The organism is Gordonia aquimaris (assembly GCF_026262595.1).
In the GTDB taxonomy this organism is placed as follows: Bacteria; Actinomycetota; Actinomycetes; order Mycobacteriales; family Mycobacteriaceae; genus Gordonia; species Gordonia tangerina.
In genome coordinates, this window is the sequence record NZ_JAPKFM010000004.1 from 230,010 (window position 1) to 336,571 (window position 106,562).

Here is a 106,562-nt window from a genome sequence, read left to right on the forward strand (position 1 = left end):
CACGCTGGTCGCGTCGGCGGTGGTGGGCGTGCTTGCAGCGTTGTGGCCGGCGGTCCGGGCGGCGCGCACGCGGCCGCTGGAGGCGATCGTCGAGGCGTGAGGGCCTCGGGTCGCACACCCGCGTCGTCGGCGGGCAGTGACACAATCGGTCCATGACCCGACCACCCGACGAACCCTGGGACCCGAATCGCGAGAGCCCGGAGACGCGACGTTTCGAGCCTTCCGACGAGACCGCCGCCTACGGGCCGACCGATGAGATCCCGGGTCAGCGTGCACAGAGCGCGGGCCCCGGCGAGCCGCCGACCACGGCGGCGCAGCCGGGGCCCTACGACGCGCCGCAGGCGTACACCGCGGCCAACTACGGCGCGGGTTATGGGGGGCCCGGCTACGGCGGTCCGGTACCACCGGGGCCCCCGCCACCGAAGAACACCGGACGCACCGTCGGTCTGGCGCTGGCCGCGCTCGGCGCCCTGGTGGTGCTGGCGCTGGTCGGTGTGCTGATCGCGCGCGGCGGCACCGACGACGGCACGGACGCATCGGCGGGCGCCGACTCGTCGTCGGCGACGACGTCGACCACCGAGCGCGAGGACACCACCACGTCGACCACCACCACGACCGAGGACACAACGACCACGACGACACCCACCGTGGCCCCGGGCGAGGTGGTCTATCAGCTCACCGGCAACGGTGACGTGGTGGGCATCCGCTACCTCGAGCAGGGCAGTTCGACGGTGGTCGCCGCGGCCGGTACCCCGTGGTCGCAGGCGGCGACGGTCGGCGGGACGTCGGCGGAGATCACGGCCATCGTGATCCGCGGCCCGGTGACCTGCAACATCCTGCGTGGTGAGGATCTGCTGGCGTCGTCGACCAGTCGAGGCGGGCCGCTGCGCTGCGCGGCGACGGTGAATTGACCCCGCCCCTCGGCGCTCAGCGTTTCCGTAGCACCAGCACCAGGTTGGTGCCGAGGACCTCGCGCAGGCCGGGCACGCGCATCACCCACCACAGCCACGACGGCAGATAGCGTGGGAACGCGCCGACGACGTCGGCACCGGCCACGGTGCCGGCCCACCGCAGCCCCTGCGCTGCGGTCACCGGGAACAGTGAGGTGCCGTAAAGGTTCTTGGGCGGATGACCGTGCCGACCGGTGTACCACCGCGCGGCGCGATGCCCGCCGAGGTAGTGCGTCAGGCCCATCTCGTGTCCGCCGAACGGCCCCCACCACAGCGTGTAGCTGATGATCACGGTGCCGCCCGGTCGGGTCACCCGCAGCATCTCGTCGGCCATCTGCCACGGTTCGCGGGTGTGCTCGACCACGTTGGAGGAGAACGTCACATCCATCGAGCGGTCGGCAAACGGCAGCTGCTGTCCGGAGCCGCGAACGGAGGTGCGGTGCTCGAGGCCGCCGGCGTGCATCTCGCTCGGATCGGGTTCGACGGAGATGTAATGCGCGCCGCGGCGGTCGAAGGCGTCGGCGAAGTAGCCGGGACCACCGCCGACGTCGAGGATCACCGCATCCCGCAGGGGGCGGTCGTGCCAATCGCCGACCATCTGGGCCGTGTCGGCGGCGATGGCGCCGTAGAAACGTGCCGGATCGGTCTGCTCGAACCGGAAGTCATCGAGCAGGCGTGCGGCACGCGACAGGGTGGCGTACTCGGCGAACTCCGGCCGGATACCCCGCCCCGGCAGCCGCCACCTCACGTGTCCACCCGCGCTTGGCCGGTGCCCGGCGAACCGCCGGTGCGGGCGCGCAGCCCGATCATGAAGGTGTGCAACGCGAACCGGAACTCCGAGCGCACATCCTTCGGCAGAGCGGGTACGACCGTGCTCAACGACGGGTACTGCCCGGCGTCGAGGCCGCGGTAGTACTCGAACACCGCGGCGCGGTCGTCCTCGGTGTCCTGTGCGGACTGCAACGCGTATCCGACGATCAACCGCGCCAGCGCGTGATCGGCGGCGCCCGCATCCGAGGCCGACAGGCCCGCTGCCATCAGCAGCGTCAGCGACCGTTCGTAGCGGGTCAACCCCATTGGCCCGAAGTGCACCTGACCGGCGAAGAGACTCGCCGAGTGAGGATGGCGGTGCAGGACGTCGAAGGTGACCACGGCGGAGCGTTCGACGACCTGATCCCACCGGTCGCCGAGGTCCGAGCGCGCCAGCGCGGCGACGATCTCCGACATGATGTGTTCGGCCAGGCGGGTGCACAGTTCATCCTTGCCGCCCGGGAACTGACGGTAGAGCGTGGAGGTCGAGGAGCCCAGCCGCCGGGCCAATGCGCGCATGCCGAGCGACTCCTGCCCGCCGTCGGCCAGTAGCGACAGCGCCTCGGCGAAGATCTCCTCGGCGGGCAGCGGCGGTCGGCCGCGGGGATGCTCCGGCATCGAGGTTCCTCGTCTCGGCTGATGGACGGTCGGGCGACGTCCGTGTCCGAGGCAACTCGGCTCACCCGTCACGCTCACCTCGCCGGTACGGATCGTCTCAACTATCGTTGTAGACGTCCGGCGGGTTAGCGGCTACAGTGTAGCCGCAACAGACTTGCTGTCTGTCGTCGGACCGGGACCCCCGGGTCGGACGCGGTATGGAGGGGATACCACGTACGGCCTCGGGGGTTCTGCTGTTGCGATCGCCTACTCTGGTCGCAATGTCCGAACCGATTCATGTGCTGCTGCTCTGCTGGCGCGACACCACGCACCCGCAGGGTGGAGGCAGTGAACGCTATCTCGAACGCGTCGGCGCGGAACTGGTCGAGCGCGGCATGCGAGTGACGCTTCTGACCGCCGCCTACGATGGCGCGCCGGCGATCGAGCACCGGGCCGGCGTGCGCATCCTGCGGGCCGGTGGTCGACTCTCGGTGTACCCGCGCGCTCTGCTGACGATCGTGGCCGCGCGGTGGGGCCGCGGCAGGCTGCCCGGTGCGCCCGACATCGTCATCGACACCCAGAACGGCATCCCGTTCTTCGCCGGCACGGTGTCGCCGGCGCCCACGGTGGTGCTGGTTCATCACTGCCATCGCGAGCAGTGGCCGGTCGCCGGACGGCTGCTCGGGCGGTTCGGCTGGTGGCTGGAATCGCGGGTGTCGCCGCGGGTGCACCGACGCAGTAGGTATGTGACGGTGTCGGGTCCGTCGGCAGACGAACTCGTCGCCCTCGGCGTGGACCGTGAACGGATCACCGTGATCCGCAACGGGATCGACGCGATCGTGCCCCAGCCGGCGAACCTCGCCGAGTCCGACGACCCGGCCGGCGGCCCGCGGTTGTGTGTGCTCTCCCGACTGGTCCCACACAAGCAGGTGGAGGACGCCCTGGCCGTGGTCGCCGAATTGCGCCACGCCCGAGCAGACGTGCACCTCGACGTGATAGGCGGTGGCTGGTGGTCGGATGAACTGCGCGACACCGCCGCCCGGCTCGGTGTGCAACGATTCGTCACTTTCCACGGCCATGTCGACGAGCCCCGCAAACATCAGCTGCTCGCCCGCGCCGACGTCCATCTGATGCCATCGCGCAAGGAGGGCTGGGGTCTGGCGGTGGTGGAGGCGGCCCAACATCGGGTGCCCACCATCGGCTACCGCAGTTCGGTCGGACTGGTCGAGTCGGTCGAGCACGGCGAGACCGGCCTGCTCGTCGACGGCGTCGACGAACTGGTCAGCGCGACAAGGAAACTGATCGACAACCCGGAGGAGGCCGCGCGCCTCGGTGGCAACGCGCAACGCAAGGCGGCCGGCTACTCGTGGTCGGCGACCGCCGACGGATTCATCGACGTGTTCGACGGGCTGCTGCAATCAGCGCCGCGACCAGTGCGATCACCGCGGTAACCGCCCAGACGAGATGGGCGACAATGGCTGTCGTCCGCGCGGCGGTGGACGCCCCGAGATCGGCGATCGGCCCGGGGATGCGATAGAGCGTCAGGTCGGCGCCGCGGAACACGACCGCCGCCTCGGCGGCGAGGGCCGATGGCGGATCGTTGTTCTCCACCACCACCCAGCCGACACCCAGCTCCGCCAGCGGCCGCGTGGAGCCACCGGCCGACAATGCCGCGTCGACGTCGGCGCCGCGCCCGGACGGCGGATCGACGACCACCGAATCCACCACCAATCGGCCGGATTCGGTGACCGGCGCGCGCACCATCCGGGGCAGCGGGTCCAGTGACGGTCCATCGGTGAACGAGTACTGCCGCACCGACCCGGTCGGCCACACCGCCACCGCGCCGTGATCGGCGGTGATCTGTGCCGAGACGGCCGCCCAGTCCGACGGGTAGGTGACCGGGGAGATCGTCCCGCCGACACCCCACGCGAGGTCGGGTAGCGGTGCGACGATCAGAAGTGTTGTGGCGGCGAGCGCGAAACCAGCGGGCACCCAGCGGCGCGCGGCGGCCACCGCGGCGGCGGTCGCAACGGCGACGAACGGCACGAGCAACGCGAGGTACTTCTGGGTGTCGCGGAACAATCCGAGTCCTGGCACGTCCACGGTGGCGGCCGACAGCGTCTCGGCGACCGGCCCGATGGCTGCCACACTCACGGCGATGGCGGTGGCCGCGGCCACCACACCCAGGGTCGCGATCACGCCGGTGTCGGGTCCCCGGTGACGCCACAACCAGACGGTGCCGGTGGCGATGACGAGCAGCAGCGCCGCCGTCGCCACGGCCGCCCACCAGATGGTGCGGCTGGCGGGAACAGCCTCGGCATTCCAGATGCCGCCCAGCCCGAGCACCGTGCCGATGGTGCCGAGTCCCGGTTCGGCACGCACGCCGAAGACGGTGAAACCGTTGTCGCCGGCGGCGATGGACGCATGGCCGACAAGTGTTGCGGTCAACCACGGTAGGGCGGCGACGACCCACCCGATCCACCAGAGGCCGAGCGTCCGCCCCCGACGGGCGGCCCCGGATCCCTCGTATCGGATTCTGCGCACACCGATCCCGGTCAGCGCGAGGAGGAGAACGCCGGACAACATCGACCCAGTCGGGGTGAAGGCGGCGGCGCAGAGCGCGGCCACCAGGTGAGTCCACGGCACCCAGCGCGGGGTTGCCTCCGACTGGCCGTCGACGGTGTCACGCAGAATGTCGCACGCCGCGGTGGCGACCCACCCGAGTGCTGCATACGAGACCAGCAGACTCCAGTGTCCCTGCAGGAGGCGTTCGGCCACATAGGGATTCCAGATCGCGACCATCGCCGCGGCAGCCGCGCCGGTGCGCCCGGCTGCGCCCACCAGGCGCAACGCCAGGCGGCCGTAGCCGACGCCGGCGCACACCAGGGCGGCGAAGGTGATCGCGACGACCACCGCACCGCCGTCGACCACCGACGACGCCATCGCGACGACCCAGTCCTGCGGGACCGCGCGCGGCGGCAGATCCCCGACGCCCAGGGTGGTGTCGGTGACGAAGGAGCGTGGGGTCGACACCGCATCGCGGTAGAGCAGGTGTCCGGACCGCAGCAGCGGCGCCATGATCAGCGCGGCCAGTGCGCCGCTGACGGCGCACAGGAGGACGACCGGGTGGCGGCGCCGGGTCATGGCCGGCTCAGTAGTGATAGGTGTCCGACGGGGCGGGCGAGTGCACCGAGTCGTCGTCGTAGTCGGAGTTCTCGATGCCGTACGCGCGGGCCAGATCCAGGATCTTGGTGGCGCGGGCGATCCGCGGCAGGTCGGAGCCGTTGCGGATCTCGCCGCCGTCGCGTTCGAACTCGGCGAAGAACTCCTGCGCCCAGCTGATCTCGTCCTGCGACGGCGACAGGCCCTCGTTGACCGGGTGGCACTGGTCGGGTGTCAGGCAGATCTTGCCGGTCATCCCGAATTCCGCGCTCACCGCGGTGGCCTCGGACAGTTTCAGCGCACTCGACCCGACGGTGGGGCCGTCGATGGCGCTGGGCAGGTGAGCCGCCTTGGCGGCGATGGTGAATCGCGACCGGGCGTAAGCCAAGGTGGCCGGGTCGTCGCCGAAGCCGGTGTCACGCCGGAAGTCGCCGATGCCGAACGCCAGCCGGAACGTGCCCTTGGCCGAGGCGATCTCGCTGATCCGTTCGAGCCCCCGTGCGGTTTCCACCAGCGCCACGATCGGCACATCCGGCAGCCGCTTGGCCGTTTCGCTGACGTGGTCGACCGACTCGACCATCGCGAGCATCACCCCGCCCACCGATGTGCTCGCCAGTGCCGCGAGATCGTCGGCCCACCACGGGGTGCCGAACCCGTTGACCCGTACCCAGTCGGAGTGTCCGGCGTCGAGCCACTGCACCACGTGGTCGCGGGCGCTCACCTTGTCTTTGGGCGCCACGGCATCCTCGATGTCGAGCACCACGACGTCGGCGCGTGACCGGTGCGCCGCCTCGAATCGTCCGGCGTGGGCTCCGTTGACCAGCAGCCAACTGCGCGCGAGTACCGGATCGATACGGAAACCGACGGGATCTGTACTGGCGGCGTCGTCGGAAAAGTTCTGGTCGTACATCGAGGCGGTGCGCTCCTGCGGCGGCGGATGGGACCTCACCATCGTTGCCTATCGCGCGTGCGGCGTGCAAAACACCGTGCCGTCCCCGGCTTGCCGGACGCGACGTGCACACTTGAGGCCATGGCCGGGCACGACGACCGCATCGCTGGACACGATCGGCGTGCTCTCGGGTCGGCTGACGTCACGACGGCCAGGGCCGAGCGCTCGGGTGTGGCCGGGGCGCTGGGCTGGGTGGCAGGTGGATCGATGGTCGCCAACGTCTGTGCCTATCTCATCCACCTCACCGCGAGCCGGTGGTGGCTCGACACCGCCGAATACGGCGAACTCGCCGTCGGCCTCACCGCGATGCTCGTGCTGACCGTCGCGGCGCTGGCCTTGCAGGCGGTGGTCGCGCGCGCCGTGGTCCACCACGCCGATCCGCGCCGGATTCGTCGCGTGACGGTACAGACGACGATTGCCGTCTGCGTACTGGTGGTGGTCGCCATCGTCCCGACTGCGTGGGTCACCTCGATGAGCATCGACACCACCTCGGCGGCCCTCGTCGCGGCGCCGATGCTCACCGTTATCGGCGCCGGTCAGGGAATACTGCAGGGGCACAAGCAGTTCCGCCTGCTCGGCTGGGTACTCGCGGCGGTCGGCGTGTTGCGCACGGCGCCGCTGATCGCTGCACTGGCCGTCGGTGCCGGTCCCGCCGGAGCGCTGGCGGCCAGCGCGTCGGGCATCGCGGTCGCCGCGGTGGTGGTGCTGTATGCGACCCGGGTGGCTCCGATCGGCTCGCCGACACCGGCCAGGACTGCACTCGGCTCGGGCGGTATCGGACTGCTCGGCGTGGTGCAGGCTTCCGGCGTGCAGTTGGTGCTGGTGGTGGCGGCGTCGGTCGACCTGCTGCTGTCGCGCACGGTGCTCTCGCCCGACGACGCGGGGATCTACGCGTTGGGGGCGATCGCGACCAAGGTGGCGTTCTGGCTGCCGCAGGCGGTGGGGGTGGTGTTCTATCCCCGCCTGGCGGACCCGGCGACGTCGCGGCGCTCCCTGGTGCATGCGGTCGGGGTGGTGGCGCTGATCGGGGTGATCCTCACCGTGGGTGCCGGGTTGGCCGGACCGTTGGTACCGGTGCTGGTGCGCCCCGACTACCAGCCGCTGGTGCCCATCCTGTGGCTGTTCGCCTACACCGGCGCGATGCTGGCCGTACTGCAGGTGGCGTTGCTGTCGGCGATCGCCCGCTCGGCGACCGGGGTGTCCGCGGTCACGTGGGTGGTGGTCGCCGCCGAGATCGCGGTGATCGTGGGCGCGGTGGACACGATCGTGGCGCTCGCGGCCACGGCGGCGACCGCGGCGACGATCGCCGCGGTCACGACGACGGTGTGGGGTCTGCGTGCGCAGCGGGTCGACGAGGTCGTCGGGGCGGCCAGCCGCGAGTGATGAGCATCAGGCCGGCCGCGATGGCCGCCAGCCCGGCGAGGGCGGCCAGGATCGGCACGACGCGACCCCAGATGGCGATCGGGGTGTTCAACGAGGTCGCGCGGTCACTCATCCGCGCCTGGGTTGGGTCGTCGTAGCCGAAGCTCGCCGACAACGCGGTCAGCCGCTGATCGGGGAGCGAGGTGTCGATGAAGCGGTAGCTCTGTTCGATGGTGATCTGCTCGTCGAGGATGGTGCCGGTGGCGGTGTCGACGGCCAATTCGGTGCGGCCGCTGTGGTGCAGGGTGGCCGTCAGTTCGCGGGCCGGGTCGACACCGGGCACCCCGAACCACGAGGCGGGCCGGGTGATGATCGTCGGCGGGGCGCTCTGCGCATCGCCGCTGATCTGATGTAGGTCGGTGTCGGGGACGTCGGCGACGAAGCGGGTGGCGTCGCGGCCGTGCACGGTCGTCGTGCCCGCCGGGCGCAGCGGCACCGTGCGCCGGGTGATGACGTCGAACCAGGTGTGTTCGGTGTCGGAGACCCCGAACGGCAGCAGATAGGTGTAGCCGGTGCGGTCGGGGACGCGAATCGGGGCGGCATTGCTGTCGTACTGGATCTCGGAACTGCCGGGCTGTCCGCTCGTGGGACCCAGGTCGGGCAGCGCCGACGTGCGGTCGAGGGTGATGCGGTCGCGGACGGCGCCCACGGTCGGATCGGTGCACTGCGCCTGCCCGGCAGGCGGCTCGGTGCCGCTGCCGGGGCGCGGGGCCTGCGGATCCACCTCGCGGTCGTCGACCCTCAGCGAGTCGGCCTGGATGGATGTGCCCGCCTGCAGGGTGACGCGGTCGGCGTCGGACGGCTGGACCGCGACGAACCGCTGCTGCCGGACGAGGTCGGCGCCGACGACCCGCGCCGACGCGGTGGCCAGCGAACACCGGTCGAACACCTGCGCCGACTCCGCGTCACCGGTGCCGGTGCTCAGGGCCGTGGTGGTGACGTCGGTGGACAGCGGAATGGTGCGCAGACCGTCGACGAACACCGTGGGCAGTGCGATCGCGGCCGCGAGCAGGAAGCCACCCACGAACAGCAGGACCGGTCCGATGAGATCAGTGGTCTGCAGACGGCTGGGCTGCACACCGTGGGGGCCGGGCGACGACATAGGGGCGAGCGTACTGACCGGCCGTGCCGGCGCCGTAGGCGTGACCCGCTGTGTGACGTCCGGCTACCCTGAGTGACCAGCATGAGCAGTATCGATCCCCCGACCAGTGTCGTTTCCGCGTCCGACGCGCCGACGGCTGCCCGCGAGGTGCGTCGGTTCTTCGGCCAGCTCGAGGGGATGCGGGCGGTCGCGGCGATCGGCGTGCTCACCACCCATGTCGCCTTCCAGACCCGGGCGGTGGAGCTCCCGGTGCTGGGCCCCCTGCTGGGGCGGCTCGATCTGGCGGTGGCGCTGTTCTTCGGACTGTCCGGTTTTCTGCTGTGGCGCCCGTGGGTGGCCGCCGCACATCGCGCCGTGCCACGCCCGCGGGTGCGCCGCTATCTGCTCCATCGGCTGGTGCGGATCTGGCCGGCGTATGTGGTGGTGGTGTTCGTGGTGCTCACCCTGCTGCCCGACGCCAAGGGCGCCGACCTCACGGTGTCGCTGGCCAACCTCACCCTGACACAGGTGTTCGTGCCGCTGTCGTTGACGGCGGGGCTCACCCAGATGTGGAGTCTGTCGGTGGAGGTCGCCTTTTACGCCTTGCTGCCGGTGATCGGGCTCGCGATGGTGCGGCTGCGCGTCGCCGACGGTGCCGGGAGCGGGCGGATCGGGTGGCGGATACCGGTGTTGTTCGGTCTCGGGGCGCTCAGCCTCGGGTGGGCTTGGATCGCGATGGTATTACCGGTGGCCGCCGGGGTGGAACCGAAGAACTGGGTGTTCGGGCATCTGCCGTGGTTCTTGGCCGGTCTGGTGCTCGCGGAGATGGTCGGCGCCATCGAGTTCGACGCCCGTCGGCCGGTGCCTCGCTGGTTGCGGGTGGTCGTCGGAATCGGTGCCCGGCGGTGGGTGATGGCCGCGCTGCTGCTCGTCGCCTACGTGCTGGCCTGCACGCCGATCGCCGGCCCCACCGGCCTGGGTGATCTCGCGCCCTGGCAGTTCGCCGTGAAGATGGTCCTCGGTGCGATCTGCGGGTTCGCGGTGCTCGCGCCACTGGTGTTGTCGGCGGGGCCGTTCCGGTTGTTGTGCTCGCGGGTGATGCTGGCGTTGGGCCGCTGGTCCTACGGCATCTTCATCTGGCATCTCGCGGTGCTGGCCGCAGTGTTTCCGCTGTTCGGGATTGTGCCGTTCAACGGCGATTTCGTGCTCGTGTGGGCCATCACCCTGGCCCTGACGATCGGGGTGTCGGCGGCCAGTTACGCCTTCATCGAGGAACCGGCTCGCCGGCGGCTGCGCACCTGGGAGAGCGTACGGGCGAATCGTCGCCGAGCCCAGCCGGATTCGTCGCCGACCACAGCCGAGAAGACCGTCGACGACACGGCGATCAACGCCGGCAACTGAACCCACCAGTCGAATCCGGTGTATCCGGTGGCGGCGTGCCAGGGCCCGCTCGCGAGGCCGAGGGTGGCGGCCACCATCGCGGCGAACACGAGGGTCACCGTGACCGGTGGGCGCGGGCTCAGGGTGATCACGCCGGTCAGCACCGCGACCATCAGACCCGCCCAGCCGGCGAGCAACCACGCCGCGCCCAGCCAGGACACCGCGGCCGCGCCGGTGAGCCAGGACTCCGAGAGGCTGGGGCCGGTGAACGGTTGCGGGTGGGGGTGGTCCGAGGTGCGCCGTGGCCACCAGGCGAGCAGCAACAGCAGCGCGGTCAGGGCCAGCCCGAGGCCGAGCGACCAGCGGTAGAGCGAGTCGAACCGGTATGTGAGGTCGATGGAACCGGCCGCACCCGCGGGCACCACCCAACCCTGCTGCCAGCCGTTCACCACCACCGGGGCCAGCTCGCGGCCGTCGAGTGAGGCCTGCCACCCGGGGTTGGTGCTCTCCGGCACCGCCAGGATGCGGTCGCGGTCGACGGCGTCGACCGCGACACCGCGGTGGGTGTCCGACCAGTCGGTGACGTCGGCGGGTACGGGCGCGCGCGATGTGCCGACGTCGGACCGGTCGGTCACCGGCAAGGAGACCTGGTCGACGCTGAATGCCGGGCCGGGGTTGACCGACAGTTCCTGTTCGCCCGCGGGCAGCGAGACCGGTTGGGAGGTACAGGGTGTGGCGACGACGGGACGGCCCGCACGCAGATCGCCGGCGGTGGTGCGCACCGACAGGCCGATCACCTGACCGGACACGGTCAACCCGATGCCGGCGTCACAGCCGATGTCGATCACCCGGTCGTCGTCGGGGGTCGGCTGCGGGCCGGGCAGGATCTGCACTTCGCTGATCCCGACCGGGGCGGCGCGGGCGAATCCGAGGCTGTTGACGTCGATGAGGTCGGTGGTCTCGGTGACGGTCAACCGAATCCGGTCGGTCACCGCCGGCGCCAGGTCGACGATGCCGTCGCGGCCGACGGTGCGTGCCTGGGTGCCTGTGCCGAGGTCGACGGTGACGCGGTGCGGCGCAGCCGGATATCGTTCGGGCAGAATCAGTCTGAGGCGCTCGACACGCTGGGCCTGCGGTAGCCGGATCACGAGCTCGGGGTCGTCGGCCTCCTCGTCGTCGGAACGCGTGGCGGGTTCGGGTGCGGTCCAGGTGGTTTCGGGGTTACCGTCCACCGCGGCACTCGCGTTGCCGCGCGGATCGTCGACGGCGGTGGGGCCGTCTGCGGTGACCTGGCCGGGGGTGTGGATCAACGCGCGCAACGCATCGCTGGATTTCGGCCGCAGCACGACCGTCGGGTCCACAGTGACCGGGGCGGGCACCGACAGGGCGCGCGTCACGATGCCCGGTGTTTCTGGGGCCAGACCGAGGCCGGGTGCGCAGCGCACGGCCGTGTCGTCGGCGACGCAGGTCGAGCGGCCGCCGAGTTCCTGGGTGAGCAGCCAACCCGAGACGGTGGTGCCGGCCGGTGGAACGGGCAGCGTCACCCGATGCCGGATCGTCATCGGTGCTTGGGTGGCCAGGTCCGCGACGGACACTTCACCGAGCGCGAACTGGTTGCCCGCGCTGCCGTCGGCGGTACTGATCGCCCGGATCTGTACCCAGCGGGTCGGGCCGCTCGGTGCGGTCACCGTGACCGGGGTACCCGGTTCCACGTTCTGGGTGACCGCGCTGCCCGATTCGGTGCTGACCAGGATGGCCGACACGTCGGAGCCCAGCGCCGGCGCTGTGGTGAGGGTGACCGCCAGATCCGAACGTGGCTCGGTGAAGTCGAGACGTAACCATTTGCCGACCGCGGCGTCGAGGCCGTCGGAGACCCAGGCGGTGTCGGGGTCGCCGTCGAAGGCCGCCGCCGATGAGTTGGCCGGCGATGTCTGGCCCAGTTGGGTTGCGTCGGAGGCAGACCCGGATGTGGTGACGCGAACCTGGCCGGGTTGGTTGTTCAGCAGCCATTCGCCGTGCACCAGGGGTTGTCCGTCGACCGGATAGTCGGCGACGGCGTTCTGGGTGCGCCGCGGGTCGTCGGGAGCGCGGATCGCCGAGCTGTGGTCGTCGACGCGACCGAAGTCGGTTTCGCGGTCGGTGGGGGTATCGGTGATCAGGACGCCGGGACCGTCGCCGAGTCCGGCGCGGCGGGCGTCGGCGGCGAGCAAGGCCGGTCCCATCGGTGGGTTCCCGGTGCGTGCCCGTTGTTCCTGGACCGCGGCGAGCGCCTCCGGTCCGCCTGCCACCCGCGGGGTGTCGCCGGCGTCGACGAGGACCGGTCCGGTGCCGGGGAATCCGGTGTCGGTGTTTACGGCATAGATCTGGATGGCCGGCATCGCCGGGCGTAACCCATTGTCCCGCATCACACCCGGTACGGCTGCCGGCCCCACGTCGGGGCCGAAGGTGGCCACCCGGTCGAGTCCCGGTGACGTGTCGAGGGCCTGCTGGGCGACCAGCGGGCGGGCCGAGCGCGACGTGTCGGGGTCGAGGTCGGCGCGCAGCACCACGAAGCCGATGCCCTGCTGGGCGAGGGTGGCGGCGAGGCCGGGGGAGCCGCGGCCGTCGGCGATCGCGCGTTGCACCGAGTCGAGGGCGCGGATGGCGCCGGGCGGGGTGAGCGGTATCGCGTCGCGCACCGCCCACGGGGTGTCGGCGAGCGGCTGCAGCGGTTCGTCGCGGGTCAGACCCCACAGTTGGTCGGCGAATGGTGCCCCCGGCACCACGAGTGTGCGGGTGGGGGCGGTCGTGTCGGGGTCGGAGCTGTGTTGCGACAGCCAGTTCGCCGTGGCGCGCCAGTAGTCGGGGATCTCCTTGTAGGTGCCCGCGGGCGCGAGTTGGCCGGTCCACATCAGCGAACCGGCGCCGATGGCGGCGACCACCACGACGATCGCCGCGGCCACCGGCCGGGACCGCTGGGGGTGGGCGAAGGAAGCCGCGGTGTCGCGAACCGACGTGGTGCCGGGCAGCGGCACGCGGGCCAGCAGATGCGCGATGCCGAGGACCAGCGGGATGCGGATGAATGGTTCGAACTTGTGGATGTTGCGCAGGAAGGCGCCGCTGCCGTCGAGGAACACCCGCACGGGTTCGGCGATGGGGGAGCCGAGTTCACCGGCGTAACCCACACACATCAGCAGCAGACCGACGACCAGCACCGTCACCAATCGTCCGCGGAAGGGCATCCGCCGCATGCACAGTCCGGCGAGTCCGGCGGCGGCCAGCACGACGGTGGCGACGACGGCGGCGGGTTGGGTGACCAGCACGGCGCCGGCGACGCGTTCCGGTGACACGAACGGTGTCCATGAGCTGGTGCCGCGCAACACCTCGGTCAGCGATGTCCATTCGGTGGTGACCCGGGACGACTCGATGAAGTCGAGGAACGGCGGACTCACCCTGGACAGGATGAGGAGCGGGATCACCCACCATGCGCAGGCCATCGTCAGCCCGAGCGCCCACCACGCGCCGAAACGCCACCAGCGGCGCACCGGCACCGTGGACAGTGCCGGCGCATGCAGCAGCCACCACAGCACTGCGACACCGAGCGCGGCGAGGGTGGCGACGGCGTTGACCGCGCCCATCAGTGCGACCGCGGCCGCCGACTGCAGAGCTGCGCGCCACACCGGGCGGTCGGGTTCGCGGGTCAGTACCCGGATCAGCGGCAGCAGCACCCACGGGGCCAGCACCATCGGCAGGGTTTCCGACGAGATCGAACCGATGGTGGTCAGGATGCGTGGGCTCAGCACGAACACGATGCCGGCGATGACCCGGGAGCCGGGGGAACCGATGCGCATCGCCTCGGCGAGTCGGACGATGCCGACGAACCCGATGACCAGCAGCAACGCCCACCACAGCCGTTGGATCACCCAGGGTGGGAGATGCAGGAGGTCGCCGAGAGCGAAGAACGCGCCATGCGGGAAGAAGTAGCCGTACGCCTGGTTCTGCACCTGGCCGAGGGGCGCGTTCGCAGACCACAGGTGGGCGGCGCGGGAGAGGAACCCGATCGGGTTGGCGGTGAGGTCGAGTTTGGTGTCGGCCGAGATCCGCCCGGGCGATTGCAGGAACGAGATGATCAGCGCGCACAGCGCTGCCACCGCGATGCCGCGGCGGGAGAGCGCGGCGTTCTTGGGCGTCGAGGAGCGAGGTACCGCTGGCGTGATAGGCGTCAGGGAGGGCCGCCCGAAGGTCAGTTGTCGGACCCGGAACCGCCGCGTGAGCCGTAGTCGACCGAGCCCTGCACGAACCCGTTGTTGGGGTTGATGCTGTTCACGTCCGTCGACGGGCTGGTCTCGGTGGACAGGAATCCGCCGAGGAACACCGCCCCGAGACCCACCACGATGCCGGCGACCCCGGCCACGGCGCCGGCGACGAGACGGTTGTTGGTCATGGCGACGAAACTACCATCGACCGGTGATGACGACGGTCACCGTGGTCGCGTGGTTCCGGTGGGCCGGTCAGCGGATCACGATCGATCCGTTGCATGCGATGGCGGGGATCGCCCAGAGTGCGTTGCTGTTGGTCGCGTTCAAGGTGATGTTGACGCGGCCCGTGCCGATCGCGGAAGTGTTGACGACGAAGTTGTGCACACCCTGATACGGCGGGCTGATGTGCGTCGTCGACCGCAGCACGCCGCGCTTGTTGGTGCGGGTGTTGTGCCAGTCGAGGCGGGCGTCGGAGCGGTAGCCGACGCCGATCCAGTAGCTGGTGAAGTCGACGGCGATGTAGGTCTTCCCGGCGTACTGCGCCACGATCGCGCGACTCGGCATGAACGGGACGTCGACGATGTTGGGGCTCAGCCCCAGGCATTGTGTCATCCGGTACTCGGTGGCGGCGGCGGCTTCTCCCGCGGCGGCAGTGGTCAGGCCGACGACCCCGGCGCCGGTGATGGCGACGGCAGCAGCGGCGGCGGCTACACGATGGCGGAGCGACTGGCGCACAGACATGGTTCCTCTTATCGACGACGACATGGCGTTCACGGATGCGGTGTCCGCTACGGGCGTTACCGGCGGCCGGGCGTGCTTTGTTAGCCACGTCACGGTTTTGTGACCGCCTTGTGATCCCGCGAGGGCTGCGGAGTCACTACGCAGTGACCGGCGGTTGCTTCTCACATTGCGCCGGAACGATGAACACCGGCCGGTGGCAGTGTTTGAGGACCCGCTCGGCGACGCTCGACCGCAGCAGCGCCTTCAAGCCCGACGACCCGCGGGTGCCGGTGACGAGCAGATCCACGGCGAGCGCGTCGGCGGCGGCGACCAACGCTCCCCACACGGTGGATTCGACCTCGACCAGTGAACCTCTCGCGGCGAGTCCGGCCTCGAGGGCCAGTTGGACGCCGCGGCGGTTGATGGTCTCGGCTTCCTCTTCGAGAGCCTGGTCGACTCCTTCCTCGAGGCGGGTGTCGATGAACGGCTGCATGCCGCCTGAGAGCGTCGACAGGCGGGCTGGGGACAGTTCACCGGGCTGCCACGCGGTGACGACGTACGCGGTCTGTGCGCGGAGGAATCGGCCGGCGTAGCGGATGGCGCGGTCGGCATTGTCGGACCCGTCGTAGGCGATCATCAGGGTCTGGCGGGCACCCCGGTCCATACCACCGTTGGTCGGGGCGGACTGGGCGGTGGTGGGTGCGCTCGGGTCGGACCCCACGTCCATTGCCCCAGGTTACATGCCAGACTCGTCGCATGGGCTCATCTACACGAGGTTCCGTTGTGCGTGGCGTGGTGTCGATGATCGCGGTCGCGGTCGTGGCGGTGATGAGCGCCGGGTGTGCGAGCAGCGAACCCGCGGGCGTCACGAGCAGCGCGACGTCGGCATACAGCGCTACGTCGGTGGTGTCGAGTTCGTCGGCCGTGGCCTCGCCGACGCCGGTGGCGTGCGGTGCGGCCGAACTGGATCGGATGACGTTGCGGCAGAAGCTCGCCCAGCTCATCGTCGTCGGCGTGACCGGTACCGCGGACGCGCAGGCGATCGTGGACTCCGAGCAGATCGGCGGGATCTTTGTCGGTAGCTGGACCGACAAGTCGATCCTGACCAGCGGTGCCGCCGCACGGATGTCGCGGGGAGGGCGAATCCCGTTGATGATCACTGTGGATCAGGAGGGCGGTCGCGTGTCGCGGTTGTCGGAGTTGGGTATCGACAGCCCGTCAGCGCGGGAACTCGCGCAGACCCGAACGCCGGAACAGGTGCGGGAGTTGGCCGCCTCGACCGGACGGCAGTTGAGTGAACTGGGTGTCACCGTCGATTTCGCGCCGGTGGCCGACGTGAGCGATGAGGCCGATGGCGAGGTGATCGGGGATCGCTCGTTCAGCAACGATCCGGCGGTGGTGGCCGAGTACGCGCAGGCCTATGCCGAAGGTTTGGCGTCGGCCGGGATCACCCCGGTGTTCAAGCACTTTCCCGGGCATGGGCACGGTTCAGGTGATTCTCATCTGGGCGTGGTGGTGACGCCGCCGCTGTCGACGCTGGAGACCAGTGATCTGGTGCCGTATCGCACGTTGCTGCAGAATCCGGGGCCGGCTGCGGTGATGATGGGGCATCTGATCGTGCCGGGACTGACCGGGCCGGAGACACCGTCCAGCATCAGTCCACGCGCGTATGGCATGTTGCGGACCGGAAAGCCTTATGGCGGAACGGCATACAACGGTGTGGTGTTCACCGACGACCTGTCCGGGATGGCGGCGATCAGTGCGCGGTACCCGATCGAGCAGGCTGCTCCGATGGCGATCCGCGCCGGCGCCGATATCGCATTGTGGCTCACGACTGACCGCGTGCCAGCGGTGCTCGATGCACTCGAGCAGCAGGTGGCGTCGCAGCGACTGAGCGAGCAGCGGGTGGATCGTTCGGTGGTGCGCGTGCTGCGATCGAAGGGCGTGCTGACGTGCTGAACGAGCCGCCCGACGAGGGGTCGGCCCGACACGATCAGCCGCCTCGTCCTCGCGTTCAGATCACTCCGATGCGCACCGAACGTCCGGTGCGCGGTCGCGGGGTCGTCGTTGCGGTTGGCCTGTGGGCGGCGGCGATCGTGGTGATCGCGGTGACCGCGGTGTTGGTGGCGTTGCACCTGAACGAGATTCGCGTGGTGTTGTCGCTCGACCTTGCGCGCGACGAGCCGGGCGCGACCGCCGACGAGGTGGTGCGGGCGGTGAACATCGCGCTCGGTGTGGGAGCGGTGCTGATAGGCGTCGTGGTGGTGACGGCGATCTACGGATGCACTCGCCTGTGGCAGGGCGCGGGTTCGGGGCGCGGGTGGCTCGTGGTCGCGGTGATTGCGGCAGTGGCGGTGACGGTCGGTGCAGCGATCGTCATCGGGCCGTCGTCATCTGCGGTTGCCGAGGCGGGGCTACCTGCGCTGTTCCAGTGGCCCCTGCCCGCCGTTGGGTCTGCGATCGGCGCTGTGGCGACGGTGATCGCCTACGTCAGCGCGGGTAGGTGACGATGATCTGGTCGGTGCGGGCGTTGCGCCAGGTGATGGTGCGGTCGGTGTGCATGGTCGGTATCCACGGCCCGTCATGCTTACGGTCGTGGTCGGGTCGGCACAGTGGTGCGAGGTTGAAGGCCACGGTCCAGCCGCCGGCCAGCGGGTCGGCATGGCAGAACTTGTGCAGGTGGTCGAGTTCGCATTCCTCGGATGGTCGGCCGCAGTAGGGGTAGCGGCAGCGTCGGTCGAGTTGGATGATCTCGGCGCGCAACGCGGCTGACGGTTTGTAGGTCAGTGCTCCGGGTGGTGGGGTGGCGAATCCGCCGTGGCCGGTGGGGTCGATCGGTGGGGCTGGTGTGCGGTTGCCGAAGATGATCAGTCCGCTGGCGGTGCGGGTGTCACTGGGGCGGGCGGTGATGGTGGTGGCGTGTGGTGCGATTCGTGCGGCGTGGGCCGGGTCGATGGCGCCGTAGCCCATCAGGCGGGTGGGGTCGAGGCCGGTGGGGTCTTGGAGCAGGGTCAGGCCGGGGACGGTGAGGTCGGTGTCGGTGTCGGTGTCGGCGGCGTCGTCGTCAGGATCGTCGGCTACCTCGGCATCTGCTGTGCCTTCGGCGTCCGTGGTGAGTTCGGCTGCTGGGTCCGCGCTGTCCGCGTCGGGGTCGTCGGCCGCTTCCGCATCGGCGACGTCGGTGTCGTGGTCGGCGGGTGGTGCGGTGATGAAATCTCGCCTGGGTTCTGGGGAGGGCGCGACATCCTGAACGGTGTCATCGGCGTCGATTCCGGTGCCGGATTGGGTACTCGCACCGATGTTGTCGTCGTTGTCGATGTTCGAGTCGCTGTCGCGGCCATTGTCGACGTCAGTGTCGTCGTCGAGGTCGGCGAGGGTGATCGGCTGTTCTTCGGCCGCATCAGGCCCACCCAGCACGGGTTCGACGGTGGTCTGGCCGGATGCAGCGGTGTTGTCCGCCGTGGTGGTGTCGACCGACGAGTCACGGACACCGCCGGTGACCGGACTCGGGGTGGTGGCGGGTGCTGGGTTGTTGGTGCGGGTTGGTGTGGCGGGGCAGGTGTCGTCGCCGCAGTGGCAGCGCAGCTTGGCGCCGGGGGCTTTGATGATTTCGGCGAACGCGGCGACGCGTTGGGCTTTGATGCTGCGCCCATCACGGCGACACACCCGTCGTCCGATGAGGGCGCTGATGCGGTCGCGCAGGTGTACGCCGTGTTCGGCGGGGATGCAGGCATCGACGGTCATGTGCCCGAACGCTTCGTTACCGATCGTCACATCCCCGAACAGGTCGGTGATGTCATCGCGCGTCTGGGCCGCCCGATCGGGGTCGAGGCTGATGATGATGGCGTCGAGATCATCTCGCAGGGCGGTGTCGGTGGTGGGTCGGCTGGCCAGATCGAGCACCACATCGTCGAAATCCCACGGCTCATCCTCGGCGGGATCGTCGGTGGTGGCGGGGTCGGTCTCGGCCGCAGCATCATCGGAGCCGCCATCATCAGTGCCGTCGCCGTCGGAGCCGTCGCCGTCGGTGCGCTCACCATCGGTGCCGGCGTCGAGGTCGGCTTCGGGGTCGTCGAGGTCGAGGGTGAGTTCCTCCTCGACATCCTTGCTGGCGGGTTCGTCGGTGTAGGCGTTGTCGACGAGGTCTGCCAGTCGCTCCCGCAGGTCGCCGGTGGGGCCGGTGGCGGCGCCGCGGATGGCCACACCCAGCCGGTGAGGTCTCAAATCGCCGGCACGGAAGGCGTCACGGATCTTGGGGTGTTCGTCGAGTAATTCGTCGAGACTGACCCATTCGCCGGCTTGACGTCGGGAAATACCCAACTGCAGTGAGATTTCGCCTTTCGCGGCCTTGTCCGCGGCGTTGCGGACTCGGTTCGGAACGAAATCGTTGTACCCGGCGAGGCGCTCGTTGTAGGTGGATTGCCCGATCTGGCGGGCGATCTGCATCGCGATGGCCTGGGCTTGATTACTCAACCGCAACAAATCGCGACCATGCTGCGCCAACTCATCGAGACTGCTGGAGGCCAGCAGAGCGTCGTCGGCGGCACGGTCGGTGAAGGTGAACACGGAACGCTCCTTTCCGGCGAAGACGGTCTCTGAGGTCGGGATGGGTTGGTGGGGAATCGAACTGCTGTCAGACTATCGGGCGGGTCTGACAACTTTGCGGCGTTGCGCGCGGCCTGTGGATGGACTTGCTCGGTGAGGTGTTGAGTTCAGGATAGCGATGGGGTGTGACAACTTTTCGTGGATGAGTGTGGTTGTGTGCGTGGACCCTTCGTGACGCGGCCTCGCAAGCTCGGGGCGCTCCTCAGGGATCGTGAGGTGAGCTATGGACTTCCTCCTTGCGGTGGGAAACGTTGGTGGGTAGTCGGACTGGTATCAGACTATCGGGTGGGTCCGACAACTTTGGCTTGCTGCGGGTGCGGTGTGGATGGACTTGTTCGGTGAGGTGTTGGGTTCAGGATAGCGGTGGGGTGTGACAACTTTTGGTAAGTGAATATGGTTGCGTGGGTGGGCCCCTTCGTGACGCTTCCCTCGCAAGCTCGGTCGCTGCTCAGGGATCAGGGGACGCGACCTCGCAAGCTCGGTCGCCCCTCGCGACCAAGGGCTTCGTTCGTTCCTCAGAGGTGATCGGCGTACGCGTCGATCTGCGCAACAACACCTTCGGCGCTTCGTACAGCGGTGGCGCATGCGTCAGACGCCTCGGCGGGCAGCAGTGGGTGGCGGCCCTGGGTGCGCCACGACTGCGCGGCGTCCACGGCCGCGGCGCGGATCTCCGGCGGGGAGGCGTCGGGATGGAGGCGGAGTCGGGAGGCGGGGTCGACGCCGTGGCCGCCGATCAGGTGGCTCAGCTCGTCGGTCTGATCTTCGGTCAGCGGCAGCCCGCCGGCGCGAATCGTGTTGAGCAGCCGGAGTTCGCGGAAACCGTGGACGTCGGCGAGAGCCTGCCTGACCGATGCGCGCACGTCGGTGGCTGCGGGACTTCCGTTGTGCGACAGCACATGGTCGAGGGTCACCAGCACCGAATGTGCCTTGAGCTGGTCCGCTCGCTGACCGAACTGGATGTCGATGACGTCACTGAGCTCGGCGAGGCCACTCCGGGTCATCATCTCCGAGGCGAGTTGTGTCGAGGTGGTGACGCCGAAGCGGATCAGCGTCACCCCCAGCCGTATTCCGAACACCCCGAATCGCTCGGCGAGCGCCCGGCGCGCCGCGGCGTCGATGTGGGGGAGTAGATCCGGCCGTTGGAAGCGGTCGACGCTGAGCAGGGCGGACTCGAGGTCGGCAGGCGCGACCGCGGCCAACTCCATCAGCGTGCGGAACTCCGCCTCCCGCATCGTGCGTGCACCCAAGGCCACCAGGCCCGCGACCGGAACCACGGCCTGGCACAAGCCGGTCCGCGACAGTTCGGTCGCGAATCGGCCGGCAATCTGTTCGGCCGAGATCATCGCATCCATCCGGCCTGCGCCGAGCTCATCGGCACGGGAGACCACGCCGATCACACCGAGTGGCCCGGACCCGCCGCCGATCGATGCGGCGATACGGCGCAACATGTCGGTGTCGGTGGCCGATAGCGAACGCATCAGATAGACGACCGCATCGACGCCGGACTGGCCGTCGTCGGGCGTGAGCAACGACAAAGTCGAGGCCGACAGCTCGGTGGACAACGACGCCGTGCCCGGGGTGTCGACGATGGTGCGGGTGTGTAATGCACGTGACGGCCATTCGACGTCGAGGTGGTCGACGTCGTCGGCGGTCAACGCGCCGAAGTCGAAACCCAGCCGCCCGGCGGTCCGGGTGACCGGGATCGACATCGATCGGCCGTCGACGGTCCGCGCCGACACCGACGCCACCTGACCGCGCCGGTACCAGGTGACCACCCGCGTGCACTCGGTCGCATCAGTGGGCGCGATATCCTGCCCGACAAGCGCATTGAGCAACGTCGACTTTCCGGCCTTCAGTGATCCGGCCAACGCGATCCGGACCGGCTCGGACAGGCGTTGCGCGCATCTGTCGACTGCTTCGGTCGCCACAGCGTCGTCCGCTACCGCCGCGCGTGCCGCCGAGATGAACTCGGCGGCCTGATCGACACCGGTCATCACGCCGTCACCGCAAGAGATTCCAGACGGTCCGCGGCGCGGCGCAGCGCCGCGACGTCCGACAGCGACGATTCCACCGCGGCGGCCCGTTGCGTGCGTTGTGAATCGGCGAGCGAGGCGGCGGACTGCGCTGCGCTGAGCGACTCGGCGATCGAACGTGAGGTCTGCTCGGCGACGGTGGTGAAATGATCGCGCAGCACCCGCTGGATCACCCGCAGACGATCGCGTGATTCCTTGCCGACCTGGAAGCTGACGTCGTCGGTGAACGCCCGCACCGCGTTCTTGGCCTTGGCGCGCCGTTCGACGATGCGTGCCTGCTTGTCGTCGCGATAGGCTTTGCTGCCCAGCAATACTCCGGCGCCGACGGACACCGGGTTGATCAACGCCATGCCCATCATCGTGGAGATGAGACCGAACATCAGGACGCCGCCGTACGACCCGCGCATCCCCACCAACAATTTCTGGCTCAGTCCGGTCTTCTGTGCATCCAGCGCGGCCAGTTCGGCCACCGAGTCGAAAACCCCGTCCAGATCGGCGATGTCGATGGCGGGCAGCGATTCGTCGCCGGATTCAGCGAAGTGTGCGGCCACCCGCTGCGCGAGCCACACCGACCGCTCGTGCGCCCAGACGAAGTTGTCGCCCACCACCGCCGCGGTCTGATCGGCCAGCCACTCGGCGAACCGATCCCAGTCGGTGCCCGGATCGCCGTCGTCGATGGCCCGCTCGGCTTCCCGGGTCACCGCGCGTAAACGATCACGCAGGTCGTGGTCGATGTCCGCGGCGAGATCACCGATCCCGTCGGCGAGCGTCTGCTGCCACTGCGCGGTGCGGCGACGCATGGTCTCCGCGTGGTCTTTGGCCTCCTGTAAACCCGATACGGCGCGGCGCGCGGTATCCGGATCACGTAGCCCCGCCAGTTCGCTGCCGTAGGTCAACGCCAGATGCTCGGACACCACCCGCAGATCGTTGGCGACGGTCGCCCGGGTGGCCTGCTGGGCCGTGGCGACCACGCTGCCACGCAGGTAGCGGTACAGGTCGACGAATCCGGCTTCGGTATTGAGTTGCTCGTCCTGCAGGCGCAACGCGTGAATCCGCAGCGCCGACGACACCGGCAGCACCGGGATGTCGATGCCCGCGGTGCGCAGGTGCGCGCGGTCGGCATCGGCGATCGCTCGCCACTGCGGGTAGAGGTCGGTCTTGGTGAGCAGACACGCCACGGTCGGACACAACTCGGTGACCTGCTGTAGGAAGCGCATCTCCGGGGCGGTGAACTCCTGACTGGCGTCGGAGACGAAGAGCACCGCATCCGCGGTCGCCACCATTCCCAATGTGGTTGCCGCGTAGGGGTGCCCGTGCCCGCCGACGCCCGGCGTGTCCACCACGACGAGTCCGTCGGCGAGCAACGGACCCGGTGCGTCGACCTCCAGCCGCGCCACCTCCCGACCCTCGGCGAGATCGGTGGCCGGAGTGATGGCGGTGATCTGATCCAGCGGGACCGGTACCCGGTCCTCGGCCGCGCCGCCGACCACGAGGTACGCAACCGGTTTCGCGGCATGGCCGATCACGGTCGGCACCGCCGTCGCCTCGTCGTCACCGACCGAGCAGACCTCGAGATTCAACAGCGCATTGACGAACTGGCTCTTACCCTGCTTGAGCTGGCCGACGACGACGATCCGCAGGCGAGGATCGGTCAGTCGTGTCCGCGCCCCGGCCAGCCGGGTGACCAGGTCACCGCGCCCGGCCTCCTCCGCGAGGCCGACCATGCGGTCGAGCAACTCGGGGAGGGCGGACGTGGTGCCCGCGGGAGCGTCTCCCGGTGCGGGTGTGCTGTCGGTCATGGTGCTCTCACGGTAACGGGGTCGGACGGGACGCGGCGACGGTGCGTGTCGCGGGATGGCGTGGGATCAGTTGCCGAGCAACCCGTCGTGGTCGGACGTATCCGTGTCGGTCACGCCCGCATCTGTGTCTCCGCCGAGTCCACCGGACAGCCCGCTGGTCAGTCCGCCGGACAGATCCGAGGTCAACCCGGATGCGGTGTCGACGGTTCCGGACAGCGCGCCATCCGCGGCGCTCGTAGCCGAACCGGTCAGCGAACTGTCGGCGTCGGCACCGCCCAATGCCTCCGCTCCACCGGCCGCCGAGGCCGACGCGTCGGCCGAGCCGTCCGCACCACCGCTCAGCGAGGCCGCGGGGCCTCCGAGCGCCGCATCCAGGCCGCCACCGACGGCGCTGTCGAGTCCGCCGGTCACCTGGCCCGCCGCATCCAGCCCGCCACCGACGGTGCTGTCGAGTCCGCCGGTGACCTGGCCCGCGGCATCGGTGACACCGCCGACGTCGAGTCCGCCGTCTGCGGAACCGCCCGGCAGATCCAGGCCACTCTGCAAACCGAGACCGTCGGTCAGGCCGGTGCCCCCGGCCAGGGCGCCATCGAGTTCGCCGCCGCCGGATGCCGAGCCGTCCCCGGACAGACCCAGATCGACGCCGACGCCCTGCACGGTCTGGTCCACCGCGCCGGCAGCCGAACCGGCCAGACCGGCACCACCGGCCAGCCCCGAGTCGCCGTCCAGGCCCAGCCCGCTGTCGAGACCCAGCCCACTGGTGAGTCCGAGTCCGCTGTCCAGACCGCCGGTGAGGGCGCCCGTGACGCCGGAGTCGCCGGTCAGCGACAGGTCGTCGCCGAGGAGTCCGGTCGATGCCAGCGAGCCGCCGACCGAGAGCGGTCCGGTCGCCGACAACCCGGTGTCGGTGAGTGCGAGCGTCGGGTTCGCGATCGCATCGACCTCACCGGTCACCAATCCGCCCAGACCGCCGACGGAGTGTAGGCTCGAGTCGAGGGTGGCGGTGATGCCGTCGGCGGCCGAGGCGTCGAGGTCCAGTGCGGTACCCAGTGTCGAGGTGACCGCGGTGGTGAGGTCGGTGCCGGCGTTGAGTTGCCCGGTCAACTCCGAACCCAGATCCCCCGAGTACGCCGCACCGAGCACCGCCCCCAACGAACCGCCGAGCCCTGCGCCGACCTCGCCGCCGGCGCCGAGCGCCGACGACAGTGCCCCGCCGAGTTCGGCCGTGGTGCCGGTGAAGACCTCCCCGCCCAACGCGCCGGACAGGGAGCCGCCGAGCGCGGCGTCCAGCGAGCTGCCGAGGTTGGTGACGAGTGCGCCGTCGACGCCGAGTGCGGTGCCCAGGTCGGCGGCGAGGAGCTGTCCGATGCTGACGCCGGATGCGGCCGACAGCAGGCCGTCGACGCCGACGGCGCCGTCCAGCATGCCGCCCAGGGAGGTGCCCAAGGCGGCGGCGATGTCGCCACCGGCACCGCCGACCGCGGCGAGCCCCGCCGACAGATCGCCGGTGAGGCCACCGTCGAGCAGACCCGTCAGGTCCGCGCCGATTACGCCGCCGGCGCCGAGCGCGCCCGCCAGCGCGCCGCCGAGGTCGGCGCCCACCTCGCCGCCCGCACCCAGCGCCCCGGACAGCACGGTCGACAGCGAGGTGTCCAGCCCGGCACCCGCGTTGAGGAGTCCGTCGAGGGCGGCGCCTGCGGAGAGTCCGTCGAGTTCCAGGCCACCGTCGAGCGCGATGCCCAACGCCCCGCCGAGCGCTGCCCCGAGGTCGGCGGCGACGTCGCCACCCGCGGCCAGCGTCGACGACAAGGCGGCCCCGACGGCCCCTTCGAGGTCACCACCTGCGGAGATCACCGACTCCAGGCCTGCGCCGAGCGCGGCGTCGAGGGCAGCCGACAACCCGGCTTCGGCTCCGCCGCCGACACCGAGCGCGGCGGCGACGGCACCACCCATCACCGCACCGAGTCCGGCGCCGCCGGTCAACGCGATCCCGCCGACGGCCGCCGCGCTCGCCGAGAGCACCGCGGTGACCGCGGTACCCAGTTCGGCGGCGACCGCGCCACCGGCACCCAGCCCGGCGGCCAGCCCGCCGCTGAGGGTGGCGCCGAGCTCGCCGGACAGTTCGCTGATGGCCTGCGCGTCGAGCAGTCCGCTCAGCGCGGCCTCCACACCACCGGCTGCGGCCAGGGTCCCGGCGAATGCGGCCGAGAGTTCGGAGGCCAGCGCAGCGTCGAGGCCCAGCGCGCCGGACAGCACTGCCGAGACCGCGCCACCTGCGCCGAGCCCCGCCGACAATGCGGTTGCCAGTTCGGCACCGAGTCCGGCGCCCGCGCCGATCCCGGCGCCCACCAGGCCGCCGAGGGTCGCGCCGAATGCGCCGGCGGCCGCACCGCCGAGTTCCAGACCGGCGCCCAACGCCCCGGACAGTCCGCCACTCACGGCACCAGCCAGACCGCCGCCCGCTTCGAGCGCGGCATCCAGTGCGGTGGCGAACTGGCCGACGAGTGCGCCCTCGGCCCCCAGCGCTGCAGACAGCGCCGCCGCAGCCTGCCCGCCGATACCCGCCGCCGCCGACATCCCGCCGGCGAGCATGGTGTCCAGCGCCGCACCGATGGTGCCGCCGAACTGGGCGGCCACCGTACCGCCCGCCGCCAGCCCGGCCGACAGGGTGGCGCCCAGCATCACCGCGAGTTGTCCGGCGAGGTCGAGATCGCCGAACGCGATGCCGCCCAGATCCAGATCGCTCACCTGGAATCCGGACAGGTCGATCGCGCCGAGCCCGATGCCACCGAGCGCCGAGCCGAAGTCGATGTCACCGACGGTGAAGGATCCGAGGTCGAAACCTCCCAACCCGAAACCGAGACCGCCGAGATCGACACCGCCCATCGAGCCGCCGCCGAGTCCGATGTCGCCGGTCCCGACACCGCCCAGGCCGACCCCGCCCCCACCGGCAGCGCCACCGCCGATGCCCACCCCTCCGAGGGCACCGCCGGCAGCTCCGCCACCGAATCCGGCCCCGCCGCCCAGCGCTGCGCCGGCGCCGGTGATCGCCCCGATCCCGGCACCCGCCGACACCAGACCGGCGTCGGCGATGAGCGGCGCGGCGGCCGAGATGTCAGCCGGAGTCACCCCGTGCAGGCCGGCCGCGTCGAGCGAGGCCTGCGGGTTGCGGCAGTACGCGGCAATCGATTCGTCGTCGCGCAGCAGGCCGAGAATGAAGTCGAGTACGGCGTTGGTGGCCATCAGGATCGTCCCCTCGTCGGACGAGACCAAGGTGATCTCGTGTCGTGAATCCGACTGTAGGGACACCCTCACCGGCGCCGCATCGGGGAAAATCCCGGGTTCTTCGGCGGGCCCCGGGGCACCCTCGGGGTTTTGTCCCCATTCTCTGCGGAGAGCTAACGAAAGGCCCTCTGAGCGCGACACACTCAGCAAGCGCACCGTTGGAGACCAGGGCCATCACCGGCAACGGGTGATGTCGGAACTGTCGACTCCGATCCGGGTGCGAGGACAGGAGTGTGGGTGATGACCCTCGGAATCGGTGTCAAGATCGGCGCCGACACGTGCGTGGTGACGGTGGCGACCGACGCCGCGTGGGAAGCGACGATCACGCGTGAGACGACCCGACTCGTCGGCCGCGACGATTTCCTCGATCGGGTCGGTGACCCCGTCGCGCTCGTGGACGCCGACGGCGACCCGATCGCTGCCGCGGACCTGTTCGCCGACGCGGTTGTCGCCATGGTGCAGGCGGTGGCCGACGAGGTCGCCGACGTGTCGTCAGCGCGGCTGGCGATCGCCCACCCCGACAGCTGGAGCGCCGATGCGCTCGACGCGGCGCGCCGCAGCGTCGACGACCGCCTGGGGCCGACCGGCGTGGAGTTGGGCTGGCAGCCCACCTCCGCCGCCGTGGTCGCCGCCGCCGAGCATGCACACGGATCGTTCGCCGACGATTCGGTGGTGGTGTGCCACGATCTGGGCGCCTCGGCGGTGACGGTGTCGGTGGTCCGGGCCGGCGACGATCCCGAGGTGATCGGGCAGCCGCTGATGTCGTCGGCGGTCAGCGGTCGCGAGTTCGACCGGCTGCTGCTCGCCGAGGTGCTCGAGGTGACCGGCGCCGCGTCGGCGCTCGGCGCGGCGGCCACCACCATGGCCGATCCGACGGTGCTCGACGACCTGGAACGTCTGCGCGCGGACTGCCGCGCCGCGAAAGAGACGCTGTCGGTGGACACCGACACCGTCGTCGACGTCGCGGTCGCCTCGGTGCACACCGAGGCCCGGCTGGTGCGCGAGGACGTCGAGAATCTGTTGCGCGCCCCGATCCTGGAATCGGCCGCGCTGATCCGTGAGGCACTCATCGCCGCCGACGTCGAGCCCACCCAGGTGAGCGCGATCGTCGCGACCGGCGGTGGTGCGGCGATCCCACTTGTGGCCGAACTGCTCTCGACCGCCGCGCGAGCCTCCGTGGTGGTGGACCCGGACCCGATCACCGCCCCGGCAGCCGGGGCCATCCTGTTGCAATCCCGCGTGTCGGCCGCGTCCACCGCCATCCTGCCGGTCGACGCCGCCGCGACCGCGGTGCAACCCACCGAACCGCCGGTGCGCGGCATCATCCCGGCGCCGGCACTGCCGGTCGGCGAACCCGAACCCCGGCTCAGTCGCCGTCGACGAGGCACGTTGGTGGCCGTCGGCACCGCGGTGCTGGCCGTCATCACCGCTACCGGGCTGTCGGTGGGTACCGGCCTCGTCGGGCATTCGGAACCGGCCACACCCGCGCCGGCCGGGGCCGCGGTCACCGAGGGACCCTCGAGTCGGACATCACCGGCCGGCGGCACGGCCGGGCTGCAGGCCGAACAACTCGAGAGTCGCAACGGTGCGTCGGGTGCCACCACGACGGCGCCGGGGACCACCGCGGCCGATCAGCCGGGCACGCCCACCGCGCCGGGCACTCAGGCGCCGGGCACGCAGGCCCCTCGAACCCAGGCTCCGGGCACTCAAGTGCCCGGTACCCAGGCCCCGGGCACTCAGACCCCTGGCACCCAGGCTCCGGGGACCGGTTCTCCGGGCACTCAGAATCCCAGCCCCAACCCTCCGGCGCCGAGCCCGCCGCCGGAGTTCCCGGCGGACTCGGGTAACGGTGGCGGTTCCGGCGGTGGCGGTAATGGCGGTGGCGGGTTGACCCAGCTGCCCGGCGAGATCGTCGGCGGCGCCGGCGACACCGTGTGCGGTGTCACCGACCTGCTGTGCCTCGGCCGGTAGCGCCGATGTCGGTGGAGACGGCAGATGCGGCACACCGGCGGTCGGCGACCGCGGCCCGCGATTGGATCGACGACGTCGTCGAACGGCTCGGTAGCGGTGCCGGAGACTGTGCGCTCATCGTCGGTCCGCCCGGCACCGGCCGATCAGGACTGCTGGCGACGGTCGAGCACCGCCTGCGGGACGCGGGCGCGCACGTCGTGGTGGGACCGGCTGGTGCGTCCCCGAACGCCGGCACACGCCCGGTGGTGATCGCCGACGACCTGCACGCCTGGCCGAGCGACGTGGTGGCAGACCTCGCCGCACGCCTCGAGCGCGGACAGATCGCTCTTGTCGGCGCCACCCAGAAACGTCGCCGCGGCCGAGAGCTCCCCGCCCTCATCGCTCGGGGCCGACGCAGCGGGATGGAACTCGAACGACCCGCGATGTCCACCGGCGACGTGATCGACCGGGCCGTCGAACTCGGCGTGTCCCTCACCCCGACCGAGGCCTCCCACATCCGTCGACGGTGCTGCGGCGCGAGCGCCCTGATCGACGTCGCGCTCGAGGCCGTGCGTGGCGAGGACATCGAGGACCCCGATGCGCTCACCGAACTCGACCCGGTCGCCGTCGCGACCCGCATCGCCCGCGACTGGCATCACCAGCTGCTCGGTGACCTCGACGACGACGCGCTCGACGTGCTGGCGGTGGCCGCTGTGGGCGCCGCACTCGATCCACACTCGGTGTCGACGATCCTGGAGCTCGAACCGCGCGATGCCGGGGATGCCGTCGACCGTGCCCGCGGCACCGGCCTGCTGGGGGCCTGTGACCGGCCACTGCCCGAACTGATCGACACGCTGCGGGCCGTCGTCGGCGAGGTGCGTCTCGGTGTGCTGCGCCGACGGGTCGCGCAGACCGTCCTGGACACCGGCAACCTGACCGCCGACGACGCGGTTCGCGCGGTGGAGGCCGGCCTCACCGGCACGGTCATCGTCGACACTCTGCGTGCGGCCGCTGACGAGGCGCCACCCGAGCGTGCCGCGGCGCTGTTGGCGACCGCCGAACGGGGTGGGGGAGCGCCGACGATGCTGCGTCCGCATCGCGCGCGACTGATCCTCGACACCGGCGACGTGGTCGGGGCGGCCGCGTTGCTCGACGAGGTGCTGCAGTCCGGCTGCGAGCCGGGGCCGGAGGTTGCCGACACCGTCGCCGTGGCCGCCGAGGTCGCCACCGCGGCCGGGCGTCCGGGCCATGCCGCCGAGCTGTTCGGTTGGTTGGGTACCGAGCACCTCGGAGTGCATCGCGCCGCTGCGGTGACCGCGCTGCTCGGCGTCGGGGACCGGGGCGGGGCCGACACCGTGCGCGCCGCCGGCACCGGACCACCGTCGACGCTGCGGCATGCCGAGGACACCGTCATCGGCTATCTGCTCGACGCAGGCGACGGGGGCACTTCCTGCGATGCGGTGATCGCGGCCTGGTCGGCGGTCGGGGATGCCGAGTCGCTGCGGCCGTGCGTGTGGCCGGTGTTCGCGCTGGCCCTCTGCCGCGGCGAACTCGACGGTGCGCGAGCACTGGTCGAGGGTGTCGAGGCCGTGTCGCCCGGCGACCGCGACGTGCTGCGGTCCTGGCTGTCGGTGCTGGCCGACGGAGACGATGGGTCGGCCGCGCACCTCGACGACCTGACACCGGCGACCCGGCTGCGGGCGGTTGTCGCGGGACTCGGCGCCGCGCGTCGGGCCGATGATCGCGATGCGCTCGCCTCGCGGTGGCAGCGGGTGGCGCCGTCGGTGTCGACGATGCAGGTGAGTCTGCACGACCTGATCGTCGTCGACGAATGCCGGCGCAGTGCCGCCCGCCTCGACGACGCCGACCGATTGCACCGCCAGTGCGCTGCGATCGACGATCTGCTGGGCGCGCTCGGCTCCGGCACGGCGTGGCATCGTGCCTGGCAGTGGAGCGAGACATCCACGCCCGAGGTGCCGGCCACGGTGTCGGCGCCGGCCCCCGTCGTCGACGGTCCGCTCACCGAGCGAGAAGCCGAAGTTGCGCGTGAGCTGCTGGCGGGATACACCTACCGGGAGATCGGTGAGCGTCTGTTCATCTCGGCGAAGACCGTCGAGCATCATGTCGCCAACATCCGGAGGCGGCTCGACGCAGGTTCCCGCTCGGAACTCCTGGCCGCAATTCGCGAGGTCGGCTACCGCTGAACTTACCCCCGGGTAAGATGGTCCGAACGCGTCGACGCGCGATCTGGGCTAGTGGTGAGGAGTGGTGATGGCCGGCGGTACCAAGCGGTTGCCCCGTGCGGTGCGGGAACAGCAGATGCTCGATGCCGCGGTCAAGGTGTTCTCCGAGAACGGCTACCGCGAGGCGTCGATGGATTCCATCGCCGCCGAGGCGGAGATCAGTAAGCCGATGCTGTACCTGTACTACGGCTCCAAGGACGAGCTGTTCAGCGCCTGCATCGAACGCGAATCCACTCGCTTCATCGAGGCCATGAGCGTCGGCTTCGACCCGTCGCTGCGCCAGCGCGAACAGGCCTACACCGTCGTCAAGGAATTCCTGCGCTTCGTCGACGAGCACCGGCAGTCGTGGAAGGTGCTCTACCGCGTCGCCGTCGGCACTCAGACGTTCTCGCATTTCGTCTCCGACAGCCGCAAACGCGTCACCGAGATGGTCACCGAACTCATCCGCACCGGCACCACCGTCGAGGGTGCCCGCGACATCGACTTCGAACTCACCGCCGTCGCCCTGGTTGGTGCCGGTGAGGCTGTCGCCGACCGCATCACCGAAGGCGACGTGGACCTCGAGACCGCCACCGACCTACTCGTCGGCATCACCTGGCGCGGTCTGAAGGGGGTCGGCACCGCCGACGTCGGCGTCGACTAAGGCCGCACAGTTCCGCCCTCGGCGTACGCCGAGAGAACCCTGTTTCGCGCCGAGAGAACCCGGAGTTGCGCCGAGAGAACCCAGTGTGGTGGGTCTGCTGGGTTCTCTCGGCGCGAAACAGGGTTCTCTCGGCCGCCGTGGTGAGACTTGGTGAGGTGTCTCGCTAGGCGCCGCGGGTGGTCGCCGTCAGGTGCGGGGCACCTTTGCGGCGGTCGAGGACCGAGATGTCGAAGTTGCCATTTCCATCGATGCGCCGCGTGTACAGGTTCACTTTGGCGGGCAACAGGATCGGCTTGCCGAAGCGCACCGTGTAGATGACGTCGTCGGGCAGCTGCGCCTCGACGTTGGCGACCGCGGCGGCGGCACTCCACATGCCATGCGCGATGGCCTTCGGGAAGCCGAACGCCTTCGCGGTCAGGTTGCCCATGTGGATGGGGTTGCGATCGCCTGAGGCCTCGGCGTACTGACGGATGCGCCCGAGGTCCACCGACAGGATCGAATCCGGCGGTGGAGGAGCGTACTGCTTGGGCTCCGGGCCGCGCGGCTCGTCGGACAGGCTGGTCCGCTGCTGCTTGAGAAACGTCGCGGTCTGGGTGGTGACCAGCTCGGCGCCCACCCGGATCTCCGAGATCATGTCGATCAACAGTCCCTTGCGGTGCTCGCGCAGGTTCTCCGCATGGGTGTCGATGGTCAGCGGTTCGTCGACACCGATCGGACGAGCCCGGTGGATCGAGTTCTCCAGATGCACCGAACCGACTGCGCCGAAAGGGAAGTCGCCGTCGGTCATCACCTTCATGGCAAGCGGGAACTGCAATACGAACGGGTAGGTGATCGGCAGTGTCGAACCGAATCGCTGGCCGGTGACCCGGGTGTAGGCGTGCAGCTGCTCCGGATTCACCCGTACGTTCTCCAACCGATAGTGGCGGTCGGGGATGACGGCGTCGGCCCGCACCTTGGCGGGCTTGCCGATGACCGGGAGCATCGCACCGACGGCTTTCGAGTAGACCTCGGCGGTGCCCGGCGCGCTGGACAGTGTGATCGTCTTGGCCATCAGGCCCCCAGGAATCCCTGGCCGCACACGCGGACCACGTTGCCGGTGATGGCGCTCGACGCCGGGTTGGCGAAGTACGCCACGGTTTCGGCGACGTCGACGGTCTGCCCACCCTGCTGGAGCGAGCTCATCAGGCGGCCGGCCTCGCGGGTCGCGACGGGAATCGCGGCGGTCATCTTGGTCTCGATGAAGCCCGGGGCGACCGCATTGATGGTGACGCCCTTCTCGGCGAGGATCGGCGCGTAGGTGTCGACCAGGCCGATCACGCCGGCCTTCGAGGCGCCGTAGTTGGTCTGGCCGCGGTTGCCGGCGATGCCGGCGATCGACGACACGTCGATCACGGCGCCGCCCTCCTTCAGGGCGCCCTTCTCGATCAGTCCGTTCACGAGCTGCTGCGGCGCGATGAGGTTGACCGCGATCACCGAGTCCCAGCGCGCGGCATCCATGTTGGCGAGCAGCTTGTCGCGGGTGATGCCGGCGTTGTTGACGATGATGTCGATACCGCCGTGACGTTCGAGCGCGTGCTCGGCGAGCTTCGCGCCGGCGTCGTCGGCGCTTACATCCAGCGGGAACGAGGTGCCCTTGACCTTGTTGGCGGTCTCGGCGAGCGCCTCACCGGCGGCCGGGATGTCGGCGCAGATGACGTGGGCGCCGTCCCGGGAGAGGACCTCGGCGATGGTGGCGCCGATGCCGCGGGCGGCGCCGGTCACCACGGCCACCTTGCCCTCGAGTGGACGATCCCAGTCTTTCGGTGCGGTCGCATCGGCGTCGCCGACCCTGATGACCTGTGCGTCGACGAACGCCGACTTCGCCGACAGCACGAAGCGCACCGTCGACTCCAGGCCGGTGAGACCGGTCTTGGCGTCGGGGGAGACGTAGACGAGCTGGACCGTCGCGCCCTTCTGTAGCTCCTTACCGACCGAGCGTGTGAAGCCCTCGAGCGCGCGCTGGGCGACGTGCTCGTTCGGATCCGACACCAGCTCCGGGGTGGTGCCGAGCACCAGCAGGCGAGCACTGGGCGCCAGCGAACGCATCTGCGGTTGGAAGAACTCGAACAGCTGACGTAGCTCGGCGGGGGAAGTGATGCCGGTGGCGTCGAACACGAGCGCGCCGTACTTGTCGGCGCTGCGGCCGGACGTGGCGTTCTGGATGAGGGTGTAGTCGGGTGCCGACAACATCTCGCGCAGCGGCTCGACGAGCCGGCCCGATCCACCCAGCAGCACCGGGCCGGGCAGCGGCGGCTCCGATGGCTTGTAGCGGCGCAGCGTCGGCGGGACGGGCAGGCCGGCCTGCTTCGCGAGGAACGAGCCGGGTGCGGAATGGACGAAATTCGAGTACAGGCCAGTGGCTGCCACGGGAGATCTCCTCTGTGCTTCGACGGCAGATCGGGTTGGGTGAAGTCCGTGTGCGACGACGCTCACGCAAAGCGACGTTCGACAACTAACTTACTCATGAGTAAGAATACTGTACAGACATCGAACTACACCCCCTGGGAGATCGAAGTGGCTCAGACACCCAAGACCCGCACTCAGCGCCCGGTCGCGATCCTCGGCGGCAACCGGATTCCGTTCGCCCGCCAGGACAAAACCTACGCCGAGGTCAGCAATCAGGAGATGTTCACCGCAGCTCTCGATGGCCTGGTGAGCCGCTACAGCCTCCAGGGGGAGCGTCTCGGCATGGTCGCCGGCGGCGCCGTCCTCAAGCATTCACGTGATTTCAATCTCATGCGCGAATGCGTCCTCGGGTCGGCGCTGTCGCCCTACACGCCCGCCTTCGACATCCAGCAGGCCTGCGGCACCGGCCTGCAGGCCATCGTCGCGGTGGCCGACGGCATCGCGGCCGGCCGCTACGACGTCGCCGTGGGCGGCGGCGTGGACACCACCTCCGACGCGCCGATCGGTGTCTCGGAGTCGATGCGGCGGCAGATGCTCCAGGTCAACCGGTCACGCAGTACCAAAGATCAGCTGCTCAACGCGTTGAAGCTGCTGCCGAAACTGGGCATCGAGATCCCGCGCAACGGTGAACCGCGCACCGGCATGTCGATGGGGGAGCACGCCGCCATCACCGCCAAGGAGTTCGGCATCAAGCGTGCCGACCAGGACGCGCTCGCTGCGGCCAGCCACCAGAACATGGCGGCCGCCTACGATGCCGGCTTCTTCGACGACCTGATCACCCCGTTCCTGGGACTGACCCGCGACCAGAACCTGCGGGGCGATTCCACCGCGGAGAAGCTCGCCAAGCTCAAGCCGGTCTTTGGTGTCTCGTTGGGTGACGCGACGATGACCGCGGGCAACTCCACCCCGCTGACCGACGGTGCGTCGACGGTGCTGCTGGGCACCGACGAATGGGCCGAGGCCAAGGGGCTGCCGGTGCAGGCCTACCTCGTCGACAGCGAGACCGCGGCCGTCGACTACGTCAACGGCCCGGACGGTCTGCTGATGGCCCCCACCTACGCGGTGCCCCGGCTGCTCGAGCGCAACGGGCTGACCCTGCAGGATTTCGACTTCTACGAGATCCACGAGGCCTTCGCCAGCGTCGTGCTGGCCACCCTCGCGGCGTGGGAGTCCGAGGAGTACTGCAAGGAGCGTCTGGGCCTCGACAACGCGCTCGGAGCGATCGACCGCGCCAAGCTGAACGTGCACGGCTCCTCGCTGGCCGCAGGTCACCCGTTCGCCGCAACCGGAGGACGGATCATCGCGCAGGCGGCCAAGACGATCCGCGAGAACGGCGGTGGTCGCGCGCTTGTCTCGATCTGCGCGGCCGGCGGCCAGGGCGTCACGGCCATAGTCGAGGGCTGACCAGCGCAGATGTGACCGGATTGAGGCCTGCGCAACGATCCGGTCACACTCGCCGAAAAAAAGTTCTCGGAAAGCTGTAACGCCGCGCGAAGTAGCGTAGATATACGAGTAGCTCCGGCTGAGCTGCCAGACCCCCGACCCGGCAGCTCGGTCGGGGCGCCTACTTTGTGGGGCGCCCCACAGCCACTCGGCGAGGCGGACCCATGGTCGTTTTCTTATGGTTGATTCCGTGAACAGCTCCTCCGCCGCACGCGCTGCGGCGCGTGTGGCAGTCGGCATCGCCGCCGCACTCGGCATCGTCATCGCCACCGACCTCATCCTGACCGACGGCGCGACGTCGCGCGGCGCGGTGGTCTCCGGCATTCCGGCGGGCAATCTCGCCGATGCGCAGGCCCAGGCAGTTGTCGACCGACTGTCCGAACGAGCGATTCACCGGGTGCGACTGCACACCGATTCCGGATCGGCCATCGTCGCGCCCGACGATCTCGGCCTCTACTTCGACGCCGCGGCCACCAAAGCCCGATTGATGGAGCAGCCCCGCAGTCCGCTGCCCAGGCTGATGGCGATTCTCGGGCGCACCCACACCGTGGAACCGGTCGTGACCATCGACCGCGCGGTCTTCGACGCCACGCTCGACGACCTGCGCCCCGAACTGGAGAAGGCCGCCGTCGAAGGCGGGGTGCACTACGAGGTGACCGACGACGTGCCCGCCCCGGTCGCAGACATGCCCGCCGCCGGCAAGCGCGTGGCCCGCGATGCGGCGGCGACGACGCTGGTCACCGAATGGCTTGACGACAAACCCATCGACCTGCCCACAGAGGACTTCGATCCGTCCGTGTCGGCCGAGGTGGTCCGTCAGACGGTCGCCGGTGCTGCCACCCGCGCGGTGGCTGCGCCGGTCACCCTCGATGGTGCCGACGACGTGTCAGTACGGGTCACGCCGGCCCAGCTCGGCTCGGTGCTGACATTCGTCGCGGACGGGCGTGGCGGACTGCAACCCGAGATCGACCCCAAACGCAGCGCCGAGATGTTGCGGCCCGAGCTCGCCGAGACCGAACGAAAAGCCGTGGACGCCACATTCTCACTGAGCAGCGGCAGTCCCACCGTGGTGCCGTCGCGCGACGGTTCGCGCGTCGACTGGGACAAGACCGTGGCCTCCACCGCGGCGACCGCGACCGGCGCAGACGCGTCAGACTCGCGGGTGGTCGAGGTCGCCTATGCACCGGTGAAGCCACAGTTGACCACCCGGCAGGCACGCGGACTCGGCGTGCGTGAAGTGGTCAGCGAGTTCACCACCTCGGGGTTCTCCAGCGCATCCGGCGAGAACATCCGCCTCGTCGCCGCCGAGGTCGACGGCGCACTGGTCATGCCCGGCGAGAAGTTCTCGCTGAACGGCTACACCGGGCCGCGCGGCACCGCGCAGGGCTATGTCACGTCGACGATCATCGACGACGGGCACGCCGACAAAGCGGTCGGCGGCGGCATCTCCCAGTTCGCGACCACGCTTTACAACGCAGCCTATTTCGCCGGTCTCGAGGATGTGGCACACACCGAGCACAGCTACTACATCTCCCGTTATCCCGAAGCTCGCGAGGCCACCGTTTTCGAAGGCGCCATCGACCTGGTGTTTCGCAACAACACCAAGCACGGCATCTACATCGAGACCGGTTGGTCACCGTCCGACGTCACGGTCCGAATGTGGAGCACCACCACCGTCGATGTCGAATCGATCACGGGCGAGCGGTACGCCTACACCGACCCGCCGTCGTTGAAGCTGCCCAAAGGCGACAACTGCATAGCCTCCACCGGCAGCCGCGGGTTCACCACGTCGAACACCCGCATCATCAGCGACGCCGCGTCCGGCGCCGAGATCAGTCGCAACACCCGCACGGTGAAATACGATCCGGCGCCGAACGTCGCCTGCGTTTGAGATCAACCCGCGCCCCCTCTGGTGTCCCGCGCCGGAAATTCGTTGATGATTTCGACGCCCAGGCGGCGCCTCGCTTCGTTGGCGTCGTCGGAGGTACATCCAGTACCTGCTTCCTCCGCCGCCTCGCGATGCATCCACCTGGACCGCCGAACTCATGAAACGAATTTCCGGCGCGGGACACTAGACCGAGCGATGTAACGCTCGATAGGCTCCGCAACGTGGATATCAATGGAGCAAGTGCAATCGTCACGGGCGGCGCGTCGGGTATCGGCGAGGTCGCGGTTCGCCAGCTGGCGGCCAAGGGAGCCAAGGTCGTCGTCGCCGACCTGCAGGCCGACAAGGGTGAGGCCCTCGCCAAGGAGGTCGGCGGTGCGTTCGTGCGCGTCGACGTCACCGACACCGCGCAGATCGAGGCGGCTGTGAACAAGGCCACCGAGCTCGGCCCGCTGCGTGCGCTGGTGAACTCGGCCGGTATCGGTTGGGCGCAGCGCACCATCGGCCGCGACGGCGAGTTCTCGTCGGCGCACGACCTGGATGCGTACAAGAAGGTCATCGCCATCAACCTGATCGGCACCTTCGACGCCTGCCGTCTGGCCGCCACCGCGATGAGCAAAAACGACCCGCTGGAGTCCGGCGAGCGCGGTGCCATCGTCAACATGGCGTCGGTCGCCGCGTTCGACGGTCAGATCGGTCAGGCGTCGTACTCGTCGTCCAAGGGTGGCGTGGTCGGCATGACCCTGCCGGTTGCGCGTGACCTCGCGGCCGTCGGTGTGCGCGTCAACACCATCGCGCCCGGCCTGATTGACACCCCGATCTACGGTGAGGGCGAAGCCGCCGAGGCCTTCAAGGCGAAGCTGGGCGAGTCCGTGCTGTTCCCGCACCGCCTGGGCAAGCCCGACGAACTCGCCTCGATGGTGATCGAGCTGGTCACCAACTCCTACATGAATGCCGAGGTGATCCGCGTCGACGGCGGCATCCGGATGCCGCCGAAGTAGGGCTGCGACACACACTCACGCGCACCCGTTCGGTCCGCGCGCACGTCGAGACGCGCGCGGTTGCCGGGCGGGTGCGCGCTGTTGTGAAGCCGCTGCTCGCTGCCATTTCAGTGGTAGCGTCATGGTATGAGAACGACCATCGATCGTGCCGGCCGGGTGGTGGTGCCCAAGGAACTGCGCGACCGGGTCGGTTTGATCCCTGGGGAGATCGAGATCACCGTTGCGGGTAGCGGGTTGGTCCTGGAACCGGTGGCCACCGATGAGCTCGTCGATGACGAAGGAATGCTGATGCTGCCGGAGGGCGGCGCGCACCTATCGGTCGACGACATTCGAGAACTGCGCCTTGGCGACCAACGCTGAGGTCCTCCTGCTGGACACGAGTGCCGCGATCGCGCTGGTGCGTCCGGAGCAGGTAGGGCACTCCGACGTCCGTGCGGAGGTGAAGGGAAAAACGCTGGGTCTCAGCGGTCACGCGGCGTTCGAGATGTACTCGGTGCTCACCCGCCTGCCGCCGCCGCAGCGATTGACCGCACGCGCCGCTGCCCGGTTGATCACGACGAACTTCCCGCACCGGTGTCACCTGAGCCCGCAGCACACGGCCGAACTCGTCGAGCGGTTCGCGACGGTCGGTATCTCGGGTGGCGCGGTGTACGACGGACTCGTCGGAGCAGCAGCCGCACACGCGAACCTCACCCTGCTGAGCCTGGACCGTCGTGCCGAACCGATCTACCGCGCGCTGGGAGTCCGGCTGAAGCTGCTGTGAGAGGTCGCCTTTCAGATCATCCGCGCACCCGTCGCGTGACCGCGCACGTCGCGACATGCGCGTCAGCGTGATGGGTGCGCGTCGTCGAAGCGGCGGCCCGCCTCGGTCCCGGTCGCCGACTGGCGCGTCGGCCACCAGAACGCGCTGCGCTCGATCACCGACAATGCCGGCACCAGCATCGGGGCCGTCACACACGACGCCAGTACCACCCCGATGGCGACGCCGGTACCCAACTCCGCGAGATTCTTCAACCCGGTCAGCGTGAGCGAGGCGAAGGTCAACGCGAGGATCACGCCGGCCGCCGCTGCGGTCTGGCCGTTCTTCGTGATCGCGAGTTGCGCTGCGTCGCGAGGTGTTTCACCACCCACGAAGGCTTCCCGAACGCGTTCGGCCATCAGGATGTTGTAGTCGGTGCCGATGGCCACCACGAACAGGTAGAGCACGATCGGTGTCGAGAAGTCGATGCCGACATAGTCGAGCAGATACTGGAACACGATCACCAGGGTGCCGAGGGTCGCGGCGAAGGTGACGAAGACGCTGACGATCAGATTCACCGGGGCGAGGACGGCCAGTAACAGCGCGCCCAAGATGATCCACACGATCACCACGGCGACCGGGAACACGTGGCGGGTGTCGGAATGCAACTGGGAACGTACGTCGGCCAGTGTGGCGGTTTGTCCGCCCACGGCGACCACTGCGCCGGGGACCGAGGAATGCGCGACCGGGCGTAGTGAATCGTCGATCGTGTCGAGGGCTTGGGTGGAGAACGGTGAGGTGTCCAGTACGACGTTGACGACCGCGGCCGTGCCGTCCTGGCTGACCCGCGGTGGTGTCACTGCGGCGACACCGGCCACGCCCTCCAGATTCGTTGTCAGTGCGGCCAATTCGTTCTGCGGGATGGGGCCGTTGGCCTTCACGTAGACCTGGGTGGGACTCAGGTCGCCCGGTGGCATCGACGCGGCGAGGGTGTCGAATGCTTGTTGTGACGGTGTGTCCGAAGGCATCTCGCCGAGAGTGTCGTAGGTCGCCTTGTAACCCGAGCTGAACACCGCGAGCACGATGAGGGTGACCCCGATGGCCGCGGCCGTGATCACCGGGCGATACGCGACACTGCGCCCGAGGGCGGCGAAAGCTGATCGCTGCGGCTCGTGTCCCGGGCCGACCGGCCAGAACATGGCCTTCGAGAGGATCGAGATCACTGCCGGGATCAGAGTGAGGGCGGTGATCAGCATGATGGCGACCGCGATGATCAACCCCGGGGCCAAGGAGTTCAGCGAGCCGAGTCGCGCGAAGAACAGCGCGGCGAACGCGCCGATGACCGTCAGCGCCGAGGACGCGATCACGCGGCCGACGGCCCCCGTCGCGGCGCGAGGCCGTCGAGCCGATCGGCGCCGGCGCGCATCTGTTCGCGATACCGGAACAGCAGGAAGACGGTGTAGTCGGTGCCGACGCCGAAGAGCACCACCACCAGGATGGCGTCGAGAGTGGTGCTCACCTCGAAGTCGAAGATCTGGGTGGCCCACGCGGTTGCGCCGCGAACAGCGAGGAAGACGACGCCGATGACGAACACCGGCAGGACGGCGATCAGTGGGCTGCGGAACAGGATGCCCAGGGTGGCCAGGATGACGATGACGGTGGCGATCGAGATGATGCGTTCGGCGTCGTCGTAGGCGGTGTTGCTGTCCACCAGGATCGCCGCGTTGCCGGTGAGGCCGGAGGTGAGATCGGTGTTCTGCAACGCCGACGACGCTGCTTCGCGCACCGCCGGCACGGCGTCGTTCACCTGCGGCTCGCCCGGCTGTCCGGTGAACGCCACCTGAATGGCGACCACCTTGTCGTCGGGCGAGACCGATTGCGGCCCAGCCGATACGGCGCCGACTCCGGCGATGTTGTCGTTCTGCAGGGTGGTGGCCAGGCCCAACGCCGTCTGCTGATCGGTGGGCGTCAGCGCGCCGCCGTCGCGACGGGAGACCACGAGTGTCCCGGTGGCACCGGCGGTGGCCGGGAACTCGCTTTCGCCGATGTTCTGGGCGGTCACCGACTCGAAAGAAGACGGCAGGAAGTCCTGTTGGTTGCCGGTGGTGTGGTCGGACAAGTTGGGGGAGAACAGGATGATCGCCAGCGCAGCGACGATCCACACGCCGACCACCCGCCAGGGATGGCCGACGACCACATGGGCGAGCGCAGCGAACATCGCTGATCCTCTCGTGGCGGTGTGTTACGAAGCAGATTACTCCGACGACGGTGCCCGTACGCCGAAAACAGTTCGTCCCCCGGGGAAGTTACCCGGGGGACGAACTGTGTCAGGTGATCAGCGAGTGGTTCAGAAGACCGCCTCGTCGACCTCCATGATCTCGGCGTCGATGTTCTCGATGTTGACACGGGCGGTCGTCAGCTCGGGCAGCATGTTCTTCGCGAAGAAGCTCGCCACGGCGACCTTGCCCTCGTAGAACGGCTTGTCCTCGGCGGAGGCGCCGGAATCCAGTGCGGCCAGCGCGACCTCGGCTTGACGCAGCAGTAGCCAACCGATGAGCAGGTCGCCGACCGACAGCAGGAACCGCACCGAACCGAGACCGACCTTGTACAGCTCCTTCGGGTCCTCCTGTGCGTTCATGAGGTACCCGGTGAGGGTGGCGGTCATGGTCTGCACATCGTCCATCGCGGTCTTGAGCAGCGCGCGCTCGGACTTCAGCCGACCGTTGCCGCCCTCGGCGTCGAGGAACTTGGCGATCTCACCGGCGACGTGGGAGAAGGCCTGGCCCTTGTCGCGGATGATCTTGCGGAAGAAGAAGTCCTGCGCCTGGATGGCCGTGGTGCCCTCGTAGAGCGAGTCGATCTTCGAGTCACGGATGTACTGCTCGATCGGGTAGTCCTGCAGGAAGCCGGAACCACCGAGGGTCTGCAGCGACTCGTGGCCGAGGATGCCGTAGGCGCGCTCGGAGCCGACGCCCTTGACGATCGGCAGCAGCAGGTCGTTGACCTTGTGGGCCAACTCGGGGCTCGCGCCGGAAACGATCTGTGCCGCAGCGGCATCCTGGTGCGACGCGGTGTAGAGGTATACCGCGCGCAGGCCCTCGGCGTATGCCTTCTGGGTCATCAGCGAACGACGCACGTCCGGGTGATGGGTGATGGTGACACGCGGGGCGGTCTTGTCGGTCATCTGGGTCAGATCCGCGCCCTGCACCCGCTCCTTGGCGTAATCGAGGGCGTTGAGGTAGCCGGTCGACAGTGTCGAGATGGCCTTGGTGCCCACCATCATTCGGGCGTGCTCGATGACGTCGAACATCTGCGCGATACCGTCGTGCACCTCGCCGACGAGCCAGCCGACGGCCGGGGTGCCGTGCTGGCCGAAGCTCAGCTCACAGGTGGCCGAGGCCTTGATGCCCATCTTGTGCTCGACGTTCGTGACGAAGACGCCGTTGCGCTCACCGAGCTCACCGGTCTCGTGGTCGAAGTGGAACTTCGGCACGAAGAACAGTGACAGACCCTTGGTGCCGGGCTTGGCGCCTTCGGGGCGGGCGAGAACCAGGTGGAAGATGTTCTCGGTCATGTCCTGGTCGGCGGAGGTGATGAAGCGCTTCACGCCGTCGATGTGCCAGGTGCCGTCTTCCTGCTTGACGGCCTTGGTGCGGGCGGCGCCCACGTCGGAACCGGCGTCGGGCTCGGTGAGCACCATGGTGGCGCCCCAGCCGCGCTCCGAGCAGATGGCGGCCCACTTCTTCTGCTCTTCGGTGCCGTTGTTGAAGAAGATGTTGGCGAAGCCCGAGCCGGCGGCGTACATGAAGACCGGCGGGTTGGCGCCGAGGATCATCTCGCCGATGGCCCAGTACAGCGAACGCGGTGCGGGCAGGCCGCCGAGTTCTTCCTCGATACCGATCTTGTCCCAGCCGCCCTCGATGAGTGCGTTGTAGGACTTGGTGAAGCTCTCGGGGATGGTGACGCTGTGGGTCTCCGGGTCGAACACCGGCGGGTTGCGGTCGGCATCGGTGAACGATTCGGCGATCGGTCCCTCGGCCAGCGCCTTGACCTCACGGAGCATGTCCACGGCGGTCTCGTGATCGAGATCGCCGAAGTCGCCTTCTTCGAGCACCTTGTCGAGGTCGAACAACTCGAAGAGGTTGAAGTGCAGGTCGCGGATGTTGCTCTTGTAATGGCCCATGGAGGTTCCTTATCTGACTGGCGGTGTGGGCTACGCGTGTGGTGAAGCACGATCGGCAGAAGCTAAGTTACTCGCCGGTAACTACAGAATAGCGTCATCCGCGGCACTGAGCAATTGATCGGTCTGTGATCTGCGCTAACTCGAGCAAGCGTGCGCGTGTCCCGACGGTTCGTCCCCCGGGTATCGCTTCATCCCCCAGCGGCAACCGGGGGATGAAGCGATACCCGGGGGACGAGCGGGAACGGGTCGGTCAGAGGGCGTCGCGGAGGAGCGCCAGGTCGTCGGGGATGCCGTCGGCCGGGGTCTCGAGGATGACTGGGGCGTCGGCGGCGGCGGCGACCGCAACGAGGACGTCGGGATCGATGTGGCCGCCGGCGAGGTTGGCGTGGCGGTCGCGACCCGAGTCGAACTCGTCGCGGGAATTGTTGAGATGGACCAGGTCGATGCGCCCGGTGATCGCTTTCACGCGTTCGACCAGACCCACCAGGTCCTCGCCGCCCGCCCACGCGTGGCAGGTGTCGAGACAGAATCCGGCCTGCTCGAAATCGCCCACCGATTCCCATAGCCGGTCGATGGCCTCCAGGGTGCGGGCCATCGCGTGATCGCCGCCGGCGGTGTTCTCGATCAGGATCGGTACACCGAAGCCGCCCTTGTCGACCTGACGATCGAAGAGTTTGCGCCAGTTGGCGAATCCCTCCTTGGCGTCCTCGCCGTCACGCAGGTGTCCGCCATGCACGACGAGACCGAAGGCGCCGAGGTCGGCAGCGGCGGCGGCTTGCTGTTCGACCGCCTTGCGCGACGGCATCCGCAAGCGGTTGTTGAGGCTCGCGACGTTGATCTGATAGCTCGAATGCACCACCACGTCGATCGCGGAGTCGCGGATCGCCTCGGCGTCCGGGCGTGGTTGCGGTTTCTTCCAGCTCTGCGGGTCGGTCACGAACATCTGAAAGACGTCGATGCCCAGTTCGTCGGCGGTGGACAACGGGTCGGCGTCCTCACGCAGGTGTGCTCCGATGCGCATGGCTCAACGATAATGGTCGCCTCCGACGCCGCGGTTCGCGCGTCGGGTTCAGTCATCGAGACCGGGGACGGTCTCGATCGTGATGGGCACCCCGGTCGCTATCAGCAGGCGACACGGCGCCTCGGTGCCGTTGTAGAGGTTGAGCCACTCGTGGCCGCGGCTGCCCTCGGCGTAGACCGAGTCGAGCGCGCGGTTGAGTCGGGACTCGGCTTCCTTGGTGATGATGTAGCGCTGTTCGCCGTAGCGCAGGTAGCGGTCGGGCACGGCTCTCCTCCCCGTTGATGTGACGCCGATCACCAGCATATGGGTGAATCCGGGACTTGTCGGCACTCTGACGGCGGTTTACCGGCTCTCGAACGGAAGGTGATCACTAGGCTTACGGAAAGTAACGTGCAGGAGCCCTGTCGGGATCGGCTCGACGGGCGTGGGCGGGCAGGACCAACACGAGTGAGCATTGACGACGCGGTCGACGACGGTCCGGCCTCGGACGGGTCTGCCGCCACGTCGCGCACCCGCGGCGTCGAGCCGGTGATCGACGACGTCGCGGCGGCTGCGGCCGTCGACACCGGGCCTCAGCGACGACGTGACCTCACCATGGTGCGGCGCATCGCGATCGTCGCGTGGGTCGTGTTCATGATCTACGAGTTCGTAGCCTACGGACTCGCCTTCGACCGCACCCGCTTGATCATCCTGCTGTGTCTGGGCATGCTCGCGGCGTCGATCGGACGTCGCAAGGCGATCAGCGTCATCATCGATTGGCTTCCCTTCGCGCTGATCCTGCTGCTCTACGACTGGACGCGCGACGTCGCGCGCATCGTCGACATGCCGACCCAGTGGCATCTGGCGGTCGACGTCGACCAGTGGATGTTCGGTGTCAACCCGACCGTGTGGCTGCAGAGCCACATCAAGGCCCCCGAGCCGCCGTGGTGGGAAGTCGTCACCAGCGTCATCTACATGTCGTATTTCATCGTCCCGTACGCCGCCGCCGCGGTGCTGTGGCTGCGGGACCGGTCCGCATGGCGCCGGTACGCCGCATGTTTCGTCGCCACGACGTTCCTGGCGCTGGTCGGCTACACGCTGGTGCCGGCCGCACCGCCGTGGGCCGCGGCCCGATGCACCGCAGAACAGGTCGCCGACCACCCCCGCGAACCCACCTGCATGGCGTACGAGGGCGCGGTCGTCGACGGCGGCATCCTCGGCGAGGTCACCCCGTCCAATCCGGACGCGCAACCCTACGTCGAACGGATCTCGGCGCGGGGCTGGAATTTCCTCAACATCCACGCCGCCTCCACCCTCGTGGAGGTGGGACAGGGCAAGGCCAACCTGGTTGCGGCGATCCCGTCGTTGCACGCTGGTCTCACGATGCTGCTCGCGCTGTTCATGTGGCCCCGGGTCAAGGCCCTGGGCAGAACGCTGTTCATGGGTTACGCGGTCGCGATGGCGTTCACCCTCGTCTACACCGCCGAGCACTACGTCTTCGACATCATCCTGGGCTGGGCGTTGGCGGGTTTCGTGATCCTGGTGGCGCAGGTCGTCGACCGGAGGTGGTTGATCCCGCGCAAGAAGCAACGTGAGCAGCAGGCCGGTGCCGAGTCCACGGCGACCACCGAGGCGGCCGAGTCCGATTCACCGGTCTCTGGGTAGTCTCGGCTGCGTGTTGAGATCCCGCCTGCGTCGCCCGTCGTCGACGCAGCTGCGGGTGGGGCTACTGCTCGCGGTCGCGGCGTCGATCCTGCTGATGCATTCGGTGATCGCCGTGGGCACCGCGGGCGGTCATCACCCGCCGTCGGCGTCACACGGTTCGACGACGATCGGCCCGGCGGCTCATCAACTCGATGAACCGACGATGGATGACGCCGGCGACTGCGACACCCACCAACATCCCTGCATGTTCCTGCGCAACGACGACCCGGTCGTCATCGCGATCGCGGTGTTGGTGCTGGCGTGGGGATTCCCGATCCCGCCGCTGCTGCGGTCGATTCATGCCCGCCTGGTCGGTCGCTCTGGCCGGCCGCCGCCGTGGGCCATGCCCACCCATCTCCGAATGCAGGTGATCCGCTGCTGATCGGCGTGCGCCGGACCGTATGTCCGGCCCGCCGACATCTCCGCCTGCGCTGACCGCAGCGCGGCCCCCTTCACTCTGCAGAGGATCCCAAGGCAATGAAACGACAGATTTTTGTGGGCGCGACCGTGGCGGCCGTGGCCCTGCTGGGCGCGTGTTCGGACGTCGACGACGCCGCGCCACCGTCGTCGGTCACCGCCGTCACCACGACGACGATGCCGATGGAGCCGTCGGCCGAGTCGGCGACCGAGTCGTCGGACAGCCGGCACAACGACGCCGACGTCACCTTCAACCAGGAGATGATCCCGCATCACATGCAGGCGCTCATGATGGCCGATCTGGTGGCCGACCGGACCACCACACCTGCGGTGCGGGATCTGGCCGACCGCATCAGGGCCGCCCAGAAACCCGAGATCGACGAGATGACCGCGCGGCTGACTTCCTGGGGCGTCTCCGGCGAGATGGGCGGTCACAGTGGTGCTCACGGCGCGGGCGGCCACGACATGTCCGGCATGATGACGCCGCAACAGATGGCGACGTTGTCACAGGCGGAGGGGACAGATTTCGACCGGATGTGGCTCGAAGGCATGATCGCGCATCACGAGGGCGCGATCGCGATGGCCGACGCCGAACTCGCCGACGGCATCAACGGTCCGTCGCGGGAGCTCGCCGAGCGCGTCAAGTCCGCTCAGCAGGCCGAGATCGACGAGATGAACTCGATCCTGCGACGGTGATGCGGTGACGGGTCGGTCCGGACGTGCCGCATCGGAGTCCGGACCGACCTGCGGGGGCGGGTCAGGGTTTCCGCAACGGGATGCGCATCAGATAGACCTGATAGCCCGCGGAGATGGAGTAGGTGAAGTACAGGCTGCTGCCCGACGACCACGGGTGAATGTAGGGGGCGTAGCCCGAGTACGGGTCGTTGGCGGGGACCACGAGTTCGCCCGACGACCACGGTCCCTCGGGCCGGTCGGCGGTCCGCAGCACCACACCCGAGTCCTTCTGGCCCAACGAGATGAACTTGCCGAGGTACTCATTCCACGCGACCGACAACTCGCCGGTCGGTGCCGCCATCACGGGGGTCGCCGAATCCGGGTTGTTGCGCACCCACCGGCCCCACGAGAAGTACTCGTACTTGCCGAGATGTTCGATGTCGGAGGCCTTCACGCGGGCCAGGTACACCGCACCCCATCGGCCGTCGGGGGTGCCGTAGGTGTAGACCGTGTCACCGACCTTCAGGTACGCCGACATCTGGAATTTGTGGTTTCCGCCGCCGTTGGGGCGGAATGCGTTGACCGCGCGCCAACTCTGCCCGTTGTTCCCCGACACCACCAGGCCGGACCAGTTGGTGTACCAGATCCCCGGCGGTCCCCAGTGTTTGACCGACATGACGTTCATGTACTGCTTGCCGTTCGCGGCCACCCCGGCGGTCGGGATGATGGTGATCTCTTTGCGCAGGTCGGGTTTGAGTAGACGCTTGGCGTGACCGGGTGGTCCGGCGTGACCGGTGAAGGTCATTCCGTCGCCCAGATATCGGTCGGTGCTGCGCAGCAGGACATTGGAACGCCAGTACCACAACTCGCCGTACAGCAGCGACCACCCGTTGAACGTCTGGGTGTCGCCGAAGGCGGCCATGATCTCGCCGTGCCCGTTGTCCCACAGGACGCCCAGATCGGTGCCGACGATGTTGAAACGCCCGAATGTGTCGTTGATTGAGCCGGGGCCGGTGAGCCGGGCGACGATCCGGCCGTTGGCCGCGGCGACATCGGTCGCCTCGGCCTGCGGAGTAGCCGCGAGGCCTGCGGTCAGTGTGGCGGCGAGTGCCGTGACCGTCAGGGCTGTGCGCCACCGTCCTGTGAGCCGCGTCATGGCGGTGACCTTATCAAGACCTGAGCGTCACCGGAGTGTGACATCGACCCCCGAACGAATGAAATTCACGCCTCGCTGTACCGCCCCCAGGTATCGACGGCGGTGAAGTCGATGGTGGCGGCCGAGTTGTTCACGCCGGTGACCATGCCGACGCCGAACTGGCCGTCGCTGTCGTAGAGATTCGTGGTGCTGGTGGAGATTCCGTCGACTTCCACGTGGCTGGCCGCTTCGACCCCGATCCGCGGCCCGACCGGCAGACGCGAGAGCGCGACCGTCAGATCACAGTTGATGAATGCGATGCCATCGCTACCCCAATTGCAGACCAGGCTGGTCGATTCGCCACTGATCACCGAGCGCTCGAACGATGACGGCCGCTCGCCGACCACAGTGGACACCGCGCGCGTCTACAGCCACGTGCGTTGGGCGTTCTGGTGGGCGCCCATGTCCTGGCTCCACTCGATCGTGCCGTCGGCGGTGGCGGTGCCGAACCAGGGCAGCGGATCGTCGGAATCGGTCTCGGGCGGCCGGAACTCGATCATCTCCGGCGACCGCTCCCAGCGCTCCCCGGGCGGATTGGCGGCCTCCTTGACGAACACGGTGGTGCTGCGGGCAACCGTGACCTCGGTGTCGTCGACGAACTGCACGACGTCGACCTCGGCCACCTTGATCCGGCCCCCGTTGCGTAGCAAGCGGCCACGGGTCGCGGTGGGGACGTCGCGGGCCGCCTTGAACAGATCGATGGTGAAGCGTGCCGGTCGAAAGCCCGGCACCGAGTGGTCACGTTCGGCCGCCCGGGCAGCCAACGCACACACCGCGGGACCGTTCAGAGTGCCCGGAGCCCACAGGCTCGCGGCATACCGGGTCGGCAGGAAGAGACTCTGTCCAGTGGAATCGGTGCCGCCGGAATCGACGGAGAAGAATGCGATCGACGACACGAAGTTTCCCTTCTGTTCGACCCAAGAATGTGGTGTCGAACCATTCGGCGCGTACTAACCTGCGTCCATGACAATTGCAGATTACGCACGGCAGATCCCCAACGAACTCGTGGCCGCGGTGCGCACCACGATGATTGCGACCTCGGTGGTCGGCATCGTCCTGGGGATCATTGCGCTCGTCTGGCCGAAGGCGACCCTGCTCATCATCGGTGTGCTCTTCGGGATCTCGCTGATCATGGCTGGACTGTTCCGGCTCTATGAGGCCTTCGCCTCGACGTTGCTGTCCGGCGGTTGGCGCTTTGCCCTGGGTCTCATCGGTGCATTGATCCTGGCCGCCGGCGTCATCGCCGTGTTCAATCCCGAGGAATCGCTGGTCTTCCTCGCGATCTTCATCGGCATCGGCTGGATCTTCCAGGGAATCGCCGACCTCGCCCGCGCGTCCGCCGGGTCCCAGCACGTGCCGCGGTGGGTGCTGATCCTGTCCGGTGTCGTCTCGATCATCGCCGGCATCGTCATGATGCTGATCCCCGGCCTCGCCCTGGCCACCTTCCTGATCATCGCGGCGATCATGCTCATCGTGATCAGCGTCGTGACGCTGCTGACCCTGCCGAAGAAGATCGAGGAGCCGCTGGTCTGAGTCGCGGGCTGCCGAGCTTCTGAGAATCAGGCCAACTCGAGGCCGTCGATCGTGACCGCGGCGCGGGCGGCCTCGACGTCGGCGGGGAGTCGCTCGATCAACTGGGTCATCGCGGCCTCGACATCCGGGCCGTGTGCCAGCCGAACCGGATCGACGTGGGGTCCGGTGGCATCGAGGATCGACGCCGCCGGATCGACGCCGGTTCGGTGGGCGACCGCCGCCGCCAGCAGGCGCCGTGCCTGCGCTGGGTGACTGTCCCACAAAGCGTCCGCAGTTGTCAGATACAGCTGCACGGCCGGCGGATAGTCGTGCAGATGCACGAGCGCCCACGCCCAGTGCTTGGCGACATCCACCGTGTCCGACTGTCCACGACCGTGGGTGCGGACATACTTGCCATGGAGTTCGCGGCACAGCGGGGTGGAATCGGCCCACAACTGCAACTCCGACATGCACCGCACACAGTCGTGCAGGTTGGACAGGTACATCACCGAGTACGGGCCCTCGCGTCGCGACCGGATCTCTCGCAGCACGGAGAACTCGGCGAGCGCGTGCGAGTACTCGCCGGCCGAAAGATATGCCTCGGCCTCGTCCTGCATTTCCGCGAGCATGTGTCGATTGTTCCGCACTCGGCGGGCCTGCGGGCGGGATTCATCCGGACACGCGACATGCAGACGCGAAACGACCCGGCCACCTGGCGTGAGGTGACCGGGTCGTTGCGTCGAGCGAAGCCGCTCAGTACTGCTGATTCGGCGGATATGGCGGCGGGGCCATCGGGGCCGCCGACGCCAACGGTGCGACCTGGCCGCCGGTGAAGAACCGGTAGGCGTAGGTCGTGGCGATCATGGTGACCGGCAGGGTCACCAGCAGGCCCACCAGGCACAGCAGCGCACCGACGATGTTGAGGCCGATGACGGCCAACGCCAGCAGGAACAGGGTGCCCGCGTTCTTGCTGATCACCGAGAAGCTGGCCTTGATGCCCTCGATGGGGTCCATGTCGCGGTCCACTACGAAGGTGAGTGACCAGTAGGCGAGGAACGCGAAGACGATGCCCGGGATGATGAGCAGGATCAGGCCGATGAAGGTGCCCAGTCCCACCAGGAACGCGGTGATGATGACCGCGGCGAAGTTGACGTTGAAGAAGCGGCCGATATCGGGCTTGCTACCCGACGTCTCGTCGAGCGCGCCACGCGCATAGGCGCCCTGGAAGATGTAGCCGATGATCGTGGCGATGATGCCGAAGATGGCGCTGATCCAGAAGATCCGGCCGTAGTCGGACGAGATGTTGCCCAGCCACTGGATGACACCGGACACGACGAGCGAAATCAGGATCACCACGATCCACGACAACGCGTTCTCCTTGTAGCGGTTCCAGCCGTAGCTGAAGGCCTCGCCGATGGAGAACTGCTCGGCCGTCGGAGCGCCGTACGCGCCACCGCCGTAGGCGCCCGGTGCGCCGTAATCGCCCGGCGGCGGCGGGTATCCGCCGGGACCACCGGCGGGTTGGCCGTAGCCACCGGCCGGGGGCGGCGGGTAGCCGGGCTGCGCACCGTAGCCGGGTTGCTGGGCGCCGTACCCGGGGGGCGGCCCCTGCGGGGGCGGGCCTGATGGCGGCGGACCCGGTGGCGGCGGGTAGGCACCACCGGGCGGCGGGCCCGAGGGCGGCGGGTAAGAACCGGGCGGTGGGTAGCCGGACGGCGGCGGCGGGGGTGTGGAGCCCGGCGGCGGATACGACGGCGGCGGTGTGCCGCCGGTGCCCGGCTCCGGGGTACGACCGGACTCGGCGCCTGCACCCGGGTCGGGGTCGGAAGAACCGGGATTCTGTGGATCTGACGGTGTGGTCATGGCAGGGAGGATACGGAACACCGGCGCCGGTCAACAGTGTTTGGCACTCCACGTCGTGTCTCGGCGTCAGGATTTCAGGTGCCCGGCGTCCTCGATGGGCGTGCACGACCGCTACACCTGGATTCGGCACCGGTGGGCTGGCATCGTGGAACCCGTGAGTGACATCGGCAGCACCCCGGAAGGTTCCGACGGCGAGTACAGCCTCGACGACGACGATCAACTGCAACCCGAGGACACGCTGGTCGACCGTGGTGTCGACGATGTCCTCGACGAGGGATATTCGCCGCCCGACCATCAGCCGAGCGGCGCGCGTCACGGGCTCACCGAGCGAGAGCAGCGCGACGGGGAGACCCTGGACGAACGGCTCGCCGAGGAAGAAGCCGACATCGGGGCGACCGATCCGCTCGACGACATCGAAGCCGAGGAGAACGTCGCGAAGCGCTGGCGGTCGCACGAATCCGATCGTTCGGATGACTTCGAAGGCGACGAACAAGCCGGGGACGGGCGGTCGGGACGGTTGGTGGCTCCGGACGAGGGGTCGGGCGTCGACCGCGAGAAGGATGCGGTGGCCGGCGACGTCGGCATCGACGGCGCCGGAGCATCTGCCGAAGAGGCGGCAATGCACTACATCGCCGCCGACGAGGTGGAGTGGTCCGACGAGTCCGACTCCACTGCCGGTGGATCCGGTCGATCGGACAGCTGATCGTCGGCGTCAGCTCGCGCCGTGACCGAGGTCGGCGAGCGAGCTGACGATGGTTGCGCGGGCGACGGTTTGCTCGATGCCGAGCCCCGACAGTATGGCCGCCATCTCCGGATCGGTGAACAGGCCCAACAGGATGTGTTCGGTGCCCACGAAATCGTGGCCCAGATCGACCGCCGACGCCAGTGTCGCCTGCAGCACTGAACGGGACCGCTCGTCGTAGGGCACAACAGTTTTCTCGCCCTCGGAGGGCTGCATCGCAGTCGACGCCGGGCCGTTGGCAGTGCACGCGGCGGCAAGAGATGCCGCCGGCACACCGTGGGCGCGCAAGGTCAAATCGGCGATGGATTCCGGAGCCACGGCCAATGCCCGCGCCAGGTGCTCGGGCGTGACCGCGGTGCTGTGATCGGCGACTGCCACATTGTGTGCCTCGGCGATCACATTGCGTGCTCGCGGAGTGAAACGCGCGAACGGATTCGCCTCATCTGCCAACGGTGTCGGCGCGGCGTCGGCGGGTGTGCGCGTCACGAACCGTTTCTGGGCCGCTTGTTTGCTGACCCCCATGGCCGCACCGATGTCGGCCCACGAGGCCCCGGTGCGCCTGGCCTGGTCGACGAAGTGGCCGATCAGGTGGTCGGCCACTTCGCCGATGTGTTCGGCGGTGATCATGGCGCCGGTCAGCTGGTCCAGGGGATCATCGTGCGCGGCACGGACACCGGCGATCAGATCATCGAGGCGGACATCGTGGACCTGGGTGCGCTCGGGCATGCGTCAACACTAGGTTGACAATCGAGACTGCGTCAACCCTTGGTTGACGCAGTTGGTTGCCGGCGGAACTTGTCGGTGGCGTGTGATGCGATGACACCGAACCCGTCCGTCGAACGTCTGAGGCCACCGGCATCGCTGAGTGTCGTCGCTCGAGTGCGTTGACTCGAGCGTCGTTGACAGCGGTGGGGAGGCTGGTAACGATGGATGCCAGGGTTGCCCGTCCGCCCCCGGCCTTGCCGCCGGGTCCACCACAACGGGAGGTACCGGTGAGCATCACCAATCGCCCTGTGTCGATCGAGACCGAGTCGACCCAGTCCGGCAACGTCGAGTCCATGTCCGCCCAGGCCCGCAGATTCCTTGAGGTGCGGTCGTTGACCGACGCTCTGAGCGCGGACCTCTCCGCCGAGGATCAGACGCCGCAATCGATGACCGACGCCAGCCCGGCGAAATGGCATCGGGCGCATGTGACCTGGTTCTTCGAAGAGTTCATCCTCCGAAACGTCGAGTCGTATCACGTCTACGACGACTCATTCCGCTACCTGTTCAACAGCTATTACGAGGCGGTCGGCGCCCGGCATCCACGCCCCGAACGCGGGTTGGTCACCCGACCGGGTGTCGCCGACGTCGGGCTCTACCGCGAGTACGTCGACCGCGCGATGGTTGATGCGCTGGAACGCGGGGTACTCGACGACTATGCGTTGGCCTTGCTCGAGCTGGGATGCAATCACGAGCAGCAACATCAGGAACTGCTCTTGATGGACATCAAGCACCTGTTCTCCACGCATGCCTTCGATCCGGTCTACGTGGATCGCGACATCGACGAACCCGGTGAACCCGGTCCGCTCACCTGGCGCTCGGTGGCCGGCGGTGTCACCGAAGTGGGAGCAACGCCGGGATCTGCCGGCTTCAGCTACGACAACGAGGGTCCCCGACATCGGGTCTTCCTGGAGGACTTCGAGATCGCCGAGCGGGCGGTGACCAACGCCGAATGGTTGGCGTTCATGGCCGACGACGGTTATCGTCGTCCCGAACTCTGGTTGTCCGACGGCTGGGCGCACATCACGCAAACCGGTTGGCAGGCACCGGAATACTGGCGCCTGGTGGATGGGGAGTGGACCACCTTCACGCTATCTGGCCGACGTCAGCTGGTCGCCGACGAACCGGTGGTGCACGTGTCGTTCTACGAGGCCGACGCATTTGCCCGGTGGGCCGGCGCGCGGCTACCCACCGAGTTCGAATGGGAGGCAGCCGTCGAGACCGGCGACAGCGCACGTGGACAGCTACTCGACGTGGGACGTTGCCATCCCGGGAGAGCCGGCGCCACCATGATCGGCGACGTGTGGGAGTGGACGGCCAGCGCCTACCTGCCCTACCCGGGATTCGTGCCCGCCAACGGCGCGGTCGGCGAGTACAACGGGAAGTTCATGTGCGACCAGCATGTACTGCGCGGTGCGAGCGCGGTGACCCCACCCGGGCACGAGCGCATCACCTACCGTAACTTCTTTCCGGCCTCGGCGCGGTGGGCCTTCTCCGGTCTGCGACTGGCCCGATGACCGCCGACGCCGGTCGTCAACTCGCCGACGACGCCGCCGACGGATTGTGGTCCGATCCGCCGACCCTGCCGACCAAGTGGCTCTACGACGAGCGGGGCAGCCTGCTCTTCGACGAAATCACCCGGTTGCCGGAGTATTACCCGACGCGTCGGGAGACGTCGATCCTGTACGCACGTGCCACCGAGATCGCTGCGCTGACCGATGCGGCGACCATGGTGGAATTCGGGTCGGGCACCTCCACCAAGACACGCTTGCTGTTGGCGGCGTTCGCCGACCGGGCCGAGGCCACGGGGCGTCGATTCACCTATGTGCCGCTCGATGTCAGCACCGAGATCCTGGAATCCTCGGCCGCCGAACTCGCCCGCGACTACCCGGATATCGACATCGAACCGGCGGTCGCCGATTTCACCGCACCCGACCTCACCTTGCCGGCCTCGGACGGTCCGCGGATTGCGGTGTTCCTCGGGGGCACCATCGGCAACTTCGACGACGCGATGCGCGCCACCTTCCTGGGCCGCCTGGCCAAGGCGCTCGATCCGGGAGACTACTTCCTGCTGGGCGCCGACCTCATCAAGGACACTGGCCGACTTGTGGCGGCCTACAACGACAAAGCCGGTGTGACGGCCGATTTCAATCGGAACATGATCGAGGTGCTCCGCCGCGGGCTCGACGCCGACGGACTCTACGTCGACGACTTCGACCACATTGCCCGGTGGAACCCGGTGCAGCACCGCATCGAGATGTGGCTGCGTGCCCGCCGCGATGTCGACGTCCGGTTCCGCGGCCTGGACCGGAATTGGCAGCTCGAGCGCGGTGCCGAGGTCCTCACCGAGATCAGCACCAAGTTCGATCGCTCGACACTCGCCGACGAACTGGCTCAGGCCGGGGTCGTGGTGGAGCGGCAGTGGACCGACGATCACGACGACTTCCTGGTGACGCTCAGTCGGCGCTGAGCAGGTCGCGGACCTGCGGGATTACTTGGGTGCCGTACAGTTCGACGCTGCGCATCAGATGCTCGTGAGGCAGCGTGCCGTGTGAGTACTTGAGGTCGAAGCGGTTGAGCCCCAGTGTCTTCGCGGTTGCCGCGATCTTGCGGGCCACGGTGTCGGGAGAGCCCACATGGAGCGCGCCGGCCGGGCCCGCGGCGCGCTCGAACTCGATCCGGGTGGGTGGCGGCCAGCCTCGTTCGCGGCCGATCCGGGCCATGTAGGTCCGGTAATGCGGCCAGAGCTGTTCGCGTGCCAGCTCGTCGGTGTCGGCAATGTGGCCGGGGGAGTGGACTCCCACCGGCAGATCGGTGGGCTGCTCGAGTTCACCGAGCGCACGGCGGTACAGATCGGTGTAGGGCGTGAACCGGGCGGGATCGCCCCCGATGATCGCCAGCATCAGCGGCAGACCGTGCGTCGCGGCGCGGATCACCGACTCCGGACTCCCGCCGACCGCGATCCAGGTCGGCAGCGGCGCCGACGACAACCCCGGGTACACCGACTGTCCGGTCAGCGGAGTGCGGGTCGCACCCGACCAGGTCACCGGTTCGCCCGCCCGCAGCTGGGCGAACAGCGACAATTTGTCGGCGAAGAGGTCCTCATAATCGGCGAGGTCGTAGCCGAACAGGGGAAACGACTCGGTGAACGATCCGCGCCCGAGAATCACTTCGGCGCGGCCATCCGACAACGCGTCCACGGTGGCGAAACGCTCGAATACCCGGATCGGGTCGTCGGAACTGAGTACGGTCACCGCCGAGCCCAACCGCATCCGGTGGGTCGCAACGGCGATGGCACCGAGGACCACTTCGGGTGCCGAGACGGCGTAGTCGTCGCGGTGGTGTTCCCCGACGCCGAAGAAGTCGACACCCACCTCGTCGGCGAGGACTGCTTGTGCCACGACGTCACGGATGGTCTGTGCCGCCGACACCGCATTCCCGTCGTCGTCAACCGTCACGTCGCCGAAAGTATCGAGGCCGAGTTCCATGGGAGCACCCTAGCTATCCCGGTCAAAGCGCACTGCGTGAGCGCAGCTGTGAGAAGCTATGGAACGCAGCGTCGGACACCCCGACGTCACCTACCGGCTAAGGAGTATGCCCGATGTGGGACTCGTTCTGGGACTTCATCTGGTACACGATCGTCATTTTCGCGTTCGTGGCCTATCTGATCGTCCTCTGGCACATCATCATCGACCTCTTCCGTGACAAGTCCTCCGGCTGGATCAAGGCCGTGTGGATCATCTTCCTGATCCTGCTGCCGTACATCACTGCAATCGTCTACCTGCTGGTCAAGGGCCGCGGTATGGCAGAGCGTCAGAATGAGGCGGTCAAGGAGGCCAAGCAGGCCACCGACAGCTACATCCAGTCGGTCGCCACGGCCAAGAGCCCGGCCGAGCAGATCGCCGACGCCAAGCAGTTGCTGGACTCCGGCACCATCACCCAGCAGGAGTTCGATTCGCTGAAGGCGAAGGCGCTCAGCTAGCTTTCGCTCGGAGAGCGGATTCTGATCGGGGTTGCGCCGACAGGCTTTCGCGCCGACAGAACCCCGTTTCGCGCCGACAGAACCCGGTTATTCGCCGACAGCACCCGTTCCCTGTGGGGGCGGGTGCTGTCGGCGTTGTTGGACAGGTGCTGTCGACGAAGAACCGGGTTCTGTCGGCTACCGTGCTGGGCGCGACACCCGCTCAGGTCCCGAACTTCTGTCGGCTGCCGTGCTGGGCGCGTGGGAGGTGAGGTTGCGGGGTGCCGGGCGCGCGAGCCTGTCAGGTCCCGAATGGGTTCGCGGTGTGGCCGACGAGATCGGCAACCGAATCGATCACCCGGGTGGCCCGATAGGGGAACAGTTCCACCGACGTGGGAGTCGATATGCCGGACAGGACCAGGATGGTCTCCAGCCCGGCCTCCATGCCGGAGATGACGTCGGTGTCCATCCGATCACCGATCATCAGGGTGTGCTCGGAATGCACACCGATCTGCCGCAGCGCTGAGCGCATCATCAGCGGATTCGGCTTGCCCACGTAATACGGTTCGCGGCCGGTGGCCCGGGTGATCAGGGCGGCCACGGCGCCTGTCGCAGGGAGCGAGCCGGCCGCCGACGGCCCGGTGGCGTCGGGGTTGGTCGCGATGAACCGGGCCCCGCGTTCCACCAGGCGGATGGCCGTGGTGATCGCCTCGAACGAGTACGTCCGAGTCTCCCCGAGTACGACGTAGTCGGGGTCCGAATCGGTGATCACGTAGCCGATCTCGTGTAGCGCCGTGGTGAGACCCGACTCGCCGACGACGTACGCCGATCCGCCCGGGCGCTGGGACTCCAGGAACCGGGCAGTGGCCAGTGCCGACGTCCAGATCGACTCCTCGGGAATGTCCAAGCCGGTGCGCAGCAGGCGTGCCCGCAGGTCGCGCGGGGTACGGATCGAGTTGTTGGTCAACACGATGAACGGGACATCGTTGGCGCGCAGCTCGGCCAGGAACTCGTCGGCGCCGGGGATCAAGTGTTCTTCGCGGACGAGAACACCGTCCATGTCCATCAGATAGTTCCAGCTCATGTACCGCATTATGGCCGGGCTCGGCAATGGCCGCGTCGAACCCTCGAAATGCGCCCCCAGGACTGTTTCGCTGGGGTGCATTTCGGTCGTGGGTCCCGCGTTCGCGGCGGGCGGTCAGTCGGGACGCTCTGACACCCGCCACAGCGGATTGACCGGACCGTGCCCGGCGCCCAGCGGGTAGGCGGCCTCGAGTCCCCGGGTCACCCACCGCTTGGCGAAGTCGATCGCGTCGGGCACGGGATAACCGTGCGCGAGCGCACCGGCGGTGGCCGCCGCGAGGGTGTCCCCGGCGCCATGATCGTGCCCGGTCTCGATGCGTGGATGGGCGAACTCGTGAAAGTGCTCGCCGTCGAACAGCAGGTCGGGGCTCTGGGCCGACGTGCGCAGGTGTCCGCCCTTGACCAGCGCCCATTGTGCCCCCAGCGCGTGCAAGGCGCGGGCCGCGTCCTGTTGCGACGCGGCGTCGACGACGTCGATGCCGGTGATCAGCCGCACCTCGTCGAGGTTCGGCGTCACCACGGTGGCGATGGGGAACAAGGTGGAGCGCAACGTCTCCAGGGCTTCGGCAGCCAACAAGGGGTCACCGTGCATCGACGCACACACCGGGTCGACGACCAGCGGGACGGGCCGATCGCGACCGATGCCGAGCTCGCCGCATGCCGCGGCGACGGCCTCGATTATCGGTGCCGAGGCCAGCATCCCGGTCTTGGCCGCCCCGACGCCGATGTCGGTGACCACGCTGTGCATCTGCGCGGCCACCGTCGCCGGCGCGATCTCCGCAAAATCCTGCACGCCCACCGTGTTCTGCACCGTCACCGCTGTCACGGCGACGCAGGCATGCAGTCCGAGAAGCGCGAAGGTGCGCATGTCGGCCTGGATGCCGGCGCCGCCGCCCGAGTCCGAACCCGCGATGGTGAGAACCCGTCGCGGCGTCACACCGGGTGGCGCCATGGGTAATCGGAGGTCATCGGTCATCAGGTGGGGGAGCCTCCCGCCGCGGCCTCCAACGGTAGATAGACCCGGTTGCCGTGCTCGGCGAACTCCGCCGACTTGGCGGCCATCTCCTCGGCGATCTTGCGGTCGATGTCCTCGGCGGTCACCAGGCCGTTCTGCTCGGCGTAGTCGCGCACATCCTGCGAGATGCGCATCGAGCAGAACTTCGGCCCGCACATCGAGCAGAAGTGCGCGGTCTTGGCCGGTTCGGCGGGCATCGTCTCGTCGTGATATTCGCGTGCGATATCCGGATCGAGGGCCAGGTTGAACTGGTCGGTCCAGCGGAACTCGAAGCGCGCCTTGGACAGTGCGTCGTCGCGCTCCTGCGCGCCCGGATGCCCCTTGGCGAGATCGGCGCTGTGAGCGGCGATCTTGTAGGTGATCACACCGACCTTGACGTCATCGCGATTGGGTAGTCCCAGATGCTCTTTAGGCGTCACGTAGCACAGCATCGCGGTGCCGGCCTGCGCGATCATCGCGGCGCCGATGGCCGAGGTGATGTGGTCATAGGCAGGTGCGATGTCGGTGGCCAACGGTCCGAGCGTGTAGAACGGCGCCTCTTCGCACAACTCTTCTTCGAGCCGCACGTTCTCGGCGATCTTGTGCATCGGTACGTGGCCCGGTCCTTCGATCATCACCTGCACACCATGCGATTTCGCGATCGTGGTGAGTTCGCCAAGGGTGCGGAGCTCGGCGAACTGCGCCTCGTCGTTGGCGTCGGCGATCGAGCCGGGCCGCAGACCGTCACCCAGCGAGAAGGTAATGTCGTAGCGGGCGAAGATCTCGCACAGCTCCTCGTAGTGGGTGTAGAGGAACGACTCCTGGTGATGCGCCAGACACCAGGCGGCCATGATGGATCCGCCGCGCGAGACGATGCCGGTGACCCGCCGGGCCGCGAGCGGCACATACCGCAGCAACACCCCGGCGTGCACGGTCATGTAGTCCACGCCCTGCTCGGCCTGCTCGATCACGGTGTCGCGGTAGATCTCCCACGTCAGCTTGGTGGGATCACCGTTGACCTTCTCCAGCGCCTGATAGATCGGCACCGTGCCAACCGGGACCGGGGAGTTGCGCATGATCCATTCGCGGGTCATGTGGATGTCGCGACCTGTGGACAGGTCCATGATGGTGTCGGCGCCCCAGCGGGTGGCCCACACCATCTTCTCCACCTCCTCGGCGATCGAACTGGTGACTGCAGAATTTCCGATGTTGGCGTTGACCTTCACCGCGAACCGCTTGCCGATGATCATCGGTTCGGATTCGGGATGACGATGATTGGCGGGGATCACCGCACGCCCTGCGGCGACCTCGGCACGCACGAGTTCCACCTCGACACCCTCACGTGCGGCGATGAAGCGCATCTCGTCGGTGACGATGCCGGCGCGTGCCCACGCCAGCTGCGTCGACGCCCCGTTCACTGGTTCGGGTCGGTGCCACGCATCGCGAGTCGGCGGCAATCCCTGCTCCACGTCGATGGTCGCGGTCACGTCGGTGTATGGACCGGACGTGTCGTAGACGTCGAGGTGCTCGCCGTTGGTCAGCTGGATGCGTCGCGCCGGAACCCGGAGATGATCGATCTCGCGGTAGTGCTTGCTGCTTCCCTCGATCGGTCCCTGGGTGACAGTCGAGACGGCAGTTTCGGATACACGTGTTCCCATGATGCGACTCCCTACGCCGGCATTACCCGGACAGGTTCGGGCGGTCGGCGACCGTCCCGTCGCCATCTCAGCCCCCGGTGATCGTGGGAGCCCCCGCGTGTTCAATTTGTCGATCGCGGCGTCCGCCGGGATCAGCACCACCCTACGACGTCGCGGTGCTCGGTGCGGGCCGGGGGCCGCGACCGACAACCTACGCCATCGTAGGGTAGCCTGTGACAGGGATCACATAGGGTCCTACGTCGGTGTCGGGAGGGGAGCCCCGCCGCCGGCGATCCGCCGCGTTCAGGAGGGATTGTGCAGAGGAAGCATCAGCATCGACCACCACAGTCTGCGCAGGCGATTCTGCAGCAGATCGCCCAGGTGGTCCACAATCCCGACCGCGACAGGTTCGAGCTGTGGGTGGCCGGCGACCTCGTCGGCGTGCTCGGGTACAGCACCGAGGTCAGCGAGGGAAAACCGACCATCACGATCCTGCACACGGTGCTCTACGACGAATACACCGGCCACGGTCTCGGCACCCGCCTGATGGTCGGGGCCATCGCGTATGTGCGTGACCAAGGAGCTCGGCTGAGGCCGGTCTGCTCGTTCACCAAGTCGTACCTCGATTCCCATCCGGGGATCGTGCCGCTGGCGCCGGCGTGAGCGCAGCCTAAGTTAGGCTACCCTGACGGAAGTTGCTGTCGAGGGAAGGCCGTGTCACATGGCGGAACAGACCAAGTCCAAGTCGCGCGGGTGGCAGGGCGCCGTCCTCAAGCTCATGGGTGCCGACGACTACGAGCTCACCGTGACCAGCAATGAACCGGTCACCGACGACTACATCCGGCTCGGCTTCACCGGCGGCGGCCTGCTCGCCGACCGCCCGGTCCACCCGACGATGTGGCTGCGCATCTGGTTCGAGAACAAGCACGGCAAGCTCCATCAGCGCGCCTACACCCTTGTCGATCCGGACCCGGCGACCGACTCGTTCTCCCTCGAGTTCGCCATCCACGACGGCGCAGCCACCCGGTGGGCGCAGTCGGCCCGGCCCGGCGACACCATCTCGTCGACCTTCATGGGGTCGAAGTTCGCCATCGGCGACCCGGCCCCCAAGGGCTGGCTGATCGCGGGCGACACCGCGGCGCTGCCGGCAATCAACTCGCTGCTCGACGCGATCTCCGCGTCGTCGAACCCGTCGGTGCCGGCGACGATCTGGTTCGAGTACGTGCACGAATCCGACACGTCGCTACCGCTGCGACTGCGCGACCAGGACACCATCAACTGGATCAAGCGTGACGGCACGGCGCTGACCGATGCGGTCCGCGATGCCGCGTTCGACGCCACCGATCATCACGGGTTCGTCGCCCTGGACATGAAGTCCACACGCGCGGTGTCGGGGTTGTTCAAGAACGACTACAAGCTTGGCAAGGCCAACGTGAAGGCCCAGGCCTACTGGCGGGAGAACGGTCCGGCTTCCTGACGACGCCGAGGCGTGAGCCCGGTCACGGCTCCTGCAGCGACCGGACCAGCACCGCCTTGTCGATCTTCCCGACCGCGGTGACCGGCAGGGTGGGCACCACCACCAGGCGGTCGGGCAGTTTGAACGACGCGAGTCCACGTTCGGCGAGGAACGTGCGGACCTCAGGGAGCGTCAGTTCGCGTCCCCGCGGATGATCGTGCGACAGCACCACCGCGGCGCAGATCTTTTCACCCAACGACTCGTCGGCAAGGCCGACGACTGCGGCTGCACGGATCGACTCGTGGGCCAGCAGATTCTCCTCGACGTCATCGGCAGCGACGTTCTCACCGGCCCGCACGATGGTGTCCTTGATCCGGCCGGTCACCGCGAGATGGCCCGACGGCAGTCGGCGTACCCGGTCGCCGGACCGGTAGAAGCCCTCCGGGGTGAACGAGCGTGCATTGTGCTCGTCGGCGCGGTAGTAACCGCGGATCGTGTACGGACCGCGTACCAGCAGTTCGCCGTCGGTGCCGTCGGGCACGTCGTCACCGTTCTCATCGACCACCCGCACCTCGTCGAACTCCGACATCGGTGCACCCTGCACCGCGTGCACCAACTCGCGGGGGTCGTCGAGGCGGGTGTAGCAGATGAGTCCCTCGGCCATCCCGAACACCTGCTGGACCACGTCGCCCAGTGCGGCATCGAGTGCGACGGCGTCGGGTTCGGCCAGCTTGGCGCCACCCACCTGCAGCAGTCGGAGACTGCTGATGTCGGCGGGTTCCCACTCGGTGGCCGCGCACCACACCTGGGCCAGCGCCGGGACGAGTGCGGTCACGGTGACCCGGTAGCGCTCGATCAGGTCGAAGGTGTTGTCCGGGCTGGGGTTGTCGGTGACGACGGTGTGCCCCCCAACCGTCATCACCCCGAGCATCCCGGGACAACACAGCGGGAAATTGTGGGCACCGGGCAGCGCCACCAAATACGTGTCGGCCGCAGTGAGTTCGGCCACCTCGGCGGAGCGGCGCGCGTTGTAGGCGTAGTCATTGTGGGTCCGCGCGATGAGTTTCGGCAGCCCGGTGGTGCCGCCGGAGATGAGGAACAGTGCCGGCGCGTCCGGGTCGGTGTCCTCGGCCGACGGCAATCTGGTGGTCTCCGGGTCGGCATCGGGCAGTGCGGCATACACGCCGGGGTCGCCGTCGACGAACACAGTCGCCACCGTGCCGACGCGTCGCTGCAGATCCGCGGCCAATTCGCGGTAGTCGTATCCGCGACGGTCGTCCTCGGTGATGTAGGCGACGGCAGCGGAACCGGCGGCGAGGTGTGCGATCTCGCTGACCCGATGCGCGGGCAGCGTCATCACCGGCGCCACACCGGCGCGCAGCAGCCCGAACAGCGTGATGACGAACGCCGCCGAGTTGTGTTGCTGCAGGATCACCCGCTGACCCGGCCGCAGGCCGGCCTGCACGAAGCCTGCCGCCCGGCGCAACACGGCGGCATACAGCTCGGCATAGCTGAGGGTGAGGTGGTCGGTGGTCGCGGTATCGGTGACGGCGGGCGCATCCGGGTGCCGGGCCGCGGCGCGTTCGAGTGGGTGCCACAACGGCTGGTCGGGAAAGATGCTTGCGTCGCGATAGCGCGCGGCGATTGCATCGGGGTGGGGGCGGAAGCCGATCTGCAGATCGGCTTCCGAGGTCGTGTCAGATGTGCCGACGTCAGACATGGGCGGCCGCCGTCGTGTGGAAGCCCAAGACGGCCGAGGTTCCGGCGCCGATGTCGATCACGCTGGGCTGCGGTTGCGGTGCGGGGCTCCGATCGTCGGCGATGACCAGTCCGATCAGGACGAGGGCCACCACGAACGCCGAGATCACCGCGGCGACGCCGGCGGCGGCGATCACGACCGGGATGTTCACTCGCCGCCGCCGCGACGATTTCCGGGCACTCATGGGGGTATTCAAACACACCGATTAGGCCAGGCTTACCGATGTGAGCTTCGGTTGTCCGTCTCCATCGTTTAGCCTTACCTAACGGGGGTTGTACGAATCACGAGCTTGTGCGAGGAGGACTCGGTCATGTCGCTGACCGTTGAAGCGGCCGCCGGGGGTGTGCCCGACGACCTGCGTCCGCCGCTCTCCGCGGCCCGGATCTGCGCCGCGTGGGCCGCATCGGGCGAGTTCGACGAGTATCTGGTGTACGAGCGTGAAGGTCGCTGGGTGTTCGCGGCCGGTGTGCGTGCACGGCTGATCCTCACCCGCAGCACGGTCGACGTCGTCGACGGGCACTCACGAACGACGACCGAGTGGTCGGGAGACCCAGCCCGTGTGATCGCCGATGCGCTGGCCGGCCTCAAGTCGTCGACGTGGCGTGTCTACGGGTGGGTGGGATTCGATTTCTGTGCGCCCCGTCATGGTCTGCTCGAGCGTGTTCCCGAAGACGCGGAGCTGGCGCATCTGATCGTGCCCGAGGTGGAGCTGGTCATCGAACCCGACACCGTCGATCCCGCCCACATCGACACCGGTGACACCGACCCGGATCGCGCAGCACGACTGCTGGCGGTCGCTGCGCGGGCAACGGCGCCGCCGGAGCCTGCGGCGGTCGATGTGATGCCCGTCGATGTGTCCGATGACCGGGACGACTACCGCGGCCGGGTCGCCCGCGCGGTCGACGAGATCGCCCGAGGCGACTACCAGAAGGTCATCCTGTCGCGGCGTGTCGACATCCCGTTCGACATCGACATCTCGGCCACCTTCGTCCGGGGGCGCGAGGCCAACGATCCGGCCCGGTCCTATCTGTTCCGACTCGGCGCGATGTCGGGCGCTGGGTTCAGCCCCGAGTTGGTGGTTGCCGTCGATGCCGACCGACGGGTGGTTACCGAACCGCTGGCCGGCACGAGAGCATTCGGACGCGGTGACGCCGACGACGCGGCTGCCCGCGCCGATCTGCTGTCCGATCCGAAAGAGGTTGTGGAACACTCAATGTCGGTACGCGCATGTATCGAGGAGATCGCCTCGATCGCCACCCCGGGTAGCACTGCGGTCAGCGAGTACATGGTGGTGCGCGAGCGCGGCAGCGTCCAACATCTCGCCTCGACGGTGGCCGGGCAGTTGGCCCCGAATGCCGATCCCTGGCAGGCGCTGTCGGTGTTGTTCCCATCCATCACCGCTTCCGGAATCCCGAAGGCACCTGCGTTGGAGGCGATCTATCGACTGGAGCCGGAGTCTCGCGGCTTGTACTCCGGTGCGGTGATCACCGCGTCGTCGGCCGGTGAACTCGAAGCCACCCTGGCGTTGCGCACGGTGTTCGCCACCGACGAAGCCGCGTGGCTGCAAGCGGGTGCGGGGATCGTCGGGCAGTCCACTCCGGCACGCGAATTCGAAGAGACCTGCGAGAAGCTCGGCAGCGTCGCGCCGTATGTGGTGCGACGCGGGGAAGGTGGCCGATGAGCGGATTCATGCGAGCACGCGACGAGGTCAAGGACGCCATCGCCGACGCGCTGGGCATTCCGCGTGACGAGATCGCCGACGACGCCGACCTCATCTCGCTCGGGTTGGACTCGATTCGGATGATGAAGATCGCCGGAGGCTGGCGTAAACGCGGACACCGTCTGAACTTCGCCCAACTCGCCGCCGATCCGAGTGTGGACGCCTGGGCCCGGATGCTCGACGCCACCGCGGCTCCCGCCGACAGCGCCACCACCGCCGACGCAACCCCGAATCCAGCCGAGAGCGCCCCGAACCCCGGCGACGGAACCCCGGATCTCGCCGAGGGTATCGCGGTTTCGGACGATGCCGCGTTTCCCCTCGCCCCCATGCAGCATGCGTACTGGATCGGCCGCACCGATGCCGCCGACCTCGGCGGGGTGGCCGCCCACCTCTACGTCGAATTCGACGGCGCCGGAATCGATGTCGAGCGCCTGCGGGCCGCCGCCGACCGTCTCGTTCAACGTCACCCGATGCTGCGTGCCCGCTTCCGGCCCGACGGCACCCAACAGGTACTCGACCACGTCGGCCGAGATCCGTTGGTAATCAACGATCTCCGCGCGGAAACTCCAGCGGCGATCGAACGCGAACTGGCTGTCCTGCGCGACACCAAGAGCCACCAGATGCTCGACGTCGCCGCAGGTCAGGTGTACGACCTGACCCTGACCCGGTTGCCGGACGCGCGTCATCGCCTGCACTTCGACATCGACATGCTCGCCGCGGATGCGATGAGCTACCGGATGCTGCTCGCCGATCTCGTCGCACTCTACGACGGCCAGGCGCAGCCTGCGGCCGAGGTCACCTACCGCGACTACCTCACCTATCGCGCCGAGCATCCCGACCCGAACCGCGACCGGGACCGCCGCTGGTGGTCGGAACGCCTCGACGAACTGCCGTCCGGACCGGCCTTGCCCGCCCGGAGCGAGTCTGCCGGCGCCACCGACAGCCACCCCGAACGACCCAACCGTGTGGTGCGCCATCACCATTGGATCGATGCCGCGACCAAGGAGACCTTGCTCGGTTCCGCGCATCAGCGCGGCGTGACGCCCGCGATCGCGCTGGCCGCGGTGTTCGCCGCCACCATCGGGGCATGGTCCAGCGATGATCGTTTCCTGCTCAACGTCCCGCTCTTCCACCGCGAGCCGTTGCATCCCGAGATCGAGAGGGTGTCCGGGGATTTCAGCTCCTCGGTACTCGTCGATGTCGACGTGAGGCACACCCGGTCGGTGCTCGATCTCGCCCGGTCGATGCAGAAAACGATGCACGCCAACGGGTCACACGCCAGCTACGGAGCGTTGGAGGTCCTGCGCGACCTGGGGCGTGCCCGCGGCGAACAGGTGTTGGCGCCGGTGGTCTACACCAGTGCGCTGGGCCTCGGTGAGCTGTTCTCCGAGGATGTGCTGGCGCGCCTGGGCGACCCCTCCTGGATCGTGTCGCAGGGCCCGCAGGTGACGTTGGATGCACAGGTGACCGAGGTGCGCGGCGGCCTGCTGCTCAACTGGGATGTCCGCGCTGCGGCGTTTCCGCCGGGCGTGGTGGAAGCGATGTTCGCGCACTATATCTCGGCCATCGAACGGCTGACCGACGGGGACGCCGGCTGGCTGGGTACAGCTGTTCCCGCGCTGCCCGCCCCGCAGCGGGAGGTGCGACGACGGGTCAACGACACCGCCGCACCGAGCAGTGGGCGAGTGCTGCACCAGGAATTCTTCACCCGCGCCGTCGCCGAACCCGACCGCGCCGCCCTGTTCTGGCGTGGCGGCACGCTGAGCTACGGCGAACTGGCGGGTCAGGCACTCGCGGTGGCCGGCGCCCTGCGCGATGCAGGGGTGCTTCCCGGCGACGCGGTCGGCGTGCAGATCCCGAAGGGGCCCGACCAGGTGGTGGCCACACTCGGGGTGTTCGCGACCGGGGCCACCTGGGTACCGATCGGTCACGACCAGCCGGTCACGCGCCGCGCGAAGATCCTGTCCACCGGCGACATCCGGGTGGTCCTCGGCGCCGACGGCGCGCTCGACGACATGCTCGACGGGGTCGTCGGCATCGACCTCGCCCACGCCAGGACGCATCGCGCGCCGTTCACGCAAGCCGTGCTGCCCGACCCGGAATCGATCGCCTACATCCTGTTCACCTCCGGCTCCACCGGCACGCCCAAGGGTGTCGAGGTGCCGCACCGGGCCGCGATGAACACCATCGACGACATCAACGACCGCTTCGCGGTGGGCCCCGAGGATCGCTCGCTGACCGTGGCGGCACTCGAGTTCGACATCTCCGTCTACGACATCTTCGGCCTCTACAGCGCCGGCGGTGCCGTCATCGCGGTGGACGCCGACGATGCCCGCGACCCGGCCGGCTGGCTCGATCTGCTGCGCACCCATCGCGCGTCGATCCTCACCTGCGTCCCCAGTGCGCTGGACATGCTGCTGACCGTCGCCGAGGAAGGATCTGCCGGGCTCGGAGATTCGCTGCGCGCGGTGTTGCTCGGTGGGGACTGGGTGGGCGTCGACCTACCGCGCCGCCTGCATGCTCTGGCACCCGGCGCCCGCTTCGCCGGCTTGGGCGGTGCCACCGAGATCGCCATTCACGGGACCGTCTGCGAGGTCGTCGATCCGCCGGCGCAGTGGACGTCGGTGCCGTTCGGAACCCCGCTGCGCAACGTGATGTGTCGCATCGTCGATTCGGCCGACCGCGACTGCCCGGACTGGGTCACCGGTGAACTCTGGGTCGGCGGTGCCGGTGTGGCGCACGGATACCGCAACGATCCCGAGCGCACCGCGCAACGGTTCATCGAACGTGACGGCCACCGGTGGTATCGCACCGGCGATCTGGCGCGGTATTGGCCGGACGGCACTATCGAGTTCCTGGGTCGGGCAGACCATCAGGTCAAGATCCGTGGATTCCGGGTCGAACTCGGTGAGGTCGAGGGTGCCTTGCGATCGGTCGACGGTGTTCGTCACGCGGTCGCGACCGTGCTCACCGCGCCCGGCGGTGCCCGCAGTCTGGCCGCCGCGGTCACCACCGACGACACCGCCGCCACGGGGCCGTCCGCCGAAACGATCGCCGCTGCGCTGCGGGAGTTGTTGCCTGCCTACATGATCCCGGCCACCATCGAGATCCTCGACGAGCTCCCGCTGACCGGGAACGGCAAACTCGACCGCGCCGCGATCGCCGCGGTGTTCGACGACACCGGCGCCGGCAACCATCAGAGGGTGGAACCGGCGGACGACCTCGAGCGGGCGCTGTTGATGATCGTCGTCGAGGTGCTCGGCGCCGACCCCGCCCGGATCGGGGTGACCGACGACTTCTTCGCCGTCGGCGGCGATTCGGTCCTCGCGACCGCCGTGGTGGCGCGCGCCCGGGAGTGGCTCGACGCCCCGCAGATCGGTGTGGTCGACATCTTCACCGCCCGTACGGTGCGTGAACTCGCGCAGCGCGTGGATGCGGCCGACGAACAGCCCGGCCGGCTCTACCAGGTGGCGGCGATCTACCTCGAGGTGGCGGCCATGGACGAGGCCGAACTCACCGATGCCGAACTGGCCGGGGGATCGCGCTGATGAGCACTCGACCTCCGCAGACCCTCCTGGTGATCGGGGCCGGCCCGAAGGCGATCGCCGTGGCCGCCAAAGCCTCCGTGATGCGTGGACTCGGGCTGCCGGCACCTCATGTTCGTGTGGTGGAATCGCATGCGGTGGGGGCGAACTGGCAGTCCATCGGCGGCTGGACCGACGGTCGTCACCGACTGGGCACCGGACCTGAGAAGGACATCGGTTTCCCGTACCGGTCGACGGTCACCGGCCGCACTGCACACAGCGACCTCAACGCCGAGATCAGCAGGCGGATGCAGGCCTACAGTTGGATGTCGTTCCTGGTGGAACATCAGACCTACGCCGAGTGGATCGATCGGGGACGTCCCAATCCGCATCACCACGTGTGGGCGCGCTACCTGCAGTGGGTGGCCACCCGCATCGACCTCGACATCACCATCGGCACAGTGCGTTCGGTCTCCGCCGACGACGACCAGTGGAGCCTGCAGATCACCACACCCGCCGGCAGCACCGACGAGGTGGTCGGTGATGGACTCATGATCACCGGACCCGGATCGAGCGACACCGCGATCCTCGACGACGAGCATGTGTTGTCGGTGGCGGCCTTCTGGGACCGTGTCTCGCGCCGCGACCTGCCGCTGGCCTCCCGCGCCGCGGTCATCGGTGGCGGCGAGACCGCAGGTTCCGCCCTCGACGAACTGGCCCGCCACGAGGTCATGTCGGTGTCGGTGATCTCGCCGGGCGCCACCATCTACACGCGCGGCGAGAGCTACTTCGAGAACGCCATGTTCAGCGATCCGACCGGATGGTCGGCCATCTCTCCCGCGGAGCGACGCGACGTGATCCGCCGCACCGACCGCGGCGTCTTCTCGGTCAGCGTGCAGGAGAACCTGCTCGGCGACAGTCGTATCCAGCATCTGCAGGGTCGCGTGGTGGCGGCGCGCCGAGCTGGTGAGCTGATCGCGGTGACACTGCACAACGAGGGGCGCGCCCCGCAGACCCTCACCTTCGACCTCGTCGTCGACGCGACCGGCGGTCAGCCGCTGTGGTTCTTGGATCTGTTCACCGACGACGCCGCGGACCTGCTGGAGTTGACCCTGGGCTGGCCGCCGACCCTGGAACGCATCGAGTCGGCCATCGGTCACGACCTCGCCGTCACTGGCCTGACGCCGAAGTTGTTCCTGCCCAACCTCGCCGGGTTCGCGCAAGGTCCGGGTTTCCCTAACCTGAGTTCGCTCGGCGAACTGTCCAACCGGATCCTGCGGATCACCGAGCGTCAGGGTCGCGGTGCGCGTGCGGCCCTCCTGAGTGAGGAAGGCTGACATGCTCGGATCACAGCTGCGGCACGTCGGCCGGGGTGCGGCCCAGGATGTGCAGGGCGATCCGCCGATCCGGTCGGACATCGAACTCACCCACATCGGTCCATCCGCGTCCGGTCAGCGCACGGCGAATCCGCGAGTTGCGCGCATCGGGCTCCAGAACCACTCGGCGACAACGAGTATCGGCATCGAAGATGGCCTGTGCCAACTCGGCGAGCCATCCCGACATCACGCCGCGGCCGGTGAGCGACGGGTCAGCGGTGGCGATGTGGATGCCCATGTCGTACGGATCGACCGGATACAACCGCGCGATCTCGTCGCGAGCGGGCCGGTACAGCTCGACATAGCCGATCTCCGTCCCGTCGAGCGAGACGATCAGCGGGCGCGAGTAGTCGCCGGCCAGTCGGTGCGACGAGTCGGCCCGCCACTTCGACTCCGACCACTCCTGCTCCCAGGTCTCCACGAGATGCGGCCGAGCGAACCACGACACCAGCATCGCCGGATCGTCGCCGGTCGGGTCCACCGCCCGCAACCGGAAACGGCCGGTCAGCGCCGGTACCACCGGGCCGCCGGCGGCGACCACATCCGTTCCGACATCGGTGATCTCGCGGCCGATGGTGTACTCATCGGGCGTCCCGGCAGCGGCGGATTCCATGAGGGTCGGCTCCGTTCGGTCTCGAGTGGACATGCTGGCCAGGCTAACCCACACAGGAAGTTGACATGACGCAGAACCAGACCGGCACCGCCCGCCCCGCCCTCGGTGCGCTGCGGCAGTTCCATCAGCCGCTGCGACCCGACCTCCCTCCGCTGCTGGTGTTTCCGCATGCCGGCGCCGGGGCATCGGCCTATCGCGCGCTGTCGGAACTGTTCAGTCGCGAGTTCACCGTGCTGATCATGCAATACCCCGGGCGCCAGGACCGGATGCGTGAACCGGCAGCCACCGCTCTCACCGATCTGGCCGCCGAAGCGCACACGGCCTATCTCGCCCGACCGGACGCATCCGAACGCCCGCTGACCGTCTTCGGCCACAGCCTCGGCGCCATCGTCGCGTTCGAATTCGTTCGCCGCGCGGAGGGTTCGGCGGTACCGATCGCGGGACTGGTGGTTTCGGCGGCGACCGCGCCCAGCAAGGTCGCCGACCTCCCGCCGCATCCGACCGACGACGACGGGTTGATGGCGCATCTGTCGGCGCTCGACGGCACCGGGGGAGCGGTGATGGGCAGCGACGCCGTCATGCGGATGGCGCTGCCGGTGCTACGCGCCGACTACCAGGCGTTCGACGCGTACAGCGCGACAACCGATGCGCGCATCGCCGCGCCGATCACGGTGCTCGGTGGCGCAGACGACCCGGTGATCCGGCCGCACGACCTGCATACCTGGACCCAGCACGCCGACGACGTCACGGTCAGCGTCCTCGACGGAGGACATTTTTACCTCGACGCCAACGACACGGAGATCCTCGAGGTGCTCGTCGAGACCCGCGACGCGGCCACCCACCGGGTGGGCCACTGATGAGCGTCGAACCCGTCGTCATCGCCGGTATGGCGGTGGAGGCGCCCGGTGGGATCGACACTCCCGAAGACTTCTTCGCCGCACTGGCCGACGGTGTGGAACTCATCGAACCGTTTCCGCGGGACCGCGACTGGCCGGTCGATCAGGTGCTGGCGCTCGGCGCACTCGAGGGTTGGGGTGAGGTCCCCGATGCCGGCGGATTCCTGCGCGGCGCGGCCGACTTCGACCCGCTGTTCTTCGGGGTGAGCCCCCGTGAGGCGGTCGCCATGGACCCGCAGCAGCGTGTCGCGATGCGGGTGGCGTGGCGTGCGCTGGAGAACGCGGGGGTCAACCCGGCGGCGCTGCGCGACCAGGAGGTCGGTGTCTACATGGGTGCCTCGATCGCCGAGTACGGGCCACGCGCCGCCGCGGTCAACGAATACTCCGGTCATCGCATCGCCGGTACCGCGCTGGGTGCGGTGGCCGGCCGGATCTCGCACGTCCTGGGTACGGTCGGCCCGTCGATGACCGTCGACACCGCGTGCGCGTCGTCGTTGACCGCGCTGCATCTGGCCGCCAACGCCGTGCGGTCGGGGGAATGCGAGTGGGCGCTCGCCGGCGGTGTGTGCGTGATGGGCTCTCCCGGCGCCTTCTTCGAGTTCGCCAAGAACAACGGACTGGCCGACGACGGACACTGCCGTTCCTACAGTGCCGGCGCCACCGGCACCCTGTGGGGCGAGGGTGCCGGCGTGGTGGTGGTGGAACCGGAGGGCCGCGCACGGCGGCTCGGCCATCGCATCTACGGCACCGTGCTCGGCACGCGGGTCAACCACAACGGTGGTGGCGGTCCGATCGTTGTGCCCAGTGCACGCGCCCAACAACAACTCGTCGATCGCACCATCGCCGCTGCCGGGGTGTGCCCGGCCGACATCGACGTGATCGAAGGGCACGGCACCGGTACGCCGCTGGGCGATCCGATGGAACTGGAGGCATTGCAGAACACCTACGGTGCCGCCCGGCCCGCCGACCGCCCGGTCCTGCTCGGGTCGGTGAAATCCAACGCGGGACACGCACAGGCGGCCGCGGGCATCCTCGGACTCATCAAGGTGCTGCAGTGTGGCCGACACGGGATGACCGTGCCGAGCTTGTACGCCGACGACCCCACCGCCGCCATCGACTGGGATCGCGGGGGGTTGCGCTTGTCGACGACGACACAGCCGTGGCAGGCGCGCGGAGACCGCCGCTACGCCGCGGTGTCGAGTTTCGGGGTGTCGGGAACCAACGCCCACGCCATCATCTCGATGCCGGTCGCGGAGAGCGAGGCAGCCCATGTCTGAGACGACCACACGCGCAATGTCGGGTGCCGCAGCCCCGTTCGCGGGACCGCGGATGCCCGACGGGCGGGTGCCGGTGCTGGTGAGTTCCGATGCCGCAGAGCTCATCGCAGCCGAGGCCGCAGCCCTGCACGACTACGTCCGAACACATCCGGGTGTGCCGGTGGCCGCCGTCGCCGATCAGCTGCTGCGCACCCGGCCGGCCCGCCGGCATCGCGCACTCATCCTCGCCACCGAGCCTCATCAGCTCGCCGGCGCGCTCGACGCACTCGCCGAGGGACGGCCGCATCCCGACGTCATCGTCGGTGCCGGCGCCGCCACATCCCGGCAGATCGCCTACACCTTCCCCGGCCAGGGCAGCCAGCGACCCGGCATGGGACGGGGGTATCACGCACTCTCCGAACCGTATCGGCGCGCGGTGGAGGAATGTCACACACAGTCGATGCGACTGTTCGGCACGTCGCCGCGCGACTACGTGCTCGGCGAGCTCGCCGAGGACGACCCGGCGGCATCCGATGTCCGGGTGATCCAGCCGGCCCTGTTCATGCAGATGGTGGGGCTCACCGCGATGTGGGACGCCGCCGGAGTGGCGCCCGCGGTCACCGTCGGGCACTCGCAGGGTGAGATCGCCGCCGCCTACCGCAGTGGTGCGATGACGTTGCCGGATGCGTTGACGATCGTGACCATCCGCGCCCGGCTGGTCCACGAGCTGTCGCCGCGCGGGCACACGATGGCCGTCGTCGGCATCGACGTCGACGAATGCGAGGACATGCTGGCTCGCCACTCTGGGTGGGCGCAGCTGTCGGTGGTCAACTCCGCCCACATCCTGTGCATCTCCGGCCAACGGGACACAGTGCTCGAGATGGTGGAATCGCTCACCGCCCAAGGCAAATTCGCCAAGGAGATTCGCGTCGAGTATCCGGCGCACACCAGCATCGTCAGCGAGTATCAACCCGCCTTCCTCGACGCGCTGGGCACGTACCTGGAGAACGAGTCGATGCTGGCCGGCGGTGTGCCGTGCGTCGGCGCGACACTTGGCGGTGCCCTCGACGAGTCGATGTCGCTGGGCGACTACTGGTTCTGGAACCTGCGCAACAGGGTGCGCTTCGACAAGGCGATCAGCGATGCCGCGCGGACCCATGGCGCCGACCTGTTCGTCGAGATGTCCGAACACCCCACTCTGTTGCTCGCGATCGGCGAGACGCTGGCCGGGGTCGACGATGCCGGATCGAGTCGACAGATCCTCGGTACGTCGCGGCGTGATGCCGATGGCCTGGCCGAATTCACGCGCAACGTCGCCGCGGTGGCCGTCGCCGACACCGGATTCCGGTGGGACGCGCTGGGGGACGCCGACGCGCAGGCGACTCCGCGGCCACCGCTGGAAGGGTTCCCGAACACCGTGATGCGCCGGGTCCATCTGTGGGCCGACCGCGAATCCGGGCTCGGCGACGACGTCAACTCGCCGGACTGGGCCGCCCGGCAGGTCGGCCGGGCCGCGCATCGTCTGCAGGCCGGTTGGCTTCCGTTGAAGCGCCGCAAGACCCAGGCGCCGAGAAAGATCGCGGTGCTCGATCCCACCGGTCAATGCGCGGACCTGGCCGCGCAGATCTGTGCGGCGGCTCCGGATCACGGCGCAGTCGCCGACGTGGTCGACCCGACGACGACCGACGGTCAAGGGCAGCAACCGGAGTCGGAGTTCGACACCGTGCTGCTGTTGACCGGCCTGCCGGGCACCAAACCCGACACGGCCGGCGATCACCTCGCAGCTGTTCTCGCCGACGGACGCTGGCGGCCCGGCCCGGGGCCGCTCGTCGAACAGTTCTGGTGGCTGACGATCGATGGTGAATCGGTGGACAGCGACGCGGCCGGAGACGGAACGGCACCGGATCTGGTCCAGGCCTCGGTGAGCTCCGCGCTGCGGTGCGCGGCCGCCGAACACCCGGGTACCCGGTTCCGACACCTCGACCTCGGCGCCGCCGAAGACACTGCGTCCGCCGGCGAGCGGGCATCCGCTGTGCTGTCCGCGCTGCACATCGCCGACGAACCGGAGATCGCGCTGCGCGGGGGCTCGCCATTCGTGAAACGACTGATCCCCGCCGCACCCGATGCGACGACCGCCGCGCCGCTGCGGGCAGACACGCCACACGTCCTCATCACCGGCGGCACCGGCAAGCTCGGACTGGAATTCTGTGCGCACTTCGCGTCGGGGGGCGCCGGCCGCATCACGCTGGTCAGCCGCTCGGGCGGCACGGCGGAGGCACTCGGCCGTATCGACGCCATCCGCCGTCGATACCAGACGGTCATCGACGTGGTCGCCTGCGACATCGGCGACGAGGCCGCGATCGACGACCTCGCGGCCCGCCTGCCCGAACCCGTCAGCGTGGTCCTGCACGCGGCCCTGAACTATGTGGCGGGGCCGATGGAAACCATCTCCACCACGGACATCGCGACCGCCACCCGCGCCAAGGTCGTCGGCATCGGCAACGTCATCCGCGCCGTCCCACAGGTCGACGATGTGCGCGTGGTGCTGTGTTCGTCGCTGGCCGCGACGCTGGGCGGCCGTGACCAGGCCCTGTACGCGATGGCAAACCGGATGCTCGACGTCACGGCCGCCGAGCTGCGCGCCGACGGGATCAACGCGGTGTCGGTGCAGTGGGGACTGTGGCAGGCTCAAGGGCCGCTCGACGCCGACGGTGTGGCCCGGGTGGCAGGCGCCGGGGTGATCCCGATGGCTCCCGCTGCGGCCATCGCGGCGGGATTCGCGGATCTGTCCGGTGACAGCGTCGTCCTCGCCGCCGACTTCGGCGAGTTGCGTGCATTGCTGAGTGTGCTGGGAGCCGCGCAGATCCTGACCGAGGTCGGTGACAGCCCCACGCCGTCTGTCGGCGATCCGGCACCCGCGGCACCGCCCCCGGTCACTCCGATGGAGACAGTCGACACTCCTGCACCTGGCGCCGACAGTGTCGAAGCGGGTCCTGGGACGACCAAATCTGGCCAGGCCGAACTGCTCCGCGCCGAACTCGCCGGCGCGATGGGCTTGCCGGCGGGCGAAATGGATCTCGACCCCGATCTGCCGCTGGTAGCACTCGGTCTGGATTCACTGCAGGCCCTCGACCTACGCAAGCGAGTGCAGGCCACGCTCGGCCAGGATCTCCCGATCGAGGCGATACTCGGTGGTGCGACGTTGCGGGAGGTCATCGCCCTGATGGCTCCTGACATCCCTGCAGGTCGATGAAGTAAGGTCAGGCTAATGAAACAGCACGGGCCCAGTGAGGGGAGCGAGCCCATGTCGAGCGATTACGACGACACCGCCACCGGACCGATCGGTGCCCAGGCCTACTCGGCAACGCCAGAGCAGTCCGCGGCCGACAGCGCCGTGGACACCCCGACCGACGAGCCGGCAGATGACTCGGGCGACGCCACGAATGGCCCGGCCGGGGGTGTCAGCTGGCCGACCGTGCTCGTGGCCGGCGGCGTCTCGGCGATCATCTCCGCGCTGATCGTGACGATCGGTGTGGTCGGTCTGTTGCTGTCCGACATCGGGCAGGGCACGTCGGCATCAACCGCGCAGCCCACGGTGGTCAACCTGGGTTCCGCGCAGGGACAGCTGCCGCAGCAGGCGCCCACCGCCGGTGCGCCGACGTCTGCCGCACCGCCGGCCGGTGCCGCGAACCCGTCGATCGCGGCCGGGCCCAAGGGGGAGGTGCTCGGCCCGCCCGGCGAGGGCAGCAGCGCCGACCTGCCCGCCGGTGGCGGCGCCTCCGGCGGGGGACTGGCACCGGGTGCGGTGCCTGAGGCAGCCCCGCAGCAGCCGACCCAGCAGACTCAGCAGACCACCCAGACGACCACCGCATCGCGTGCGACGCCGACGGTCGGTCAGCTTCAGAACGACCTCGACGTCCTCGTCGGTGGTGGATCGAATGCCCAGAAGGCGCAGCGTCTGGAGGGTGGTCAGCGCGCAGTGAACCAGGCGCAGCCCATCGTGCTGCTGCTCCAGCGGTTCAAGCCGCTCGGTTTCACCTACAACGTGACCGGGCCGGTCACCGTGAACGGCAACACCGCCAAGGCGACGCTGGAACTGAAGTCGCCGGGCTACCAGCCGGCCCGCATGCCGGTGTACTGGGTGTGGCAGGGCGGCCAGTGGAAGTTGTCGAACCGGTCGATCTGTGACATCGGTTCCTACGCGCAGATCCCCTGCAGCCTCTGACCGCGATGGCAGACGATCTCACCCAGCGCCGGAAAGAACTTCTCCGTCAGCGGCTGGCGGCCGGCGGGCTGGCCGGTTCCGGTACGGACACACTGATCGCGGCCCGCCCGGACGGTGCGACGAGTCCGTTGGCGGCGGCCCAACGCCGACTCTGGTTCGTGTCGCACCGCGACAGCGCGGACACCAGCCTCAACGTCGGGGTCGCCTATCGGCTCGCCGGTCCGCTCGACGAGGAGCGGCTGCGTGCCGCGTTCACCGCGGTGGTGGCCCGCCACGAGATCCTGCGCACCACCTACGAATCGGACGATGACGGCGAGCCACGTGCGCGTCATCACGCCGCCGCCACCCTGGCCTGGCGCACCGACGACATCGGCGATCTGACCGGCACTCGTCGCGACCGGCGGCTGACGGTGCTCGCGCGCCGGGAGTTCGGGACGCCGTTCGATCTCACGACGCAGCCGCCGATCCGGCTGCTACTGATCGCCTCCGGCACCGACGAACACATCCTGCTGCTCACCGTGCACCACATCTGCTGGGACGACGAGTCGTGGCCGATTCTGTTCGACGAGGTCAACCGCGCATACAACGCCGAGGACGGTGTGGCCGACGCCGGCGGGTCGACGCCGTTGCCGCGGCAGTATGTCGACCTGCCCGACACCGACGCCGCGACAGTGGCCGCAGACCTCGACTATTGGCGAACCCAACTCACCCCGCTTCCGGAACCGGTCGGCCTACCGGCCCGGCGCGCCGACGCCTCCGGGCGGCGCCAGAGTGCGCTGCTCACCCGTCCGCTGCCCGACACCATGCGTGACCGAGTCGACGAGCTGGCCCGCACGGGCGCGGTCAGTCCGTTCACCGTCTACGCCGCCGCCCTCGACGCGCTGATCCATCGGCTCACCGGGGCCACCGACTTCACGATCGCGGTTCCGGTCACCCAGCGGCCTGCCCAGGCAGCCCCGCTCATCGGCTACTTCGGCAACACCCTGCTGATGCGAACCCGGCTGGCCGGCCACGACAACTTCGACCGGCTCATCTCGCTGGCGGGACAGCGCCTGACCGACGGACTGGCCCACCAGAGTGCGCCGATCGACGCGGTTGTCGGAGCGCTCAACCCGCAGCGCGCGCCCGGAGCCGACGGACTCGAACAACTCGTCGAGATCAGCCTCAGCGCCCGCGGCGACGCACAGGGCTTCGCCTTGCGCGGAGTCGCCGCTGAACCTCTCGTCGAGCTGAGCACGCCGAATGGTCAGCTGCCGTTGGAGTTCAGCATCGTGACCGGTGAGCAGGCGTCGCTGGAGATCGAATACGACACCGAACGCTTCGGCGACGTCCTGGCATCCGACATCGCCGACGGCTACCTCAACCTGCTCGAGCACATGCTGGGCAATCCGCTCGCGCCGATCCGGGACCACGAACTTCTCGCCCCCGCCGCACGCGAGCGCGTGCTGGCGGCCTCCACCGGGCACCGCGCGCCGGTCGCGTCGAGTACCGTCGTCGATCTGTTCGCCGCCGCGGTCGCCGCGCGCCCCGAGCATGATGCGGTCGTCTCCGATGATGTCACCCTGAGCTACCGGGCCCTCGACGAGCGATCGAACCGGCTGGCGCACTGGCTGATCCGATCGGGTGCGGGCCCCGACGACGTGATCGGACTCCGCCTCGGCGCATCGGTCGGATTCGTGGTCGCCGCGCTGGCTGTGCTCAAGTCGGGTGCCGCATATCTGCCGATCGACCCCGACTATCCGGCCGACCGAACCGAGTTCCTCATCTCCGACGCCGCGCCTCGCTTGGTACTCGACGCAGCCGCGTTGGCGGCCGCCGAGGAGGAGGTGTCGTCGAACACGGAATACGCCTCGGCGGCAAGCGCTCCCACCGACGCCGAACGTCGATCGCCGCTGCATCCATCGAATCTCGCCTACGTGATCTACACCTCCGGTTCCACCGGGGCGCCGAAAGGTGTTGCGGTGTCGCACGATGCCATCGCCGATCATCTGATCGGATTCGGTGCCGGCGAGGTGATCGGTGCCGAGGATCGGCTCGTGCAGACGTCGTCGGTGAGCTTCGACGCATCGATGTTCGAGATCTTCTGCACCTTGGCCGTGGGCGCGACCCTGGTGGTGCCCAAGCCCGGTGCGGTGCACGACATCGCCTATATGGCAGAGCTTCTCGTACGTCGTCGCGTGACCGTGATGCACATGGTGCCGACCTTGCTGTCGACGCTGCTGATGGTGCCGGAGGTCAAACAGTGGACGATGCTGCGCACCGTCCCGGTCGGCGGCGAGGCCTTCTCCGGCGAGGTGGCCGACGCCTTCACCACCAACTTCGATGCGGCGTTGTCGAACAACTACGGACCCACCGAGGCCGTCGTCGCAGCCACACATCACCCGATCACCACACCCCAGGGCAACACCGTGGTGCCGATCGGCACACCCAACACCAATGTGGCCGCTTACCTGCTCGACCCGGGACTGCGGTTGGTCCCTGACGGTGTGGTCGGGGAGATCTATCTCGGCGGTACGCAACTGGCGCGGGGATATCTCGGTCGCCCGATGCTCACCGCGACGCGGTTCGTCGCCGATCCGTTCACGCCGGGAGCTCGTCTCTATCGCACCGGAGACCTCGCGCGCCGAAATCCCGACGGCGACCTGGAATTCGTGGGCCGCGCCGACGAGCAGGTCAAGGTGCGCGGATTCCGCATCGAACTCGGTGAGGTGGAAGCCGGTCTGACCCACCATCCCGACGTCGCCCATGCGCTCGTCCTGGTGGACTCCGACGATTCCGGTGCGCGTCTGATCGCCTACGTCATCCCGGCGGCACACGCAGGGTCGGCGATCGACCTCGACGCGGTGTTGGCCGACGCCCGCACCCGCCTTCCGGACTACATGGTGCCGTCCGCGGTCGCCGTCATCGACGAGGTGCCGCTGACGACGCACGGCAAGCTCGATCGGGATGCGCTGCCGATCATCACGGTGCGTCCCCGCGATGACCGGGAACCGCAGACGCCGACCGAGAAGCGGATCGCGGCGGTTTATGCCGAACTGTTCGGCCGCGACGACATTTCGGCCGGAGCATCGTTCTTCGACCTGGGTGGCCATTCGTTACTCGCTGCTCGGCTCGTGACCACGTTGACTACCGAGTTCGGTATCGATGTGGATGTACGTCTGCCGCTCGACAATCCGACCGTCGCCGGGCTGGCGGCTGCGGTGAATGCCGCGGTGCGCGATGAGTTCGGTATCGACCTCGACGACCTGGGCGATATCGACGACCTGGGTGAACTCGACGCCCTGGATGACGGTGCTGTCGGTCTCGACGACAGCACCGGCGTCGACACCAGCGTCCCGGCCGCACCATCGGTGAGCATGCCGGCACCCCCGAACGCCACGGCATCCACCCGCCCACCGTTGCGCCACGTCGATGTGCCCGACCCGGTTCCGCTGTCCTTTTCGCAGCTCGCGATGTGGTTCCAGCACCGTTTCGAAGGGCCGGGCGCGGCGGGGAACATCCCGCTGGCGTTGCGACTCGACGGTCCGATCGACGTGGCTGCGCTGCGTGCCGCGCTCGACGATGTGGTCGCCTGCCACTCCGCGCTGCGCACCACGTTCGTGGAGCGCGACGGCCTGCCGACCGCACGCGTCGCCGACAGTGTGAGTCTGGACGTGCCGGTTGTCGACGTCGATGGCCCGGACACGCTCACCGCACAGTTGGCTCAGACCCGCGAGCACCTCTTCGACCTCGCCGAGGGGCCGCTGCTGAACGTGAGTCTGCTGCGCGAGAACGACACCCGGCACACCCTGTCGTTGGTGGTACATCACATGGTGATCGACCACTGGTCCACCGATGTGCTGATTGACGATTTGATCGCGGCCTATCGGGCCCGCGTCGCGGGGATGGCGCCCGCACTGCCCACACCGGAACTGACCTACACCGACTACGCACTCTGGCAGCATCGGGTGTTCCCGGTGGGGGTGGACCGAGCCGACGTGCACGCCACGGATGCGTCCGGTGCCGCGAAGTCCGACAGCGCCGCAGATCCGGACAGCGCAGCAGAATTCGGCCGTCGGCAGATCGAGCACTGGCGTGCCGTGCTCGACGGGCAACCAGATGAGATCACGGTTGCCGCTGATCGGCCACGCCCGCCCGCGCTCGGGAAGGCCGGCGTGCTCGCCGACCTGACGGTGTCCCCGGAAACGCATCGACGGTTACGGCGCACGGCCGATGATTGCGGCGCCACCGAGTTCATGATGATCACCGCTGCGTTGACGGCACTCTGGAGCAGGCTCGGTGGTGGGGACGACATCACCATCGGCACCCCAGTGGCCGGACGCGTCGACGTCGGTACCGAACGCCTCGTCGGTCTGTTCGCCAACATGGTGGCACTGCGTTCGCGTACTGACGGCGCGCCGACCGTGCGGCAACTCATCCGGCGTTGCCGCGACACGGTCCTCGACGCCTTCGCTCACCAGGATGTGCCCATCGAGCGGCTCGTCGAGGCGCTCAATCCGCGGCGAACCAGATCCCGGAACCCGCTGTTCCAGAGCATGATCCACTTCCGTGATCGGGACCAGAACATCACCGGCCGGCCGCTCGACGACGCCGATGCCACCATTGCGCTGCTGCCCGTGGAGCAGGACACCTCGTTCCTGGATCTCAACGTGATCCTCACCGTGAGCGCCGACGGCGGTCTCGACGGTCGCATCGTCGGCAGTGCAGATCTCTACGACCAGAGCACCATCGACGGGATCGCGGCCGCGCTCGGCGCCATGCTGACCGCCTTCGCCGCGGACGCCGACACCCCGGTCGAGGCGATCGTGCTGCCGCCGCTGCCCGGAGTGATCACCCCGGACATGCACGCGGAGGACCCGGCCGAACTCGCCGCCATCATCACCCGCGACCGGCCGCACCGCGTGCACGCGACACCGCGGACGCTGGCGGCGCTACAGCACACCGGGTCGACCGACCTGGGGTCGGTGCGCGAGTGGGTGGCCACCGAGTCGGGGGCGGGAGCCGCACTCGGGGAGACGCTGTCCGCGTTGGCACCCGGATCGCGATTCACCGATCCGTTCGATTCGACTCCGGCGCCGATGGTGATGGCGATGACCGCGACTGCCGGGGGAGGGGCGCAGACCCCGACCGAGGAACGGCTGATCGTCATCCTGTCCGATCTGCTCGGTGTGGACGGACTCGGTCGCGATGACAACTTCTTCGCCGTCGGTGGCGACAGCGTCATCTCGATCCAGTGGTCAGCCCGCGCAGCCGCGGAAGGTCTCCCGCTGGCACCGCAGCAGATCTTCGATCACTATTCGATCGCCGAATTGGCCGCGGCCGTCGACGAGGAGCAGGCCCGATCGTCGGCCCAGGATCCGGGTGCCGATCAAGCGGGGAGCGATTCCGCAGCACGGCACGCCGATGACCAGGCCGACGCTGCACCGATGAGTGCGTCGGGTCTCAGCGACGACATGCTGTCGTCGCTCGGCGCCGCCTGGAAGTCGCAGCAGTGACCACCGCGCCCGAGATCGAGGACGTGCTGGCGCTCAGCCCCCTGCAGGAAGGGCTGTTCACGCTGTCCGAGATGGCCGGCGAGGGGTTCGATGTCTACTCGATGCAATTCGTCGTCGAGATCACCGGCCCGCTCGACGTGGACCGGCTGCATCGCAGCGTCGACGTGATCGTCGACAGACACCCTAATCTCCGGGTGTCCTTGTGGGACAAAGATCTACCGAAACCGGTGCAGATCGTGCCCAGTCGCGTCAAGGTCCCCTGGGAGGAAATCAGCGCCACCGCCGCACAGTTCGACGAATTGGCCGCCGCCGAACGCGCCCGCCGGTTCGATCTGCGCCGCGGGCCGTCGATCCGGGTGAAGCTCGTCGAGCTCGACGGCCGATGGCGACTGCTGGTCACCGCACATCACATCCTGATGGATGGGTGGTCGATCGCGCTGTTCTTCTCCGAACTGCTCACGATCTACGCCGCGGGCGCCTCGAGTTCGACATTGCCGCCGGTTCGGCCGTACCGCAACTACATCGCCTGGTTGGCCGCGCAGGACGTCGACGCCGCCCGCGCGCGGTGGGTGGATCACCTCGCGGGGGTCGAGCCGTTGATGCTCGGTGAGGCCGGTACGACGACCACCGAACCCGTGCGCACGCGTCATCGTCTGCCGGTCGCCGACACCGAACGCCTGATCACGTGGGCCAGATCGGCGGGCCTCACGGTCAACACCGCGGTCCAATACGCGTGGGCCACTGTGCTCGGAAGGCTCACCGATCGAGACGACGTCGTGTTCGGGACCACCATTTCCGGGCGTCCGCAGGGTCTTGCGGGCGCCGACGAGATGATCGGCCTGTTCATCAACACCGTCCCGGCGCGCGTCCGACTCACTGCGGCCGCCGGTGAACCCGAGACGGTGAGAGCGAACTGCGCTGCCCTGCAACGCACGTCGATCCAGATGCGCGACCACGGATACCTGGGGTTGTCGGACATCCAACGGGCGTCGGGGCATTCGGCCCTGTTCGACACGCTCTTCGTATTCGAGAACGCCCCGATCGGGTCGGCCACCGAGCCGGTCTCCGCGCCCGACGGCACCCGCTTCCTACCGCTGGCGATGGAGAGTTTGGCGCACTACCCCCTCACCGTCGTCGCCTACGTGCTCGACGGCGAACTCGTCATCATCACCGAGGCGATCGACGGTGCGCTCGGTGACCTCCGCCCGGCCGAGATCGCGGCGCGACTGCTGCGGGTGCTCGAACAGCTGCCCGCCGCGGGCGATGGTCCCACAGATGCTATCGACGTGCTGCTGCCCGAGGAGCGCGCACTGATCGACCGGACCTCCACGCGGCGGGCCGAGGCCGCAGACCTCGCACCGTCGGTGATCGCGGCGTTCCTCGATCAGGCCCGTCGGACACCGGAGGCACCTGCGCTCGTCGACGCGACACAGTCCATCGGCTACGCCGCGCTTGCCGCGCGCTCGTCCCAGCTCGCCGGTGAACTCCGCGCCCGCGGCGTTGGACCCGAGTCGGTGGTCGCGATCGCGCTGCCGCGATCGGCGGATTCGGTCATCACCATCCTGGCCACGATGCTTGCCGGTGGCGCATACGTCCCGGTCGATGTCGCGTTGCCCGATCAGCGGATGGCCAACATGCTGGAGCAATCCGGTGCGCGGGTCGTCGTGACCGATCTGGCCAATCTGTCGCGGTTCCGGACCGACGGCAGGGTCACCGCGGTGGTCGTCGATGATGCTGACACGGCCGACCGGATCGCCGCCCGTCCCGCTGAGATCACGCGCCCCGCGCTATGCCCCGAGAGTGCCGCCTACGTGATCTTCACGTCGGGGTCGACCGGAGAACCCAAGGGTGTCATAGGCACTCATGCGGCGTTGGTGAGCTACTGCCGCGACCACCGCGATCACATGCTCACCCCGGCACGCCAGCGGCTCGACCGGCCGCTTCGGGTGGCACATGCCTGGACGTTCAGCTTCGATGCGTCGTGGCAGCCGCTGGCGGCGCTCCTCGACGGTCACGCCGTCCATCTGTTCGGTGAGGACGAGATGCGCGATGCAGGACGACTTGTCGCCGGACTCGCCGAGCGCGCCATCGACATGATCGACACGACACCGTCGATGTTCGGTCAGCTCGCGGCGGCTGGACTGGTCGGTGATGAAGGCGTCGGTCATGCCCATCTGTCCGTACTCGCGCTGGGTGGTGAGGCGATCGGCCCCGCGCTCTGGCGTCAGTTGAGCGCGCTACCCGGCACCACCGCACACAACTGTTACGGGCCCACCGAGACCACGGTGGAGGCCGTGGTCGCTCGGATACCGGACTCGCCCGTGCCCACGATCGGCTCACCCACCGATCGGATGGCCGCCTACATCCTCGACACCCGTCTGCGTCACGTTCCTACGGGGGTCGCCGGGGAGCTGTATCTCTCTGGCACGCAGGTCACCCGCGGCTACACGGGCAAGGCGGCGATGACCGCCGGACGCTTCGTGGCCGACCCGTTCACCGAAGGGGAACGGATGTATCGCACCGGAGATCTGGTGCGCCGTAACGATCGTGGCGACATCGTCTTCGTCGGTCGTCGCGATGACCAGGTGAAGATCCGCGGCTATCGCATCGAGACCGGCGAGATCGAGGCGGCGCTGCGGCGGCTGCCCGGGATTCGGTCGGCTGCTGTCGTGGTGGTCGACCGGACGGCCGGTCCCGCGCTCGTCGGATTCGTTGCCGGTGCCGAGCTCGACGTGCGCCTGGTGCGATCAGGGTTGGCCGAACTGCTGCCCGCGCACATGGTGCCCACCCGGATCGTCACGCTGCCGGTGTTGCCGATGAACAGCAACGGCAAGGTGGACAGCCGTGCTCTGGCCGAGTCCGCGGCGCAGGCCCTGCAAGCGCGATCCGGCGCGGACAGCGCCGACCTGACCCCCACCGGCCGCGTGGTGTCGTCGGTGATCGGTGCGGTCTTGGGGAGTACCCCGGCGGCCGACGAGGACTTCTTCGACCTCGGCCTCGACAGCATCGTCGCCATGGCCGCGGTGCACGCACTGCGCGAGCACGACCTGACCGTGACACCACGGATGGTGTTGGCGCATCCCACGGTCGCCGACCTCGCGGATGCCATCGACCGCCACGTCGATGAACCCGACGCCACCCGCGCCGGCCCCGGCATCGTGCCCGCCCTGCCCATCGTGGAATGGCTCGACGAGTACGGCAACGATCGGCGATTCACGCAGACCGTGCTGTTCGCGTTGCCAGATGGTCTGTCCGAGGGCGACCTGCAGACGATCCTGCAGACCCTCATCGACGGTCACGACATGTTGCGGGCCACGCGTACGCCCGCGGGGGTCGTCACCCGTGATGCTGGAACCGTTGACGCCGCAACTATTCTCAGCTCGATGCCGAGCACTGATCTGCCCGCGGGCATCACCACCGCCGCGCGACGCGCCAATGACGCGGTCGACCCCGACAGGGGGCGGATGCTGGCCGCGGTTCGACTGAACCGGCTGGGCGCCCATGACATCTTGCTGCTCGCGATCCATCACCTGGCTGTGGACGCAGTCAGTTGGCAGATCATCTTCGGCGACCTCGCCGGCGCCGGTGCGGCTCTGGCCGCGGGTGCCCCGCCGACGATCGACGTCGAACGCACCGACTATCGGTACTGGTGCACCGAGATCCGGGCCCGTGCCGATCGTCCGGAGGTGTCGGCACACCTCGACCATTGGGTCTCGCAGGTGTCCGCACCCGACGCCCCAATCGGTGCCCGGCTGCCGGACCCGCGCGTGGACACCTGGTCGTCGCTGCGGTCCGCGGTCACTCTGACACCCGCCGACATCACCGGGACCATCCTGGGCGCGCTGGACAAACGTATCGGCATGCGCGAATTCCTGCTGGCCGCACTGACCCTGACGATCGCCGGATGGCGGCGGGAACGTGGCGCCGATCCCACCCAGGGTGCCTATATAGCCCTCGAAGGGCACGGACGCGACGACGAACTGGCCGGCCCGTCGGTGGACACCACTCGAACTCTCGGGTGGTTCACCACCGTCTATCCGGTCCGGCTCGGCACCGGACACAATCTCGACCCCGCGGAGGCCGCTGGCGATCGGGCCGCCGCCGCCCGTCTGCTCGACGACGTCGCCACCGACCTCTCCACGATCCCCGGCAGCGGAATCGATTTCGGCATCCTGAAGTATGTCCGCGGCGTCGACGAGCTGGTCGATACGGTCGAGCCGCAGATCGAGTTCAATTATCTCGGCCGCTTCGATCTGCACGGTGCCGATTCGCGCGGTGTTGACGATTCGCCCAGCGGTGGGGGTTCGCGCCGTGGTGACGATTCGTGGCAGCCGTGGGCGCCGATCACCGACCTCGAGCTCAACGATCGGCTCCCTACCGATCCGGAGCCCGATCTGCCGCTTCGATACACACTCGACGTGGTAACCGTGGTGCGCGCCACCGAGAATGGCCCACAGCTCGTCGCCAACTGGCGTTACGGGGAGAGCCTGCTGACCGCCGGAGAAGCCGGACGACTCACCGAGCTGTGGCAGCTGTCGGTCTCCGCGCTGGCGTCGGTCGTTGCCGGCCAAGCCGGCTGATCGAGCGTGCTGACCGACCGGCCGCGATGGTGTCGCGTCCGTCGCTGACGTTCGGGTCGGTCGGTCAGCAGGCTTGTTCACACTGTTGAGTTGTCAAGGTACAGATGCGGTCCCGTTGTGGTCGGGTGCGGTCTTGCTGGTCGAGTAGCCGCCGAGCTGCTAGGTGAGGTGGCGTATCGAGATCTGTGGGGCGGCTGCTGCTGTGACGGTCAGGCGGCGGCAGACAGGTTGTCGAGGTTGAGGGTCCGCCGGTTGTGGGCGGGGAGTGGTGTGCGGGTGGGGTCGACGGCGGCGGGTGGGATGAGCCAGGGGTGGCGGTCGGTGCCGAGGAACACGTCCCAGCCGTTGTGGTGGATGTCGGTGTGGCAGGCGGGGCAGAGTAGGCAGCTGTTGTCGAGGCTGGTGTCGCCGCCGTCGATCCAGTGGGTCAGGTGGTGGGCTTGGGTGCGGTTGGCGGGTGCGCCGCATTTGATGCAGCATTCGTCTCGGACGTGCAACGCTTTTCGGATGTGTGGTGGGACGAATCGTTTCTCGCGGCTGATGTCGAGGGGGACGCGTTCGTCGTCGACGAGCAGGGTGGTGGTGGCCGCGTCGCAGGACAGTCGGCGCAGGGTCGCTTGGGTGACCGACCCCAGGAGGTCGAGTTCGGCCAGGGTGGGGGTGTCGGCGGGGATGGTGAGGAGGAGTTGGGTTTTGGGTGCGGCGCTGGCGATGTCGCTGGGCATGCGGGCGGCGATGTCGAGGATGGTGTCGAGGGCGTCGGCGTGGCGGCGGGCGATGGTGCGGGGGTCGCGGGAGCCGTCGGGTTGGGGACGGGGTGCGCTGAGGGCGTTGAGGGCGGCGCAGAGTTTTTCGCCGACTTCGAGGTCGAGGCTGGCGTCGAGGTGGAGGCGGCCGTCGGTGTCGCGGTGGTGGGTGAGTTCGTTGAGTTGGCGGTCTTCGGCGGCGGGTGGGCCGTTGGTGTCGGAGGCGAGTTGGTTGCCCAGGGTGCGGGCGCGTGTGTCGATGTCGGCGGGGGTGGCGCCGGAAAAGTATTGTCCGAGAAGATCGGTCACATGGGTTAGACGCAGTGCGTCGTCGATTGGTTCCGCCGATCTGCCGGCGATATGGCTGACTCCGCGCACGATGGCGTCGAGGTGTTCGGCGGGGATCGCGGCGTCGGCGGCGTGTGCGTGCAGGGTGGGCAGTGTGTCGAGCGAGGCGGCGATACGCAGCAGGCGTTGGGCCACCGATGGTGCGAATCCCATCACGATGAGCAGTTCACGGGTACTGCGGCCGTGGTCGCGGGCCACACCGAGTCGGTCGAGTTGTGCGGCCAGGCGGGCGGCGTGATGATCGATGAGGTTGCGTAGCGCCAGGACCTGACCCATGGCGTCGAAGGTGGCACGCCCCGACAGGTCATCGCAGCGCAGCTCGCGCAATACCGAGACCACCGCAGACAACTCCGCAGCGACAGCCGAATCAGCAGATACAGACACTTCAGCGATGACAGACATGACGACTCCCCAGCAGATACGACAACGGCACCGGTGTAACCGGTGATGCAGGCGGCCGTTCTGGGTTCCCTACCGTGCCGAGCAACGCATTCGCTCCTGTGCGTGCTTATCCGGTCCGGTATATCGTCATCATCTCGGCCTGCTGGCAACCAAGGTATTCGAACCCACGTTCGAAGTCAACAACTTTTCACGAACTTTTTGCCGGCGTCCCCACCACAAAACTCCCGACGTTGCATTCAACCAGTTCGTCGACCCCGGTGGCCTCGCCGAACGCGGCGGTGTCGCCGTAACCCTGGGCGACGCCGCCGAGTCCCATGGCGGTGGCGGTGAGGTAAAGCGTCTGGGTGAGCACGCCGACATGTTTGAGGATCACCGCGTACGGCATCTGCTCATAGGTCCACATGATCCGACCGGGGCGCGCCGCCAGTACCAGGAGTATCTGCGGCAGTTGGCCATCGGCAAGGGTGAGCGACGCGGGTGCGAACAATGTGGCGACCGCCGGACTGTCGTAGGGCGCGACCGGCCGCAGGACATGGTCGAAGGAATCGTAGTGGTACATCCCCGGCGCCACGCCGTCGGCGGTGCGCACGACCGGATAGATCTCCAGCTCGTAGAGCGACCCGCCGGACGGGTACGGCCGCGACGGCAGCTCCTCGGGGACCGGCCGGTCGGCGTTCATGGTTCGGACGCTGCGGGTACGCGCGCATCGGAACAGCAGCTCACCGAGCTGGGCGAGGGATATCGGGTGTGCATCGTCGAAGTCGCGCACCGACTTCCGGTCCTCCACCACGGCGGCCAGCGGCTGGTCGGCGGTGCGGAGATCGGAGAGGTCGGGTTCTGGTAGGGCAATCGGTTCGCCGGGGTAGACGTCGCGTCGCGCCGGGGCCGGCTCGAATGTGCCGTCGGCCCAACGGGTGGGTCCGAAGTGCTGCCAGTTGGTCGCGCGGTCGCCGACCGTGCTGTGGCGATGGAACCAGAGCTCATGCGGACCCCAACTCCGGGTGGGGAACTCGGCATGCTCACGGCCGGCGGCGACCGCGTGACCCGACCAGGCCAGATCGGACAGCAGCCGTAGCTGTACCGATGACTTCGGTGATTCGGAGCCAAGGCCGCCGGCGACGGACAGGATCTCCGGATCGTGGATCTCGACATCACACCAGCTGAGCGGGTTCTCTGCGACGACGACGCCATCCTCGCGCCGGATCACCGTGAATCGCGACAACTCGACGTCGTCGCCGACGTCGGCAACCGTGGGGCGCGCAGTCGGCGGCCGTCGGAACGGCCGCAACGAGTACAGCTTTCGCTCACCCACAGAGACCGTCATCGACAACGCTCCGGCATCGATCAACCGCTCGACGAGGCTGTCGACGTCCGTATCGGCACCCTCGGACACCGTGATCGGGCCCGCGTTGAGCGACCGGAGCACGGCCAGCTGCGGTCGGGTGAGCTTGTCCAACCGCTTCTTGGCCGGCAGAACAACCGCGACACCACCGCCGCCCAGCAGGAATCGGGCTCCGGGCGCCAGCGTGTAGACGGTATGTGGGGTGCGCTCGCTCATGAGTCCGACGTCAGGCGGCGGCACGCTGCAGCGCCGGATACATCTTGTCCAGCACGTACGGGATCGACAGCGGCGTCGGCTCGTTGAGGCCGCCGATCTCGGCGACCGACAGTCGGCTGACTGCACCACTTTCAACTGAACGCAGGCCCTGATACCCGGGCAGCTTCTCCAGCGCGTTCATCTGCTGGTCGGTGTTGGCGGTGACCACCAACAGATCCGAATCGAGCATCGGGACGTTTTCGGTGGAGATCGGGAAGCGTGGTTGACCGTCCTTGCGGAATTCCGCGACCAGCTGCGGCGCGATGGTCATACCCAGCGATGAGAACAGGTAGGTGGCACCGTCGTCGGGATCGGCCATCACCTGGATCTGATCGTTGGAGAACATGTAGGCCATCGTGTAGGTCTTGCCGTTCAGACCGGGCATGTCCTGTTTGGCGGCGTTGATCTTCTCGTCGACGCCCGCGGTGATCTCCTTGGCCTTCTCGGGTTCGCGCAGCACCGTGCCGAGGAATGTGACCATGTCCTGCCACGGGTCGATCTGCTTGCCGGTGATGCCGGGGATGGTAGGAGCCAATTTCGAGACACTGTCATAGATCTCGGGCTGCCCGTCGGCCATGTACGACGTCGCAAGGATCAGGTCGGGCTCGGCCTTGGCCACCTGCGCGACGATGTCGTCGGTGCTGATCGGGGTGGAATCCTGCAGCTGATCGCTGGCCCACGGGGCCGGATTGCCGGTCAGCACCTGGATGTTGTCGAGGTAGGCGACGGGGGTGATCCCGAACGACAGGGTGACATCGATCCACTGTGCGCCGAGGGTGACGATCCGCTTGGGCACACCGTTGATGGTGACCGAGCCCTTGGACGTGTTGACCTGGATCGGGGCGCCCTCGTCGGCCGATTCGTCGGGCGAACTACAGGCACTCAACGCCAGCGCCGCCACCACCAGAGAGGCGATCGACACGAGCAGAACACGCAACGCACGGGTCATGCGTGCAGCCTAACCTAAGCATCCAGATCGGAGGCAGGCCCATGACCGGCCGAGCAATCAGAACTCCAGGACCACCGGCGCGTGGTCGCTGGCGCCCTTGCCCTTGCGTGCCTCGCGGTCCACCCAGGCGCCGCGCACCCGATCGTCGAACGCCGGTGAACACAGCAGATAGTCGATCCGCATGCCCTCGTCACGCGGGAAACGCAACTGCGTGTAGTCCCAGAAGGTGTAACCGTCGGCGTAGGGGAGTGCCGAGTCGCGGAAGCCCACATCACCGATGGCCTGGATGGCGGCACGCTCGACGTCGGAGACGTGGGTGTGTCCCTCGAACGCTGTGGGGTCCCAGACGTCATCGTCGGTCGGGACCACATTCCAGTCGCCGGCCAGCACCACCTGGGCGGCCGGATCATGCGCCAGCCACAACGACGAGATGTCGCGCAGCTTCGCCAGCCAGTCGAGTTTGTACCGGTAATGCGGATCGTCGAGGGCCCGGCCGTTGGGCACATACAGACTCCACACCCGGACGTCGCCGCAGCGGGCCGAGATCGCGCGTGCCTCCCGTGCGGGCGTGGTGTACTCGGCGCCGAACGACGGCTGCCCCTCGAAGCCGGTCTCGACCTCGTCGAGCCCGATCCGTGAGGCGATCGCGACGCCGTTGAAGCCGCCGGTGCCGATGTGTGCGACGTCGTAGCCGGCGGCCAGGAAACTCATCACCGGGAACTCGTCGTCGCGGCACTTGGTCTCCTGCATCGCCAGCACGTCAACGTCGTTGCGTTCCAGCCAGCCAACCACGCTCTCCGAACGGGCGCGGATCGAGTTCACATTCCAGGTGGCGATGCGCATCAGTCAGTCCTCTGTGTCGTCGTCGGCGTCGGGTGCGATCTCGGCCACCACAGCCCCCGCGTCGTGCCACCGTTGCGTCACCCAGCTCGTCAGTGCCGGTGGGGTCAGCAGGATCATCGCGAACGGCAACGGTGTGTCGCGGTCACGGTAGTGATCGCGATAGAAGACCAGCGAATCGGCAAGCCATCGCAGGTCACCCGGGTCGCGACGCAACAGGCTCTCTGCATGATCGACCACCGTCACCAGCGCCGTGAGCGAGCCGTCGGTTGGGGCATCGGCATCGAGGTCGCGCATGCAGTCGTCGAAGGCGTCGCGGTTACGACCGAAATGCGGCGGAAAACCCCACCCCCGTGCGAACTCGTCGAGCAGTGAGCTGAGCGACGGCATTGCGCGGCCGTCGACATGCCGTAGCCGAGTCTGCGCGGGCATCGCCGGGCAGTTTCCGTCGGCGACGACGCCGACAACCGGCCCGTCGCGCCCCGCGTCGAACAGGAACCGCCGCACCCCGATGGGTGTGGGCGCTGCGTCGGGACTCACTGGTCCGGTCCCCGGATCTGGACGAACGAGCGGTAGTGGTCATCGGTGTACCAGGCGCTGCCATCGCTGCCGGTCACGATGCGCTCGGCGTCGCGGCTGCGGCCGGGTTCCTTGGGATTGACGTCCCACTCGCGATAGTCGATGCGTCCGCCGGCGCTCGTAGCGGGCAGAAGGCCCTCGTTGTTGCGGAAGACCGAACCGCCGCGGGTGCCGGGTGCATCGGCCGCTTCCGGCCATTCGCCGGCGTCGATCAGCGCGAGGGTCGCCATGACGTGGGCGGGGATGTCGGCTGCCACCGTTCCGGTGGCCGTGGCATTGCCCGCGACACCCCGGGTGGCCTGCGATGCGTCGTCGGAGCTGCCGAATGACCAGGTGAGGACCGCCGCGGCGATCGCGAGAACGATCCCGACAACCGACGCGATGGTGCGCCGTCGCGCCACCCTCGTCCTCGTCACGCGCTCACCTTAAGTCGTTCGATCACAGGGCGAGATAGCGGGAGGTGTGATGCAGACCGAAGCCCGCCGCCCGATACCAGGTGCCTGCGATCCGATTGCCGGCGCGCACCTGCACATGAGCGCGTTGCCCGCCGCGGTCGACGCCCCACGCGACCAGCGCCGCCATCACCGCATCTGCCTGACCGGGAGTCGGTGACGAAACGGACAGGCCGAGCCACCTGGTGCCATCGGTTCCCTCGGTCACTGTGCCGCGTCCGATCGCGTCCGGTCCGTCGCCGATCGAGGCGAACACCACCGGTCCCTCCGACGCGCCGACGACGGCGGTCGCGACTGACAGATCGACGTCGGGACCGCGGTAGGCATGCAGCCACGCCGGGCTCGGTGAGTCGTCGAGCCGCACCTGCTCGGTCGGTGTCGTCGGCTCCATGCGGATCCCGTCCAGATCGCCGACCAGGAGCTGCATTTCGTCGCCCACCGGCTGTCCGACGATCTGTCCCGCCGGTAGCAGCCGCTCGGGTATGGCCACCACCGTCGGCAGGTTGCGCTCCGCATACCAACTGCGCAGCGCCGACATGGTGGCCGCGTCGGTGCCCGCGCCGAACTCGAGCGGCACCGCCGAGTTGGCGCGTCGCGTGAAGCCGTGGCCGGCCCGCAACAACCATCCGTCGATCATCCCCGATTCGGTGCCCGGCCAGGCGGCCGCCGCCGCGGCTTCCAGATTGCGGATCTGCGAGTTGCGGACCGTCACCCGCGACAGCACGCGAATCGAGGTCACCGCCGTGCGGGGGATCGGCTGTGGGCCATCGCGGTCGACGACCAACGGGTCCCCGTCGTCGAGCAGCACCCCGGTGACATCGGACAGTGCGGCACCAGAACCGCCGCGCCAATCGGCCGGTGTCGCGTCGCCCAGACGGTATCGGATGACGACGCGGTCACCCACGAACGGGATGCGGTGGCCGGACGCCGGGTCGTCGGACGGGTGTGTCGTCACCGGGAGTTGTCGCTCAGTCGTCGTCTTCGTCGTCGTCGTGCCCGAACGGATCGTCGACGCTGCCGGGGAGCCAGGTCAGGCCGGGTTCACCCCAACCATTGCGCTTGATGGTCTTCTTGGCCGCCCGCGCGTTGCGTCCGATCAGCACGTCGACATACAGGAACCCGTCGAGATGACCGACCTCATGCTGCAACATGCGCGCGAAGAATCCGTTGCCCTCGATCGACACCTCGTCGCCGTTGCGGTCGACACCGGTGACCCGGGCCCAGTCCGCGCGGCCGGTGGGGAACTGTTCACCCGGCACAGACAGACACCCTTCGACGTCGTCGTCGGGATCGGGCATGGTCTCCGGGATCTCCGAGGTCTCCAGCATGGGATTGATCACCTCGCCGCGGCGACGCGTCGCGGTGTAGCGCTCACCGTCCGGGCAGTCGTAGACGAACATGCGTTTGCCGACCCCTACCTGATTGGCGGCCAACCCGACCCCGTTTGCAGCGTCCATCGTTGCGTACATGTCGTCGAGTAGTGTCACCAATTCCGGCGACGGGCGGCGGTCGGCATCGAGTTCGACGAGCTCGGTGGGATGGTGCAGCACCGGTTCGCCGACGATGCAGATCGGGAGAATTGCCATGTGGGACAGATTACCCAGCGGCCCGACGCCCCTTTCTCGTGGCGAGTCACATCGCGAACGGGGCCGCCGATCGTGGTTAGATGATCAGCGAACCACATTGCTGTGATTTGTCCGGGCCTCGAGGTTCCGGTCGGTGGTGTCGACCGGTGTGGGGCGGGGGTAACGCCCGCCGGGCGAGCGGTGATGTGATGTGCACGAGGCGATCTTGAGGGAGCGAGATGGACGGCGCAGCTGCGCGAAGCCAGAAGCAGGGCGATCAACCCACACCCGCAGATTCATCCGCCGAACAGACGACGAACCCTGTCGATCCGCACGAGGTCGGGCCGGACGGGCTGTCCCGTCGCGACCACGACATCCTGTCGTTCGAACGGCAGTGGTGGAAGTACGCCGGGGCCAAAGAAGAAGCCATCAAGGAGCTCTTCGGACTCTCGGCAACCCGGTACTACCAGGTGCTCAACGCGCTCGTCGATCGCCCCGAGGCGCTGGCCGCCGACCCGATGCTGGTCAAGCGGCTGCGCCGGCTGCGGGCGTCGCGCCAGAAGGCCCGCGCGGCGCGTCGCCTGGGCTTCGAGATCACCTGACCAGACCACGTCGGTGACTCCCGTGACCGTGACGGGCCCGTCATCGGATGTGAAGTAAGGTTCTCGGTGATGAACGCTGATCACGAGCCGAGTCGCCTGCCGCTGCGGGCGGGGGCGATGATGTTGCTGGCCGTGGCCATTGTCTTCCTCGGCCTGGGCTGGCACTCCGCGGCCACCAGCGGCGATGATCCGGAGCAGGAATTGGAGGCGGCGCAGAGCCAGGCCACCAGCGCGACGACGCAGTCGTCGGCAAGCGCGGCCACCTCGTCGTCGGCGACGGCATCGGCCGATACGCCACAATTGTGCGTCTTCAACGCCGGGTCGATCTCGGGTCTGGCCGCCGACATCACCGAATCGTTGCAGGCCGCAGGTTTCCAGACCGACGAACCGGGGAACCTGTCGACCGCGTCGATCACCGAGAACACCATCTTCTACGACACCGGACAGCAGTCGGCGGCCGAAGAGGTCGCGGATGCGCTCGGCGGTGACGCCAGTGTCGACCCGCGTCCGTCGTCGTTCACCCAATGCCCGGACGGTATGCCTGTCATCGTGGTCACGCGGTGATCTCCCTCGACGATCCGAGGGGTGGTCACCACACCCGCGAACCCGATGACCACGAACTCCGATGAGCACCCACAGATTTCGGCCCGTTGACGATCAAGGAGTGACATGACCGCCAGTAAGCTTCAGATTCGCCGCACGCTCGCCGTGCTCGCCTCGGCCGGTATCGCCGGCGCAGTGCTGGCCGGATGCACTCCCGACGAGCCGCCCACCGACGTACCCGGCACCACTCCCTCGGTGGTGACCGGCAATCAGGCGCCCCCCGGCGAGGTCGACGACGCCGACGGCATCGGGCAGTCGCCCGAGGAGGACGCCACCGCACGACTCGTCGACGATCAGGGCGAGGACGTCGGCGAGGCCACCTTCGAGCCCAGCGGGTCGTCGGTCAAGGTCACCGTGCGGCTCAGCGCCGACAGCGGTATCGAGGCAGGCTTCCACGGCATGCACATCCACGAGAACGGGGTCTGCGAGACCGGCGGCGACAGCGCATTCTCCAGCGCCGGTGGGCATCTGCAGGTCGACGGCAACACCGGCCACCCGGCCAGCGGTGATCTGGTCTCACTCAATGTGCTCGAGGACGGCACGGCGGAGACCGTCACCACCACCGACTCGGTGAACCTCGAGCAGATCGTCGGCAAGTCGATCATCATTCACGAGGGCGCCGACAACTTCGCCAACATCCCGACCCGCTACGCGCCTGCCCCGGACGAGCAGACGATGTCGACCGGTGACGCGGGCAGCCGTGTGGCCTGTGGCGTCATCGAAGCGCACGAGTGACGCGGACCCGCTGACCCCGATCGGCACTGACGTGCTCTCCACCGGGCTGTTGTGATGGTCACCCCCATCGAGTTCGACGGTTCACCGACACCGTCGCTGGGCGTGGAATGGGAGTTCGCGCTCACCGACAAGGTGTCCGGTGACCTGTCGAATTCGGCCGCGGACCTGTTCACGCGCGTATCGGAGCATTGCCCGGCCCGGCGCGACAAGGTGCACAAGGAGTTGCTGCGCAACACCGTCGAGATCGTCACCGGCATCTGCCGAGACACCCCGGAGGCGATGGCGGATCTGACCGAGACGCTGGCTTCGGTGCGCGAGCACACCGAAGCGTTGGGCGTCGACCTCTACGGGGCGGGTACCCACCCCTTCGCCCAATGGTCGACCCAACTGCTCACCGAAGGTCATCGGTACGCCGAACTGATCGAACGCACCCAGTGGTGGGGGCGGCAGATGCTGATCTGGGGGGTCCACGTGCACGTGGGGATCAGTCACCGCGACAAGGTGTTACCGATCCTCGGCGCCCTGCTGAACTACTACCCGCATCTGCTGGCCTTGTCGGCGTCGTCGCCGATGTGGGCCGGGCAAGACACCGGATATGCGAGCAATCGCGCGATGATGTTCCAGCAGCTGCCCACTGCGGGACTGCCGTTCCAGTTCGCGACCTGGGCCGAGTTCGAGTCGTTCGTCGCCGACCAGAAGATGACCGGCATCATCGACCACATCAACGAGATCCGGTGGGACATTCGGCCGTCACCCCATTTGGGCACCATCGAGGTGCGGGTGTGCGACGGTATGACCAACGTCGCCGACCTGGCCGCGGTGGTGGCGTTGATCCACTGTCTGGTGGTCGAGCTGGATCGGCGGTTGGCGGCCGGGGAGACGTTGCCGCAGATGGCGCCGTGGCTGGTGCAGGAGAACAAGTGGCGCGCTGCCCGCTACGGTCTCGACGCCATCGTCATCCTCGATTCCGACTGCACCGAACGGCTCGTCACCGACGATCTCGCCGACCTGCTGACGCGGCTGCAACCCATCGCCCGCGACCTCAACTGTGCCACCGAGCTCGCGCACGTCGCCGACATCGCTGCGCACGGCGCGAGCTATCAGCGTCAACGCCACGCCTACCGCGAAACCCGCGACTTGCGCGAGGTGGTCCGGTCGGTGGTCACCGAGCTGTCGTGACCACTCGCCGCAACCCCCGCACTCCCCGCCGGCGGCGAAAGTGCCGTTGATTTGGGTCACCAGGTGACTCAGATCTACGGCACTCTGGCAGACCCATCCGAGGATCGGGGCGCGAGCCGACCGCCACGCTAGTCCTGTGCCGGGTTCTCCATGTCGTCGCGACTGAGCAGACCGTCGCGGGCGCGTTGCTCCTGGTACACCAATCGGCCGATGCGGTGGGCGATCACCGGGGCGGTCATCAGCGCGAACAGTCCGGCCAGCACCAGCATGCCGACGTCGACGTGCTGGCCGAGCCGGATCATCGCGCCGATGAGCATCAGCAGCAACCCGAAGGTCTGCGGCTTGGTGGAGGCGTGCATGCGGCTCAGCGTGTCCTTGAACCGCAGCATGCCGATGGCGGTGGTCAGCGCCAACGCGGCACCGAGTACCAGGAACACCGAGGAGATGATGTCGCCGATCATGTCTCGTCGTCCCTCACCCGGAAACGTGCGATGGCCACCGAACCGGTGAAGCTCAACAAGCTCAGCGCGACGATCGCCGGGACCACCGTCGAGTCGCGACTGTAGGCCGCCCAGGCGGCGAGGCCACACATGCACAGGGCGATCATGGTGTCGAGTGCGACCAGCCGATCCAGCGACGACGGTCCGCGCAGCACCCGCACCGTGGTCAACACCGCGGCGATCATCAGCAGCACGCTGACGGTGATCCAGACGTAGGTCATCGGCGGCCCCCGTCGGTCGGTGGCACGTCGGCCACGTCGGGGTTGTCGGTCTCGGCGCGACCGATGTCGTGGACCCGGTGGTACTCGTCGTCGAGGCCATGATACGGACTCGGATGCCATTCGCTGTCGCGCTCGAACGCCCGGATGAAGGACCGTTCGACAAACGCGACCTGGTCGTAGAAGGCTTGTACCTTCTTCTCGGTGCGCACGTCGAAGACGTGGATGTAGAGGATGCGTCGTCGGTGGTCGATGTCGAGCACCATGGTGCCGGGGACCAGGTTGAGATAGTCGACGGCCAGCGTCAGCACCATGTCGGATTTGATCGCCACCCGCACCCGGATCACCGCCCCCAGCGGTGGTTTGCCCGGTCTGATCGCCGCCCACGCCACCTGTGCACTGGACACGAAGAAGTCGATGACCAACCGCACCAGGATGACCAGCACCGCGATGGGATGGACCCGGCCTTCCACCGGCACCCGGGGCAGTGGCAGGAGGGTGACGATGGCGATCGCGAGCACCAGGCCCCCGAGGATGTTGGCCCAGGACACGGTGCCCCACAGCAACACCCACACGAAGGTCAGCCAGGCCAGCGTCCACAGTCGGACGGCGACCTCTCGTGAGTCGCTGCCCAACCAACGGGGGATGTGGATGTGCTCGCGCATCCACACGAACACCGTCACCGAATGCCAGAACAGGAACAGCAACGACACTCGGCGGGCGGTGATGATGCGCGACCGCACCGGCACGGGTGAGCGTCCGTCCTGCTGCTGTTCGGGTCCGTCGTTCACCGGTCACCTCCCAGAACCGCCTCGATGTAGATGCCGCGATCGGTGATGTCGGTGGCCGCGCGGTCGGTGAAGCCGAGGATGGGTCCGGCCCACAACGTCAACACCAGGCCTGCGATCACCATGACAGCCGTGGGCAACACCATCCCGGCCGGCATCCGCCCGACGTCGTCGCGGTCGTCGAAGGCGCCGTCGGTGCTCTCGTCGACCAGCGCCGACGGACCTTGATCGGACAGGTCGCCTTCCGGCGCGTCGGCGCGTGGCCGCCAGAAACCCTTGGTCCAGACACGAGCCACCACGTACAAAGTCAGCAGGCTGGTCACCACCGACCCCGCCACGAGCATCCAGGCCAGCACCGATCCGTCCTGGGTGCCGGCCTCGATCAGCGCGACCTTGCCGACAAAACCGGAGAACGGCGGGATGCCGCCAAGGTTGAGCGCCGGTATCAGGAACAGCGCGGCCAGCACCGGACTGGCCATCAGCCCACCGAGCCTACGCAGTGACGACGACCCCGCCTGCCGTTCGATGAGTCCGACGACGAGGAACAGCGTCGTCTGCACCAGGATGTGGTGGGCCACGTAATAAATGGCCGCCGACAACCCGAACTGCGAGGACAACGCGATCCCGAACACCATGTATCCGATGTGGCTGACCAGGGTGAACGACAGCAGACGTTTGATGTCGGACTGCGCGATCGCGCCGAAGATACCGACCAGCATCGTCAGCAGACCGGCGATCATCAGCATCGTGTCCATCGAGCCGCCGGGGAACAGCAGCGTGTGTGCCCGCACGATCGCGTACACACCGACCTTGGTGAGCAGGCCGGCGAAGACGGCGGTGACCGGGGCGGGTGCGGTCGGATATGAGTCGGGCAACCAGCTCGACAACGGAAAGACCGCGGCCTTGATGCCGAACGCCACCAGCAGCACCGCGTAGAGCGCATTGCGGGTGCCGTCGGGGACGTGGTCGAGGCGTGCGGCCATCTCGGCGAGGTTGAGGGTGCCGGTGGTGGCGTAGGCGAACGCGATCCCCGACAGGAAGATCAACGAGGACACCATCGACACCATCACGTAGGAGGCGCCGGCCCGGACCCGTTCGGCGCTGGCACCGAGGGTCAGCAGCACGAAGCTCGCCGCCAGCAGCACCTCGAAAGAGACGTAAAGGTTGAACAGGTCGCCGGCGAGGAAGGCATTGCAGACGCCGGCGGTGAGGATCAGGTAGGTGGGCAGGAAGATCGACACCGGCTGATGGGAGGTGCCGTCGCGGATGCCCTGCCCGATGGCGTACACCACCACGCACAGCAGCACGATCGTCGAAACCACCAGCATCAGCGCCGCGAGCTGGTCGACGACCAATGTGATGCCGAGTGGTCCGTTCGGAAATCCCTTGTCGCCCCAGCCGCCGATGGTGACCGCGAAGGTGCCGTACTCGTTGGTCAGATACAGCAGCAGGCACGACGCGATGAACGCGGTGAGGATGGCGCCGACGGTGATCGGGCGTTGGAAGCGTGGGCTGCGACCGCGCAGCAGGGTGAGCGCCGCGGCGATGATCGGCACCAGGGTGGGCAGCACGATCAGTACCGGCACCCACGACGGTTGCGGTGTCATCGGCCACCTCCGTCGCGGTCCGACCCCGAATTCTCGTGTCCGTTGGCGCCCGGCTCGTCGGGGCCGACCTCGTCGATGACGTCGGCGTCCTCGGGCATCAGGTCGGTTTCGATGAGCCCGCGGTGGCGTTCGATGAATTCCTCTCGGGTCAGCGGATTGCCCTCATCGTCGAAGAAATCGCCGGCACTGGTGTCGGCCAGGGTCACCGGGTCGTCGCTGCGGTCGCGGTCGGGCGCGGTCTGCAGCGAACCGGTGGCGATCTTGCGGTCCTCGGGGTCGTCCTCGACGTCCACGTCGTCGCGGTTGATCACGTACAGCCGGTAGACCAGCGCCAGGACGAATGCAGCGATGCCCATCGTGATGACGATCGCGGTGAGGATCATCGCCTGGGCCAGGGGATCGGCGTCGTGGGCGCGGTTCTCCGAGGCCCGCCCCATGATCGGCGGATTGCCCATGCCGCCGGAGACCACCAAAATCAACAGATTGATGGCGTTGCCGCAGAGCAGGAGCCCGAACAGCATCCGGATCAGGCTGCGTTCCATCAGCAGGTAGGCGCCGCAGGCGGCGAGCACGCCGACGACGATCAGGAAACCGAGGTTGATGCTCACCGGCTCACCTCCTCGGCGTCGGCACGGATGGGCATGGGCTGGTTGTCCGCGATGGAGGTCTCGACGTCCAGGCGCGCGCCGAGGCTGCGCAGGACATCGAGGACCAGGCCGACGACGATCAGGTAGATGCCGAGGTCGAAGAACAGGGCCGTCACCAGTTTCACGTCACCGAGCACCGGCAGGGTGATCTCGAAGACCGCCGACGACAGCACGGGCGCACCCAGGAACATCGACGTCACCGCCGTACCCGCGGAGATTGCCAGCCCGGCCCCCAGGACGCGTCCCGGCTCCACCGGCAATGCCTCGCCGAGTTCGTAGCGGCCACCGGCGAGGTAACGCAACACCAGGGCGAGGCCCATGGTGAGCCCGCCGGCGAAGCCGCCGCCCGGCGCGTTGTGCCCGGCGTAGAAGAAGTACACCGACAGCACCACCATCGTCGGGAAGATCAGTCGGGTGGTGGCTTCGAGCACCATCGACCGGTGGCGTGGATCGCGGAAGTCGCTGCCGAGCAGCCATCGGGTGCGGTCGGGCGGGATCGGCTCGTCGACATCCGTGCCGTTGGTGCCCGATTGCAGGCGTGCGGCGTCGGCGACGCGGGGGACCGCGCCGAAGCGGCGGTTGCGGAACACCATCGACGCCACACCGGTCGCGGCGACGATCAGCACACACACCTCGCCGAGGGTGTCCCAGGCGCGGATGTCGACCAGCAGGACGTTGACCGCGTTCGCGCCGTGCCCGAACTCGTAGGCGGCCTCGGGGATGTCGACCTGCACCGGTTGTTCGGAGCGGGCGGCCGCCGCGAACAGTCCGATGACCACGAGGGTGGCGCCGAACGCGATACCGATCAGCGCCCGCAGCGGCTTGAAGCCGGTGGCGTGCCGCGGTTCCGGTTCGGCGGGCAGTTTGCGCAGCACCAGCACGAAGATGACCAGGGTCAGCGTCTCGACCAGGAACTGCGTCAGCGCGAGGTCCGGCGCACCGTAGAGGGCGAACAGCATGCCCGCGCCGTAGCCCGTGAGGCCCACCACCAGGGCTGCGGCGAGCCGGTTGCGCAGGATGATGGCGGCCAGCGCCGACACCGCGATGATGCCGCCGATCACGGCTTGGACCGCCGAGTCGAAACCACGCCACTCCAGCTGGTTGCGGCCACCCCACGCCAGCACCGCGGTCGGCAAGATGATCGCGGTGGACAGGATGACGCCCTGGGTGATCGGCAACGACCCGCGCTGGGTGTTGCGGGTCATCATCAGCGACAGGGTGTCGGCGCCGCGCAGCGTCGCATCGTAGATGCGGTCCGCGTTGAGCAACGGCCGGTAGCGGAACAGCTGACCGCGCAGCTGCCGGACGATCAGGAACAGCAGCGCCCCGGCGACCACCACGATGATGGAGAACACGACCGGCAGACCGAAGCCGTGCCACATGGCGAGATGCTCGAGTTCGTGGCCGTAGGCGGGCAGTGTCTCGGCGTACGGCTCGAACAGCGGGCCGATCTGGGAACTCAGCAAACCGGCCACCACACCGGCGGCGGCGAGGACGACGGGCGCGAAGTAGAACGGCGCGCCTGGCGGGTGCATATTGGCCACGGCCGGACTCGGGGTGGCGCGCACCTTGCGTCCGAAGGCGCCCCACAGGAAGCGGCAGGTGTAGGCGAAGGTGATCACCGACCCGACGAGCAGGACGATGTCGATGGTCTCCGACTGCCAGGGCAGGTAGGCGCCGGAGTCCCACACCGACGCGAAGGCGGTCTCCTTACCGACGAAGCCGATGGTGAACGGCAAGCCGGCCATGCTGGCACCGGCGACGGCCGCGGTGAGCGCGAGGACAGGTAGCCGTTGTCCGAGTCGCGCGAGCTTGCGGATGTCGCGGGTGCCGGTGGAGTGGTCGATGATGCCGACGACCATGAACAGCGACGCCTTGAACAGGGCATGGGCCACCAGCATCGCCATGCCGGCCATCGCCACGTTGGCGTCGCCGATACCGACGAGGACCGCCAGGAATCCCAGCTGGGACACGGTGCCGAAGGCGAGGACGAGTTTGAGGTCGAGTTCGCGCAGGGAGCGCCAGCCACCCAACACCATGGTGATCATGCCGAGCACCACCACGGTGACGTGCCAGCTCGGGGTTTCGGAGAACGCCGGTGCCAGCCGCGCGATCAGGTAGATACCCGCCTTCACCATCGCCGCCGCGTGGAGGTAGGCGCTGACCGGAGTGGGCGCGGCCATCGCGCCGGGCAGCCAGAAGTGGAACGGCACGATCGCCGATTTGCTGAGCGCGCCGATCAACAGCAGGACGACCGCGGTGTCGACGTAGACCCCGGCGGCCGGTGGGCTGGTGAGCAGGTCGGACAGCAGGTAGCTGCCGGTGCGTTCGCCGAGCATGATGATGCCGACCAGCATGGCCAGACCGCCGGCGGTGGTGACCAGCAACGCCTGGGTGGCGGCTCGACGGGCCGTCGCACGGATGCCGTAGAAGCCGACCAGCATGAACGACAAGACGGTGGTCAGCTCCCAGAACACGTAGAGCACCAGCATGTTGTCGCTGACGACGAGGCCGAACATGGCCGCGGCGAATGCGATCATCTCGCCGCCGAAGACGGCGACCCGGGGACGGGCGTCGTCGAAGTAGCGGGCGCAATAGCAGAGCACCAGCGCACCGACACCGAGGATGAGGACCGACAGGATCGCGCTGAGGGTGTCGAAGCGGGTGACGATGTCCATCTGCAGGACCGGTACCCACTCGATGGTCTCCACCCGGGGTGGTTCGCCGGCAGTCGGCCAGTTCAGGATCACCCAGATGAGTGCGCCGGCGGGGGCAAGGGCGAGGACATAGAAGCCGCGCGTGCCCAGCCACTTGATCACCGGGGGTGCACAGAGCGCGCTGAGCGCGAGCGCAACCAGTACACCGATCAAGTGGGCACACCGTCTTTCAACTGTTGGGCGGGGTGTCACGGGCATCGCCCGCGTCGACTACTTTACCGTTGCGAACATGAACCGCTTCGACAGGATGGTGTCGGTGCTGGTGGCCGGGATCGCACTGATCGCACTTCTCGCCGCGTGTAGTGGGGTCGAGGAGGATCGTCCGCCCGGTGCCGCCTTACCGCAGGATTTCCCGGTTGCGCAGGTCCCGCTCGTGGAGGGCACGGTGCTGACCGCCGACGGCACCCGCGCCGACGGGTGGGCGGTCACCGTGCAGGGCGCGACCGGTGCGGGCAACATCCTCGACGCCGCGGTGTCCACTCTCACCGATGCCGGGTTCACCGAGTCGCAGCGCACCACCGAGGGCGGTCAGCGGGTGGTGGTGCTCTCGGCGACCAAGGACGCCACCGACTACTGGGTGCAGGTCGGCAGTACCCCTGGCGCCGCCGGTGGGCCGGGGTCGGTGTTTTATCAGGTCTCTGTGGAGTGATGTCCCCTGGTGCCTGAGGAATCCCGGAGCTTGCGGAGGGATGTCACGAAGGCCCGATCGCCCGACCTCACAGCCAACTGACAGTCTCGCGGCAGTCCGCTGACAGACCCCGTCCGCACCGTGGATGTCACTTTTCACGTCCACGAAAGCGAGACGACGATGTCCACACCACACCCGACGACCGACGCGACGACCACCGAGGCTCCCCGCGACCTGCAACAACCGCAGGATCCGCAGCCGACCGATCGCCCCGACGTCGCGGCACAGCACAACGCCCCGACCGAACCGATCACACAGGCCGGTGCGGTCCCCCCGAACGGACCGTACCCGCCCTACGCCGGCCCACCGCCGATGTATCCGAATCAGCCGAATTCGCCGAACCAGGCGAATGGCGTCAGCGACAAGGTGCGCAACGCGGTCATCGCCGGCGGCATCGGGGTTGCGGTGGTGTTCGGTCTCATCGGGTTCGGCGCCGGTTACGTCGTCGGCGACTCATCGTCATCGAATCAGGGGCCGGGTATGAACATGCAGCGCGGCGGCGGTTTCGGCGGGTCGGGCGGCTTCGGTCAGATGCCCGGCGGACAGGGCGGCACGGGCCAGATGCCCGGTCAGCAGGGGCAGATGCCGGGCCAGCAGGGGCAGGTACCGGGACAACAAGGCCAACTTCCCGGTCAGGACGGGCAGACCACGACCCCCAGCACGGAGAGCGGGACTGGGGCCTGAACCGAGTGAGGTGAACGTTGCGGATATCGGCACGTTCACCTCACTGCGCGGCATCCAGCGACGGCCGTATCCGACCCCGCGCGTCGGCGATGCTGTCGGGACCGATCA

84 protein-coding genes, 2 pseudogenes and 1 riboswitch (1 of these 87 only partly in view) are annotated in these 106,562 nt (G+C 68.3%); of the genes and pseudogenes, 40 read left to right on the forward strand and 46 right to left on the reverse strand.

Annotated features, from left to right (window positions below; all coding sequences use genetic code 11):
- Both OSB52_RS06310 and OSB52_RS06315 read left to right on the forward strand, forming a co-directional pair.
- A protein-coding gene (locus tag OSB52_RS06310; protein WP_266060785.1) for an ABC transporter permease crosses the window boundary here: on the forward strand, positions 1–100 show its final stretch. It extends 2,459 nt beyond the left edge of the window; the window shows 100 of its 2,559 coding nt (coding positions 2,460–2,559); its start codon lies off the left edge, out of view; the stop codon is at positions 98–100.
- Between the two features lie 52 nt (positions 101–152).
- The gene (locus OSB52_RS06315; protein ID WP_266060786.1) at positions 153–911 is read left to right on the forward strand and encodes a hypothetical protein; all 759 of its coding nucleotides are present in this window, start codon (positions 153–155) and stop codon (positions 909–911) included.
- A 16-nt stretch (positions 912–927) separates the two neighbouring features.
- Here the strand turns inward: OSB52_RS06315 and OSB52_RS06320 are convergent, their stop codons facing one another.
- Positions 928–1,698 (reverse strand): class I SAM-dependent methyltransferase, encoded by a 771-nt coding sequence (locus tag OSB52_RS06320; protein ID WP_266060788.1) that lies wholly within the window; start codon positions 1,696–1,698, stop codon positions 928–930.
- Positions 1,695–2,378: a TetR/AcrR family transcriptional regulator gene (locus OSB52_RS06325; RefSeq protein WP_266060790.1), complete on the reverse strand. Its 684-nt coding sequence runs from the start codon at positions 2,376–2,378 to the stop codon at positions 1,695–1,697. Before OSB52_RS06325 ends, OSB52_RS06320 begins: the two co-directional genes overlap by 4 nt.
- Positions 2,379–2,638: 260 nt before the next feature.
- Here OSB52_RS06325 and OSB52_RS06330 point away from each other — a divergent pair, with 260 nt between their 5' ends.
- Positions 2,639–3,808, forward strand: coding sequence for a glycosyltransferase family 4 protein (locus tag OSB52_RS06330; protein ID WP_266060792.1), 1,170 nt, complete (start codon positions 2,639–2,641; stop codon positions 3,806–3,808).
- Here the strand turns inward: OSB52_RS06330 and OSB52_RS06335 are convergent.
- Both OSB52_RS06335 and OSB52_RS06340 read right to left on the reverse strand, forming a co-directional pair.
- Positions 3,747–5,501 carry an MmpA family trehalose lipid delivery protein gene (locus OSB52_RS06335; RefSeq protein WP_266060793.1) on the reverse strand — a complete coding sequence of 585 codons (1,755 nt, stop codon included), beginning with the start codon at positions 5,499–5,501 and terminating at the stop codon, positions 3,747–3,749. The genes OSB52_RS06330 and OSB52_RS06335 overlap by 62 nt on opposite strands.
- A gap of 7 nt (positions 5,502–5,508) precedes the next feature.
- Positions 5,509–6,429: an HpcH/HpaI aldolase/citrate lyase family protein gene (locus OSB52_RS06340; RefSeq protein WP_266060897.1), complete on the reverse strand. Its 921-nt coding sequence runs from the start codon at positions 6,427–6,429 to the stop codon at positions 5,509–5,511.
- Positions 6,430–6,675: 246 nt separating this feature from the next.
- Here OSB52_RS06340 and OSB52_RS06345 point away from each other — a divergent pair, with 246 nt between their 5' ends.
- Positions 6,676–7,851, forward strand: a complete 1,176-nt coding sequence (locus OSB52_RS06345; RefSeq protein ID WP_235723031.1) for a polysaccharide biosynthesis protein — start codon at positions 6,676–6,678, stop codon at positions 7,849–7,851.
- On the opposite strand, the gene pgfA is transcribed toward OSB52_RS06345, so the two are convergent.
- The gene (pgfA, locus tag OSB52_RS06350) at positions 7,781–8,992 is read right to left on the reverse strand and encodes a cell envelope lipid trafficking protein PgfA (protein WP_266060794.1); all 1,212 of its coding nucleotides are present in this window, start codon (positions 8,990–8,992) and stop codon (positions 7,781–7,783) included. The genes OSB52_RS06345 and pgfA overlap by 71 nt on opposite strands.
- A 177-nt stretch (positions 8,993–9,169) precedes the next feature.
- On the opposite strand from pgfA, the pseudogene OSB52_RS06355 reads away from it, so the two are divergent.
- Positions 9,170–10,216, forward strand: a pseudogene (locus OSB52_RS06355) (acyltransferase family protein); the annotation flags it as partial.
- Positions 10,217–10,227: 11 nt separating this feature from the next.
- Here OSB52_RS06355 and OSB52_RS06360 read toward each other — a convergent pair.
- The 4 genes from OSB52_RS06360 to OSB52_RS06375 all read right to left on the reverse strand — a co-directional run bounded on the left by OSB52_RS06360 (position 10,228) and on the right by OSB52_RS06375 (position 16,036).
- Complete coding sequence (locus tag OSB52_RS06360) at positions 10,228–14,481, reverse strand: alpha-(1->3)-arabinofuranosyltransferase (protein WP_266060795.1); 4,254 nt, start codon at positions 14,479–14,481, stop codon at positions 10,228–10,230.
- Positions 14,482–14,573: 92 nt separating this feature from the next.
- Positions 14,574–14,774 carry a DUF2613 domain-containing protein gene (locus OSB52_RS06365; protein ID WP_266060797.1) on the reverse strand — a complete coding sequence of 67 codons (201 nt, stop codon included), beginning with the start codon at positions 14,772–14,774 and terminating at the stop codon, positions 14,574–14,576.
- 67 nt (positions 14,775–14,841) lie between these two features.
- On the reverse strand, positions 14,842–15,330 hold the full coding sequence (locus OSB52_RS06370; RefSeq protein WP_266060799.1) for a hypothetical protein: 489 nt from the start codon (positions 15,328–15,330) through the stop codon (positions 14,842–14,844).
- A 136-nt stretch (positions 15,331–15,466) separates the two neighbouring features.
- Positions 15,467–16,036, reverse strand: coding sequence for a universal stress protein (locus OSB52_RS06375; RefSeq protein ID WP_235722805.1), 570 nt, complete (start codon positions 16,034–16,036; stop codon positions 15,467–15,469).
- Between the two features lie 29 nt (positions 16,037–16,065).
- Between OSB52_RS06375 and OSB52_RS06380 the strand changes: the two genes are divergently transcribed.
- Positions 16,066–17,268, forward strand: a complete 1,203-nt coding sequence (locus OSB52_RS06380) for a glycoside hydrolase family 3 N-terminal domain-containing protein (RefSeq protein WP_266060800.1) — start codon at positions 16,066–16,068, stop codon at positions 17,266–17,268.
- Positions 17,269–17,336: 68 nt separating this feature from the next.
- The gene (locus OSB52_RS06385) at positions 17,337–17,816 is read left to right on the forward strand and encodes a hypothetical protein (protein ID WP_266060801.1); all 480 of its coding nucleotides are present in this window, start codon (positions 17,337–17,339) and stop codon (positions 17,814–17,816) included.
- Here OSB52_RS06385 and OSB52_RS06390 read toward each other — a convergent pair.
- The 4 genes from OSB52_RS06390 to OSB52_RS06405 all read right to left on the reverse strand — a co-directional run bounded on the left by OSB52_RS06390 (position 17,800) and on the right by OSB52_RS06405 (position 26,989).
- Positions 17,800–19,875, reverse strand: coding sequence for an HNH endonuclease signature motif containing protein (locus OSB52_RS06390; RefSeq protein WP_266060802.1), 2,076 nt, complete (start codon positions 19,873–19,875; stop codon positions 17,800–17,802). The genes OSB52_RS06385 and OSB52_RS06390 overlap by 17 nt on opposite strands.
- Before the next feature lie 554 nt (positions 19,876–20,429).
- Positions 20,430–21,908 (reverse strand): dynamin family protein, encoded by a 1,479-nt coding sequence (locus OSB52_RS06395; RefSeq protein ID WP_266060804.1) that lies wholly within the window; start codon positions 21,906–21,908, stop codon positions 20,430–20,432.
- Complete coding sequence (locus tag OSB52_RS06400; protein ID WP_266060806.1) at positions 21,908–23,746, reverse strand: dynamin family protein; 1,839 nt, start codon at positions 23,744–23,746, stop codon at positions 21,908–21,910. Before OSB52_RS06400 ends, OSB52_RS06395 begins: the two co-directional genes overlap by 1 nt.
- 66 nt (positions 23,747–23,812) lie before the next feature.
- Positions 23,813–26,989, reverse strand: a complete 3,177-nt coding sequence (locus tag OSB52_RS06405; RefSeq protein ID WP_266060807.1) for an IniB N-terminal domain-containing protein — start codon at positions 26,987–26,989, stop codon at positions 23,813–23,815.
- 282 nt (positions 26,990–27,271) lie between these two features.
- On the opposite strand from OSB52_RS06405, the gene OSB52_RS06410 reads away from it, so the two are divergent.
- The 3 genes from OSB52_RS06410 (at position 27,272) to OSB52_RS06420 (ending at position 31,867) form a co-directional block, all read left to right on the forward strand.
- Entirely contained in the window at positions 27,272–29,002 is a 1,731-nt protein-coding gene (locus OSB52_RS06410; RefSeq protein WP_266060809.1) for an Hsp70 family protein, read from the forward strand.
- Positions 29,003–29,007: 5 nt separating this feature from the next.
- The gene (locus OSB52_RS24800) at positions 29,008–31,185 is read left to right on the forward strand and encodes a helix-turn-helix transcriptional regulator (RefSeq protein ID WP_277614941.1); all 2,178 of its coding nucleotides are present in this window, start codon (positions 29,008–29,010) and stop codon (positions 31,183–31,185) included.
- 67 nt (positions 31,186–31,252) lie between these two features.
- Positions 31,253–31,867 (forward strand): TetR/AcrR family transcriptional regulator, encoded by a 615-nt coding sequence (locus OSB52_RS06420; protein ID WP_266060811.1) that lies wholly within the window; start codon positions 31,253–31,255, stop codon positions 31,865–31,867.
- A gap of 163 nt (positions 31,868–32,030) precedes the next feature.
- Here OSB52_RS06420 and OSB52_RS06425 read toward each other — a convergent pair whose 3' ends face one another.
- Both OSB52_RS06425 and OSB52_RS06430 read right to left on the reverse strand, forming a co-directional pair.
- Positions 32,031–32,918 (reverse strand): MaoC family dehydratase, encoded by an 888-nt coding sequence (locus tag OSB52_RS06425; protein WP_266060812.1) that lies wholly within the window; start codon positions 32,916–32,918, stop codon positions 32,031–32,033.
- Positions 32,918–34,273: a 3-oxoacyl-ACP reductase gene (locus tag OSB52_RS06430; RefSeq protein ID WP_266060814.1), complete on the reverse strand. Its 1,356-nt coding sequence runs from the start codon at positions 34,271–34,273 to the stop codon at positions 32,918–32,920. Before OSB52_RS06430 ends, OSB52_RS06425 begins: the two co-directional genes overlap by 1 nt.
- Before the next feature lie 147 nt (positions 34,274–34,420).
- Between OSB52_RS06430 and OSB52_RS06435 the strand changes: the two genes are divergently transcribed.
- The 5 genes from OSB52_RS06435 (at position 34,421) to OSB52_RS06455 (ending at position 39,404) form a co-directional block, all read left to right on the forward strand.
- The gene (locus OSB52_RS06435; RefSeq protein ID WP_235725850.1) at positions 34,421–35,716 is read left to right on the forward strand and encodes an acetyl-CoA C-acetyltransferase; all 1,296 of its coding nucleotides are present in this window, start codon (positions 34,421–34,423) and stop codon (positions 35,714–35,716) included.
- A gap of 217 nt (positions 35,717–35,933) precedes the next feature.
- On the forward strand, positions 35,934–37,646 hold the full coding sequence (locus OSB52_RS06440) for a VanW family protein (protein WP_266060815.1): 1,713 nt from the start codon (positions 35,934–35,936) through the stop codon (positions 37,644–37,646).
- A 218-nt stretch (positions 37,647–37,864) separates the two neighbouring features.
- On the forward strand, positions 37,865–38,641 hold the full coding sequence (locus OSB52_RS06445; protein WP_266060817.1) for an SDR family NAD(P)-dependent oxidoreductase: 777 nt from the start codon (positions 37,865–37,867) through the stop codon (positions 38,639–38,641).
- A gap of 126 nt (positions 38,642–38,767) precedes the next feature.
- Positions 38,768–39,001 carry an AbrB/MazE/SpoVT family DNA-binding domain-containing protein gene (locus OSB52_RS06450; RefSeq protein ID WP_235725840.1) on the forward strand — a complete coding sequence of 78 codons (234 nt, stop codon included), beginning with the start codon at positions 38,768–38,770 and terminating at the stop codon, positions 38,999–39,001.
- A complete protein-coding gene (locus tag OSB52_RS06455) occupies positions 38,985–39,404 on the forward strand; it encodes a type II toxin-antitoxin system VapC family toxin (RefSeq protein ID WP_266060819.1) in 420 nt (139 codons plus the stop codon). The genes OSB52_RS06450 and OSB52_RS06455 overlap by 17 nt, the downstream gene beginning before the upstream one ends.
- 62 nt (positions 39,405–39,466) lie before the next feature.
- Here the strand turns inward: OSB52_RS06455 and OSB52_RS06460 are convergent, their stop codons facing one another.
- From OSB52_RS06460 to OSB52_RS06480, 5 genes are all read right to left on the reverse strand, one after another.
- On the reverse strand, positions 39,467–40,747 hold the full coding sequence (locus tag OSB52_RS06460) for an MMPL family transporter (protein ID WP_266060820.1): 1,281 nt from the start codon (positions 40,745–40,747) through the stop codon (positions 39,467–39,469).
- Positions 40,744–41,598, reverse strand: a complete 855-nt coding sequence (locus OSB52_RS06465) for an MMPL family transporter (RefSeq protein ID WP_266060822.1) — start codon at positions 41,596–41,598, stop codon at positions 40,744–40,746. The genes OSB52_RS06460 and OSB52_RS06465 overlap by 4 nt, the downstream gene beginning before the upstream one ends.
- Positions 41,599–41,727: 129 nt before the next feature.
- Entirely contained in the window at positions 41,728–43,563 is a 1,836-nt protein-coding gene (locus tag OSB52_RS06470; protein ID WP_235725836.1) for an acyl-CoA dehydrogenase, read from the reverse strand.
- A 250-nt stretch (positions 43,564–43,813) separates the two neighbouring features.
- On the reverse strand, positions 43,814–44,584 hold the full coding sequence (locus OSB52_RS06475) for a deoxyribonuclease IV (protein ID WP_266060823.1): 771 nt from the start codon (positions 44,582–44,584) through the stop codon (positions 43,814–43,816).
- Positions 44,585–44,632: 48 nt separating this feature from the next.
- Complete coding sequence (locus OSB52_RS06480; RefSeq protein ID WP_235725834.1) at positions 44,633–44,848, reverse strand: hypothetical protein; 216 nt, start codon at positions 44,846–44,848, stop codon at positions 44,633–44,635.
- A 183-nt stretch (positions 44,849–45,031) separates the two neighbouring features.
- Here OSB52_RS06480 and OSB52_RS06485 point away from each other — a divergent pair, with 183 nt between their 5' ends.
- The 3 genes from OSB52_RS06485 to OSB52_RS06495 all read left to right on the forward strand — a co-directional run bounded on the left by OSB52_RS06485 (position 45,032) and on the right by OSB52_RS06495 (position 47,380).
- Entirely contained in the window at positions 45,032–46,228 is a 1,197-nt protein-coding gene (locus OSB52_RS06485) for a phosphatase PAP2 family protein (RefSeq protein WP_266060824.1), read from the forward strand.
- Between the two features lie 10 nt (positions 46,229–46,238).
- On the forward strand, positions 46,239–46,649 hold the full coding sequence (locus OSB52_RS06490; RefSeq protein ID WP_266060826.1) for a hypothetical protein: 411 nt from the start codon (positions 46,239–46,241) through the stop codon (positions 46,647–46,649).
- Positions 46,650–46,744: 95 nt separating this feature from the next.
- The gene (locus tag OSB52_RS06495) at positions 46,745–47,380 is read left to right on the forward strand and encodes a DUF305 domain-containing protein (RefSeq protein ID WP_266060827.1); all 636 of its coding nucleotides are present in this window, start codon (positions 46,745–46,747) and stop codon (positions 47,378–47,380) included.
- Positions 47,381–47,441: 61 nt separating this feature from the next.
- On the opposite strand, the gene OSB52_RS06500 is transcribed toward OSB52_RS06495, so the two are convergent.
- Both OSB52_RS06500 and OSB52_RS06505 read right to left on the reverse strand, forming a co-directional pair.
- The gene (locus tag OSB52_RS06500) at positions 47,442–48,515 is read right to left on the reverse strand and encodes a glycoside hydrolase family 183 protein (protein WP_235725830.1); all 1,074 of its coding nucleotides are present in this window, start codon (positions 48,513–48,515) and stop codon (positions 47,442–47,444) included.
- Positions 48,516–48,580: 65 nt separating this feature from the next.
- A pseudogene (locus OSB52_RS06505) lies at positions 48,581–49,450 on the reverse strand (acyl-CoA thioesterase domain-containing protein).
- 67 nt (positions 49,451–49,517) lie between these two features.
- Here OSB52_RS06505 and OSB52_RS06510 point away from each other — a divergent pair.
- The gene (locus OSB52_RS06510; protein WP_266060828.1) at positions 49,518–50,087 is read left to right on the forward strand and encodes an HdeD family acid-resistance protein; all 570 of its coding nucleotides are present in this window, start codon (positions 49,518–49,520) and stop codon (positions 50,085–50,087) included.
- Positions 50,088–50,113: 26 nt separating this feature from the next.
- Here OSB52_RS06510 and OSB52_RS06515 read toward each other — a convergent pair whose 3' ends face one another.
- Positions 50,114–50,695: a hypothetical protein gene (locus OSB52_RS06515; protein ID WP_266060830.1), complete on the reverse strand. Its 582-nt coding sequence runs from the start codon at positions 50,693–50,695 to the stop codon at positions 50,114–50,116.
- Positions 50,696–50,819: 124 nt separating this feature from the next.
- Positions 50,820–51,929, reverse strand: coding sequence for a DUF2189 domain-containing protein (locus OSB52_RS06520; protein ID WP_235725827.1), 1,110 nt, complete (start codon positions 51,927–51,929; stop codon positions 50,820–50,822).
- A gap of 154 nt (positions 51,930–52,083) precedes the next feature.
- On the opposite strand from OSB52_RS06520, the gene OSB52_RS06525 reads away from it, so the two are divergent.
- Positions 52,084–52,632 (forward strand): DUF5709 domain-containing protein, encoded by a 549-nt coding sequence (locus OSB52_RS06525; protein ID WP_372512344.1) that lies wholly within the window; start codon positions 52,084–52,086, stop codon positions 52,630–52,632.
- A gap of 9 nt (positions 52,633–52,641) precedes the next feature.
- Here OSB52_RS06525 and OSB52_RS06530 read toward each other — a convergent pair whose 3' ends face one another.
- Positions 52,642–53,397 carry a Clp protease N-terminal domain-containing protein gene (locus tag OSB52_RS06530; RefSeq protein ID WP_266060832.1) on the reverse strand — a complete coding sequence of 252 codons (756 nt, stop codon included), beginning with the start codon at positions 53,395–53,397 and terminating at the stop codon, positions 52,642–52,644.
- A gap of 266 nt (positions 53,398–53,663) precedes the next feature.
- Here OSB52_RS06530 and egtB point away from each other — a divergent pair, with 266 nt between their 5' ends.
- Positions 53,664–54,950 carry an ergothioneine biosynthesis protein EgtB gene (gene egtB, locus OSB52_RS06535; RefSeq protein WP_372512345.1) on the forward strand — a complete coding sequence of 429 codons (1,287 nt, stop codon included), beginning with the start codon at positions 53,664–53,666 and terminating at the stop codon, positions 54,948–54,950.
- Positions 54,947–55,903: an L-histidine N(alpha)-methyltransferase gene (egtD, locus tag OSB52_RS06540; protein WP_235725824.1), complete on the forward strand. Its 957-nt coding sequence runs from the start codon at positions 54,947–54,949 to the stop codon at positions 55,901–55,903. The genes egtB and egtD overlap by 4 nt, the downstream gene beginning before the upstream one ends.
- Here the strand turns inward: egtD and OSB52_RS06545 are convergent.
- Positions 55,890–56,921, reverse strand: a complete 1,032-nt coding sequence (locus OSB52_RS06545) for an LLM class flavin-dependent oxidoreductase (protein ID WP_266060834.1) — start codon at positions 56,919–56,921, stop codon at positions 55,890–55,892. The genes egtD and OSB52_RS06545 overlap by 14 nt on opposite strands.
- A gap of 113 nt (positions 56,922–57,034) precedes the next feature.
- On the opposite strand from OSB52_RS06545, the gene OSB52_RS06550 reads away from it, so the two are divergent.
- Positions 57,035–57,415 carry an SHOCT domain-containing protein gene (locus tag OSB52_RS06550; protein WP_235725822.1) on the forward strand — a complete coding sequence of 127 codons (381 nt, stop codon included), beginning with the start codon at positions 57,035–57,037 and terminating at the stop codon, positions 57,413–57,415.
- A gap of 280 nt (positions 57,416–57,695) precedes the next feature.
- On the opposite strand, the gene OSB52_RS06555 is transcribed toward OSB52_RS06550, so the two are convergent.
- The 3 genes from OSB52_RS06555 to thiC all read right to left on the reverse strand — a co-directional run bounded on the left by OSB52_RS06555 (position 57,696) and on the right by thiC (position 61,129).
- Positions 57,696–58,478 carry an HAD-IIA family hydrolase gene (locus OSB52_RS06555; RefSeq protein ID WP_235725821.1) on the reverse strand — a complete coding sequence of 261 codons (783 nt, stop codon included), beginning with the start codon at positions 58,476–58,478 and terminating at the stop codon, positions 57,696–57,698.
- A 114-nt stretch (positions 58,479–58,592) separates the two neighbouring features.
- Positions 58,593–59,453 carry a bifunctional hydroxymethylpyrimidine kinase/phosphomethylpyrimidine kinase gene (thiD, locus tag OSB52_RS06560; protein ID WP_266060837.1) on the reverse strand — a complete coding sequence of 287 codons (861 nt, stop codon included), beginning with the start codon at positions 59,451–59,453 and terminating at the stop codon, positions 58,593–58,595.
- A complete protein-coding gene (gene thiC / locus OSB52_RS06565; RefSeq protein WP_266060838.1) occupies positions 59,453–61,129 on the reverse strand; it encodes a phosphomethylpyrimidine synthase ThiC in 1,677 nt (558 codons plus the stop codon). The genes thiD and thiC overlap by 1 nt, the downstream gene beginning before the upstream one ends.
- Positions 61,121–61,236, reverse strand: a riboswitch (TPP riboswitch). (Overlaps the previous gene by 9 nt.)
- A 187-nt stretch (positions 61,237–61,423) precedes the next feature.
- Here thiC and OSB52_RS06570 point away from each other — a divergent pair.
- Positions 61,424–61,771 (forward strand): GNAT family N-acetyltransferase, encoded by a 348-nt coding sequence (locus OSB52_RS06570; RefSeq protein ID WP_235725818.1) that lies wholly within the window; start codon positions 61,424–61,426, stop codon positions 61,769–61,771.
- 58 nt (positions 61,772–61,829) lie between these two features.
- Positions 61,830–62,585 (forward strand): siderophore-interacting protein, encoded by a 756-nt coding sequence (locus OSB52_RS06575; protein WP_266060839.1) that lies wholly within the window; start codon positions 61,830–61,832, stop codon positions 62,583–62,585.
- Positions 62,586–62,607: 22 nt separating this feature from the next.
- On the opposite strand, the gene OSB52_RS06580 is transcribed toward OSB52_RS06575, so the two are convergent.
- Positions 62,608–64,284, reverse strand: a complete 1,677-nt coding sequence (locus OSB52_RS06580; RefSeq protein ID WP_266060841.1) for a (2,3-dihydroxybenzoyl)adenylate synthase — start codon at positions 64,282–64,284, stop codon at positions 62,608–62,610.
- Positions 64,277–64,507: a hypothetical protein gene (locus OSB52_RS06585; RefSeq protein ID WP_266060843.1), complete on the reverse strand. Its 231-nt coding sequence runs from the start codon at positions 64,505–64,507 to the stop codon at positions 64,277–64,279. Before OSB52_RS06585 ends, OSB52_RS06580 begins: the two co-directional genes overlap by 8 nt.
- 126 nt (positions 64,508–64,633) lie before the next feature.
- Here OSB52_RS06585 and OSB52_RS06590 point away from each other — a divergent pair, with 126 nt between their 5' ends.
- The 3 genes from OSB52_RS06590 to OSB52_RS06600 are packed head-to-tail and all read left to right on the forward strand — an operon-like array spanning position 64,634 to position 70,904.
- Complete coding sequence (locus tag OSB52_RS06590; RefSeq protein ID WP_266060845.1) at positions 64,634–66,004, forward strand: salicylate synthase; 1,371 nt, start codon at positions 64,634–64,636, stop codon at positions 66,002–66,004.
- Positions 66,001–69,591, forward strand: a complete 3,591-nt coding sequence (locus tag OSB52_RS06595) for a non-ribosomal peptide synthetase (protein ID WP_372512346.1) — start codon at positions 66,001–66,003, stop codon at positions 69,589–69,591. The genes OSB52_RS06590 and OSB52_RS06595 overlap by 4 nt, the downstream gene beginning before the upstream one ends.
- On the forward strand, positions 69,591–70,904 hold the full coding sequence (locus tag OSB52_RS06600) for a SidA/IucD/PvdA family monooxygenase (protein ID WP_266060846.1): 1,314 nt from the start codon (positions 69,591–69,593) through the stop codon (positions 70,902–70,904). The genes OSB52_RS06595 and OSB52_RS06600 overlap by 1 nt, the downstream gene beginning before the upstream one ends.
- A 10-nt stretch (positions 70,905–70,914) precedes the next feature.
- Here OSB52_RS06600 and OSB52_RS06605 read toward each other — a convergent pair whose 3' ends face one another.
- Positions 70,915–71,556: a GNAT family N-acetyltransferase gene (locus OSB52_RS06605; protein ID WP_266060903.1), complete on the reverse strand. Its 642-nt coding sequence runs from the start codon at positions 71,554–71,556 to the stop codon at positions 70,915–70,917.
- A gap of 65 nt (positions 71,557–71,621) precedes the next feature.
- Between OSB52_RS06605 and OSB52_RS06610 the strand changes: the two genes are divergently transcribed.
- From OSB52_RS06610 to OSB52_RS06635, 6 genes are read left to right on the forward strand one after another with little or no spacing between them, the layout of a single operon-like run.
- The gene (locus OSB52_RS06610; protein WP_266060847.1) at positions 71,622–72,413 is read left to right on the forward strand and encodes a thioesterase II family protein; all 792 of its coding nucleotides are present in this window, start codon (positions 71,622–71,624) and stop codon (positions 72,411–72,413) included.
- Complete coding sequence (locus tag OSB52_RS06615) at positions 72,413–73,729, forward strand: beta-ketoacyl [acyl carrier protein] synthase domain-containing protein (protein ID WP_277614943.1); 1,317 nt, start codon at positions 72,413–72,415, stop codon at positions 73,727–73,729. Before OSB52_RS06610 ends, OSB52_RS06615 begins: the two co-directional genes overlap by 1 nt.
- Positions 73,722–76,961: a nocobactin polyketide synthase NbtC gene (gene nbtC, locus OSB52_RS06620; RefSeq protein ID WP_266060848.1), complete on the forward strand. Its 3,240-nt coding sequence runs from the start codon at positions 73,722–73,724 to the stop codon at positions 76,959–76,961. The genes OSB52_RS06615 and nbtC overlap by 8 nt, the downstream gene beginning before the upstream one ends.
- Before the next feature lie 51 nt (positions 76,962–77,012).
- A complete protein-coding gene (locus OSB52_RS06625; protein WP_235725810.1) occupies positions 77,013–77,933 on the forward strand; it encodes an MTB12 C-terminal domain-containing protein in 921 nt (306 codons plus the stop codon).
- A gap of 5 nt (positions 77,934–77,938) precedes the next feature.
- Positions 77,939–83,428 (forward strand): non-ribosomal peptide synthetase, encoded by a 5,490-nt coding sequence (locus OSB52_RS06630; protein WP_266060850.1) that lies wholly within the window; start codon positions 77,939–77,941, stop codon positions 83,426–83,428.
- Positions 83,425–88,008: a non-ribosomal peptide synthetase gene (locus tag OSB52_RS06635; protein ID WP_266060852.1), complete on the forward strand. Its 4,584-nt coding sequence runs from the start codon at positions 83,425–83,427 to the stop codon at positions 88,006–88,008. The genes OSB52_RS06630 and OSB52_RS06635 overlap by 4 nt, the downstream gene beginning before the upstream one ends.
- A 209-nt stretch (positions 88,009–88,217) precedes the next feature.
- Here the strand turns inward: OSB52_RS06635 and OSB52_RS06640 are convergent, their stop codons facing one another.
- The 8 genes from OSB52_RS06640 to OSB52_RS06675 all read right to left on the reverse strand — a co-directional run bounded on the left by OSB52_RS06640 (position 88,218) and on the right by OSB52_RS06675 (position 95,507).
- On the reverse strand, positions 88,218–89,504 hold the full coding sequence (locus OSB52_RS06640) for an HNH endonuclease (protein WP_266060853.1): 1,287 nt from the start codon (positions 89,502–89,504) through the stop codon (positions 88,218–88,220).
- 187 nt (positions 89,505–89,691) lie between these two features.
- Positions 89,692–91,062, reverse strand: a complete 1,371-nt coding sequence (locus OSB52_RS06645; protein ID WP_266060855.1) for a SagB family peptide dehydrogenase — start codon at positions 91,060–91,062, stop codon at positions 89,692–89,694.
- A gap of 10 nt (positions 91,063–91,072) precedes the next feature.
- On the reverse strand, positions 91,073–92,050 hold the full coding sequence (locus OSB52_RS06650) for an ABC transporter substrate-binding protein (protein ID WP_266060856.1): 978 nt from the start codon (positions 92,048–92,050) through the stop codon (positions 91,073–91,075).
- A 57-nt stretch (positions 92,051–92,107) separates the two neighbouring features.
- Positions 92,108–92,893 (reverse strand): exodeoxyribonuclease III, encoded by a 786-nt coding sequence (locus OSB52_RS06655; RefSeq protein WP_235726166.1) that lies wholly within the window; start codon positions 92,891–92,893, stop codon positions 92,108–92,110.
- Between the two features lie 3 nt (positions 92,894–92,896).
- Positions 92,897–93,430, reverse strand: a complete 534-nt coding sequence (locus OSB52_RS06660; RefSeq protein WP_266060859.1) for a barstar family protein — start codon at positions 93,428–93,430, stop codon at positions 92,897–92,899.
- Entirely contained in the window at positions 93,427–93,885 is a 459-nt protein-coding gene (locus OSB52_RS24970; protein ID WP_266060860.1) for a guanyl-specific ribonuclease, read from the reverse strand. Before OSB52_RS24970 ends, OSB52_RS06660 begins: the two co-directional genes overlap by 4 nt.
- Before the next feature lie 22 nt (positions 93,886–93,907).
- Positions 93,908–94,876: an N-acetylglutamate synthase, CG3035 family gene (locus OSB52_RS06670; protein WP_266060862.1), complete on the reverse strand. Its 969-nt coding sequence runs from the start codon at positions 94,874–94,876 to the stop codon at positions 93,908–93,910.
- A 13-nt stretch (positions 94,877–94,889) separates the two neighbouring features.
- A complete protein-coding gene (locus tag OSB52_RS06675; RefSeq protein ID WP_266060864.1) occupies positions 94,890–95,507 on the reverse strand; it encodes a peptide deformylase in 618 nt (205 codons plus the stop codon).
- Between the two features lie 218 nt (positions 95,508–95,725).
- Between OSB52_RS06675 and napA the strand changes: the two genes are divergently transcribed.
- From napA to OSB52_RS06695, 4 genes are all read left to right on the forward strand, one after another.
- The gene (napA, locus tag OSB52_RS06680) at positions 95,726–96,088 is read left to right on the forward strand and encodes a nucleoid-associated protein NapA (RefSeq protein WP_235726159.1); all 363 of its coding nucleotides are present in this window, start codon (positions 95,726–95,728) and stop codon (positions 96,086–96,088) included.
- Positions 96,089–96,157: 69 nt separating this feature from the next.
- Positions 96,158–96,652: a LytR C-terminal domain-containing protein gene (locus tag OSB52_RS06685; protein WP_266060865.1), complete on the forward strand. Its 495-nt coding sequence runs from the start codon at positions 96,158–96,160 to the stop codon at positions 96,650–96,652.
- A gap of 105 nt (positions 96,653–96,757) precedes the next feature.
- A complete protein-coding gene (sodC, locus tag OSB52_RS06690; protein ID WP_235726157.1) occupies positions 96,758–97,426 on the forward strand; it encodes a superoxide dismutase[Cu-Zn] in 669 nt (222 codons plus the stop codon).
- Positions 97,427–97,480: 54 nt separating this feature from the next.
- On the forward strand, positions 97,481–98,605 hold the full coding sequence (locus tag OSB52_RS06695) for a glutamate--cysteine ligase (RefSeq protein WP_266060866.1): 1,125 nt from the start codon (positions 97,481–97,483) through the stop codon (positions 98,603–98,605).
- A gap of 128 nt (positions 98,606–98,733) precedes the next feature.
- Here OSB52_RS06695 and mnhG read toward each other — a convergent pair whose 3' ends face one another.
- Genes mnhG through OSB52_RS06725 form a run of 6 tightly spaced genes read right to left on the reverse strand, consistent with a single transcriptional unit; the run spans position 98,734 to position 105,235 of the window.
- Positions 98,734–99,066, reverse strand: coding sequence for a monovalent cation/H(+) antiporter subunit G (gene mnhG / locus OSB52_RS06700; protein WP_235726154.1), 333 nt, complete (start codon positions 99,064–99,066; stop codon positions 98,734–98,736).
- Positions 99,063–99,326 carry a monovalent cation/H+ antiporter complex subunit F gene (locus OSB52_RS06705; protein WP_235726150.1) on the reverse strand — a complete coding sequence of 88 codons (264 nt, stop codon included), beginning with the start codon at positions 99,324–99,326 and terminating at the stop codon, positions 99,063–99,065. Before OSB52_RS06705 ends, mnhG begins: the two co-directional genes overlap by 4 nt.
- Positions 99,323–100,114 carry a Na+/H+ antiporter subunit E gene (locus tag OSB52_RS06710; RefSeq protein WP_266060868.1) on the reverse strand — a complete coding sequence of 264 codons (792 nt, stop codon included), beginning with the start codon at positions 100,112–100,114 and terminating at the stop codon, positions 99,323–99,325. Before OSB52_RS06710 ends, OSB52_RS06705 begins: the two co-directional genes overlap by 4 nt.
- A complete protein-coding gene (locus OSB52_RS06715) occupies positions 100,111–101,718 on the reverse strand; it encodes a Na+/H+ antiporter subunit D (protein WP_266060869.1) in 1,608 nt (535 codons plus the stop codon). Before OSB52_RS06715 ends, OSB52_RS06710 begins: the two co-directional genes overlap by 4 nt.
- Positions 101,715–102,326 (reverse strand): Na(+)/H(+) antiporter subunit C, encoded by a 612-nt coding sequence (locus OSB52_RS06720; RefSeq protein ID WP_235726145.1) that lies wholly within the window; start codon positions 102,324–102,326, stop codon positions 101,715–101,717. Before OSB52_RS06720 ends, OSB52_RS06715 begins: the two co-directional genes overlap by 4 nt.
- Complete coding sequence (locus tag OSB52_RS06725; RefSeq protein WP_266060871.1) at positions 102,323–105,235, reverse strand: Na+/H+ antiporter subunit A; 2,913 nt, start codon at positions 105,233–105,235, stop codon at positions 102,323–102,325. Before OSB52_RS06725 ends, OSB52_RS06720 begins: the two co-directional genes overlap by 4 nt.
- A 76-nt stretch (positions 105,236–105,311) precedes the next feature.
- Between OSB52_RS06725 and OSB52_RS06730 the strand changes: the two genes are divergently transcribed.
- Both OSB52_RS06730 and OSB52_RS06735 read left to right on the forward strand, forming a co-directional pair.
- Positions 105,312–105,731, forward strand: coding sequence for a hypothetical protein (locus OSB52_RS06730; protein ID WP_266060872.1), 420 nt, complete (start codon positions 105,312–105,314; stop codon positions 105,729–105,731).
- 159 nt (positions 105,732–105,890) lie between these two features.
- Positions 105,891–106,454, forward strand: coding sequence for a hypothetical protein (locus OSB52_RS06735; RefSeq protein ID WP_266060873.1), 564 nt, complete (start codon positions 105,891–105,893; stop codon positions 106,452–106,454).
- The last annotated feature ends 108 nt before the right edge of the window (positions 106,455–106,562 follow it).

What these genes read in the sequence shown, in the direction of transcription:
- OSB52_RS06315 (WP_266060786.1), top strand. Translation starts at nt 153, where the DNA reads ATGACCCGACCACCCGACGAACCCTGGGACCCGAATCGCGAGAGCCCG.
- OSB52_RS06325 (WP_266060790.1), bottom strand. Translation starts at nt 2,378, where the DNA reads ATGCCGGAGCATCCCCGCGGCCGACCGCCGCTGCCCGCCGAGGAGATC.
- OSB52_RS06330 (WP_266060792.1), top strand. Translation starts at nt 2,639, where the DNA reads ATGTCCGAACCGATTCATGTGCTGCTGCTCTGCTGGCGCGACACCACG.
- OSB52_RS06335 (WP_266060793.1), bottom strand. Translation starts at nt 5,501, where the DNA reads ATGACCCGGCGCCGCCACCCGGTCGTCCTCCTGTGCGCCGTCAGCGGC.
- OSB52_RS06340 (WP_266060897.1), bottom strand. Translation starts at nt 6,429, where the DNA reads ATGTACGACCAGAACTTTTCCGACGACGCCGCCAGTACAGATCCCGTC.
- OSB52_RS06345 (WP_235723031.1), top strand. Translation starts at nt 6,676, where the DNA reads ATGGTCGCCAACGTCTGTGCCTATCTCATCCACCTCACCGCGAGCCGG.
- pgfA (WP_266060794.1), bottom strand. Translation starts at nt 8,992, where the DNA reads ATGTCGTCGCCCGGCCCCCACGGTGTGCAGCCCAGCCGTCTGCAGACC.
- OSB52_RS06365 (WP_266060797.1), bottom strand. Translation starts at nt 14,774, where the DNA reads ATGACCAACAACCGTCTCGTCGCCGGCGCCGTGGCCGGGGTCGCCGGC.
- OSB52_RS06370 (WP_266060799.1), bottom strand. Translation starts at nt 15,330, where the DNA reads ATGTCTGTGCGCCAGTCGCTCCGCCATCGTGTAGCCGCCGCCGCTGCT.
- OSB52_RS06375 (WP_235722805.1), bottom strand. Translation starts at nt 16,036, where the DNA reads ATGGACGTGGGGTCCGACCCGAGCGCACCCACCACCGCCCAGTCCGCC.
- OSB52_RS06380 (WP_266060800.1), top strand. Translation starts at nt 16,066, where the DNA reads ATGGGCTCATCTACACGAGGTTCCGTTGTGCGTGGCGTGGTGTCGATG.
- OSB52_RS06385 (WP_266060801.1), top strand. Translation starts at nt 17,337, where the DNA reads ATGCGCACCGAACGTCCGGTGCGCGGTCGCGGGGTCGTCGTTGCGGTT.
- OSB52_RS06395 (WP_266060804.1), bottom strand. Translation starts at nt 21,908, where the DNA reads ATGACCGGTGTCGATCAGGCCGCCGAGTTCATCTCGGCGGCACGCGCG.
- OSB52_RS06400 (WP_266060806.1), bottom strand. Translation starts at nt 23,746, where the DNA reads ATGACCGACAGCACACCCGCACCGGGAGACGCTCCCGCGGGCACCACG.
- OSB52_RS06405 (WP_266060807.1), bottom strand. Translation starts at nt 26,989, where the DNA reads ATGGCCACCAACGCCGTACTCGACTTCATTCTCGGCCTGCTGCGCGAC.
- OSB52_RS06410 (WP_266060809.1), top strand. Translation starts at nt 27,272, where the DNA reads ATGACCCTCGGAATCGGTGTCAAGATCGGCGCCGACACGTGCGTGGTG.
- OSB52_RS24800 (WP_277614941.1), top strand. Translation starts at nt 29,008, where the DNA reads ATGTCGGTGGAGACGGCAGATGCGGCACACCGGCGGTCGGCGACCGCG.
- OSB52_RS06420 (WP_266060811.1), top strand. Translation starts at nt 31,253, where the DNA reads ATGGCCGGCGGTACCAAGCGGTTGCCCCGTGCGGTGCGGGAACAGCAG.
- OSB52_RS06425 (WP_266060812.1), bottom strand. Translation starts at nt 32,918, where the DNA reads ATGGCCAAGACGATCACACTGTCCAGCGCGCCGGGCACCGCCGAGGTC.
- OSB52_RS06440 (WP_266060815.1), top strand. Translation starts at nt 35,934, where the DNA reads ATGGTTGATTCCGTGAACAGCTCCTCCGCCGCACGCGCTGCGGCGCGT.
- OSB52_RS06450 (WP_235725840.1), top strand. Translation starts at nt 38,768, where the DNA reads ATGAGAACGACCATCGATCGTGCCGGCCGGGTGGTGGTGCCCAAGGAA.
- OSB52_RS06465 (WP_266060822.1), bottom strand. Translation starts at nt 41,598, where the DNA reads ATGTTCGCTGCGCTCGCCCATGTGGTCGTCGGCCATCCCTGGCGGGTG.
- OSB52_RS06470 (WP_235725836.1), bottom strand. Translation starts at nt 43,563, where the DNA reads ATGGGCCATTACAAGAGCAACATCCGCGACCTGCACTTCAACCTCTTC.
- OSB52_RS06475 (WP_266060823.1), bottom strand. Translation starts at nt 44,584, where the DNA reads ATGCGCATCGGAGCACACCTGCGTGAGGACGCCGACCCGTTGTCCACC.
- OSB52_RS06495 (WP_266060827.1), top strand. Translation starts at nt 46,745, where the DNA reads ATGAAACGACAGATTTTTGTGGGCGCGACCGTGGCGGCCGTGGCCCTG.
- OSB52_RS06500 (WP_235725830.1), bottom strand. Translation starts at nt 48,515, where the DNA reads ATGACGCGGCTCACAGGACGGTGGCGCACAGCCCTGACGGTCACGGCA.
- OSB52_RS06510 (WP_266060828.1), top strand. Translation starts at nt 49,518, where the DNA reads ATGACAATTGCAGATTACGCACGGCAGATCCCCAACGAACTCGTGGCC.
- OSB52_RS06515 (WP_266060830.1), bottom strand. Translation starts at nt 50,695, where the DNA reads ATGCTCGCGGAAATGCAGGACGAGGCCGAGGCATATCTTTCGGCCGGC.
- OSB52_RS06520 (WP_235725827.1), bottom strand. Translation starts at nt 51,929, where the DNA reads ATGACCACACCGTCAGATCCACAGAATCCCGGTTCTTCCGACCCCGAC.
- OSB52_RS06530 (WP_266060832.1), bottom strand. Translation starts at nt 53,397, where the DNA reads ATGCCCGAGCGCACCCAGGTCCACGATGTCCGCCTCGATGATCTGATC.
- egtD (WP_235725824.1), top strand. Translation starts at nt 54,947, where the DNA reads ATGACCGCCGACGCCGGTCGTCAACTCGCCGACGACGCCGCCGACGGA.
- OSB52_RS06545 (WP_266060834.1), bottom strand. Translation starts at nt 56,921, where the DNA reads ATGGAACTCGGCCTCGATACTTTCGGCGACGTGACGGTTGACGACGAC.
- OSB52_RS06550 (WP_235725822.1), top strand. Translation starts at nt 57,035, where the DNA reads ATGTGGGACTCGTTCTGGGACTTCATCTGGTACACGATCGTCATTTTC.
- OSB52_RS06555 (WP_235725821.1), bottom strand. Translation starts at nt 58,478, where the DNA reads ATGAGCTGGAACTATCTGATGGACATGGACGGTGTTCTCGTCCGCGAA.
- thiD (WP_266060837.1), bottom strand. Translation starts at nt 59,453, where the DNA reads ATGACCGATGACCTCCGATTACCCATGGCGCCACCCGGTGTGACGCCG.
- thiC (WP_266060838.1), bottom strand. Translation starts at nt 61,129, where the DNA reads ATGGGAACACGTGTATCCGAAACTGCCGTCTCGACTGTCACCCAGGGA.
- OSB52_RS06575 (WP_266060839.1), top strand. Translation starts at nt 61,830, where the DNA reads ATGGCGGAACAGACCAAGTCCAAGTCGCGCGGGTGGCAGGGCGCCGTC.
- OSB52_RS06580 (WP_266060841.1), bottom strand. Translation starts at nt 64,284, where the DNA reads ATGTCTGACGTCGGCACATCTGACACGACCTCGGAAGCCGATCTGCAG.
- OSB52_RS06585 (WP_266060843.1), bottom strand. Translation starts at nt 64,507, where the DNA reads ATGAGTGCCCGGAAATCGTCGCGGCGGCGGCGAGTGAACATCCCGGTC.
- OSB52_RS06590 (WP_266060845.1), top strand. Translation starts at nt 64,634, where the DNA reads ATGTCGCTGACCGTTGAAGCGGCCGCCGGGGGTGTGCCCGACGACCTG.
- OSB52_RS06595 (WP_372512346.1), top strand. Translation starts at nt 66,001, where the DNA reads ATGAGCGGATTCATGCGAGCACGCGACGAGGTCAAGGACGCCATCGCC.
- OSB52_RS06600 (WP_266060846.1), top strand. Translation starts at nt 69,591, where the DNA reads ATGAGCACTCGACCTCCGCAGACCCTCCTGGTGATCGGGGCCGGCCCG.
- OSB52_RS06605 (WP_266060903.1), bottom strand. Translation starts at nt 71,556, where the DNA reads ATGGAATCCGCCGCTGCCGGGACGCCCGATGAGTACACCATCGGCCGC.
- OSB52_RS06610 (WP_266060847.1), top strand. Translation starts at nt 71,622, where the DNA reads ATGACGCAGAACCAGACCGGCACCGCCCGCCCCGCCCTCGGTGCGCTG.
- OSB52_RS06615 (WP_277614943.1), top strand. Translation starts at nt 72,413, where the DNA reads ATGAGCGTCGAACCCGTCGTCATCGCCGGTATGGCGGTGGAGGCGCCC.
- nbtC (WP_266060848.1), top strand. Translation starts at nt 73,722, where the DNA reads ATGTCTGAGACGACCACACGCGCAATGTCGGGTGCCGCAGCCCCGTTC.
- OSB52_RS06625 (WP_235725810.1), top strand. Translation starts at nt 77,013, where the DNA reads ATGTCGAGCGATTACGACGACACCGCCACCGGACCGATCGGTGCCCAG.
- OSB52_RS06630 (WP_266060850.1), top strand. Translation starts at nt 77,939, where the DNA reads ATGGCAGACGATCTCACCCAGCGCCGGAAAGAACTTCTCCGTCAGCGG.
- OSB52_RS06640 (WP_266060853.1), bottom strand. Translation starts at nt 89,504, where the DNA reads ATGTCTGTCATCGCTGAAGTGTCTGTATCTGCTGATTCGGCTGTCGCT.
- OSB52_RS06645 (WP_266060855.1), bottom strand. Translation starts at nt 91,062, where the DNA reads ATGAGCGAGCGCACCCCACATACCGTCTACACGCTGGCGCCCGGAGCC.
- OSB52_RS06650 (WP_266060856.1), bottom strand. Translation starts at nt 92,050, where the DNA reads ATGACCCGTGCGTTGCGTGTTCTGCTCGTGTCGATCGCCTCTCTGGTG.
- OSB52_RS06655 (WP_235726166.1), bottom strand. Translation starts at nt 92,893, where the DNA reads ATGCGCATCGCCACCTGGAATGTGAACTCGATCCGCGCCCGTTCGGAG.
- OSB52_RS06675 (WP_266060864.1), bottom strand. Translation starts at nt 95,507, where the DNA reads ATGGCAATTCTCCCGATCTGCATCGTCGGCGAACCGGTGCTGCACCAT.
- napA (WP_235726159.1), top strand. Translation starts at nt 95,726, where the DNA reads ATGGACGGCGCAGCTGCGCGAAGCCAGAAGCAGGGCGATCAACCCACA.
- OSB52_RS06685 (WP_266060865.1), top strand. Translation starts at nt 96,158, where the DNA reads ATGAACGCTGATCACGAGCCGAGTCGCCTGCCGCTGCGGGCGGGGGCG.
- sodC (WP_235726157.1), top strand. Translation starts at nt 96,758, where the DNA reads ATGACCGCCAGTAAGCTTCAGATTCGCCGCACGCTCGCCGTGCTCGCC.
- OSB52_RS06695 (WP_266060866.1), top strand. Translation starts at nt 97,481, where the DNA reads ATGGTCACCCCCATCGAGTTCGACGGTTCACCGACACCGTCGCTGGGC.
- mnhG (WP_235726154.1), bottom strand. Translation starts at nt 99,066, where the DNA reads ATGATCGGCGACATCATCTCCTCGGTGTTCCTGGTACTCGGTGCCGCG.
- OSB52_RS06705 (WP_235726150.1), bottom strand. Translation starts at nt 99,326, where the DNA reads ATGACCTACGTCTGGATCACCGTCAGCGTGCTGCTGATGATCGCCGCG.
- OSB52_RS06715 (WP_266060869.1), bottom strand. Translation starts at nt 101,718, where the DNA reads ATGACACCGCAACCGTCGTGGGTGCCGGTACTGATCGTGCTGCCCACC.
- OSB52_RS06730 (WP_266060872.1), top strand. Translation starts at nt 105,312, where the DNA reads ATGAACCGCTTCGACAGGATGGTGTCGGTGCTGGTGGCCGGGATCGCA.
- OSB52_RS06735 (WP_266060873.1), top strand. Translation starts at nt 105,891, where the DNA reads ATGTCCACACCACACCCGACGACCGACGCGACGACCACCGAGGCTCCC.